This window comes from Mesorhizobium sp. WSM4313 (assembly GCF_002294725.1).
Classification (GTDB): domain Bacteria; phylum Pseudomonadota; class Alphaproteobacteria; order Rhizobiales; family Rhizobiaceae; genus Mesorhizobium.
The window spans coordinates 224,162-335,384 of sequence record NZ_NSFT01000001.1; the positions used below are offsets into that span (position 1 = coordinate 224,162).

At 64.1% G+C, this 111,223-nt stretch carries 105 protein-coding genes, 4 tRNA genes and 1 pseudogene (1 of these 110 only partly in view); 60 read left to right on the forward strand and 50 right to left on the reverse strand.

Annotation, left to right across the window (positions count from 1 at the left end; genetic code table 11):
• On the forward strand, window positions 1-755 hold the 3' portion of the coding sequence (locus tag CK219_RS01140) for an aspartate aminotransferase family protein (protein WP_095764949.1). 625 nt of this gene lie to the left of the window's left edge; only the last 755 of its 1,380 coding nucleotides appear in the window; its start codon lies off the left edge, out of view; the stop codon is at window positions 753-755.
• A gap of 426 nt (window positions 756-1,181) precedes the next feature.
• Here CK219_RS01140 and mmsB read toward each other — a convergent pair whose 3' ends face one another.
• On the reverse strand, window positions 1,182-2,066 hold the full coding sequence (gene mmsB / locus CK219_RS01150) for a 3-hydroxyisobutyrate dehydrogenase (protein WP_095764951.1): 885 nt from the start codon (window positions 2,064-2,066) through the stop codon (window positions 1,182-1,184).
• 20 nt (window positions 2,067-2,086) lie between these two features.
• Complete coding sequence (locus CK219_RS01155) at window positions 2,087-3,253, reverse strand: isobutyryl-CoA dehydrogenase (RefSeq protein ID WP_095764952.1); 1,167 nt, start codon at window positions 3,251-3,253, stop codon at window positions 2,087-2,089.
• A 138-nt stretch (window positions 3,254-3,391) separates the two neighbouring features.
• Between CK219_RS01155 and CK219_RS01160 the strand changes: the two genes are divergently transcribed.
• Together CK219_RS01160 and CK219_RS01165 are read left to right on the forward strand one after the other, a co-directional pair.
• On the forward strand, window positions 3,392-3,997 hold the full coding sequence (locus CK219_RS01160) for a dimethylsulfonioproprionate lyase family protein (RefSeq protein ID WP_095764953.1): 606 nt from the start codon (window positions 3,392-3,394) through the stop codon (window positions 3,995-3,997).
• Window positions 3,997-5,472, forward strand: a complete 1,476-nt coding sequence (locus CK219_RS01165; RefSeq protein ID WP_095764954.1) for a cobyric acid synthase — start codon at window positions 3,997-3,999, stop codon at window positions 5,470-5,472. The genes CK219_RS01160 and CK219_RS01165 overlap by 1 nt, the downstream gene beginning before the upstream one ends.
• Before the next feature lie 3 nt (window positions 5,473-5,475).
• On the opposite strand, the gene CK219_RS01170 is transcribed toward CK219_RS01165, so the two are convergent.
• From CK219_RS01170 to CK219_RS01185, 4 genes are all read right to left on the reverse strand, one after another.
• Entirely contained in the window at window positions 5,476-5,892 is a 417-nt protein-coding gene (locus CK219_RS01170) for a VOC family protein (RefSeq protein ID WP_095764955.1), read from the reverse strand.
• A gap of 83 nt (window positions 5,893-5,975) precedes the next feature.
• Window positions 5,976-6,644 carry an AraC family transcriptional regulator gene (locus tag CK219_RS01175; RefSeq protein ID WP_245340361.1) on the reverse strand — a complete coding sequence of 223 codons (669 nt, stop codon included), beginning with the start codon at window positions 6,642-6,644 and terminating at the stop codon, window positions 5,976-5,978.
• A gap of 191 nt (window positions 6,645-6,835) precedes the next feature.
• Complete coding sequence (locus tag CK219_RS01180) at window positions 6,836-7,006, reverse strand: hypothetical protein (protein WP_095764956.1); 171 nt, start codon at window positions 7,004-7,006, stop codon at window positions 6,836-6,838.
• Between the two features lie 53 nt (window positions 7,007-7,059).
• Entirely contained in the window at window positions 7,060-7,845 is a 786-nt protein-coding gene (locus CK219_RS01185) for a TSUP family transporter (RefSeq protein WP_095764957.1), read from the reverse strand.
• A gap of 110 nt (window positions 7,846-7,955) precedes the next feature.
• Between CK219_RS01185 and CK219_RS01190 the strand changes: the two genes are divergently transcribed.
• On the forward strand, window positions 7,956-8,387 hold the full coding sequence (locus CK219_RS01190; protein WP_095765555.1) for a TerB family tellurite resistance protein: 432 nt from the start codon (window positions 7,956-7,958) through the stop codon (window positions 8,385-8,387).
• A gap of 1 nt (window position 8,388) precedes the next feature.
• Here the strand turns inward: CK219_RS01190 and CK219_RS01195 are convergent, their stop codons facing one another.
• The 5 genes from CK219_RS01195 to CK219_RS01215 all read right to left on the reverse strand — a co-directional run bounded on the left by CK219_RS01195 (window position 8,389) and on the right by CK219_RS01215 (window position 14,828).
• Window positions 8,389-10,011 (reverse strand): dipeptide ABC transporter ATP-binding protein, encoded by a 1,623-nt coding sequence (locus CK219_RS01195; RefSeq protein ID WP_095764958.1) that lies wholly within the window; start codon window positions 10,009-10,011, stop codon window positions 8,389-8,391.
• A complete protein-coding gene (locus CK219_RS01200; RefSeq protein WP_095764959.1) occupies window positions 10,008-10,877 on the reverse strand; it encodes an ABC transporter permease in 870 nt (289 codons plus the stop codon). The genes CK219_RS01195 and CK219_RS01200 overlap by 4 nt, the downstream gene beginning before the upstream one ends.
• Complete coding sequence (locus tag CK219_RS01205) at window positions 10,874-11,923, reverse strand: ABC transporter permease (protein WP_245340362.1); 1,050 nt, start codon at window positions 11,921-11,923, stop codon at window positions 10,874-10,876. Before CK219_RS01205 ends, CK219_RS01200 begins: the two co-directional genes overlap by 4 nt.
• A 28-nt stretch (window positions 11,924-11,951) precedes the next feature.
• Window positions 11,952-13,433, reverse strand: coding sequence for an ABC transporter substrate-binding protein (locus tag CK219_RS01210; protein WP_095764960.1), 1,482 nt, complete (start codon window positions 13,431-13,433; stop codon window positions 11,952-11,954).
• Window positions 13,434-13,550: 117 nt separating this feature from the next.
• Window positions 13,551-14,828, reverse strand: a complete 1,278-nt coding sequence (locus CK219_RS01215) for an acetylornithine deacetylase/succinyl-diaminopimelate desuccinylase family protein (RefSeq protein ID WP_095764961.1) — start codon at window positions 14,826-14,828, stop codon at window positions 13,551-13,553.
• A gap of 261 nt (window positions 14,829-15,089) precedes the next feature.
• Between CK219_RS01215 and CK219_RS01220 the strand changes: the two genes are divergently transcribed.
• The gene (locus CK219_RS01220; RefSeq protein ID WP_095764962.1) at window positions 15,090-15,521 is read left to right on the forward strand and encodes a L,D-transpeptidase; all 432 of its coding nucleotides are present in this window, start codon (window positions 15,090-15,092) and stop codon (window positions 15,519-15,521) included.
• A gap of 22 nt (window positions 15,522-15,543) precedes the next feature.
• Here the strand turns inward: CK219_RS01220 and CK219_RS01225 are convergent, their stop codons facing one another.
• The 8 genes from CK219_RS01225 to CK219_RS01260 all read right to left on the reverse strand — a co-directional run bounded on the left by CK219_RS01225 (window position 15,544) and on the right by CK219_RS01260 (window position 22,361).
• A complete protein-coding gene (locus CK219_RS01225) occupies window positions 15,544-16,536 on the reverse strand; it encodes a lipid A biosynthesis lauroyl acyltransferase (RefSeq protein ID WP_095764963.1) in 993 nt (330 codons plus the stop codon).
• Between the two features lie 7 nt (window positions 16,537-16,543).
• On the reverse strand, window positions 16,544-17,572 hold the full coding sequence (locus CK219_RS01230) for a zinc-binding dehydrogenase (protein ID WP_095764964.1): 1,029 nt from the start codon (window positions 17,570-17,572) through the stop codon (window positions 16,544-16,546).
• Between the two features lie 36 nt (window positions 17,573-17,608).
• Complete coding sequence (locus CK219_RS01235; RefSeq protein ID WP_095764965.1) at window positions 17,609-18,880, reverse strand: beta-ketoacyl-ACP synthase; 1,272 nt, start codon at window positions 18,878-18,880, stop codon at window positions 17,609-17,611.
• A gap of 78 nt (window positions 18,881-18,958) precedes the next feature.
• Complete coding sequence (locus CK219_RS01240) at window positions 18,959-20,146, reverse strand: beta-ketoacyl-ACP synthase (protein ID WP_095764966.1); 1,188 nt, start codon at window positions 20,144-20,146, stop codon at window positions 18,959-18,961.
• A gap of 55 nt (window positions 20,147-20,201) precedes the next feature.
• Complete coding sequence (locus CK219_RS01245; RefSeq protein ID WP_027167184.1) at window positions 20,202-20,483, reverse strand: acyl carrier protein; 282 nt, start codon at window positions 20,481-20,483, stop codon at window positions 20,202-20,204.
• Between the two features lie 230 nt (window positions 20,484-20,713).
• On the reverse strand, window positions 20,714-21,856 hold the full coding sequence (locus CK219_RS01250; RefSeq protein ID WP_095764967.1) for a slipin family protein: 1,143 nt from the start codon (window positions 21,854-21,856) through the stop codon (window positions 20,714-20,716).
• 359 nt (window positions 21,857-22,215) lie between these two features.
• A tRNA-Thr gene (locus CK219_RS01255) sits at window positions 22,216-22,284 on the reverse strand.
• Between the two features lie 2 nt (window positions 22,285-22,286).
• Window positions 22,287-22,361, reverse strand: a tRNA-OTHER gene (locus CK219_RS01260).
• A 253-nt stretch (window positions 22,362-22,614) separates the two neighbouring features.
• Between CK219_RS01260 and CK219_RS01265 the strand changes: the two genes are divergently transcribed.
• Together CK219_RS01265 and CK219_RS01270 are read left to right on the forward strand one after the other, a co-directional pair.
• Entirely contained in the window at window positions 22,615-22,881 is a 267-nt protein-coding gene (locus CK219_RS01265) for a hypothetical protein (RefSeq protein WP_095764968.1), read from the forward strand.
• Complete coding sequence (locus CK219_RS01270; protein WP_095764969.1) at window positions 22,865-23,329, forward strand: hypothetical protein; 465 nt, start codon at window positions 22,865-22,867, stop codon at window positions 23,327-23,329. Before CK219_RS01265 ends, CK219_RS01270 begins: the two co-directional genes overlap by 17 nt.
• A gap of 1 nt (window position 23,330) precedes the next feature.
• Here CK219_RS01270 and CK219_RS01275 read toward each other — a convergent pair whose 3' ends face one another.
• Window positions 23,331-23,879 carry a histidine phosphatase family protein gene (locus tag CK219_RS01275; protein WP_095764970.1) on the reverse strand — a complete coding sequence of 183 codons (549 nt, stop codon included), beginning with the start codon at window positions 23,877-23,879 and terminating at the stop codon, window positions 23,331-23,333.
• A gap of 174 nt (window positions 23,880-24,053) precedes the next feature.
• Here CK219_RS01275 and CK219_RS01280 point away from each other — a divergent pair, with 174 nt between their 5' ends.
• The 3 genes from CK219_RS01280 to CK219_RS01290 all read left to right on the forward strand — a co-directional run bounded on the left by CK219_RS01280 (window position 24,054) and on the right by CK219_RS01290 (window position 27,842).
• On the forward strand, window positions 24,054-25,004 hold the full coding sequence (locus tag CK219_RS01280) for an AEC family transporter (RefSeq protein ID WP_095764971.1): 951 nt from the start codon (window positions 24,054-24,056) through the stop codon (window positions 25,002-25,004).
• Between the two features lie 170 nt (window positions 25,005-25,174).
• On the forward strand, window positions 25,175-26,632 hold the full coding sequence (locus CK219_RS01285; protein WP_095765556.1) for an NAD-dependent succinate-semialdehyde dehydrogenase: 1,458 nt from the start codon (window positions 25,175-25,177) through the stop codon (window positions 26,630-26,632).
• Window positions 26,633-26,816: 184 nt separating this feature from the next.
• Window positions 26,817-27,842 (forward strand): aldose epimerase family protein, encoded by a 1,026-nt coding sequence (locus CK219_RS01290; RefSeq protein ID WP_095764972.1) that lies wholly within the window; start codon window positions 26,817-26,819, stop codon window positions 27,840-27,842.
• A 45-nt stretch (window positions 27,843-27,887) separates the two neighbouring features.
• Here CK219_RS01290 and CK219_RS01295 read toward each other — a convergent pair whose 3' ends face one another.
• The gene (locus CK219_RS01295) at window positions 27,888-28,805 is read right to left on the reverse strand and encodes a sugar kinase (protein ID WP_095764973.1); all 918 of its coding nucleotides are present in this window, start codon (window positions 28,803-28,805) and stop codon (window positions 27,888-27,890) included.
• Window positions 28,806-28,963: 158 nt separating this feature from the next.
• On the opposite strand from CK219_RS01295, the gene CK219_RS01300 reads away from it, so the two are divergent.
• Complete coding sequence (locus CK219_RS01300) at window positions 28,964-29,407, forward strand: FixH family protein (protein WP_095764974.1); 444 nt, start codon at window positions 28,964-28,966, stop codon at window positions 29,405-29,407.
• Between the two features lie 7 nt (window positions 29,408-29,414).
• Complete coding sequence (locus CK219_RS01305) at window positions 29,415-30,623, forward strand: cytochrome c peroxidase (protein ID WP_095764975.1); 1,209 nt, start codon at window positions 29,415-29,417, stop codon at window positions 30,621-30,623.
• A 1-nt stretch (window position 30,624) separates the two neighbouring features.
• Here CK219_RS01305 and CK219_RS01310 read toward each other — a convergent pair whose 3' ends face one another.
• Complete coding sequence (locus CK219_RS01310) at window positions 30,625-31,077, reverse strand: Lrp/AsnC ligand binding domain-containing protein (RefSeq protein WP_040981793.1); 453 nt, start codon at window positions 31,075-31,077, stop codon at window positions 30,625-30,627.
• 165 nt (window positions 31,078-31,242) lie between these two features.
• On the opposite strand from CK219_RS01310, the gene putA reads away from it, so the two are divergent.
• Window positions 31,243-34,851 (forward strand): bifunctional proline dehydrogenase/L-glutamate gamma-semialdehyde dehydrogenase PutA, encoded by a 3,609-nt coding sequence (putA, locus tag CK219_RS01315; RefSeq protein WP_095765557.1) that lies wholly within the window; start codon window positions 31,243-31,245, stop codon window positions 34,849-34,851.
• Window positions 34,852-35,199: 348 nt separating this feature from the next.
• Here the strand turns inward: putA and CK219_RS01320 are convergent, their stop codons facing one another.
• The 3 genes from CK219_RS01320 to CK219_RS01330 all read right to left on the reverse strand — a co-directional run bounded on the left by CK219_RS01320 (window position 35,200) and on the right by CK219_RS01330 (window position 38,894).
• Window positions 35,200-35,514, reverse strand: a complete 315-nt coding sequence (locus tag CK219_RS01320) for an antibiotic biosynthesis monooxygenase (protein ID WP_095764976.1) — start codon at window positions 35,512-35,514, stop codon at window positions 35,200-35,202.
• A gap of 44 nt (window positions 35,515-35,558) precedes the next feature.
• Window positions 35,559-36,521 carry a TonB family protein gene (locus tag CK219_RS01325; protein WP_095764977.1) on the reverse strand — a complete coding sequence of 321 codons (963 nt, stop codon included), beginning with the start codon at window positions 36,519-36,521 and terminating at the stop codon, window positions 35,559-35,561.
• A gap of 246 nt (window positions 36,522-36,767) precedes the next feature.
• Complete coding sequence (locus CK219_RS01330) at window positions 36,768-38,894, reverse strand: TonB-dependent hemoglobin/transferrin/lactoferrin family receptor (protein WP_095764978.1); 2,127 nt, start codon at window positions 38,892-38,894, stop codon at window positions 36,768-36,770.
• Window positions 38,895-39,183: 289 nt separating this feature from the next.
• Between CK219_RS01330 and hemP the strand changes: the two genes are divergently transcribed.
• From hemP to CK219_RS01355, 5 genes are read left to right on the forward strand one after another with little or no spacing between them, the layout of a single operon-like run.
• A complete protein-coding gene (gene hemP / locus CK219_RS01335) occupies window positions 39,184-39,390 on the forward strand; it encodes a hemin uptake protein HemP (protein ID WP_095765558.1) in 207 nt (68 codons plus the stop codon).
• Window positions 39,391-39,436: 46 nt separating this feature from the next.
• A complete protein-coding gene (locus CK219_RS01340) occupies window positions 39,437-40,498 on the forward strand; it encodes a hemin-degrading factor (protein WP_095764979.1) in 1,062 nt (353 codons plus the stop codon).
• Window positions 40,499-40,512: 14 nt separating this feature from the next.
• Window positions 40,513-41,406 carry a hemin ABC transporter substrate-binding protein gene (locus tag CK219_RS01345; protein ID WP_095764980.1) on the forward strand — a complete coding sequence of 298 codons (894 nt, stop codon included), beginning with the start codon at window positions 40,513-40,515 and terminating at the stop codon, window positions 41,404-41,406.
• A 6-nt stretch (window positions 41,407-41,412) separates the two neighbouring features.
• The gene (locus CK219_RS01350) at window positions 41,413-42,510 is read left to right on the forward strand and encodes an iron ABC transporter permease (protein ID WP_095764981.1); all 1,098 of its coding nucleotides are present in this window, start codon (window positions 41,413-41,415) and stop codon (window positions 42,508-42,510) included.
• A gap of 7 nt (window positions 42,511-42,517) precedes the next feature.
• Entirely contained in the window at window positions 42,518-43,306 is a 789-nt protein-coding gene (locus CK219_RS01355) for a heme ABC transporter ATP-binding protein (RefSeq protein ID WP_095765559.1), read from the forward strand.
• Between the two features lie 285 nt (window positions 43,307-43,591).
• Here CK219_RS01355 and rirA read toward each other — a convergent pair whose 3' ends face one another.
• On the reverse strand, window positions 43,592-44,053 hold the full coding sequence (gene rirA, locus CK219_RS01360; protein ID WP_095764982.1) for an iron-responsive transcriptional regulator RirA: 462 nt from the start codon (window positions 44,051-44,053) through the stop codon (window positions 43,592-43,594).
• 200 nt (window positions 44,054-44,253) lie between these two features.
• On the opposite strand from rirA, the gene CK219_RS01365 reads away from it, so the two are divergent.
• The 3 genes from CK219_RS01365 to CK219_RS01375 all read left to right on the forward strand — a co-directional run bounded on the left by CK219_RS01365 (window position 44,254) and on the right by CK219_RS01375 (window position 46,721).
• On the forward strand, window positions 44,254-45,549 hold the full coding sequence (locus tag CK219_RS01365; RefSeq protein ID WP_095764983.1) for a DUF445 domain-containing protein: 1,296 nt from the start codon (window positions 44,254-44,256) through the stop codon (window positions 45,547-45,549).
• Window positions 45,550-45,614: 65 nt separating this feature from the next.
• Window positions 45,615-46,043: a TIGR01841 family phasin gene (gene phaP / locus CK219_RS01370; protein ID WP_095764984.1), complete on the forward strand. Its 429-nt coding sequence runs from the start codon at window positions 45,615-45,617 to the stop codon at window positions 46,041-46,043.
• Between the two features lie 180 nt (window positions 46,044-46,223).
• On the forward strand, window positions 46,224-46,721 hold the full coding sequence (locus tag CK219_RS01375; RefSeq protein ID WP_095764985.1) for a MaoC family dehydratase: 498 nt from the start codon (window positions 46,224-46,226) through the stop codon (window positions 46,719-46,721).
• Window positions 46,722-46,738: 17 nt separating this feature from the next.
• On the opposite strand, the gene CK219_RS01380 is transcribed toward CK219_RS01375, so the two are convergent.
• Window positions 46,739-48,157, reverse strand: coding sequence for a PLP-dependent aminotransferase family protein (locus CK219_RS01380; protein WP_095764986.1), 1,419 nt, complete (start codon window positions 48,155-48,157; stop codon window positions 46,739-46,741).
• 102 nt (window positions 48,158-48,259) lie between these two features.
• On the opposite strand from CK219_RS01380, the gene CK219_RS01385 reads away from it, so the two are divergent.
• Window positions 48,260-49,123 carry a DMT family transporter gene (locus CK219_RS01385; RefSeq protein ID WP_095765560.1) on the forward strand — a complete coding sequence of 288 codons (864 nt, stop codon included), beginning with the start codon at window positions 48,260-48,262 and terminating at the stop codon, window positions 49,121-49,123.
• A gap of 67 nt (window positions 49,124-49,190) precedes the next feature.
• On the opposite strand, the gene CK219_RS01390 is transcribed toward CK219_RS01385, so the two are convergent.
• The 3 genes from CK219_RS01390 to CK219_RS01400 form a co-directional block, all read right to left on the reverse strand.
• The gene (locus CK219_RS01390) at window positions 49,191-50,231 is read right to left on the reverse strand and encodes a zinc-dependent alcohol dehydrogenase family protein (protein WP_095764987.1); all 1,041 of its coding nucleotides are present in this window, start codon (window positions 50,229-50,231) and stop codon (window positions 49,191-49,193) included.
• A gap of 124 nt (window positions 50,232-50,355) precedes the next feature.
• Window positions 50,356-51,006: a maleylacetoacetate isomerase gene (gene maiA, locus CK219_RS01395; RefSeq protein ID WP_095764988.1), complete on the reverse strand. Its 651-nt coding sequence runs from the start codon at window positions 51,004-51,006 to the stop codon at window positions 50,356-50,358.
• Window positions 51,003-51,701, reverse strand: coding sequence for a fumarylacetoacetate hydrolase family protein (locus tag CK219_RS01400; protein ID WP_095764989.1), 699 nt, complete (start codon window positions 51,699-51,701; stop codon window positions 51,003-51,005). The genes maiA and CK219_RS01400 overlap by 4 nt, the downstream gene beginning before the upstream one ends.
• 204 nt (window positions 51,702-51,905) lie before the next feature.
• Here CK219_RS01400 and CK219_RS01405 point away from each other — a divergent pair, with 204 nt between their 5' ends.
• Window positions 51,906-52,589 (forward strand): response regulator transcription factor, encoded by a 684-nt coding sequence (locus tag CK219_RS01405; protein WP_095764990.1) that lies wholly within the window; start codon window positions 51,906-51,908, stop codon window positions 52,587-52,589.
• 10 nt (window positions 52,590-52,599) lie between these two features.
• On the opposite strand, the gene CK219_RS01410 is transcribed toward CK219_RS01405, so the two are convergent.
• Together CK219_RS01410 and CK219_RS01415 are read right to left on the reverse strand one after the other, a co-directional pair.
• Window positions 52,600-53,937 carry a hybrid sensor histidine kinase/response regulator gene (locus CK219_RS01410; protein ID WP_095764991.1) on the reverse strand — a complete coding sequence of 446 codons (1,338 nt, stop codon included), beginning with the start codon at window positions 53,935-53,937 and terminating at the stop codon, window positions 52,600-52,602.
• 6 nt (window positions 53,938-53,943) lie between these two features.
• On the reverse strand, window positions 53,944-55,128 hold the full coding sequence (locus CK219_RS01415) for an FIST N-terminal domain-containing protein (RefSeq protein WP_245340363.1): 1,185 nt from the start codon (window positions 55,126-55,128) through the stop codon (window positions 53,944-53,946).
• A gap of 262 nt (window positions 55,129-55,390) precedes the next feature.
• On the opposite strand from CK219_RS01415, the gene CK219_RS01420 reads away from it, so the two are divergent.
• The 4 genes from CK219_RS01420 to CK219_RS01435 all read left to right on the forward strand — a co-directional run bounded on the left by CK219_RS01420 (window position 55,391) and on the right by CK219_RS01435 (window position 60,516).
• Entirely contained in the window at window positions 55,391-55,891 is a 501-nt protein-coding gene (locus CK219_RS01420) for a (2Fe-2S)-binding protein (protein WP_095764993.1), read from the forward strand.
• Between the two features lie 132 nt (window positions 55,892-56,023).
• Window positions 56,024-58,369 (forward strand): xanthine dehydrogenase family protein molybdopterin-binding subunit, encoded by a 2,346-nt coding sequence (locus CK219_RS01425; RefSeq protein WP_095764994.1) that lies wholly within the window; start codon window positions 56,024-56,026, stop codon window positions 58,367-58,369.
• A 120-nt stretch (window positions 58,370-58,489) separates the two neighbouring features.
• Window positions 58,490-59,287: a xanthine dehydrogenase family protein subunit M gene (locus CK219_RS01430; RefSeq protein ID WP_095764995.1), complete on the forward strand. Its 798-nt coding sequence runs from the start codon at window positions 58,490-58,492 to the stop codon at window positions 59,285-59,287.
• A gap of 206 nt (window positions 59,288-59,493) precedes the next feature.
• On the forward strand, window positions 59,494-60,516 hold the full coding sequence (locus tag CK219_RS01435) for an acyltransferase (RefSeq protein WP_095765561.1): 1,023 nt from the start codon (window positions 59,494-59,496) through the stop codon (window positions 60,514-60,516).
• Here the strand turns inward: CK219_RS01435 and CK219_RS01440 are convergent, their stop codons facing one another.
• From CK219_RS01440 to CK219_RS01450, 3 genes are all read right to left on the reverse strand, one after another.
• Window positions 60,517-61,005 carry an SRPBCC family protein gene (locus tag CK219_RS01440; RefSeq protein ID WP_095765562.1) on the reverse strand — a complete coding sequence of 163 codons (489 nt, stop codon included), beginning with the start codon at window positions 61,003-61,005 and terminating at the stop codon, window positions 60,517-60,519.
• Between the two features lie 75 nt (window positions 61,006-61,080).
• Window positions 61,081-61,590: a GNAT family N-acetyltransferase gene (locus CK219_RS01445; RefSeq protein WP_245340364.1), complete on the reverse strand. Its 510-nt coding sequence runs from the start codon at window positions 61,588-61,590 to the stop codon at window positions 61,081-61,083.
• Complete coding sequence (locus CK219_RS01450; RefSeq protein WP_245340365.1) at window positions 61,590-62,345, reverse strand: copper homeostasis protein CutC; 756 nt, start codon at window positions 62,343-62,345, stop codon at window positions 61,590-61,592. Before CK219_RS01450 ends, CK219_RS01445 begins: the two co-directional genes overlap by 1 nt.
• A 189-nt stretch (window positions 62,346-62,534) precedes the next feature.
• On the opposite strand from CK219_RS01450, the pseudogene CK219_RS32530 reads away from it, so the two are divergent.
• From CK219_RS32530 to CK219_RS01465, 3 genes and pseudogenes are all read left to right on the forward strand, one after another.
• Window positions 62,535-62,720 (forward strand): annotated as a pseudogene (locus CK219_RS32530) (SRPBCC domain-containing protein); the annotation flags it as partial.
• Window positions 62,721-62,753: 33 nt separating this feature from the next.
• Window positions 62,754-63,209 (forward strand): SRPBCC domain-containing protein, encoded by a 456-nt coding sequence (locus CK219_RS01460; protein ID WP_095765564.1) that lies wholly within the window; start codon window positions 62,754-62,756, stop codon window positions 63,207-63,209.
• 87 nt (window positions 63,210-63,296) lie between these two features.
• Window positions 63,297-63,752, forward strand: coding sequence for a carboxymuconolactone decarboxylase family protein (locus CK219_RS01465; protein WP_095764997.1), 456 nt, complete (start codon window positions 63,297-63,299; stop codon window positions 63,750-63,752).
• Between the two features lie 42 nt (window positions 63,753-63,794).
• Here CK219_RS01465 and CK219_RS01470 read toward each other — a convergent pair whose 3' ends face one another.
• The 5 genes from CK219_RS01470 to CK219_RS01495 all read right to left on the reverse strand — a co-directional run bounded on the left by CK219_RS01470 (window position 63,795) and on the right by CK219_RS01495 (window position 69,224).
• Window positions 63,795-64,226 carry a cupin domain-containing protein gene (locus CK219_RS01470; RefSeq protein ID WP_095764998.1) on the reverse strand — a complete coding sequence of 144 codons (432 nt, stop codon included), beginning with the start codon at window positions 64,224-64,226 and terminating at the stop codon, window positions 63,795-63,797.
• 69 nt (window positions 64,227-64,295) lie between these two features.
• Window positions 64,296-65,912 carry a DHA2 family efflux MFS transporter permease subunit gene (locus tag CK219_RS01475; protein ID WP_095764999.1) on the reverse strand — a complete coding sequence of 539 codons (1,617 nt, stop codon included), beginning with the start codon at window positions 65,910-65,912 and terminating at the stop codon, window positions 64,296-64,298.
• On the reverse strand, window positions 65,909-67,126 hold the full coding sequence (locus CK219_RS01480) for an HlyD family secretion protein (protein WP_245340366.1): 1,218 nt from the start codon (window positions 67,124-67,126) through the stop codon (window positions 65,909-65,911). The genes CK219_RS01475 and CK219_RS01480 overlap by 4 nt, the downstream gene beginning before the upstream one ends.
• Window positions 67,127-68,171: 1,045 nt before the next feature.
• Complete coding sequence (locus CK219_RS01490; protein WP_140840505.1) at window positions 68,172-68,942, reverse strand: hypothetical protein; 771 nt, start codon at window positions 68,940-68,942, stop codon at window positions 68,172-68,174.
• A gap of 24 nt (window positions 68,943-68,966) precedes the next feature.
• A complete protein-coding gene (locus tag CK219_RS01495; RefSeq protein ID WP_176476901.1) occupies window positions 68,967-69,224 on the reverse strand; it encodes a hypothetical protein in 258 nt (85 codons plus the stop codon).
• Window positions 69,225-69,475: 251 nt separating this feature from the next.
• On the opposite strand from CK219_RS01495, the gene CK219_RS01500 reads away from it, so the two are divergent.
• On the forward strand, window positions 69,476-69,763 hold the full coding sequence (locus CK219_RS01500) for a hypothetical protein (RefSeq protein ID WP_095765001.1): 288 nt from the start codon (window positions 69,476-69,478) through the stop codon (window positions 69,761-69,763).
• 337 nt (window positions 69,764-70,100) lie between these two features.
• Here the strand turns inward: CK219_RS01500 and CK219_RS01505 are convergent.
• Window positions 70,101-70,175 (reverse strand) — tRNA-Asn (locus tag CK219_RS01505).
• Window positions 70,176-70,383: 208 nt separating this feature from the next.
• Here CK219_RS01505 and CK219_RS01510 point away from each other — a divergent pair.
• The 9 genes from CK219_RS01510 to CK219_RS01550 all read left to right on the forward strand — a co-directional run bounded on the left by CK219_RS01510 (window position 70,384) and on the right by CK219_RS01550 (window position 81,750).
• On the forward strand, window positions 70,384-70,644 hold the full coding sequence (locus CK219_RS01510; RefSeq protein ID WP_095765002.1) for a hypothetical protein: 261 nt from the start codon (window positions 70,384-70,386) through the stop codon (window positions 70,642-70,644).
• Between the two features lie 163 nt (window positions 70,645-70,807).
• Window positions 70,808-70,881: transfer RNA gene (locus tag CK219_RS01515), tRNA-Cys, on the forward strand.
• A gap of 92 nt (window positions 70,882-70,973) precedes the next feature.
• On the forward strand, window positions 70,974-71,648 hold the full coding sequence (locus CK219_RS01520; RefSeq protein ID WP_095765003.1) for a protein-L-isoaspartate O-methyltransferase: 675 nt from the start codon (window positions 70,974-70,976) through the stop codon (window positions 71,646-71,648).
• A gap of 186 nt (window positions 71,649-71,834) precedes the next feature.
• Complete coding sequence (locus tag CK219_RS01525; protein WP_095765004.1) at window positions 71,835-73,217, forward strand: TolC family outer membrane protein; 1,383 nt, start codon at window positions 71,835-71,837, stop codon at window positions 73,215-73,217.
• A gap of 279 nt (window positions 73,218-73,496) precedes the next feature.
• Window positions 73,497-74,294 carry a PopZ family protein gene (locus tag CK219_RS01530; protein ID WP_095765005.1) on the forward strand — a complete coding sequence of 266 codons (798 nt, stop codon included), beginning with the start codon at window positions 73,497-73,499 and terminating at the stop codon, window positions 74,292-74,294.
• A 210-nt stretch (window positions 74,295-74,504) separates the two neighbouring features.
• Window positions 74,505-77,288 carry a valine--tRNA ligase gene (locus CK219_RS01535; protein ID WP_095765006.1) on the forward strand — a complete coding sequence of 928 codons (2,784 nt, stop codon included), beginning with the start codon at window positions 74,505-74,507 and terminating at the stop codon, window positions 77,286-77,288.
• A gap of 363 nt (window positions 77,289-77,651) precedes the next feature.
• Window positions 77,652-78,920, forward strand: a complete 1,269-nt coding sequence (locus CK219_RS01540) for an OmpP1/FadL family transporter (RefSeq protein WP_095765007.1) — start codon at window positions 77,652-77,654, stop codon at window positions 78,918-78,920.
• A gap of 291 nt (window positions 78,921-79,211) precedes the next feature.
• Entirely contained in the window at window positions 79,212-80,936 is a 1,725-nt protein-coding gene (gene ilvD, locus CK219_RS01545) for a dihydroxy-acid dehydratase (RefSeq protein ID WP_095765567.1), read from the forward strand.
• On the forward strand, window positions 80,923-81,750 hold the full coding sequence (locus CK219_RS01550; RefSeq protein ID WP_095765008.1) for a tetratricopeptide repeat protein: 828 nt from the start codon (window positions 80,923-80,925) through the stop codon (window positions 81,748-81,750). Before ilvD ends, CK219_RS01550 begins: the two co-directional genes overlap by 14 nt.
• A gap of 321 nt (window positions 81,751-82,071) precedes the next feature.
• On the opposite strand, the gene CK219_RS01555 is transcribed toward CK219_RS01550, so the two are convergent.
• The 4 genes from CK219_RS01555 to erpA all read right to left on the reverse strand — a co-directional run bounded on the left by CK219_RS01555 (window position 82,072) and on the right by erpA (window position 83,983).
• A complete protein-coding gene (locus CK219_RS01555; RefSeq protein WP_095765009.1) occupies window positions 82,072-82,365 on the reverse strand; it encodes a hypothetical protein in 294 nt (97 codons plus the stop codon).
• 71 nt (window positions 82,366-82,436) lie between these two features.
• Window positions 82,437-83,231 carry an exodeoxyribonuclease III gene (gene xth, locus CK219_RS01560; protein WP_095765010.1) on the reverse strand — a complete coding sequence of 265 codons (795 nt, stop codon included), beginning with the start codon at window positions 83,229-83,231 and terminating at the stop codon, window positions 82,437-82,439.
• A 7-nt stretch (window positions 83,232-83,238) separates the two neighbouring features.
• Window positions 83,239-83,631 (reverse strand): VOC family protein, encoded by a 393-nt coding sequence (locus CK219_RS01565; protein ID WP_095765011.1) that lies wholly within the window; start codon window positions 83,629-83,631, stop codon window positions 83,239-83,241.
• A 4-nt stretch (window positions 83,632-83,635) separates the two neighbouring features.
• Window positions 83,636-83,983 carry an iron-sulfur cluster insertion protein ErpA gene (gene erpA, locus CK219_RS01570; RefSeq protein WP_042644753.1) on the reverse strand — a complete coding sequence of 116 codons (348 nt, stop codon included), beginning with the start codon at window positions 83,981-83,983 and terminating at the stop codon, window positions 83,636-83,638.
• A gap of 70 nt (window positions 83,984-84,053) precedes the next feature.
• On the opposite strand from erpA, the gene CK219_RS01575 reads away from it, so the two are divergent.
• From CK219_RS01575 to CK219_RS01635, 13 genes are all read left to right on the forward strand, one after another.
• Window positions 84,054-85,283 carry a deoxyguanosinetriphosphate triphosphohydrolase gene (locus CK219_RS01575; RefSeq protein WP_095765012.1) on the forward strand — a complete coding sequence of 410 codons (1,230 nt, stop codon included), beginning with the start codon at window positions 84,054-84,056 and terminating at the stop codon, window positions 85,281-85,283.
• Between the two features lie 61 nt (window positions 85,284-85,344).
• Entirely contained in the window at window positions 85,345-87,102 is a 1,758-nt protein-coding gene (gene argS / locus CK219_RS01580; protein ID WP_095765013.1) for an arginine--tRNA ligase, read from the forward strand.
• A gap of 103 nt (window positions 87,103-87,205) precedes the next feature.
• Window positions 87,206-90,721, forward strand: a complete 3,516-nt coding sequence (locus CK219_RS01585) for an SPOR domain-containing protein (RefSeq protein WP_095765014.1) — start codon at window positions 87,206-87,208, stop codon at window positions 90,719-90,721.
• Between the two features lie 133 nt (window positions 90,722-90,854).
• Complete coding sequence (gene nagZ / locus CK219_RS01590; RefSeq protein ID WP_095765015.1) at window positions 90,855-91,874, forward strand: beta-N-acetylhexosaminidase; 1,020 nt, start codon at window positions 90,855-90,857, stop codon at window positions 91,872-91,874.
• A 62-nt stretch (window positions 91,875-91,936) separates the two neighbouring features.
• A complete protein-coding gene (locus tag CK219_RS01595) occupies window positions 91,937-92,737 on the forward strand; it encodes a ScpA family protein (RefSeq protein WP_095765568.1) in 801 nt (266 codons plus the stop codon).
• A complete protein-coding gene (gene scpB / locus CK219_RS01600) occupies window positions 92,734-93,489 on the forward strand; it encodes an SMC-Scp complex subunit ScpB (protein WP_095765016.1) in 756 nt (251 codons plus the stop codon). The genes CK219_RS01595 and scpB overlap by 4 nt, the downstream gene beginning before the upstream one ends.
• Window positions 93,490-93,668: 179 nt before the next feature.
• Window positions 93,669-93,887 (forward strand): twin-arginine translocase TatA/TatE family subunit, encoded by a 219-nt coding sequence (locus CK219_RS01605; RefSeq protein ID WP_027167260.1) that lies wholly within the window; start codon window positions 93,669-93,671, stop codon window positions 93,885-93,887.
• Window positions 93,888-93,970: 83 nt separating this feature from the next.
• Window positions 93,971-94,678 carry a Sec-independent protein translocase protein TatB gene (gene tatB, locus CK219_RS01610; RefSeq protein WP_095765017.1) on the forward strand — a complete coding sequence of 236 codons (708 nt, stop codon included), beginning with the start codon at window positions 93,971-93,973 and terminating at the stop codon, window positions 94,676-94,678.
• Window positions 94,675-95,538 (forward strand): twin-arginine translocase subunit TatC, encoded by an 864-nt coding sequence (gene tatC / locus CK219_RS01615; RefSeq protein WP_095765018.1) that lies wholly within the window; start codon window positions 94,675-94,677, stop codon window positions 95,536-95,538. The genes tatB and tatC overlap by 4 nt, the downstream gene beginning before the upstream one ends.
• A 352-nt stretch (window positions 95,539-95,890) precedes the next feature.
• A complete protein-coding gene (gene serS, locus CK219_RS01620; protein WP_095765019.1) occupies window positions 95,891-97,195 on the forward strand; it encodes a serine--tRNA ligase in 1,305 nt (434 codons plus the stop codon).
• A gap of 4 nt (window positions 97,196-97,199) precedes the next feature.
• Complete coding sequence (gene surE, locus CK219_RS01625; protein WP_095765020.1) at window positions 97,200-97,958, forward strand: 5'/3'-nucleotidase SurE; 759 nt, start codon at window positions 97,200-97,202, stop codon at window positions 97,956-97,958.
• Between the two features lie 31 nt (window positions 97,959-97,989).
• Entirely contained in the window at window positions 97,990-98,643 is a 654-nt protein-coding gene (locus CK219_RS01630; protein ID WP_095765021.1) for a protein-L-isoaspartate(D-aspartate) O-methyltransferase, read from the forward strand.
• 137 nt (window positions 98,644-98,780) lie between these two features.
• A complete protein-coding gene (locus CK219_RS01635) occupies window positions 98,781-100,307 on the forward strand; it encodes a LysM peptidoglycan-binding domain-containing M23 family metallopeptidase (RefSeq protein WP_095765022.1) in 1,527 nt (508 codons plus the stop codon).
• 110 nt (window positions 100,308-100,417) lie between these two features.
• Here the strand turns inward: CK219_RS01635 and CK219_RS01640 are convergent, their stop codons facing one another.
• Window positions 100,418-101,308, reverse strand: a complete 891-nt coding sequence (locus CK219_RS01640; protein WP_095765569.1) for an NAD-dependent epimerase/dehydratase family protein — start codon at window positions 101,306-101,308, stop codon at window positions 100,418-100,420.
• Window positions 101,309-101,419: 111 nt separating this feature from the next.
• Here CK219_RS01640 and CK219_RS01645 point away from each other — a divergent pair, with 111 nt between their 5' ends.
• Window positions 101,420-102,241, forward strand: coding sequence for an AraC family transcriptional regulator (locus tag CK219_RS01645; protein ID WP_095765570.1), 822 nt, complete (start codon window positions 101,420-101,422; stop codon window positions 102,239-102,241).
• Between the two features lie 10 nt (window positions 102,242-102,251).
• On the opposite strand, the gene CK219_RS01650 is transcribed toward CK219_RS01645, so the two are convergent.
• A complete protein-coding gene (locus CK219_RS01650; protein ID WP_095765023.1) occupies window positions 102,252-103,124 on the reverse strand; it encodes an ATP-binding protein in 873 nt (290 codons plus the stop codon).
• A gap of 266 nt (window positions 103,125-103,390) precedes the next feature.
• Here CK219_RS01650 and yajC point away from each other — a divergent pair, with 266 nt between their 5' ends.
• The 6 genes from yajC (at window position 103,391) to CK219_RS01680 (ending at window position 109,071) form a co-directional block, all read left to right on the forward strand.
• On the forward strand, window positions 103,391-103,729 hold the full coding sequence (gene yajC / locus CK219_RS01655; protein WP_095765024.1) for a preprotein translocase subunit YajC: 339 nt from the start codon (window positions 103,391-103,393) through the stop codon (window positions 103,727-103,729).
• 54 nt (window positions 103,730-103,783) lie between these two features.
• On the forward strand, window positions 103,784-106,324 hold the full coding sequence (gene secDF, locus CK219_RS01660) for a protein translocase subunit SecDF (RefSeq protein WP_095765025.1): 2,541 nt from the start codon (window positions 103,784-103,786) through the stop codon (window positions 106,322-106,324).
• A gap of 28 nt (window positions 106,325-106,352) precedes the next feature.
• The gene (locus tag CK219_RS01665; protein WP_095765026.1) at window positions 106,353-106,742 is read left to right on the forward strand and encodes an Mth938-like domain-containing protein; all 390 of its coding nucleotides are present in this window, start codon (window positions 106,353-106,355) and stop codon (window positions 106,740-106,742) included.
• A 45-nt stretch (window positions 106,743-106,787) separates the two neighbouring features.
• Window positions 106,788-107,618 carry a phytoene/squalene synthase family protein gene (locus CK219_RS01670; RefSeq protein WP_095765571.1) on the forward strand — a complete coding sequence of 277 codons (831 nt, stop codon included), beginning with the start codon at window positions 106,788-106,790 and terminating at the stop codon, window positions 107,616-107,618.
• Window positions 107,619-107,695: 77 nt separating this feature from the next.
• Window positions 107,696-108,121, forward strand: a complete 426-nt coding sequence (locus CK219_RS01675) for a hypothetical protein (RefSeq protein WP_095765027.1) — start codon at window positions 107,696-107,698, stop codon at window positions 108,119-108,121.
• On the forward strand, window positions 108,121-109,071 hold the full coding sequence (locus tag CK219_RS01680; RefSeq protein ID WP_176476903.1) for a sterol desaturase family protein: 951 nt from the start codon (window positions 108,121-108,123) through the stop codon (window positions 109,069-109,071). The genes CK219_RS01675 and CK219_RS01680 overlap by 1 nt, the downstream gene beginning before the upstream one ends.
• A gap of 8 nt (window positions 109,072-109,079) precedes the next feature.
• Here the strand turns inward: CK219_RS01680 and CK219_RS01685 are convergent, their stop codons facing one another.
• The 3 genes from CK219_RS01685 to trmFO form a co-directional block, all read right to left on the reverse strand.
• Window positions 109,080-109,412, reverse strand: a complete 333-nt coding sequence (locus CK219_RS01685) for a type II toxin-antitoxin system RelE/ParE family toxin (RefSeq protein WP_095765572.1) — start codon at window positions 109,410-109,412, stop codon at window positions 109,080-109,082.
• Window positions 109,384-109,686: a type II toxin-antitoxin system ParD family antitoxin gene (locus CK219_RS01690; protein WP_095765029.1), complete on the reverse strand. Its 303-nt coding sequence runs from the start codon at window positions 109,684-109,686 to the stop codon at window positions 109,384-109,386. Before CK219_RS01690 ends, CK219_RS01685 begins: the two co-directional genes overlap by 29 nt.
• A gap of 73 nt (window positions 109,687-109,759) precedes the next feature.
• A complete protein-coding gene (trmFO, locus tag CK219_RS01695; RefSeq protein WP_095765030.1) occupies window positions 109,760-111,169 on the reverse strand; it encodes a methylenetetrahydrofolate--tRNA-(uracil(54)-C(5))-methyltransferase (FADH(2)-oxidizing) TrmFO in 1,410 nt (469 codons plus the stop codon).
• Window positions 111,170-111,223 lie beyond the last annotated feature (54 nt).

The window sequence follows — 111,223 nt, forward strand, 5'->3', positions numbered from 1 at the left end:
CGGTCGAGGACGCGATCCTCGAAGCCGGCGCCGACAAGGTCGCCGCCTTCATCGGCGAGCCGGTGATGGGCGCGGGCGGCGTGAAGATCCCGCCGATGAGCTATTGGCCGGAAGTGGAGCGCATCTGCCGCAAATACGATGTGCTTTTGATGCTGGACGAGGTGATCACCGGCTATGGTCGCACCGGCGAATGGTTCGCGGCGCAGACGTTCGGGATCGAGCCCGACACCATCACCACCGCCAAGGCGCTGACCTCGGGCTACCAGCCGCTCTCGGCGCTGCTGGTCGGCGACCGCATCGCCAAGGCGCTGGTCGAGAAAGGCGGCGAGTTCTACCATGGCTACACCTATTCCGGTCATCCGGTGGCTTGCGCGGTGGCGCTCAAGAACCTCGAGATCATCGAGAAGGAAGGCCTGGTCGAGCGCGTCAAGAACGACACCGGTCCCTATTTCGCGCAGGCGCTGCAGGAGCGGATCGCCAGGCACAGGCTGGTCGGCGAGGTGCGCTCGATCGGCCTGATGGGCGCGATCGAGATCGTCAAGGACAAGGCGACCAAGGAACGTTATTTGCCATCGGGAAGTGCGGCGGTCGTCGTGCGCGACCACGCGATCGCGCAGGGCATGATGCTGCGGGCCACCGGCGACACTATGATTCTCTCGCCGCCGCTGATCTGGACGCGCGACACGATCGACATGGCTTGCGAACGCATCGCCAGGGCGCTCGATCTCGCTGACGCCGATTTGCGCAAGCGCTAAGCGGATATTCTCCGGGCGCTCCTGGCTAGAGCATTTCACCGTTTCACGGAAACAGCGAAATGCCCTATCTCCTTGTTTTGACGCAATTCCGGGCGGAAAACCGCTTACACTTTTCCTGGAATTGCTCTAAGCGCCCGGTCCATTCCTGAAAGGCTCGTAGAGGGCGTCTCCGAAACGCAAAAACCGCGTCCCTGCGGGAACGCGGCTTTGCCAGATACACATGGCATTTCGCTACGAGAATACTTGCGAAATTTACGGGCTCCGGTACGCGAGACCTGATCCGGAGCGCCGGGCAGACGCGATGTCCGCCTCGCAGTCCGTTTTAAAGGCACATCGTTACCGGTGCGTTAGCAAGACCTTAAGCAAATCTAAATTTGCCGGCTTCGCACCGGAAAATCTTAGAAATAACCCTTCAAAAGCAGAGACTTACGCCGGATTTCCGCGCAGGAAATTAATAATGCCGGAAAAATCGGCGCCGGCGTGGCCTTGCGCATTGAACAAGGCATAGAGCTGCGTGGCTTCGGCGCCGAGCGGAGTCGCGGCGCCTGCGTTCTGCGCGGCTTCCTGCGACAATTTCAGGTCCTTCAGCATGAGCGCAGCGGCAAAGCCGGGCTTGTAGTCGCGGTTGGCCGGCGAGGCCGGAACAGGGCCGGGCACCGGGCAATAGGTGGTGAGCGACCAGCATTGGCCCGACGAGGTCGAGGCGACATCGTACAGCGCCTGGTGCGACAGGCCGAGCTTTTCGGCCAGCACGAAGGCTTCGGCGACGCCGATCATCGAGATGCCTAGAATCATGTTGTTGCAGATCTTGGCCGCCTGGCCTGCGCCGTCGCCGCCGCAATGAACGACGCGCCCGGCCATCGGCTTCAGGATCGGCTCGGCGGCGGCAAACGCCTGATCCGAGCCACCGGCCATGAAGGTGAGTGTGCCGGCAGCGGCGCCGCCCGTGCCGCCGGAGACGGGTGCGTCGATCGACGGATGACCATGCTTCGCGGCAATGGCATGCGCCTTGCGCGCCGATTCGACATCGATGGTCGAGGAATCGATGAACAGCCCGCCTTTCCTGGCCTTGGGCGCGATGTCCTCATAAACCGACAGCACATGCTTGCCGGCCGGCAGCATGGTGATGACGACGTCAGCGTCCTTCACCGCCGCGACGGCGTTCGCCATGACGGTGACGCCGTGTTCCTTGGCAGTGGCTAGGTTCTCGGGCACGAGGTCGAAGCCCAGCACCGTATGACCCGCCTTTACGAGGTTGGCGGCCATGGGATTGCCCATATTACCGAGGCCGATGAAGGCGATGGTTGCCATCGTTTTCTCCCGATTTTGCGTCAGCGCCCAATCAACGAGCGCGCGATGATGACGCGCATGATCTCGTTGGTGCCTTCGAGGATCTGGTGGACGCGGAGATCCCGCACGAGCTTCTCGATGCCGTAGTCGTGCAGATAGCCATAGCCGCCGTGCAGCTGCAGCGCCTGGTTGGCGATGTCGAAACCGATATCGGTGACGAAGCGCTTGGCCATCGCCGACCATTTGCCGGCGTCGGGCGCCTTGCGGTCGAGCTTGGAAGCGGCGGCGTAGAGGAAGATGCGGGCCGCCTGCAGTTCCGTCTCCATGTCGGCCAGCCTGAACTGCAGCGCTTGGAACTGGTTGATCTTGGAGCCGAAGGCCTCGCGCTCGGCGGTATAGGCTAGCGCCTTGTCGAGCGCCGACTGCGCGCCGCCAAGCGAACAGGCGGCGATGTTGAGCCGGCCGCCGTCGAGGCCGGCCATGGCGATGCCGAAGCCGGCGCCTTCCGCGGCGAGCAGGTTGTCGGCCGGCACCTTGCAATCCTCGAAGATGACCTGGCGGGTCGACTGCATGTGCCAGCCCATCTTGTGCTCGTTGGCGCCGAACGAAAGGCCGGCCGCATCCTTGGGCACGACGAAGGTCGAAATGCCTTTCGGGCCATCGCCACCGGTGCGCGCCATCACGACATAGAGGTCGCTGTCGCCGGCGCCGGAGATGAACTGCTTGGCGCCGTTGAGCACGTAGTCGCCGCCACTCCTGACCGCGCGCGTCTTCAGCGCGGCGGCATCCGAGCCCGAACCGGGCTCGGTCAGGCAATAGCTCGCCAGCCACTCCATAGAGGTCAGTTTCGGCAGGAAGCGCTGGCGCTGCTCGTCGCTGCCGAAGCGGTCGATCATCGAGGCCGCCATGTTGTGGATGGAAATGAAAGAGGAGAATGCCGGATCGGCGTGGGCAAGCGCCTCGAAGATCAGCACGGCATCCAGCCGCCCCAGCGCCGAGCCGCCGACATCGTCGCGCACATAGATGCCGCCGAGGCCGAGCGGCCCGGTCTCGCGGATCACATCGGCGGGGAAGTGCTTTGCCTTGTCCCAGTCGAGTGCATTGGGCGCGACGCGGTCCGCCGCGAAGGCTCGGGCCATCTCCTGGATGGCGCGCTGTTCCTCGTTGAGCTCGAATTGGCCAGTGCCCGCATCGACTGCCGCGTCCATGGCGTGCTCCCTGTCGTTCAGGCCTTCTGGCCTGTCGTTTTTGGCTTTGCGCGCCGTTCAATCTAGACCAATGATGCCGCCGCGCAACCCGGGCCGTTGAGAACCGGCTGTGCATGGAATGACGAACGGAGTTCTTGCGTGCCGACAATTTTCGATGAGTTGCTGGAGCGATTCCGCGCCTATCTCGCCGGCGCCGACAACGATCTGGTGACGGATGAAGTCGCGCGCATCGGCTGGGACATGCCTGCGCGTTCTCTCGAGCCGCGTGCGCTTGGCTGCCTTAGCCATCTCGATCGCATCGCCGAGTTGGTTCCGGCCGACGCCAGGCCATTGACGCGATTTGTTGCCGACCATCGGGACGAGTTGCGCTGGGGGCAGACCTACAGCGCCGCCGATTTCGGGCAGAGTTTTGTCGACAATTACGGCTGGCTGGAAGTGTTCGGCACGCGCGGGCATTTCGTCAATGACGAGGTCGCGGCTGGCCTGCTGATCCTCGGGCCTGACATCGTCTATCCCGACCATCATCACCTCGCCGAGGAGATCTATATCCCGCTGACCGGCGGCACGGAGTGGCGGATGGGCGAGGAGAACTTTCATACGCGCGACGCCGGCGAGGTCATTCACCATGCTTCCAATGTCAGCCATGCCATGCGCACGGGCAAGGAACCGCTGATGGCGTTCTATCTCTGGCGCGGCGGGCCGCTGGCACAGAAATCGACCATTGGCTCAGGGGGCAGGGGCTGATGGCGAAAGCGATCATGCTGCAGGGCACCGGCTCGGATGTCGGCAAGACCGTGCTGGTGGCGGGGCTTTGCCGTGCTGCGAAGAATCGCGGGCTGAAGGTCAGGCCATTCAAGCCGCAGAACATGTCGAACAATGCCGCCGTTGCCGACATCCCGGGCGACGCCACAACCGGCGAAGGCGAGATCGGCCGCGGGCAATGGCTGCAGGCGCTGGCCTGCGGGGTGAGGCCGACCGTGCACATGAACCCGGTGCTGCTCAAGCCGCAGAGCGATAGCGGCTCGCAGGTGGTGGTTCAGGGCAAGGTTTTTGGCGAGGCGCGGGCGCGCGACTACCAGGCGATGAAAGCCGGACTGATGGACGCTGTGCTGGATTCCTGGGCGAAGGTCGGCGCGGGCGCGGACCTGGTCGTCGTCGAGGGCGCGGGCTCGCCCGCCGAGATCAATCTCAGAAGCCGCGACATCGCCAATATGGGCTTTGCCACGCGCGCCAATGTGCCGGTGATCTTGGTCGGCGACATCGACCGCGGCGGCGTGATTGCGTCCGTGGCCGGCACGCATCTGATCCTGCCGGAGGAAGACCGGCGCATGATCGCCGGCTATCTCATCAATAAGTTCCGCGGCGATGTCTCGTTGTTCGACGACGGGATCAGCGCGATCGAAAAATTCACCGGCTGGCGCTGCTTCGGCGTCGTGCCGTGGCTGAAGGCGGCCGGGCGGCTGCCGTCCGAGGATTCGGTGGTGCTCGAACGCCTCGCTTCCGGCGAGAAGCGGGCGCTGAAGGTGGCGGTGCCGATGCTGGCGCGCATCGCCAATTTCGACGATCTCGATCCGCTGAAAGCCGAGCCGCAGGTCGAGGTGGTGTTCGTGCCGCCGGGCAAGAAGCTGCCGGAAGATGCCGGGTTGGTGGTCATCCCCGGCTCCAAATCGACGATCGGCGATCTCCTGAAATTCCGCGAGAACGGCTGGGATCGCGATCTCCTCGCCCATCGCAAGCGCGGCGGCCATGTCGTCGGCATCTGCGGCGGCTATCAGATGCTCGGCCGCATGGTGCGCGATCCCGACGGCATCGAAGGCAGCGTCACTGAGGCCGAAGGTCTTGGCTTGCTCAACATCGAAACGGTGATGGAGCCTGAGAAGACTGTGCGCAATTCAAGCGCGCAGTCAGTGCAGTTCGGCCTGCCGCTCGAAGGCTACGAGATCCATCTCGGCCGCACCACCGGCCCGGACACGGCGCGGCCCTCGACGATCCTCAACGGCGTCGAGGACGGCGCGGTCTCCGCGGACGGCAAGGTGATTGGCACCTATCTGCACGGACTGTTTTCCGCCGACGCTTTTCGCGCCGCATACCTGGAGGGCCTTGGCGTCAGGGGAGCCGGTATCGACTATCGCGCGGATGTCGAGAAGGCGCTGGACGAGGTCGCGGCCGAGCTGGAGAGGCATCTCGACTGCGACGCGATTTTTGCCATCGCGCGCTGAGGTTCACGCCTTCTCCTCCACCTTCGGCCAATAGGTGCCGAAGGACCAGACATTGCCTTCCAGGTCGAGGCAGATGAACTCGCGGCTGCCATAGTCGCGGTCGACCAGTTCCTGGATGATTTTCGCGCCGGCCTTCTTGGCACGCGCATAGGCGGCGTCGGCGTCATCGACGGCGATGTAGATCGACTTGCCGCCGCCGCCGGGCTCGCCGACCATCTTGCCGTAATCGTCGTCGCGCGCCGTACCCAGCATGATCATTGAGGACCCGAAGGTGAGCTCGGCATGGTGGACAATGTCGCCCTCGCCATAGCGGGCGCGCAGTTCGAAGCCGAAGGCCTCGCTGAGCCAGTCGATCATCTTGGCGGCGTTCCTGTAGCGCAGAGCCGGGTATAGACGGGGTGCTTCGTTTGCTGTCGGCATGACAATCTCCCTGGTCGGTTGATGAATGCCAGTCTGTGCAAAGGCGGTCTCGGCGTCTTGAAGAAATGTTACCTGGGTCAGGCCTACATCGACGCCGCGAGACCGGTCGGCGTTTCGCCGGCCAACTGACGGAACTCGCGCACCAGATGCGCCTGGTCGGCGTAGCCGCAATCGGCGGCGATGCCGGCCCAGTCATCGTCCTGCCGCTTCGACAGGGACAGCGCGCGATTGAAGCGTACGATGCGCGACAATGTCTTCGGGCCGATGCCGATCGCGTCGGTGAATCTCGCCGCCAGATGCTTGCGGCTCCAGCCGATCTCGCCGGCGAGCGTCGAAATGCGGGTGCGGCCGCCTGACGCAATGACCGCCCTGTAGGCCCAGGCGATTTCCGGTGAAAGCGCATTCGCCTCGACAAGGCGGCTGGTAATGAATCCCTCGGCAATGTCGAAGCGCGCGTTCCAATCCGATGCCTCGCCGAGCCGTTCGCGCAATGCGATGCCGTCAAAGCCCAGCGCATCGTCCAACCCGACCATGCGATCGCGCAACTCGCTCATCGGCAGGCCGAAGAACTGCCTGGCGCCAAGCGGGGTGAAATTGACCTGAACGCAGCAGGCGCCGCCAAAGGATTCGATCATGACCGGCCCGGCATAGAGGCCGGCGGCGAAGCTGGCGTAGCGATCGTTGTCACCCGGGCTGTGGCCGAGCCCGATGGCGAAGGCTTCGGCGAAGCTGATCACCAGCGGCACGGTCATCCGTGACGACGCCCGCAAGCGAGGCGGCGGGCTTGCGCCGCACCATCTCGAAATGGAGGGCGGGAGAGCGATTATCCTGGCGATGGCGCTCTGGCTCGTCGGACATGATCCGAGCCCTAGCAGAACACCCCTTCGAAAATCAAAAGCGCCCGGCAGGGCCGGGCGCTCCGAGTTGCCTGAGAATGCTGTGCTCAGGTGCCGCGCATCAAACAGCCGGCGGCGAGCACGATGTAGGCGATAAGCATGATCCAAACGGACGCAAGCGGAATGAATGCAAGAACGCCAAGCGCGGCGAGAAGGCCGATGACGGCGATAACCAACGAAATAATGAACACGATCTGGGTGGGCGCACTGAGATTCATGTCTGGTCCCTCCAACATGATTCGCAACACTAGAACTCTACCAGCAGGAGGCCTCACACACCAAACAGTTGGCGTAAGGGATTGGCGGGGTCGGCCAAGAGCTTGATCGCGAGCGCCACGCACACGACCACCAGCAGCGGCTTGATCAGCTTCGCGCCGGTGCGGATAGCCAGGCTTGCGCCGACACGGGCGCCGATGAACTGCGCCACGCCCATCATCAGGCCGATCTTCCAGTCGATGACTCCGACGGCGGCGAAAACGACGAAGCCGCCGATGTTGGACGCGAAATTGAGCAGCTTGGTGTGCGCCGTCGCCTTGAGCACGCCGTAGCCGGCAAGGGTGACGAAGGCGAGCATGTAGAAGGAACCGGCGCCCGGACCGAAGAGCCCGTCATAGAAGCCGATCAGCGGCGGGACGCTCAGTCCGAACAGGAAGGGCGACAGCCGCTCCGCGCGGTCGACGTCGCCCATGTTCGGCTTCAGTGCGAAATAGAGCGCGATGGCGATCAGCAGCAGCGGCAGCAGGGCACGCAGGAAATCGCCCGGCACGACGGTCGCCAAAAGCGCCCCGACCGCGCCGCCGGCAAGCGCCAGCGCGGCGGACGCCAGCTGGCGGCGCAGGTCGACCTGACCCTTGGCGGCGTAATGGATGGTAGCCGAGCCGGACCCGAACATGCCCTGCAATTTGTTGGTGCCAAGGGCTGCGACCGGCGAAAAGCCGGCAAGCAGCAGCGCCGGGATGGTGATCAGCCCGCCGCCGCCGGCGATCGAGTCGACAAAACCCGCCGCAAAAGCGGCGGCAGTGAGTATGAAGACGGACTGCAGGGTAAGGTCGATCATCGGGCTGGGAGTGAGGCGAGAGAGGGAGCCGCAGCTTCCATCACGCTCGCCCCGTTTGCGCAAGAGCGATTCCAAGCTAACAATCAGATCAGACTCGCAAAGGGAGCTTGGTGGCGATGGCGCTGCTCGACCAGATACGTTCGATCTTCGACGGTGACCCGGGTGTGCGCAAGGTGGCGGACGACCCTGTGCTGTCGGCGGAATTGCTGATGCTGTTCCGCATGATCCTGGCCGACGGCTCGGTCTCGGAGAGCGAGATGGTCGTCTTCCGGCATATCTGCAAGGAAGCCTTCGGCATTCCGGAGGCCAGCATCGACAGTGTCATCGAATATCTCAACGATTATGGCTACGAGACCAACGGCTCGCAGGCGATTGCACTGTTCCGCGACCTCGATGTCGAGCGCCGAAAGCTGCTTGCGCGCCACATGGCCGAGATCGCCAAGGCCGATTCCAAGCTGGCGGAGAGCGAGGTGAAGCTGCTGCGCCGCACGCTCGACCTGCTCGACATCAGCCCCGTCGATTTGGTGAAGCCGGAGAGCTGAACTACCCCTGTTCCTGCATTTTGCGCGCGATAGCGCGGTGAAGGTCGGGTGCCGCTGCGACCAGCGCCTGCGCCGCCTCTGAGCGCGGATGGTCGAGCACCTCGGCCGCCCGGCCGCGTTCGACGATCTTGCCTTCATGCATGACCAGCACCTCGTCCGCCATGGCGCGGGCGACCGTCAGGTCATGGGTGATGAAGAGATAGGCGATGCCGAGCTTCTGGTTGAGCTCGGCGAAAAGGTCGAGAATCTGGGCGCGGATCGAGACGTCCAGCGCCGATACCGGCTCGTCGGCCACCACCAGCTTCGGACGGGTGATGATGGCGCGGGCGATCGACAGGCGCTGGCGTTGGCCGCCGGAGAATTCATGCGGGTATTTGTCCATGTCGCGCTGGCTAAGGCCGACTTCCTGCAGCGCATGCGCGACCATCTCGCGGCGCTCGGCCTTTGCCGGCGGCTTTTCCAGAAGATGCAGCGGCTCGGCCACCAGCTTCTCGACCTTCTGGCGTGGGTCGAAAGAGCCGTAAGGATCCTGGAACACGACCTGCATATCGCGCCGGGCCGGCTTCAGTGTCGACTCCGGCTTGCCGGTGATGGGCTCGCCGCGAAAGCGGATCGTGCCCGCCGTCGGCTTGTCCAAGGCGAGGATCATGCGGGCAAGCGTAGACTTGCCGCAGCCCGAGCGGCCGACGAGCGCCACCGATTGCGCGGGCTCGATGGTGAGCGAGACATCGTCGACGGCACGGATCGGTTGCGCCGGCCGGAACAGCGATTTGCGCCGTCCCGGATAGTCCCGGCCGACGCCTTCGACTTCGAGCAAGGGTTTTGCCGATCCGGCAAGGTGCGGTTTCGGGCGCGCCGGCACGTGCGTGGAGGCCAGCGCCAGCTCGCGCGTGTAGGGATGCTGTTGCTCCGACAAGGTCCGGGCGGTGTCGCCGGCTTCCATCACTTCGCCGTTGCGCAGGATGATCAGGCGATCGGCCATCTCGGTCACCACGGCGAGGTCGTGCGAGATGAGCAGCAACCCCATGCGGTTCTCGCTGACCAGGTCGCGCAAAAGATCAAGAATCTGCGCCTGCAGCACCACGTCGAGCGCCGTCGTCGGCTCGTCGGCGATCAGCAGCTTCGGTTTCAGCGCGCAGGCGATCGCGATGACGACGCGCTGGCGCTGGCCGCCGGACAGTTCGTGCGGGTAGCGCGACAGCGGGAATTTGGCCTCGGGCAGGCCGACGCGGTCGAGGATTTTTCGCGCGCGCTCCTCGGCCTCGGCGCGGCTCGCTTTGGTGTGCCAGCGGATGCCTTCGGCGACCTGTTCGCCGATCGTCTTGACCGGGTTGAGCGCCGTCATCGGCTCCTGGAAGACCATGCCGATATCGTCGCCGCGCAAGGCGCACATCTGGTCCTCGCTCGCGCCGAGGATGTCGATGCCGTCGAAGGCGACGCGGCCCTCGGCGCGGGCCAGATGCGGCAGCAGCCGCATGATTGTCAGCGCCGTCATCGACTTGCCGGAGCCGGATTCGCCGACGAGGCCGACGACCTCGCCCGGTGCGATTGTCAGCTCGACGCCTTTCAGGATCGGCGTATCGCCGATCGAAAGCGACAGGTTTTCGATCTCGAGCAGGTTCATCGGCGCCGCCGCGATTTCGGATCGAGGATGTCGGCAATGCCGTCGCCGAGCAGGTTCAACCCAAGCACGGTGATGACGATCGCCATGCCGGGGAAGATCGCCATCCAGGGCGCGGTCACCATGCGCGTCTGCGCGTCAAACAGCATGCGGCCCCAGCTCGGCATAGGCGGCTGGGCGCCGAGGCCGACATAGGAAAGCCCGGCTTCGGCGAGGATGCCCAGCGCGAACTGGATCGTGCCCTGGACCAGCAGCAGCGTCGCGATGTTGGGCAGGATGTGCTCGACGGTGATCTGTGTCATGCCCTTGCCGGCGGCGCGCGCGGCAAGGATGAATTCGCGGGGCCAGATGGCCAGCGCGCCCGCGCGGGCGACACGCGCGAAGACAGGGATATTGAAGATGCCGATGGCGATGATGGCGTTGACGGCGCCCGGGCCGAAGATCGCGGTGATCATGATTGCCGAAAGCAGCGCCGGAAAGGCAAAGACCAGGTCGTTGAGGCGCATCAGCGCCTCGTCGACTATCCCGCCGCGCGCCGCGGCGACGGCGCCTAGCGGCACGCCGATGCCCATGCCGATGCCGACCGCGACCAGCGCCACGGCGATCGAATTGCGGGCACCGACCATGATCATCGACAGGATGTCGCGGCCGAAATGGTCGGTGCCGAACCAGTGCGCCCAGGAGGGCGCCTGCGTCTTGTCGGCGATCACCAGCCTGGTGACGTCGTAAGGCGTCCAGACAAAGGAGAGGAGCGCGACGGCCACAACCAGCAGCGTGATGATCAAGCCGATCAGGAAGGAGCGGTTGCCGAAGGCCTTGGCCAGCACGCCGGCAAGCGTTTCTTCGGGCAGGTCGACGCGCAGGGTCATTGCCGGCCTCTCGAGCGGTTCCGCGTTTCGCGGAATCGCTGAACCGCTCTCAGTATTTGTTTTGGCGCAATTCCGGACGGAAAACCGCTACGCACTTTTCCTGGAATTGCTCTTAGGCGTGGGTCGACGATGGCGTAGGAGAAATCGACGAGGAGGTTGATGAGGATCACGGCGGCGACCAGCAGCATGACGATGCCCTCGACCACGATCAGGTCGCGCTGGGTGATCGCCTGGAAGATCAACCGGCCGAGGCCTGGCAGGTAGAAGACATTCTCGATGATGATGGTGCCGGCAAGCAGGAAGGCGAATTGCAGGCCGAGGATGGTGAGCACCGGGATCATGGCGTTGCGCAGCGCGTGGCGCCAGAGCACGGCGCGGTAGGGCAGGCCCTTGGCGCGCGCGGTGCGGATATAGTCCTCGTTGAGCACTTCGATCAGCGCCGAGCGGGCGACGCGTCCGAGAATCGCCGCCTGCGGCAGCGCGAGTGCGACGGCGGGCAACAGCAGGGATTTCAGCGCCGTCCAGATGCCGGCGCTCCAGCCTGGGAAACCGCCGGCCGGCACCAGCCGGAGCCAGACGGCAAACAGGTAGATCAGCATCAGCGCGAACCAGAAATTCGGCACCGCGACGCCGAGCTGGGCCGCGCCCATGACGAGCGTGTCGCCCGCGCGGCCCTGGCGGCTGGCGGAGAACACGCCGATCGGAATGGCGATGATGGTCGAGAGCGCCAGCGCGATCAGCGCCAGCGGCAGGGAGACGACGATGCGTTCGCGCACCAGGTCGATGACGGGCACTGAATAGGTGTATGAGCGGCCGAAATCGAGGCTGAGCAAGCCTCCCGCCCAGTGGAGATAGCGCAGCACCAGCGGCGCGTTCAGCCCCATCTGGTTGCGCAGCACCTCGACCTGATCGGCGCTGGCATTGAGGCCCAGCATCAGGCGCGCCGGGTCGCCGGGCAGGATCTCCATGACCGCGAACACCACGATCGAGGCCAGCACCAGGGTGAGGGCGGCGATGATGATGCGTTTCAGGAGATAGGCGGTCATGGGAGGCGATCGGGCGATCGCGCCGGCCTCAATCCGTCCACTTCACCTTGGTCAGATCGTCAGCCTCGATCGACCAGTTCGTCCACATGCCCTGCAGCTTGGCATCCCAGACGCCAATCTTGGGCAGCTCGAACAGGTAGACGGCGGGCACGTCGTGCGCGAGAATCTTCTGCGCCTCGCCCAGCAGCTCCAGCCGCTTGTCCTTGTCGACCGTGGTGCCGAGCTCCTTGATGACATCGTTGAACTTCGGGTTGTCATACTGGAAATAGTAGCCGGGCCGCGAATAGATATCGATGTCGTTTGGCTCGACATGGGAAACAATCGTCAGGTCGTAGTCCTTGTTGGTGAAGACCTGGCTCAGCCACTCCGCCCATTCGACCGGAATGATCTGCAGATTGACCCCGATGTCCTTCAGTTGGGACTGAATCACCTGGCCGCCGTCGCGTGCGTAGGGTACGGGCGGCAGCTTGATCGTGGCCGAAAAGCCGTTCTCCAGCCCTGCTTCCTTCAGATATTCCTTGGCCTTGGCGATGTCGTGCGGATAAACGCCGGTGAGATCGACATAGCCCGCATCGCCTGGCGAGAAATGAGAGCCGATCGGCTTTCCAAGACCGTTCGAGGCCGCGGCGATGACGGCACTGCGATCGATCGCGGAGGCGAGCGCCTGCCGCACCGCAAGCTTGTCGAAGGGCGGCTTCTTGTTGTTGATCGACAGGATCGTCTCGCCCTCGGTCGAGCCGATCACGACGCTGAAGCGCGGATCGGACTGAAGTTGCTCGAGCGCGTCTTGTGCGGGCATGTTGGCGAAAGCCTGGATGTCGCCCGAGAGCAATGCGGGGACAGCCGCGGCCGCGTCGGGCACGATACGGAACGTCGCCTTGTCGAGCGCGGCGGGCGTACCCCAGTAGTCCGGATTCTTGACCAGCGTGATCTCGGAACCCTTGGCCCAATGATCGAGCTTGAACGGACCGGTGCCGATCGGCTTGTCCTTGTTGCCGTTAGCCGATGCCTTCGCCACGATCACCGCCGCAACCTGGCCCATGTCGCTGAGGAAACTGCCCTGCGGTCCATCGAGACTGACCTTGACGGTCGCCGGATCGACCGCCGTGACATCGGTGATGTGGGCAAAGAGCTGCTTTTGCGGATTGAGCGAATCCTTGGCGCGCGCCCGGTCCAGCGAGAACTTCACGTCGTCGGCGCTGAAGGCCGAGCCATCGTGGAACTTCACGCCCGAATGCAGCTTGAACGTGTAGACCTTGCCGTCGTCAGAGACGGCCCAGCTCTCGGCGAGACCTGACTGAACCTGGCCGTTGTCGTCAATGCGTGTCAGCCCTTCAAAGACGTTGGCATAGGTGACTTCGCCGATGGCCGCGGCCGCACCGGCGGTCGGATCGAGATGCGGCGGCTCGAGCACAATGCCGAGCGTGAGATCGGTGCGTGCGGCAAAGGCCGACGTGGCGGCGGCAAGCGACAGCATGGCCGCGGCCAGGATGGTCTTCCACAATTTCATCGCTGAACTCCCATTTGCTCAAAATGCGCTCAAGCTGGCGGATAGAAGCGTGATTTGGCCTGCGAGTAAATTGCGTTTCGTGCTGCCGGGCGGCGCCAGGCGGAATGTTTTTCCGGATCAGCCGGTTGTACCGCGCAAGAGCACATTGAGGCCGATAGCCATCACCTTGGCCGATTCCACCATGTCGGCGATGCCGACCCATTCGTCCGGCCGGTGGGCGAGGTCGAGAATGCCCGGGCCATAAGCGATGCAGTCATAGAGATGGCCGATGCGCGCGACATGCTTCTGATCGTAGGTGCCGGGCGAGATCACATAGTCCGGTTCGCGGTCGAACACCGCCATGATGCCTTTGGCGACGGCCTTCACCACCGGCGCGTCGCGCTCCGTCATCAGCGGCAGCACCTCCATCAGATCGCGGATCTCGTAGTCGAATTTCTCACGCTCGCGTTTCAGCCGTTCGAGGATGCCCGTGACTTCGCCTTTGACGGCAGCGATGTCCTCTTCGAGCAGAAAACGCCGGTCGATGGTGAGCCGACACCAATCGGGCACGTTGGGCGAGGGAAGCCCCGGCCGGAAATCCTCGGTCTGGCCGCCATGAATGGAATTGATGTTCATGGTCGAGCGCCTGGCGCCTTCCGGAACCACCGGCATGCGCGTCATCTTGCGGTCGAGGGCCGGGAACAGCTCGTCCTCGAAGGCCTGCAGGACGGCGCCCATATGGCGCACCGCATTGTCGCCGAGGAATGGCATCGAGCCATGCGCGATCTCGCCCTTGGTCTCGATCTCGGCCCACCACACGCCCCGATGGCCAAGGCAGATGCGATCCTTGTTCAGCGGCTCGGGGATGATGACGTGGTCGACTTTCGGCTTCGAGAAATAGCCGAGCCTCGCCAGATGGGCGACGCCGCCGAAACCGCCTGATTCCTCGTCCGCCGTGCCTGATATCTCGATAGCGCCGGGGAAATCGGGATAGACTTCCACGAAGGCTTCGACGGCGATGACGGAGGCAGCCAGGCCGCCCTTCATGTCGCAGGCACCGCGCCCATAGACCTTGCCGTCCTTCACCACGCCGGCGAAGGGATCGACGGTCCAGCCGTCGCCGGCCTCGACCACGTCGATGTGCGAGTTGAAATGCACGCAGGGACCGGGCGAGCTGCCCTCGAAACGGGCAATGACGTTGACGCGCGGGTAGCGGTCGCTGTCGCCTGGCGCGCCTTCGGCACGAATAAACTCGGTCTCGAAGCCGAGTTTCTTCAGGCGCGCGCCGAGAAACTCGGCGCATGGCCGGTAGGCTTCGCCCGGCGGGTTTACGGTCGGAAAGCGGATCAGGTCGGCGGTCAGCGCAACGAGGTCGTCGGCCCGATCCTCGACCGCCTTGAGAAGTCGTTCATTCATCCGGCGGATTGAAGAAGGAACGCAGCACTTTTGCAAGCGACCAGTCGCTCATTGCCACACAACGACCGAAGCATGGACCAACGCCTCGCCTAAACTTCAGAGGGTGCGTGGTGCGGCAGCAACTATACCGCGAAAATCGTTCAAATTCACCGCATTGCATTGGCGGATTCGTCAAGGAGTGTGTGGTACTTAACGCATCTGCCGGCGAAAAGATGGAAGAACCGCGCGAACGGCAGGGGGCAATCAAAGGGGTTTGATCGCATGAAAAAGTTCGTTCTCATGGCAACCGTGCTGGCAACCGCGTTGTTCGGCATGTCCATCGCAAGCCGGGCGGCTGCGCTGGTGGCCAATATCGACGTCTCGTCACAGACCATGACCGTCAGCAAATACGGCCAGGTGGTTTATCGCTGGAGCGTGTCGACCGCGCGCAAGGGCTACTTCACGCCGCGCGGCAGCTACCGGCCGCAATGGACCGCCCGGATGTGGTATTCGCGCAAGTATGACAACTCGCCGATGCCCTATTCGGTGTTCTTCCACGGCGGATACGCCATTCACGGCACCGGGTCGGTAAGAAATCTCGGGCGCCCGGCCTCGCATGGCTGCGTGCGCCTGCATCCGTCCAACGCCGCGACCTTCTATTCGATGGTCAAGGAAGTCGGTTACGGCAACACGCGGATCGTCGTCACCAACTGAGCCTGGTCGGCGGGCCGACCGGTTACAGGCCGACTGTCGCCTTCGACTGTCGGCGCTTGCGGCGGCGGTCGCTGATTTCCCAGCGCTTGTGGAACCACATCCACTGGCCGGGGTCCTCACGCACCCAGCGCTCGACCACATCGGTGAGCAGCTGGGTGGTGGCGCTGACGTCGACGCTACCGCCTTCGGTGCGCGGCAAGGTCAATCTGTCCTCGATTTCCAGGCGGAAGCGGTTGCCCGGCAGCCTGACGCAGCGGGCGGGATAGACATCGCAGTCATAGTGGCGGGCCAGCATGCCGAGCATCGGGTTGCTCTGGCATGGGCGGCCGAAGAAGGTCGTGTCTACGCCGCCCGAGAATTTCTGATCGACCAGCACGCCTATATTGCCGCCCTTTTCGAGGATGGCGGCAAGCGCGAACGACGCGCCAGCGGCGGAGGGCAGCAGGGCGCCCATCGAGGAGCGGCGCGTCGAGTGGATGTAGTCGGCGAGATAGGGATTGTTCGGCGGGCGAAACAGCGCCGTGATGTTCATGCCGAAGGTGGCCGCGGCCACCGGCAGCAACTCGAAATTGCCGAGATGGCCGGTGAACAGGATATGCGGCTTCTTCTCGCCGGCGATCTCGTGGAAATGCTCGACGCCGCCTACCTCGACCCGGCCCGGCTTCGAAGCGTTCGGATCGAAGTCGAACAGCGCGTCGAGGAAGATGTATTCGGCGGCAAGGCGGGCCATGTTGCCCCACATGTCGCGCGCGATGGCTTCGATCTCGGCGTCGCTCTTTTGCGGATAGGCAAGGCGCAGATTGTTGACCGCGACGCGATGGCGCCCGACCATCGGGCCGATGCGGCGGGCGACACGGTCGGCGAAGTTGAGCGCGCTGTCCGGCGGCAGAAGCCGCAGCAGCGAGAGCAATACGATGGCGAGCTTGGCGACCAGCCAATGCTCCAGCTGGCGCAGCCGCCGGCCGTATCGGAACATGAAGTCCCGGCGGGCTTTCCTGAACACCTTGCCGACCATCCTGCTCTTAGGAAACGCGCAGGATGATCTTGCCGAAGACGTCGCGGCCTTCCATGCGCTTCAGCGCGGCGTCGATGTCGTCGAAGCCGACTTCGGTATCGATGACCGGCGCAACGAGGCCGGCCGCCATCTTCTGCATGGCATTGGCCATGTTCTCCATGCGGCAGCCGAAGGAGCCGAGCAGCTTCAGCTGCTGCTGGAAGAGCTGCATCAGGTTGACTTGCGTCGACACGCCCGAGGTCGAGCCGCAGGTGACGAGACGGCCGCCGCGCTTCAAGCACAGCATGGAACCGGCGAAGGTGTCGGCACCGACATGCTCAAACACCACATCGACACCCTTCTTCCTGGTCAGCTTGCGCACAACGCCTTCGAAACGATCCTCGCGGTAGTTGATAACATGGTCGGCGCCAAGCGCCTTGGCCTTGTCGATCTTGTCGTTCGAGCCGACCGTGGTGATGACAGTGCAGCCCATCTTCTTTGCGAGCTGGATGGCAGCGGAGCCGATGCCGGAGCCGCCGGCATGGACGAGGACGGTTTCGCCCGGTTCCAGCCTGGCGTTGTCGAACAGCATGTGCTCGACCGTGCCGAAAGTGACAGGCGCGACCGCCGCGCCGATCTCGGTGACGCCGGGAGGCGCGGGCACCAGAAGACGCGCCGGCAGGTTGATCTTTTCCTGGGCAAAGCCGTCGAGATGGAAGCCATGGACGCCGGAAACATGCTCGCACAGATTGTCGCGGCCTTCGCGGCAGGCGCGGCAGAGCCCGCAGGTGCGCGCGCCATAGATCGAGACTAATTGTCCAGGCTGCAGGTTGGACACGCCGGGGCCGACCGCCTCGACCTCGCCGGCGGCCTCGGCGCCGACGACCAGCGGCAGCTTGCGCTTGGCAAACGCCATGCCGCGCCAACCCCAGACGTCGATATGGTTGAGCGCCACCGCCTTGATGCGGAGCGTCACTTCGCCCAGCGAAGGCGGCGGGGGAGGCGGCAGGTCCACCGTTTCAAGGCGGCGGTCCTCGATAAGTTGCAATGCGCGCATGTGGCCTGTCGGGTCTGTAAGAGCGGAAAAGTCCGCTTAGACCGGTTCCCGCGCCATGACAAGGCAGGTGTTCTGGCCGCCGAAGCCGAAGGAATTCGACAAAACCGTGCCCACTTCGGCGTTGCGCTTCTTGTTCGGCACGACGTCGAGCACGATGGCCGGATCGGGATTGTCGTAATTGATCGTCGGCGGGATGACGCTTTCGCGCATGGTCATCAGCGAGAAGGCGGCCTCCACCGCGCCGGCGGCCGACAGGGTGTGGCCGATCATCGACTTGTTCGACGAGATCGGCATCGAGCCGATGCGCTCGCCGAAGACGGTGGACAGCGACAGGTGCTCCATCTTGTCGTTCTCGGGCGTCGAGGTGCCGTGAGCATTGACGTAGTCGATCTCGTCTTCGCCAAGGCCCGCATCGGCAAGAGCGGCGCGCACCGCCGCGATCGCCGGCGAGCCGTCGGGCTTGGAGCGGGTGCGGTGAAAATCGTCGGCCTTTTCGCCGCAGCCGCGCATGATGCCGAGGATCGTCGCGCCGCGCGCAAGGGCGCCTTCTAGCGATTCCAGCACCAGCGCGCCGGAGCCTTCAGCCAGCACGAAGCCGTCGCGATCCTTGGAGAAGGGCTTTGAGGCCTTTTCGGGGATATCATTGTGGGTGGAAAGGGCCGAGAGCAGCGAGAAGCGGATCAGCGCTTCGGCGGTGGCCGAGCCGTCGGCGCCGATCGACAGCGCCTTGTCGCACTCGCCGCGCCGGATCGCCTCGACCCCAAGCTGGATGGCGGTGGCGCCCGAGGCGCAGGCGGTCGACAGGGTGATCGGCAGGCCACGCGTGCCGAAGCGGTCGGCCAGGCGATCGGCGATCGAGCCGAACTGCGTGGTCTCGAAGACATCCAGCTCCTTCAGCCCGCGCGCCACGCGCAGCAACCTTTCGGCACCGGCGTCCTGCTTGTCGGAATTATAGAGCGAGAAGCGGTCGATCCAGTCGAGCTCGACCGGCGGCGAGGCCAGGAACAGCGGGCCGCCGAAATCGCCGGATTCCAGACCAGCTTCCGAGACGGCCTCCTGGGCCGCCGTCTCGGCCAGTTCGTAGGTGAGGTGGCTGGCGCCCTTCGAGCTCGACGGCAGGAAGTCGACCATGCCGGAAATGCGGGTGTTGAGGTGGTCGACCGGAAAGCGGGTGATCGGATGGATGCCGGATCTGCCCGAGGTCAGCGCCGCCCAATTGTCGGCCTTGCCGACGCCGAGCGAGGTCACCACGCCGATGCCGGTAACGGCGACGATCGGCCTGCCCATGTGGTCGCGAAGATTGGCCATGCTTTGTCTGCCTCGTTATCCAGCAATTCCAGGAAAAGTGTTTAGCGGTTTTCCGCCCGGGAATTGCGAAAAACCGATCTAAGGGGCTTTAACCAGCCCCAGGCCCTCGAATTGGTGATAGCCGATCGCGGTTGCAAGGACGGAATTGGGTGCGCCTTCGAATGAGCGCTCCACCGTGGCATCGAAGGCAGGATAACCGGCCCCGCGATCGACGGCCATTGCCGCGAGCGCAACCGCAAAGGGGAATTGAGCCTCCTTCATATGGCCGGTCAGCGTCGAGAAGGCGCGCACGGCCAAAGCCGGGTTGGCATCGAGAACGGCCTTTTCGGCCGCGGTGGCGGCATGGGCGCCGGAGGCGGCGGAAATCGTGAGCAGATCCCCGTCGGGAAGGGCGGCCTGCTTCAGCAGCGCAGCAATCTCTGAATTCAACTCGCCTTGCCGGCGCCTGGCGCGGCCGGAGACGACATGGCCAAGCTCGGCGTATATCTTGCGGCCGCGGTTTTTTGCGTGCTCGCGCTGCTCGAGCACCAGGAAGGCGCCGCCGGAGCCCGTTACCACGCCGCCGCCTTCTGAGCCCTGGCGTTGCCAGACCGGTTTCCACGGGCCGCGATGCAGGTAGCCGGCAAGCTCGTAGCCGAGCAGCATGTCGGAATGCTCGGTCTGGAAGGCGCCGCCGACCAGAACATGGGTCGACTGTCCCGAGCGGATGCGCGCGGCCGCCGTCTCGACGGCCGAGACGCCGGCGCCTTCCTCGCCCATGAAGGTGCGCGACGAACCGGTGACCTTGTGGACGATCGAGATGTTGCCGGCGAGCAGATTGGAGAGCTGGGCGAGGAACAAAGTCGGCCGCAGTTCCGTGGTCAGCTTCTCGTTGAGCAGCACGTCGCGGTCGTTGCGGCTCTCGGAGGCCGCAAGGATTGCGGCATCGACGGCTTCGTCGCGCTCGCCGCCGCCGGCCGCCACCACCATGTCCATGGTGGCGCAAAGCTCGTCATTGCCCTTGATGCCGGCATCGTCGAGCGCCAGGCCGGCGGTGTAGGTGCCGAGACGCTGCCAGGTTTCCATCTGGCGCTGGTCGCCGCGCTTGGCGATCTGCAGGTTCCAGTCGATCTCGGGCAGGGGATGGATGGTATAGGGCGCGAAGCGCGCCGCATCGAGCACCGGCTCAAGGCCCGGTCGGGTGAGCTTCTGCCAATGCGCATCAGGACCCTCTCCAAGCGAAGAGACCAGGCCGATGCCGGTGATGACGACGTCGTGAGAACTCATGGGCGGCTGTTGTGGGTCAGCTGGCGGGGCGCGTCAAGACCGCGCCCGAGCCGGCTCAGGCGGCCTTGGCCGCGACCAGCGCGTCGATCTTGGCGCACAGGTTCTTCATGACGAAGTAGTCGTCGGTCGAGGCCTTGCCGTCGTTGACCTCCTGCGTCCACTTCTCGAGCGGCACCTTGATACCGAATTCCTTGTCGATGGCAAAGACGATGTCGAGGAAATCGAGGCTGTCGATGCCGAGATCGTCGATCGTGTGGCTCTCGGGCGTGATGGTGTCGATATCGATCTCGCTGGTGTCGGCAATGATCTTGGCGACTTTCTCGAACGTGGTGGACAAGGGCTCTTCCTTCGGTTGCGGGCGGAATCTGTCCGCATCTTTGTTTGGGCGCTGTCTAATCGGTTTTTCCCGGCAGGAAAAGGCCTGACGCGCCGGGGCAGATGGGATGTGGGCTTTGGGAGCGCAAGAAGGGCCGCCGGCCTGCCCGGCGGCCCCCTCCCATTTGACGCTGCGTCAGCTTTGTGTCGCATCCGTCTTCCCAAAGCCGGAACCACTTTGGGCGACATGCATCAGTCGCGGAGCTTGACCAGGTCGTTGAGCAACCCGCCCGTCCCGTTGTGGACGGTGAGCCGCTCGACCTTGCCGGCGATGGCCTCGAGAGCCTCGAGCTCCTTCAGTCGCAGCATCACCGGGTTCTCGGCCATCACCTTGGCCGTGTTGAGCAGCGAACGGGTGGCGTTCGTCTCCTCGCGGCGGCGGATGACGTTGGCCTCGGCCTGCTTCTCGGCCGAAACCACCTGGTTGAGGATCTCGCGCATGTCGCCCGGCAGGATCACATCCTTGAGAGCGATATCGCTGACCTCGACGCCGATCACGGCCATGTCGTCGCGCACCTTGGCAGCCGCGTCCTCGTCGACCGTGACCTTCTTGTCGAGGATCTGGTCGAGCGTGAGCGCGCCAAGCGTCTTGCGGAAGGCATACTGCAGGGCGCGGTAGAGGGCTTCGGAGAAGTCCTTCACCGCGCTCACCGCCGTCACCGGATCGACGACCCGGTATTCGGCGGCGATGTTGACGCGGATCGTCACGCGATCCTTGGTCAGCATTTCCTGCCCGGCGACATCGAGCGACTGGCGCTTGACGTCGACGACCTTCACCTGGACCATGCGCCCGACATTCCAGAAGGCGTGCACACCCGCGGCAAGCGTGCGGGTGTAGACGCCATCCACGAACAGCAACCCGACCTGGCCGTCCACGACCGGATAGAGGAACACATGTTCCGTCTTCCGGGCCTGGCCGATCCGGCGCATCAAGGCCGGATCGACGGCGAGATCGGCCGCCGTGTCGACGGGCGTGACCTTCCACGGGCCGGCATCCGTCCACAGCACGAGCTTGCGATCCGGGTTGAGCACGGCATGCAAGGCGCCGTCGCGCTCGACGACGGCGACGTCGGTACGCCCGGTGCGGATGACGGTGAGGTGACGCGCGGCCACATCCGGGAGCTTGTCGAACAACGCCTTCTCGTAAGCCGAAACGAATTCCGGGTTCTTCAGGTCGTGCCTGGAGATTTCCAGGTTGCCGCGCCGGTTGGCGAGCCAATGCTCGCCCGGCATCAGGATCGCCCGGATCTCACCCTTGTAGAGGGCGACGGCACGTTCATTTTCCTTCACGAGGACGCGCTGGCGTCCAAGAAGCTTTTCGAGAATGGTCTTCATTGTCTTACTCCTGTCGGGCATGGCCCCATGTGAGGCGTCACGTCATGCGTCGATCATCCTTTCGTTTCTCGTTTCACGTCGTCGTACTGTCCTGGGCACGAATGATCCGGGGACCGGTGGCATCGATCCGCGGCGGGCCTTCGGGAGCGGATCGCGGGGCGACGAAGCGGGCGCCGGAAGCCGAAGCTTCCTTTGCCGGCCGCGTCGCGCCTTGATCGTCACCGCGGGCCTGGCCGCGAGCCGATGGCGCAGGACGTCGCCGCCCGGCGAGGCCGAAACCTTGCCGTCTGTGAAATCCTCGCATTCCGGTCCCCGGACCGTTTTTCGAATAACACCGTGTAGGGTGCTGGCTTTCGAGGCCAATGAGAAGGATTCGAACCTTCGACAGTCAGATGACAAATCTGATGCTCTACCCAACCTGAGCTATCCGTGGTGCTGATGAAGGGACTCGAACCCTCGACCTCCGGACCTAAATCCGGCGCTCTAACCTCTGAGCTACATCGGCGATCCCAACACCCGAAACGGCGCCGTACACAGCGCGGCAGAGCCGGCTGCGCGGGCGGAGACGAAAGCTCCAACCGTTGTGCTCGCTTCGGTTTTCGTGACCGGGAGCGCGCCTATAGACCCTGCGACGGGTTGTCGCAAGCGGCATTGTCGCGGCGGATTTGCGGCTTCTTGCGACTGTGCCGTTTCGGCAACAGTGGCGCCGATCACATCCTAGGTTTGAATGTACCAATGTACCATGGTACATCTAACGCATGATGATAGAACGTGTGCAGACCGGTGTGCGGCTGGAAAAGCGGCTGGTGAAGGTGCTCAAGGCTTTGGCCGAGCATCAAGACATCAGTCTTGGCGATCTGATCGAAGGCATCGTGCTGCATGCCTTCGAGGGGCAAACGCCGTTTTCGCCCGGGACGCTCGAAACGATCGGGCAGTTGAAGCGCATCTACGGCTTGGAACTCGGCGCGGCCGACAGCCACCGGCTGGTGGAAACGACGGAGAAAGCAAATGACGAACCATCTTGAGCGCTGCCACAGCATCGACCTTGCCGGCCCCATCGATCGCGTCTTCCCCTTGTTCACGCCGATCGGAGAGACCTTGTGGGTCGAGGGCTGGGATCCCGAATTCCTCCATCCGCGCGGCGGCGAAACACAGGAGGGGATGGTCTTCCGGACGAGCCACGGCGACGAGACTACGCTGTGGGCCTGCACCAACTGGCAGCCTAGCGAGCATCGCGTGCGTTATGCAAGGGTGACACCGGGATCGCGTTTCGGATTTGTCGAGGTGACCTGCCGAGACACTGGCGGCGAGAGCACGCAGGCGTCGATTGCCTATACGTTCACGGCTCTGGGCGAGACCGGACAATCATATCTGTCAGAGCTGACGGAGGACGCCTTCGTCGATATGATCGAAAGCTGGAAGATAGGCATCAACGCCTGGCTGTCGAAGAATGGGGTGGCCAGTCCGGCCTGACTCAAAAAGTCACGCGTCCCAGCACCTTGAGACCATCACCGTCCGGCGCCACCACCACGGCCTCGCCCTCGCGCGGCGCTACGCCGGTGAGCGCCTCGATGTTTTCCACATGCGTGACCAGCACCAGATTATCGGAGCCGGAATAGCCACGGATCTCCTTCATGATCGCGGCCATTTGCGCGGCCTTTTCGGCCGGGTCCGTTTTGAGCAGATCGAGCGGCGCGAAAGGCTGCGGCTCGGATTCGAAAGCGATGCGGGCAGTATCGAGGCAGCGGCAGTAGCGGCTGGAGAGTACGTGATCGATCGGCGCCGAGCGCGCCGCGAACAGCGCGCCGATGCGGCTTGCCTGCTGCTTGCCGCGCTCCGACAGGTTGAGCTGCGTGGCGCAATTGTCGATGTCGAAATTGGCCGGGTCGGCAGCTCCGGTGACGAAGGCATGGCGAAGCAGAACGACATGGCCGCCGTCGCGCAGCAACGCCCAGCCCGCATCGGTCGCGTGGGCCAGGGTGGGAACGGCAAGCAGGAAGAGCGCCAGGGCAAGTCGCAGCATCGGAAATCCTATGGCAGCCCGCAAAGGCAAGGTGGTGATTGGCATATAGGGACCGCAAAGCAGGCTGAAAGACAAGCAGCGGGGCAGCAGAGCAAATGGAGCGCCGTTCCGTTCGGTGCGATTGCGCCGCAGTCAAGGCCCGCCTATCACGGGAAAAATGTCTCCGCCCAAGAAATGACGCCGCTTACCGAAACCGTCCTCTTCGTCTTCAGCCTTGTGGCGCTCGGCTATCTGACCGGGCTCACCTTCTATCTGAAGCCGGCGAGCGGGGAGGGCATTTCGGAATTCGCCGTCAGCGTGGCGATGCCACTGCTGCTCTTCCGGACCATGGTCAAATCGGATTTCCATGGCGTAACGCCCTGGTCGCTGTGGGGCGCCTATTTTGCGGCCGCCGCCATCACCTGGACCACGGGCCATCTGATGATGACGCGCGTTTTCAAGCGAGATGCACGCGCCGGCATCGTCGGCGGCGTGTCCTCGGCTTATTCCAATGTGGTGCTGCTCGGCGCGCCCTTCGTCCTCGGCATATTCGGCGCCAGCGGCTTTGAGGTGCTGTCGCTGCTGGTCTCGGTCCACCTGCCAATCATGATGATGGCCTCGATCGTGCTGTTCGAGATGTTCGGGCGCGGCAGCGGCGAGACGGTGCATCCGCTGCGCGTCGTCAAAAACTTCCTCAGGCGCCTGTTCCTCAATCCGCTGATCATCGGCATCCTGGTGGGGCTCGCCTGGCGCCTCACCGGCGCGCCGCTGCCGGACCTGGTCGAACGGTTGGTCAATACGCTCGCGGACACGGCCGGTCCGGTGGCGCTGTTCGCCATGGGGCTCAGCCTGCGCCGCTTCGGCATCTCCGGCAATATCAGGCCGGCGCTGGCGCTGTCGGTGCTGAAACTGTTCGTGATGCCGGCGCTGGTGCTGGCCTTCGTCTGGCTGCTCGGCCTGCCGCCGCTGACGGCCAAGGTCGCGGTGGTCGTTGCGGCGCTGCCTTCGGGCATCAACTCCTATCTGATCGCCGTCCAGTTCAACACCGGCCAGGCGCTGGCCTCGAACCAGATGACGCTTGCCACCGCAAGCGCGGTGGTAACCACGTCGTTCTGGCTGACGGTGGTGATCCACGTCTTCGGATAGAGCCGCTGAAGGCGGCTCGCTTTTGCTGGCCCAACCCCTATATGCCATCTTGTGATTGCTTGCCCGCCTTTCCCTAGGTAAGAGCAATGCGCCGGCGTGCGGCTCTTGAAGCACGCTTCAACGGATATCCAGAAAAACGGCCGATCAGCGCGCCGAACGGAGGCCAGACCATGCTTCAGAAAACCAGCCATTTCATGCGCCAGGCCAACCTCATCAATGGTGAATGGGTGCAGGCCGACAGCGGCCAGACCATCGACGTCAACAATCCGGCGACGGGCCTCAAGATCGGCACCGTGCCTAAGGCCGGCAAGGCCGAGACCCGCCGCGCCATCGAGGCCGCAGAGGAAGCCTTCAAGAGCTGGCGCAAGACCACCGCGCTCGAGCGCTCGAAGCTGCTGCGCAAGCTGCATGACGCGATGATGGATAATCAGGACGTGCTGGCCGAGCTCTTGACCATCGAGCAGGGCAAGTCGCTGACCGAATCCAAAGGCGAGATCGGCTCGGCCGCCAGCTATATCCTCTGGTTCGCCGAGGAAGGCCGCCGCGTCTATGGCGACATCGTTCCGTCGCCATGGGGCGACCGCCGTATCCTGGTGACCAAGGAGCCGGTGGGCGTCATTGCAGCCATCACGCCGTGGAATTTCCCGTCCTCGATGCTTGCCCGCAAGATCGGCCCGGCTTTGGCCGCCGGCTGCACCGCGGTGGTCAAGCCCGCCTCGCAGACGCCTTATTCGGGCCTCGCCTGGGGCGCGCTTGTCGAGGAAGTCGGCTTTCCGAAGGGGGTCGTCAATGTCGTCACCGGTTCGGCCGGCGAGATCGGCGACGAGATCTGCGCCAACCCGCTGGTCAAGAAGATCACCTTCACCGGCTCGACCGAGGTCGGCAAGATCTTGATCCAGAAGTCGGCCTCGACGGTCAAGAAAGTGTCGATGGAGCTTGGCGGCAACGCGCCGTTCCTGGTCTTCGACGACGCCGATGTCGATCGCGCCGTCGCCGGCGCCATCACGGCCAAATACCGCAATTCCGGCCAGACCTGCGTGTGCACCAACCGCTTCCTGGTGCAGGCCGGCATCTATGACAAGTTCGTCGAGAAGCTGGCTGCCGCCAGCAACAATCTCAAGGTCGGCTCGGGCCTCGAGGAAGGCGTGCAGCAGGGGCCGCTGATCGACGAGAAAGCGGTCGAGAAGGTCGAGGAATTCATCGCCGATGCGACGTCGAAGGGTGGCAAGGTCGTCGCCGGCGGCAAGCGCCATGCGCTCGGCGGTTCGTTCTTCCAGCCGACGGTGATCTCCGGCGCCACGCCGAACATGCGCTTCATGAAGGAAGAGATTTTTGGGCCGATCGCGCCTGTGTTCAAGTTCGAGACCGAGGAAGAGGCGATCGCGCTGGCCAACGACACCGAGTTCGGCCTTGCCGCCTATTTCTACACCGGCGATCTCGGCCGCGCCTTCCGCGTCATGGAAGGCCTGAAATACGGCATGGTCGGCGTCAATGAAGGCCTGATCACCACGCCCGAGGCGCCGTTCGGCGGGGTCAAGGAATCCGGTCTCGGCCGCGAAGGCGGGCATCAGGGCATCGAGGACTACCTCGACACCAAATATGCCTGCTTCGGCGGCCTCGGGCTCTGATATCGATCCCCGGAACAGGGGCAGGCGCGCCCAGCAGTCCACCGTTTCAGACAACGGTGGACTGCTCTATCGCCTTGTCTTGGCGCAAAGCCGCTGCGCACTTTTCCTGGAATTGCTTTAGCCTGCGCTTGCCGGATGATACGAAGCCGGCCTAAATCCACGGATCGGTAATGACATTTCGGGCATGGCGATGAAAGACGGCGAGGTCTTCGGCACGACGCAGGCGGGCGAGGCCGTGCGCCGCTTCACCATCCGCGGCGGCGGCATCACGGCCAACATCATCGGGCTCGGCGCCATCATTCAGGACCTCAGGCTGAGCGGCCATGACGCGCCGCTGGTGCTGGGCTACGACCGATTCGAGCCCTACGAGACCGACCGCGCCTTCTTTGGCGCCGTCGTCGGCCGCTTCGCCAACCGCATCGGCGGCGGCCGCTTCACCATCGCCGGCAACCGCTTCCAGACCGAGCAGAATTTTCTCGGCAAGCACACGCTGCATGGCGGATCGGAAGGCTATTTCCGCCGGCCATGGACCGTCTCGCTGCATGGCCGCGATTTCGTGACGCTGACGCTGCACGATCCGGACGGCGCGATGGGCTTTCCCGGCGCGCTCGACGTCACCTGCACGTATCGGCTGAAGATCCCGGGCACGCTCAGCATGGAGCTGACCGCGACCTGCGAGGAGCCGACGCTCTGCAACCTCGCGCAGCATTCCTATTTCAATCTCGACGATGGCGGGTCTGGCGATATCCTTGACCACCGGCTGATGCTCAACGCCGGCGCCTACACGCCGGTCGATGACGAGATGATCCCGACCGGCGTGGTGAAGCCGGTCGACGGCACGCCTTTCGATTTCCGGCAGGCGCGGGCGCTGCGCATGGAAATGGAAGGCGAGCAGCTTCGCTATGACCTGAATTACTGCCTGGCCTCCAGCCGCGGGCCGCTGCACCAGGCTGCCTGGGTGCAAGGCGCCAATTCCGGCGTCGAGATGGAAGTGTGGACCACCGAACCGGGACTGCAGCTCTATAGCGGTCAGTTCGTCGCGCCGACATCGCCGGGGCTCGACGGCCGCCGCTACAAGGCGTTTTCAGGCCTCTGCCTCGAAGCGCAGACCTGGCCGGATGCGCCGAACCGGCCTTATTTCCCGCAGGCGACGCTGTGGCCCGGGCAGATCTATCATCAGGTGACGGAATATCGGTTCCGCTTGCCCTAAAGTTTTCCAATATTGAAGTGAAGTCCACCCAAGCTTCGATAGCGCTTAACTGTCGAAGGCGATCCGCAAGGTCTCAAACGGCGCCAGCGCACCGCGAACCTGCACCACCGCGGCGGCGACTTTGTGCGCCCGGCGTGTCGCGTCGGCAGGCGCGTGGCCGGCAAGCCGGGCGGCGAGATAGCCGCCGTTGAAGGAATCGCCGGCCCCCGTGGTATCGACGGGGGCAGCCACATGCACCGCGTCGACAGCTTGTGAAGCGCCGTTCAGCGCAATCAGGGCCGGCTGCTCGCCATTCTTGACCACGACCTCGCCGGTTAGCTTGCGCAGGCGCTTGGCTGTGACCTCCGGGGTCTCATCGCCGAACAGCATCTGCTCGTCCGGAAAAGTCGGCAGCGCAATGTCGGCCACCGCAAGCGCTTTCAGGATCGCGGCCTGCGCCGCTTCGCGGCTCGGCCACAGACGCGGCCGGTAATTCGGGTCGAAGGCGACGAGCGAGCCGGCCTTGCGGGCAGTCGCCACGGCCGAGAGGAGGGTTTGGCGCGCCGCCGCGTCCAGAATTGCCAGGGTGATTCCGGAAAAATAGACAAGCGCCTGATTTTCAAGGCTTTTTGCCAGTGCTGTCGGATCCGAGGCGAGCTGGCGCGCGGCTGCGTCGCTTCGCCAGTAGGTGAAGGCGCGCTCGGCTCCTGTCAGCGTTATGGCGTAAAGGCCGGGGCGCGCGCCGGCAATGACCGGGCTGTTGCCTATGCCGATGCCGTTCTCGGCAAAGAAAGCGATCTGGTCGTGCGAGAAGGGATCGTCGCCGAAGGCCGTCACATAGGTCGCGGGCCGATCCGGGCTCAAGGCGTGCAACGCCCAGAGCGTGTTGAAGGTATCGCCGGCAAAACCCATCCGCCAGTTCGGGCCGGCCTGGCCTGACAGTTCCAGCATACATTCGCCGATCGATGCGATACCATTGACCATGCGGGCTTATCCCTTCCTAACATCTTGTTGCTGTAGCTTTTTGCGGCCGGCAGCGCCATGCTTGGCTACCGGCGAATTTTGCGCCAGAAGCGATTTCCCACAGGCAGGGCGGGACGCGACAAGCGGCCCGCGACGTTAGCAGCCGAAGAGGAACGGGCTTGGTATCGATATGGCGTTACATTCTTGCGGGTCTCGGTCTGGCCGTGCTGCTGGTCGGCATCGTGGCCGCAGTCTATCTGACGCTGCCGCAATCGGCGCCCGGACCGGACCTGTCGCGCTCGAAGAAGACGGCGAACGGCCTGTTCGTCGCGAGCTTCGAGCCGGAGCGCGGCGTGGTCCGGCAGGGCGAGCTGCAGTCCTGGCTGCTGACGCTGAAGACCGCCGCCGGCGCGCCGGTGGAGGGAGCCGCCATCACCGTTTCCGGCGGGATGCCGCGGCACGATCACGGCCTGCCGACCAGTCCGCAGGCGACCGACTATTTGGGCCAGGGGCGCTACCGCATCGATGGCGTGAAGTTCACGATGAGCGGCTGGTGGCAGCTGCACTTCGGTATCTCGGCGGCGGCGGGCTCCGATTCCGTCGTCTTCAACATCGTGTTGTGAGCGGGCGATGAGGCGGCTGATCAGCGTTGCGAGCCTCTCGGCCTTAGCCGCTCTCGCCTTGCTGGGCGGCTGCGGCGAGCCGCAGTTCAGCGACGCCGAGAAGAAGACCATCGCGTCGCTGGCGCTGAACACGCTGCCCTCGCTCAAAGTCGACACCACGAACCAGTATGCGGATGTGCCGGCGGCTGCCGCGCTCGGCTCGACGCTGTTCTTCGATGCCGGCATGAGCCGCGACGGCACGGTGTCCTGCTCGACCTGCCACAAGATCGACCGTCAGTTCCAGGACGACCTGCCGCAGGCGGTCGGCGTCGGCCACACCAACCGCCGCACGATGCCGCTGGCGGGCGTGGCGCGCGATCCATGGTTCTTCTGGGACGGCAGGCGCGACAGCCTGTGGGCGCAGGCGCTGACGCCGCTTGAAAACCCGCTCGAGCAGGCCGGCAACCGGGCCGCCTTCGCGCATTACATCAAGAAGCGGTTCGGCGAGCGCTATGAGCGCATTTTCGGACCGCTGCCGGACCTTTCCAGCGTGCCGGCCAATGCCACCCCACTCGGCAGCGATGCCGAGAAGACGGCGTGGAACGCCATGCCCGCCGGCCAGCAAGACGACGTCAACCGCGTCTTCGCCAATATCGGCAAGGCGATCGCCGCCTTCGAGCGATCGATCGAGCCTGAGCAGACGCGCTTCGACCGTTTCGCCATCGATCTGGCCACGGGAGCCAAGCCGGAAGGGAATGCGGCGTTCTCGCCGGAGGAAGTCCTTGGGCTGAAGCTGTTCATCGGCAAGGCCAATTGCATGACCTGCCACAACGGCCCGCGCTTCACCGACAACTCCTTCCACAACACCGGCGTGCCGCCGGTCGACGGCCTGCCGCCTGACCGCGGGCGCGTCGATGCGGTGGCGCAGGTCGGGGCCGATCCTTTCAACTGCTTCGGCAAGTTCCGCGACGGCGACGAGAGCGCCTGCCGCGAGCTGCGTTTCATGGTCAAGGACGGTCCGCAGATCATGCGCGCCTACAAGACGCCGTCGCTCAGGGGCGCGGCTTACCGGCCGCCCTATATGCATGCCGGGCAGTTCGCGACACTCGATGAGGTGGTGGCGCATTATTCGAAGGCGCCGCCCAGCGTGGAAGGCGTCTCCGAAGTGCACCCGCTCGACCTATCCGAGCGCGAGCGGGCCGCGCTGGTGGCGTTCCTCAAGACCTTGTCCGAGTAGGTTAGCGATCCTTCACCGTCTCCATCGCCACGAAGGTCGACGTCTGGGCGACGTGGGGCAGGGCGGAGATGCGCTCGCCGAGCACCCGGCGGTAGGCGGCGATGTCGGTGGTGCGGACCTTCAGCAGATAATCGAAGCTCGACGCCATCATGTGGCATTGCTCGATCTCCGGCACGCCCTGAACGGCGCGGTTGAAGGCGTCGAGCGCTGCCGAGCGCGTGTCCGATAGCTTCACCTGGACGAAGGCGACATGGCCTTCGCCCATGCGCTCGCGGTCGATGACCGCGCGATAGCCTCTTATGTAGCCGTCCTTCTCCAGCCGCTTCACGCGCGCCTGCACCGGCGTCTTCGATAAGCCCACCTTCAAAGCGAGTTCAGACATCGAAAGCCGACCGTCGCGCCCGAGCGCGGACAGGATGTTGCGGTCAATGCGGTCCAATTGGTCTTCGGTCATCAAAATTGCAGTCGAAATGATGGAACTAGTCGCTATATGTTAGATCGATCAGTCTGTCATGTCGATTTCTTTGGACCGACTGGAATCCGCAGCTGTGCTAGCTTGCGCCATTCGGTCCGGCGACCGCCAGACCGTTCGCTCACGCTCGCTTTCATGGACCCCGACATGCCGCTCGACGCCATCCGCCAGCAGATCCGCGCCAATTATTTGCCCGACGAAGACGAGGCGGTGAAGCGCCTATCGGCGGCGGCGGGCTTGTCAGCCGAAGAGCGCAAGGCGATCTCGGTGCGCGCGGCCGATCTGGTGCGTGCGGTGCGCGGCTCGACCGATCCCAGGCTGATGGAGGTCTTCCTCTCGGCCTACGGCCTGTCGACCAAGGAAGGCGTGGCGCTGATGTGCCTGGCCGAAGCGCTGCTGCGCGTGCCCGATGCCGAGACGATGGACGATCTCATCGCCGACAAGATCGCGCCGCATGACTGGTCGGCGCATTCGGGCGGCTCGAGCTCCATCTTCGTCAACGCCTCGACCTGGGCGCTGATGCTGACCGGCCGAGTGCTCGACGAAGGCGAGGGCGGCATCGAAGGCACGCTGCGCGCCATGGTGCGCAGGCTTGGCGAGCCGGTGATCCGCAAGGCGGTCGCCGCGGCAATGCGCGAGATGGGCGAGCAGTTCGTGCTTGGCCGCACCATCGCCGAGGCCGTCAAGCGCGGCCGGCCGATGACGCAGAAGGGTTATCTCTATTCCTTCGACATGTTGGGCGAGGCGGCCCGCACCGAAGCCGACGCGCTGCGCTACCACCGCGCCTATGCCGACGCGATCTCCTCGCTCGACGCTGGGTCGAACGGTCCCGACATCCGCTACAATCACGGCATTTCGGTCAAGCTCTCGGCGCTGCATCCACGCTACGAGGTGGCGCAGCGCGAGACGATGCTGCCGGTGATGGCCGAGCGGCTTCTGTCGTTGGCGCTTGCCGCCCGGCCTTCGCGCATGGGCCTCAACATCGATGCCGAGGAGGCCGACCGGCTTGACCTGTCGCTCGACGTCATCGAACGCGTGCTGGCAGAGCCGGAACTTGCCGGCTGGGACGGTTTCGGCGTCGTTGTCCAGGCCTATGGCCCGCGGGCGGCTTTCGCCATCGACTGGCTCTATGCGCTTGCCAGGAAATACGATCGCAAAATCATGGTGCGGCTGGTGAAGGGCGCCTATTGGGACACCGAGATCAAGCGGGCGCAGACGCTCGGCCTGTCCGGCTATCCGGTCTTCACCCGTAAGGCCAACACCGATGTTTCGTATCTCGCCTGCGCGAAGAAGCTGCTGTCGATGACCGACCGCATCTATCCGCAATTCGCCACACATAACGCGCACACGGTTGCCGCCATCCTATCGATGGCAAAGGACCGCGACAGCTTCGAGTTCCAGCGCCTGCACGGCATGGGCGAGGCGCTGCACGAGACGGTGCGGCAGGCCGAGGGCACGCGCTGTCGCATCTATGCGCCGGTCGGCGCGCATTCGGACCTTCTCGCCTATCTGGTGCGCCGTCTGCTGGAAAACGGCGCCAACTCCTCCTTCGTTCACCAGTTGACCGACGAGGAGGTCGAGCCCGAGGAGATCGCGCGCGATCCGCTCGCGGTGGTCGAGACGCAGGGGCCGGCCGCCAATCCGGCGATCGCGCGCCCGGCCGCGATCTTCGGCGCCGGGCGCCGCAATTCCAAGGGCTTCGACATCACCGATCCGGTGACGCTCGCGGCTATCGAGAAGGCGCGGGCGGCGTTCGCCGGAACGGATCGCTGGCACGCCAAGCCGGTCACGCGCGCCGCCGGCTACGGCCAGCCGCGCCAGATCGTCAATCCTGCCAAGCCCGACGAGATCGTCGGCACGGTGCATGAGGCGGCAGCCAAGCAGGTGGCGACCGCCGTGCGCATCGCCGTCGACGCGCAACCCGCCTGGGCGAAGCGTCCGGTTGCCGAGCGCGCCGCGATCCTCAATCGCGCCGCCGACCTCTACGAGGCCAATGCGGTCGAGTTCTTCGCTCTCGCCACCCGCGAGGCCGGCAAGTCGCTGGCCGACGGCGTCGCCGAAGTGCGCGAAGCGGTCGACTTTCTGCGCTATTACGCGGCCGAGGCGGCCAACGCCGAAGCTGGCACGCAAGCGCGCGGCGCGATCGTCTGCATCTCGCCGTGGAATTTCCCGCTGGCGATCTTCACCGGCCAGATCGCGGCAGCTTTGGTCACCGGCAATTCGGTGATCGCGAAGCCGGCCGAGCAGACGCCGCTGATCGCCTTCCGCGCCGTGGAAATGCTTCGCGAGGCCGGCGTGCCGGAAGACGTCATTCAGCTTTTGCCGGGCGATGGCGCCTCGGTCGGTGCGCCACTGACGGCCGATCCGCGCATTGCCGGCGTCTGCTTCACCGGCTCGACCGAGGTCGCCAAGCTGATCGAGAGGCAACTGGCCGAGACCGCTGCGCCGGACGCCATGCTGATTGCCGAAACGGGCGGCTTGAATGCAATGATCGTCGATTCCACCGCGCTGCCGGAACAGGCGGTGCGCGACATCCTCGCCTCGGCCTTCCAGAGCGCCGGCCAGCGCTGCTCGGCGCTGCGCGTTCTCTATGTCCAGAAGGACGTCGAGAAGAAAATGCTGGAGATGCTGAAGGGCGCGATGGAAGCGCTCAATGTCGGCAATCCCTGGGCGATTTCGACCGACGTCGGCCCCGTAATCGATGATGAGGCGCAAGCGTCGATCAGCGACTATTGCAAGAAGAAGGGGCTGGAAGGCAGGCTGATCGCGAGATTGGAAGCGCCGACAAGCGGCCGTTTCGTCGCGCCGCATGTCTTCCGGGTCAAAGGTATCGAGGAGATGGAGCGCGAGGTGTTCGGCCCGGTGCTGCATGTCGCGACCTTCGACGCCGACGAGATCGACGCGGTGATCGCCGCCATCAACCGCAAGGGCTACGGCCTGACCTTCGGGCTGCACACGCGCATCGAGGGGCGTGTCCAGCATTTTGTCGATGGCATCCATGCCGGCAACATCTATGTCAACCGCAACCAGATCGGCGCCGTCGTCGGTTCGCAGCCCTTCGGCGGCGAGGGGCTTTCAGGCACCGGCCCGAAGGCCGGCGGACCGCATTATCTGCGCCGCTTCCGCAAGGGGGCTGAGGCCGGCACCGAGCTTGGGGAAGGCCACAAGGTGACCGCGACCGAGCTTGCCGACAATCTGCCGGATCCGGCGCTGGGCGGCTGGTCGACGCGGCCGGACCGCGTGGCGATCCTGAGGAAGCATCTGCGCGGCAAGGGCGCGGCGGCGATCGCCGCAGCTGCCAGCCTCGATTTCGGCCAGGTCGACCTGCCCGGGCCGACCGGCGAGGCCAACACGCTGTCGCTGGCACCGCGTGGCCGAGTGCTGTGCCTCGGTCCGGATGCCGAGACGCTGCTTGCCCAGACGATCCAGGCGCTTGCGGCCGGCAATGCCGTGCTGGCCGTGGCGCCGGGCGCGCCGGCGGCGCTATCGGCGCTGACCGGCAAGGGCCTGCCGCTGGCGGCGATCGACGGCCGGCCCGATCCGGTCGAGGCGCGTTCGCTGCGCGTCGATGTCGTCGCCTTCTCCGGCACGCCGGAGGCGGCGCGCATCGTGCGCAAGGTGATTGCCGAGCGCTCCGGGCCGATCGTCCCGCTGGTCAGCGAGGTGCTCAACCCGGCGGCCTACGCGCATGAACGCGCGGTCTGCGTCGACACCACGGCGGCGGGCGGGAACGCCAGTTTGCTCGCCGCAGCATAGTTCCCAGTACGGCGATTTTGGCCAGTCGGCTATGTCTGCTTAGGCAGTTACATGCCTTGGCGATTGGCCGGAACGCTCATCGCGATCGTCATCCACGGGCGGAGCAAGGAGCGAAGCGACGCGCGTAGACCCGAGGATCCATTCCGTAACGTTCGAGCGCCGCCGCGGTGCAGAATTCTGCTCCGCTGCACCCTTCGATAAAGGTCACGGAATGGATCCTCGGGTCTCCGCGACGCCGCTTCGCGGCTGCTTCGCCCGTGGATGACGAGATTGACCCGCCGACAACTTTGAGAATCCCTGTGTCGAGAAACTAGCTGGCGCGAAACAGTCTCGTTGGCAAAGGCATGTTCAAGCGCCTTCGACGACCGAGAATCCTTCGAACTGCGGGTGGCCCAGATAGTGCACCTTCGAGCCGCCGGCATTGCGATGGGCGGCGCGGAAGTTCTCCGATTTCGTCCAGGCGACGAAATCCTCCTGGCTTGCCCAGACCGTGTGCGAGGCAAACAGCGTATAGCCCTCGGTCTCGTTGACCGGCCCGCGCAGCAGGTGGAATTCCCTGAAGCCCTGCATTTCGGAGAGGCTTGAATCGCGGTTCTTCCAGACATTCTCGAATGCTTCTTCCGAGCCGTTCTGGACCTTGAAGCGGTTCATGGCGATGTACATCGGCTTCCTTTCGACATGGACGAATTCTTGGGATGGCGAAGGTTTTAAAAAGGGCCGATCCGCGCCTTGAACACCCAGCTCGATTTTCCGGTCTCGGGTGGAATGGGAGGGAACGGTGCCTGTTTGCGCACCAGAGTCAAAGCGAATTGATCGAGCTCGGCGGACCCTGAACTTTCTGCGAGCTGCAGGTCGCTGACGCTGCCATCGGCCGCGACGACGAAAACCACCCTGGCATTGTTGCGAGCCTTGGCTTGGATCGATTTGGAAACGCGACGGTTGGCGCGGGCAAGCTTCTTCTGGATTTCACCACTGTAGCGGGATTCCAGAGCATTGCCGGCGGCCTGTTTCTTGCCCTTGCTGGCGACGACCGGCGCGTCGCGCGTATCGCCATCCGCCGTACCTCGCGGTTCAACGGTTTCGCTTGGCCCCGCCGGCGCGGCTGATGCGCTCGATGTCGCGCTCGGGACCGGCGATTGCTCAGGCTCGGCAGGGGGCGCTTGTGTGCTTTGCGGCTCGATCGCGGGCGTCGGCTTGCTGCCCGTGGGGACGCTCTGATCATCCTGGCGCGGTGCGGCGGCCGCCAGGATATCTGGTGTAGAGGCCGGCTCGTTGACGGCTTCCGGCGGAGGCTGGCGCGCCAATTGCTCGTTTACCGGCTGCGGCGCCTCGACCGGCGGAACGGGCTGGACAGACTGGCGTTTTGCCGGTTGCGGATCCGGCACTAGGGTAACATCCACCGCGCCGGACGCCTGGTCGTCCAAGGCGCTGCCGATGACGTTGGTGCCGGACTGGTCGGCGCCCTCGGCCCTGATCGCGTCCGCAGGATCGAATGTCCCCGCGGGTGCGATCAGAAACGCCGCCGCGGCGGCGCCATGGAGCAGGCCGGAGGCGATGATCGCCACTGCCCATCTGCGGTCTCCCGCGGATTGCCGCGTCTGCATGAGCGGCGCGTCCGGCTTGATCGCCGGTTCACTGCCTGCATCGGTAGGGTGATTGATGTCCTGCATGGCTCGCGCCGAGACCTGCCGCACGTGACAAGGAATTGTCAAATCAAGATCGGTTGCCGCCCATGGCGGTGGACCGGAGGCAGGCCATGCCACGGCGCCATGCGGAATGGCCGGATGCAATCCCATGCTTATACGCCGAAAGCGCCTCGACCCGGAGCCGACGCGGACTGGGCCCACGCCGGCGTCAGGCCGAGCGACATCGCCAGCGCCGAGGTCGGCAGACGAAGCGATGCTGTCAAGCATTCCTCAGCCTCCAAAGCGCATCGTTGCCGCGAGCTTCAGCGTGACGCCGGGCTCATAGAGGACGGCGGTCGTGCTTCCGTTGAGCGAGTTGGTGTATTTGACGTCGAACAGATTGTCGGCGCGAACGTCGAGCTTGAGATTATCAGTCGCCCGGTAGCTGGCGAAGGCGTTGACCAGCGTAAAATCCTTGGCAACCGGATTGCCCTTGGGCTTGCCGTTGTACTGGACCTCGCCGCCGACGGTCAGCTTGTCCTGGAGGAAGCGCAGGCCGAGCTGGGCCGTCACCTGCGAGGAGGGGATGGTCGCGAGGTCGGCGCGCTCGCCTTCATAGGAGATGGTGTGGCCGTCGATGATGGAGGCCGACAGGCCGGCATAGCCCCAGCCGGCCTCGTAGACGCTTTCCAGCTCGAAGCCATTGATCTTGGCCTTGGCGAAGTTCTGGTACTGGAAGCAGATCGGAATGCCCGGGCCGAACGGGCAACCGCTGGTCGGATCGAAGGGCGAGAGCGTCACGCCGTCGATGTAATCGTCGACATTGTTGTGGAAGTAGGCTGCCTTGAGCCGCAGCGCGTCGCCGCCCTCGATGATGTCGTTCTGCTTGTAATTGACGCCGAACTCGACCGTCTTGCCCGTCTCCGGCTTCAGGTTCGGGTTGGGCAGGAATGGGAAGCTGACGCCGGCCGGATGATTGCCGCTGATCAGCGTCTCGGTCAGCGAGGGCGAGCGATAGCCTTCCGCATAAGTCCCGTAGAACTGCAGGCCGGCCAGACCTGCGCTTTCGAAGGGCGAGACGCCGACCGTAATGCGTGGCGATACTCGGTCGCCGGAGATCTCATTCGTGTCGTCCTTCAGACTGTAATGGTCGTAGCGCAGGCCGCCAATGACCTCGAGCCACTCCCAAGTCAGCTTGTCCTGGATGTAGGCGCCGGAGACGTTGCGCTTGCCCGACGGCGTGTAGAAGGAGTCGCCGCCGGCCGTGCCGCCGGTATCGACGTCGTCGCCGACCCAGTCACCGCCATAGGTCAGTTCGTGGGCGACGCTCGCCGTCTCGAAGCGCGACGTGTTCCAGATGTCGATGCCGGTCGTGCCGACATCGAAGGTCGACAGCGAGCCGGCGGGCAGCAGCACGGGCAGGCCGGTGACCGGATCGAAGCGGTTCTGCGCGGTAAGCGTCGTCAGGTCGAGATTGGTTCTGTTGTAGGAGGCGTTGATGTGGAGGTCGAGCCAGCTCCTGGCATCGTCGGTGATGTTGTAGCGAGCTGTGAAAGTGTTCGACTTGAGGTCGACGTCATTCGCCGGCACGCCGCCGCTGGTTTCCGTCCAACCGTCCTTGGAGCCGACCCAGCCGAGCTTCAATTCGCTGTTTTCGGTCGGGCGTATGGTGGTCTTGACCAGGCCGCTCAGCACATCGAAACCGGTGCCGGCAACGGTGTCGCCGCCGCCGTTCTTGTAGTCGCCGTAGTCGCGGTAGACGATGTTGCCGAGAACATCCCAGTTCTCGTTGATCCGGTAAGCGCCGGTCGCGCTGGTGGTCCAGCCCTTGCCGTTGCTCTCATAGCGTCCGGTCAGCGAGCCGGCCCAAGTCTCATCCGGCTTGAGGAAATCGGCCGCGTCCTTGGTGTCGAAGAAGACGACGCCGCCGATGGCGCCGGAGCCATAGGTGTTGGCGGTCGGGCCGCGGATGACGTCGACGGATTTGATCAGCTCGGGATCGACATAGAAGGTCGACTGCGTGCCGTGGTCAGAGCGCTGAAAGTCCTGCCTTGCGCCGTCGACGATCACCGCGACACGGCCGAAATCCTGCAATCCGCGGATGTTGATGCTGGAGCTGACGCGGCGCGCGTCGGCCTGCACGGTGACACCGGGCACGCCGAGCAGCATCTCGTTCGGCGTCGTCGCCATGCGGCGGTCGAGCTGCTCCTGGTCGACATGGCTGGCCGAGGCCAGCGACTGGATCGCCGTTTCGCCCGTGCGGCTGATGACGAGGATCTTGTCGAGAAGCGTCCCTTCGGTCGCGGCCTTCTCGTCAGCGTTCTTTTTCTGACCGGACTGCTGCTGGTTGGCCGGCTGCGCGGCTTGCTGCGCTTGCGCGGCGGGCGCGCTGAGCGCGATCGCCGCCGCTCCGGCCATCAATGCGGCGATTGTCTTTGCAATCGATCGAAAGCCCGGCCCCGCACTATTGCCTGCAAGGCCTGTCCGTCCCCAAGTCGCCAACCCCATTGCCCCAACTCCAGATTTCAGGCTCGCAGCTGGCTGGCCGATGGCTCGCTCGCATTTTTGATCACATCCGGCGTCTTAAATCTTGACTCATTTACTCCGGTAATGCACGACTAGTAAACATGACTATTAGAGTCAAGAATTGAATCGGCATTTTATGAGGCTGCGGCCAAGGTGGCCGTCAGAGGAAAGGACCGACCCGATGAACACGCACAATCCCAACGATTTCCGCTATCGCGTCCGCCGCCCGGAAGACACGCAGATGCATTACGAAAGGGTACCGTTGGCGGTGAGGACGCTCTCCAGCAACACGCTGTTCCAGGGCGAGCACGAGATCGGCATCGAGCATCATGGCGCTCTCTACCGCCTGAAGATCACCCGCCAGGGCAAGCTGATCCTCAACAAGTGATCGGAACCGGCGGGCGAGCAGACATCAGACATTACGGGTGGACGAAATGGACCAGCGCGTTAAGCCGTCGCCGGAGGAAATCCGGCGGGCGCGAGAAGAAAATCCGAAAATGCGGGAGCGCGATCTCTCGGCGCAATTGAGCATTTCGGAAGCGGAACTGGTTGCAGCGCACTGCGGCTTCGGCACTGTCCGTGTCGAGCCGCGTGTCAACGACCTTTTGACCGGCCTCGAGGCGGTCGGCGAGGTGATGGCGCTGACCCGGAACGAAAGCGCTGTGCACGAGAAGATCGGCGTCTACGACAAGGTCGTCACCGGCAACCACAACGCCATGGTGCTTGGCGAGAACATCGACCTGCGCATCTTCCCGAAGGCCTGGGCGCATGGCTTTGCCGTCGAAAAGCGCGACGGCGGCGAGATCCGCCGCAGCCTGCAGTTCTTCGACGCGGCGGGCGAGGCAGTGCACAAGGTGCATCTGAGGCCCGCATCCAATCTCTACGCTTACCAGAAATTGGTGGCGAGCCTCGAATCGTCGAACCAGGAACCGACCGTCGCGATCCTTCCAAGCGCCGCGAAAGGAGAGGATGAAGAGCAGGGCGCGGCTGCCTCGATCGGCGATCTGCGCGACCGCTGGAGCCGGCTTACCGACGTGCATCAGTTCTTCGGCATGCTGAAGACGTTGAAGCTCAGCCGCCGCGAGGCCGTGCGCATGGTGGGCCAGGACTATGCCTGGCTGCTCGACAATGATGCGGTCATCGCCATGTTCCACCACGCTGCGGCAAGCGAGATGCCGATCATGTGCTTCGTCGGCAACCGCGGCTGCATCCAGATCCATTCCGGCCCGATCAAGTCGGTCAAGCCGATGGGTCCGTGGCTCAACGTGCTCGACGAGACTTTCCATCTGCATCTGAGGACCGACCACATCCGCGAAGTCTGGGCGGTGCGCAAACCCACCAAGGACGGCCATGTCACCTCGCTGGAGGCCTATGACGCCAATGGCGGCATGATCATCCAGTTCTTCGGCAAGCGCCATGAAGGCGAAGGCGAGCGGGAAGACTGGCGTTTTCTCGCCGAGAACCTGCCCCGCATTTCCAATCCGACCGCTGCGTGAGGAGGTAGCACCCAATGCGCTTTGCTCTCAGTTTCCGGGCAGCGCTCGCGCCGATGCTCGGCGTCCTGCTTGCCGTCGCCCTGCTGCCGGCCAAGGCGGACGAAGGCATGACAGTCTTTTCGGACAGCTCGCGGATCGTCTCCATAGGCGGCTCGATCACCGAGATCGTCTATGCGCTCGGCGAGGAAGGCCGCCTCGTTGCCCGCGACTCGACCAGCAGCTATCCCGAGGCGGCGGCGAAGCTGCCGGATGTCGGCTATATGCGCGCGCTGTCGCCCGAGGGTGTCCTGTCTGTCAATCCGACCGGGATCCTGGCGCTGCAGGGCAGCGGCCCGAAGGAGGCGGTCGACGTGCTGAAGAAGTCGAGCGTGCCTTTCATCGAGGTGCCGGACCACTACAATCATGAGGGCATTCTCGAAAAGATCCGCGTCGTGGGAAAAGCGCTAGGGGTCGAGGCCAAGGCGGAGAAGCTCGCCGCCGAGACGGACGCGAAGCTGACGGCGGCCGAAAAGCAGACGGCTGCGATCAAAGATCGCAAGCGCGTGCTGTTCGTGCTGTCGACGCAGGGCGGCAAGATCCTTGCCGCCGGCAGCGACACGGCGGCCGACGGCATCGTCAAGCTAGCCGGCGCGGTCAATGCGGTCGAGGGTTTTTCCGGCTACAAGTCGATGACCGACGAGGCGATCGTCAGCGCCAGGCCGGACGTCATCCTGACGATGAAGGGCGGCGGACCGCCGATCTCGGAAGAGGAGCTGTTCGCCAACCCGGCCGTCGCTTCAACGCCGGCGGGCGCCGACCGCAAGATGATCAGCATGGGGGGCGGCTACCTGCTCGGCTTCGGGCCGCGCACCGCCGAAGCCATCCACGATCTTGCCGTTTCGCTTTATGGCAACCAGGTCGCGGACTGAGTGGCGATGGCCGAACATTCCATTGCCGGGGCGGGTAGGGTGATGGCGGCCGATGGCGACCGCTCGGCCCGGGCAAGGTTCGTCATAGCGCTCTTGTGCCTGGCGCTGGCCCTTTCCGTATTCCTGTCGCTGACATCGGGCGCCTCCGACGCCTCCGCAGTCCGCGTCATCCGCGATTGGTTTACGAGCACCATGCCTGCCGACGCGGCGCTTGCGGCGCGCGACCGGCTGATCGTCTATGACATCCGCATGCCGCGCGTGCTGCTCGGCGTGCTGATTGGCTCGGCGCTGGCTGTTTGCGGCGCGGTGATGCAGGGGCTGTTCCGCAACCCGCTTGCCGATCCCGGCCTGATCGGCGTCTCCGCCGGCTCCAGTCTCGGTGCGGTGGCGATCATCGTGGTCGGCACGACCTGGCTTGCGCCCGTCACGCTTGCGCTGGGCACGCTCGCTTTACCGCTCGCGGCATTCTTCGGCGGGCTCGCGGTGACATTGCTGCTTTACGCCATCGCCACGCGCCAGGGGAGGACGTCGGTCGCCACGATGCTGCTTGCCGGCATCGCCATCAGCGCTCTTGCCATGGCGCTGACGGGCATCCTCATCTTCATGGCCGACGACCGGCAGCTGCGCGACCTTACCTTCTGGCAGCTCGGCTCGCTGGCTGGCGCGACATGGCCGAAGATCGGCACCATCGGGCCGGTGATCTTGTTGGCGCTATCGGCGATGCCGTTCCTGTCGCGCGGCCTCAACGCGCTGGCGCTGGGCGAAGCGACCGCGGGTCATCTCGGCATTCCGGTGCAGCGGCTGAAATACACGGCCATCGTCGGCGTGTCGGCGGCGGTCGGCGCTTCGGTCGCGGTCAGCGGCGGCATCGGTTTCATCGGCATCGTCGTGCCACATGTGCTGCGGCTCGCGATCGGGCCGGACAACCGCTATTTGCTGCCGGCCTCGGCCCTGCTCGGCGCATCGCTGCTTCTCATCGCCGACGCGGTCGCCCGCACCATCGTCGCGCCGGCCGAACTGCCGATCGGCATCGTCACCGCGGTCGCCGGCGCGCCGTTCTTCCTTTGGATCCTGCTGCGCAAGCGCGGCGTCGTTGATCTATGAGTTCGCCATGATCGAAGCGCGCGACATCACGGTGGCGATCGGCGGCAAGCGCATCGTCTCTCATGTCGATTTCGCGGCGCGGCCCGGCGAAGTAACAGCCCTCGTCGGGCCAAACGGATCCGGCAAGACGACTTTGCTCAAGGCGCTGACGCGCGAGCTCGCCTATACCGGCACCGTCACCCTCAACGGCCGCGATCTGTCGGTCATGAAGCCGGTCGAGGCAGCCACGCTGCGCGCGGTGCTGCCGCAGGCCACGACGCTGTCCTTCCCGTTCACCGTGCGCGAGATCGTTCGCCTCGGCCTGATCGGCGGTCGATCCGGCGTGCTGCCCGGCGAGGATGCGCGTTTGCCCGAGCGGGCGCTGGCGCGGGTGGATCTCGACGGCTTTGTCGGCCGCTTCTACCAGGAGCTTTCCGGGGGCGAGCAGCAGCGCGTGCAGCTTGCCCGCGTGCTCTGCCAGGTGTGGGCGCCGGTGCTCGAAGGGCGGCCGCGCTATCTGTTCCTCGACGAGCCGGTCTCCAGCCTCGACATCAAGCACCAGCTCATCATCATGGACACCGCGCGCGATTTTGCCCGGCGCGGCGGCGGCGTGGTAGCGATCCTGCACGACCTCAATCTGACGGCCATGTATGCCAACCGAATTTTTGTGCTGCATGGCGGCCAGCTGGCGGCCGCGGGGTCGCCGGCGGACGTACTCAATGACGAGCTGATCGAGAGTGTGTTCGACTGCAGGCTGAAGGTCGGCGCGCTGCCTGCCGCCAACATGCCGTTCGTGTTGCCGCAATCGGCGGCGTAGGCTTGGCGGCGAGAGGGGCGCCATCGCTCATGACTTCGTCATTCTAGGGCGGAGCAAGGAGCGCAGCGACGCGCGCAGACCCTAGAATCCATTCCGTGACCTTCGTGCGCCGCGACGATGCAGAAATAGCGACCCTAAAGAGCCAGTGCCTCTTCTGGATCGCTGTATTCTTTGTTCGATGTAACGGAATGGATCCTCGGGTCGCCGCGTCCGCTTCGCTCCCGCTCTGCCCGTGGATGACGAAGTTGACGAGCCTTCCTCGAGAACCAGGCCGCAAGCGCCCGATCACGCCGCGGGCGCGCGCTGCTCCAGAAGGTCAATGCCGAGCAGGCTGCGCACATTCGGGCGCGCGGCGACGAGATCGGCGATCGTGTAGCGGGAAAGCACGGCGAAGAAGGCGTTGAGCGCCTCGCGCAGCGCCGAATTCAGGGCGCAGCTGTCGACCAGCGGGCATTCGGCTGCGTCGTTCTCGAAGCATTCGGCCATGGCGAAACTCTCTTCGGTGATGCGCACGACATCGAACAGGTTGATCTGTTCCGCCGCGCGGCCGAGCCGCACCCCGCCGTTGCGGCCGCGCACGGTCTCGACCAGGCCGGCCTCGACCAGCGGCTGCAGGATCTTGAAGAGGAACAGCTCGGACACCGAATAGGCGGCGGCGATCTCGGGGATGCGGCTCAGCCTTTCGGTGTTAGCGGCGCAGTACATCAGAATGCGCATCGCATAATTGGTCTGGCGCGTGAGCCGCATGATATCCTCGCGAAATATTAGCTTGAAGCCGAATATGGCCCATAGTTTGGAACAATTCCAGACTGGACCGGCACATAGCTGAATAATCGTGTCAACTTTTTGTGCATGCCGGCGCAGATTGGTGCTCCCGCGCTTCGAACGAGCGTTTTGCCGGCGCAGCCACTAGATAGAAGCGGGTGCAAACAGGAAACGGCCTCTCCATGCCACAGTCAGCTTCGGCCCTCGCGCCGGTTCGATTCGACGCCGATGCCAAGGCTAAGCTCTCGGCGTTGCGGCGGACCAAGTTCGTCGCCGCCGCGGCGCTCGCGCTGTGCATCCTCGTCTTTGCGCTCGCCAAATCCTTCGAGGGCGGCCATCCGTGGCTCGGCTTCGTCGCGGCCTTCGCCGAGGCGGCGACCATCGGCGGCCTCGCCGACTGGTATGCCGTGGTGGCGCTGTTCCGGCGGCCGCTCGGGCTGCCGATCCCGCACACGGCCATCATTCCGGAGAACCAGCACCGCATCGCCGACAATCTCGGCCGCTTTATCGAGGCCAATTTCCTGGCGCCGGAGCCGGTGCGCGAGAAGCTTGCCGAGGTCGATTTCGCCGCTTTGGTCGCCGACTGGCTGGCCGACGCCGAACGCGCCTCCGATCTGTCGCGGTTCGTCGTACGCCTGGTGCCACAGACATTGACGGCGGTGGAACAATCAGGTCTCCGTGACTTCGTCACCAGCCGCATGCTGGAGCAGATCGAGAAGGTGCCCCTGGCGCCGCTCGCGGCCGATCTTTTGTCAGCGCTGACCGACGATCGCCGCCACCAGAAGCTTTTCGACGAGTTTATCCGGGTCGTCGGGCGTTTCCTCAACGACGAGCAGGCCCTGGCGACGATGCGTGAAAAGATCCGCGAGGAACTGCCGTCGCTGTTCAACCTGTTTCGCGCCGACGCCTATCTTCTGAAGAAGATCGTCGCTTCGGCAGGCTCGCTGCTCGACGAGGTGCGGGCCGATCCCAACCATCCGATGCGTGCCGAATTCGACGGTTTCGTGCTTGGCTTCATCGAGCGGCTCAGGACCTCGAAACAATATGCAAGGCGCGCCGAGAAGCTGAAGCGCGATTTCCTCGGCCGTCCGGAAGTGCGGGCGCTGGCCGGCGATGCGTGGACGAGCCTGCGCCTGTTCATCGAGCAGGACGTCAATGCGCCGAATTCGACGATCCGCGAGCACCTCGCCAACATGTTCGTCGAGGTCGGCAGGCATCTGGCCGACGACGCCCAGATCAGGGCCGACATGAACCAGGGTTTTGTCGTGGCGCTGGCTTCGTTCGTGGAAAGCCAGAAGAGCGGGGTGTCGACATTCATCGCCGACCAGGTCAAGCGCTGGGACCTGGCGCAGCTGACGCGGCTGATCGAGACCAATATCGGCAGGGACCTGCAATATATCCGCTTCAACGGCATGATCGTCGGCGGGCTTGCCGGGCTGGCGCTCCATACGGCGGAGCGGCTGTTCCTCGTCAATTGACGCTGGCCCAAGGAGCACTATTCTCCTTCAAGGGCGCCGCATGGCGGCCGGCAGGGAGGCAGGGCATGGCAAGACAACCGGAACCGGACTCGTTCCTCGACATGTTCAGCAGGTTCGGCCGCGACCTCAAGCTGCCGAATGTCGACGTCCAGGCGATCCTCGACCATCACCGCAAAAACCTCGAAGCCCTGGAAAAATCGGCGAGGGCAAGTGCGGCCGGCGCATCCTCGGTGCTGGCGAGGCAGCATGAGATGGTCCAGAATGCCATGCATGAGATCACGCGGATGGCGCAGAACTATCAGACGCCCGGCAATCCGCAGGACCTGATGAGCAAGCAGGCGGAGTTTGCCCGCAGGTCGTTCGAGACGACGCTGAAGAATGCCAGCGAAGTGGCCGACCTTGTGCGCAAATCCAGCACCGAATCGGTCGAGATCCTGCGCGACCGGATCCGGGATGCGATGGCGGAAATCCGCGCCGGCTACGAAAAGAAATAGGCTACCTGGCGATTTCGGACCCCATCACTGACCGACATGCGATGCAACCGGCGCAGGTGTCCGAGCGTTCTCGGCCTGCCCCAAAGCATCAACTCTACCGGCGAAAATCGCGGGGCGGCGAATTGACAGAGGCCGCCGCTTCATGGTCGGGAGACAGGCAAGAGTGATGGGAAAGCCGGAATGACGGAAACACGGCCGAGAACGCCGCCGACCTTCGAGCAGTTGCGCACGATGTCCGGGCAGGAGCTCGGCGTGTCCGACTGGACGACGGTCGACCAGCAGCGCATCGACCAGTTCGCCGAATGCACGGGCGACCACCAGTGGATCCATGTCGATCCGGAAAGGGCGAAACGGCAGAGCCCGTTCCGCACCACGATCGCGCATGGCTACCTGACCTTGTCGATCATCGGCGCGCTGGCGCTGGAGATGGGCATCGTGCCGGAAAACACCCAGGCCGCCTTCAACTACGGCTTCGACAAGGTGCGCTTCCTGGCGCCGGTCAAGGCCGGCGCGCGGATCAGGCTGCGCACCACGCTGCTTTCCATGGAGGACCGCGGTCCCGGCCAGTATCTGATGAAGGCGGCCAACACCGTCGAGATCGAAGGCGAGCAGAAGCCGGCGCTGACCGCCGAAACGCTGGTGATGATGTATGAGCGCCGCAAGCGGGCAGGGGCGTAAGGCCTGCCGAGACTGGACTACGCGGCCTTGCGACGAGACACGGCTATCGCCTTTTCGAGCACCTGGAAAATGCGTTCGTCGGCACACTGGGCCACGTTGAAGCGCATGAAGCGGGCGGCGGTGTGCGAGAGGCTGAAGGCGTTGCCGGGCGCCAGCACGAGATTATCCGAAAGCGCATGGCGTGCGACGTCGGCGGCCTCGATGCCGTCGGGCAGGCGGCACCAGAGAAACATGCCTGCAGGCTGGTCGATCCAAGGCACGATACCCATCGCCTTCAGCCTGCCGGCTGTCTCGGCCATGGCGCGCGACAGGCGCGTGCGCAACTGCTCGATATGCTTGCGATAGCTTCCGTCCTTCAACAGGGTCAGCACCAGTTCGGCCGTCAGCCGGGTGCCGCCGAATGTCGTAGCGATCTTGAGATCGGTCAAGCCCTCCATCCAGTCGGGTGGCGCGGCGATGAACCCGCAGCGCACCGAGGCCGACAGCGTCTTGGAGAAGGAGCCGATCTGCACCACGCGCTGCAGCCCGTCGAAGGCCGCGAGCCTTGGGGCGTGGCTGTGCTCGAAGTCGGCGAAGATATCGTCCTCGACGATGGTGAGATCCGCCTGGTAGGCGAGCTTCAAAAGCCGATGCGCGGTGACCGGCGACAGGATCGCGCCGGTCGGGTTGTGGATGCCAGAATTGGTGATGTAGAGGCGCGGCCGGTGCTCGGCGATCGCCTCGGCGAATAGCTCGATGTCCGGCCCCGAAGGCGTGTAAGGCACGCCGACAACCTTGGCCTGATGCGCGCGCAGCAGCGCATGGAAGTTGAAGTAGCAGGGGTCGTCGACCAGGACCGCATCGCCGGGCTCGATCAGGAAGCGGCACAAAAGATCGATCGCCTGGGTGCCGCAGTCGGTCAGCATAATCTGGTCCGGCGAGACCTCGATGCCATGCTCGGCCATGCGCCTTGCCAGCAATTGGCGCAGCGGCGGCAGACCGAGCGGCGTGCCATAGTCCGCAAGCGTCACGTCGTCCGCGCGGGCTGCGCTGCGCAGCGCCCGGCGCAAGGCGGCCTGCGGCATCCAGGACGCCGGCAGCCAGCCGCAGCCGGGTTTCAGCATCTCCTCGCCGGCTTCGAGCGATTGCCGCGACACCCAGAGCGGGTCGACGGCTCGGTCCAGCCGTGGGCCGATCTCGGCGAGCGACAATGGTGCGAGCTGGCCGGCGGCGTAGAAGCCGGAGCCAGGCCGCGAACGGATCGTGCCTTCCGCCGCAAGGCGCTCATAGGCTTCGACCACGGTCGATTTTGAAACCTGCATGGATCTGGCCATGGCCCGTATCGACGGCAGGCGGGCTCCGGGCGTCAGCGTGCGCGCCGCGATCCGCTGGCGGATTGCCGTCATGACGGTTTCGACGAGGGTGGCGCCACTGGCATTTGGGCCTGATGCGTCCATCTGTACTTCTCAGTAGACCATTACAGTTTTGTAGAATTGTACTCCATTGTATCTGGCAACACCATGGCCCGCGCCGGTACGGAAGCGCAAACGGAGCGGATCATGGAAAAGAGTTTCGACGGCTGGCTCAGCGGCTTCATTGGGGTGCTGATCTTCAGCGGGTCGCTGCCGGCGACGCGGGTGGCGGTGATGGATTTCGACCCGACCTTCCTGACGGCGGCCCGGGCGGCGATTGCAGGTCTGCTCGGGATTGCGATGCTGCTGCTGTTTCGCGAGAAGCGTCCGGAGCGCAGCGACTTGATCTCGCTCGTCGTCGTGGCGCTGGGTGTCGTGGTCGGCTTCCCGTTGCTGACGGCGCTGGCGCTGAAACATGTCACCTCGGCGCATTCCATCATCTTCGTCGGCCTGCTGCCGCTGGCGACTGCGATCTTCGGCGTGCTGCGCGGCGGCGACCGTCCGCGCCCGGCTTTCTGGCTGTTCTCGTGCCTGGGAAGCGCTTTAGTGGCGGGCTTCGCTCTGGCGCAAGGCGTGACCGCGTCGCCGGTCGGCGACGGCCTGATGCTCGGCGCCATCATCGTCTGCGGTCTGGGCTATGCGGAAGGCGCCAAGCTGTCGCGCAAGCTCGGCGGCTGGCAGGTGATCTGCTGGGCCTTGGCGCTGTCGCTGCCGGTGACGCTGGCGTTGAGCTTCGCGACACTGCCGCCATCCTTCGCCGCCATCGGTTCGGCCGCCTGGATCGGTCTCGGCTATGTCTCGCTGTTCAGCATGCTGATCGGTTTCGTGTTCTGGTATCGCGGCCTGGCACAAGGCGGCATCGCCGCCGTCGGGCAGCTGCAGCTGCTGCAGCCCTTCTTCGGCCTGGCGCTGGCGGCGAGTCTGTTGCATGAGCAAGTCAGCCCGCTGATGGTGGTCGTGACGCTCGGCGTGGTGGCCTGCGTGTTCGGGGCGAAGAAGTTCGCGCGGTAAAGCGCCTACGGATTTGTTTTGACGCTATTCCGGACGGAAAACCGTTTCACACTTTTCCTGGAATTGCTCAGAACTTCGTCACCACCCCGATGCCGATGCCCTCGAAGCCGCCCATCGCCATCAGCGCGGCGGGCGCTTTCTCGAGGCTGATCTTCTTGCCGACCAGCAATTCGGGCTTCAGCTTGCCGGTGCGGATCATCTCCATCATCGCGTTGTAGCGGTAGGCCTGCATGCCGTGGCTGCCGAGGATTTCGAGCTCGAAGGCGATCACCTTGTCCATCGGCACCTGCGGCCGGGCATGCTCGCCCAGCATCAAGCCGACCTGAACATGACGGCCGCGGCGGCGCAGATTGGCGATCGAGTTGAACGAGGTGGTCGGGTGGCCGAGCGCGTCCATCGACATATGCGCGCCGCCATTGGTGATCTGCTTGACGGCCTTGACGACGTTCGGCGTCGTCGAGGCATTGATGGTCGCGACCGCGCCGATCTTTTTAGCGAATTCCAGCTTCTCGTCGGTGAGGTCGATGGCGATCACATTGGCGCCCATGGCGCTGGCGATCATGATCGCCGAGAGGCCGACGCCGCCGCAGCCATGCACCGCCACCCATTCGCCCGGCGTCACCCGGCCCTGGTCGACGATGGCGCGGAACGAAGTGACGAAGCGGCAGCCCAGGCTGGCTGCGGTGGCGAATTCCATCTCCTCCGGCAGGCGCACGAGGTTGGTGTCGGCATGCTCGATGCCGACATATTCGGCGAATGAGCCCCAGCCGGTGAAGCCCGGCTGTGTCTGATGCTCGCAGACCTGATGGTTGCCCGAAGTGCATTCGAAGCAGCGGCCGCAGCCGACGGCGAAGGGGACCGTGACGCGATCGCCGGCCTTCCAGCGGCCGACCTGCTTGCCGGCGGCGACGACGACGCCAGCCAGTTCATGTCCGGGGACGTGCGGCAGCGTGATGCCGTCATCATGGCCCATCCAGCCGTGCCAGTCGCTGCGGCACAGGCCGGTAGCCTCGACCTTGATGACCACGCCGTCTGGGGCGGGCTTCGGATCGGGCACGGTCTGCATCGTCGGCGCCTCGCCGAATTTCTCGAACACGACGGCTTTCATCGGCAAACTCCCACGTTTTGAGATGACGATAGCCGATTCCGCGAGCGGTCGACCGGAAATCGATTCTGCCAGTGATGGCGCTTGCATTTTGGACGCTGACGCCAAGGTAGGGCGCTAAGCCGGGCTACTCGGCATCGATCTGGTTCTGCGGCGCGGCCTTCTGGAACGCCGGCAGCGCCATGCAGGCGGCGTTGATGCGCGCAATCACCGGATAGGGCGCCATGTCGACGCCGAAGCGGGCATTGTTGGCGACCTGCGCGGCAAGGCAGATGTCGGCAAGGCCAGGCGCATCGCCGTGGCAGAAGGTGCCGGTCTCAGGCGAGGAGGCGAGAATCTTTTCAAGCGGCTGGAAGCCTTCGTTCACCCAGTGCCGGAACCAGTTGACGACGTCCTCGTCGCCGGCGCCGAACAAACTGCGCAGCGAGGTCAGCACGCGCAGATTGTTCACGGGATGAATGTCGCAGGCGATCATCTGCGCCAGCATCCGCACTCGTGCCCGACCCAGCGCATCCTTCGGCAGCAGCGGCGGCTCCGGCTGGATCTCGTCGAGATATTCGATGATCGCCAGCGATTGCGTCAAAAGCCTGCCGCCGTGCAGCACCAGCGCCGGCACCAGCCCTTGCGGATTGACGGCGAGATAGGCTGGCTCGAGATGCTCGCCATGGCGCAGATGATGCGGCACATAGGTATACTCCAGCCCCTTCATCGCCAGCGCGATCCGCACCCGGTAGGAGGTGGAGGAGCGGTAGTAATTGTGGAGGACGAGGTCGCTCATCGCCTCGGCTGCCCGATGGTGACCTCGATCTCGCCGATGCCGTCGACGCCGCCGGTGATCCTGTCGCCGGCCTGGACCGCGCCGACGCCCGCCGGAGTGCCGGTGAAGATCAGGTCGCCCGGCTTGAGCTCGACCGCCTCGCTGCAGATCGAGACGATGTCGGCGATCGGCCAGATCAGCTCGGCAAGGTCGCCGTCCTGCTTCACCGCGCCGTTGACGGCGAGCCAGATGCGGCCTTTCTGCGGATGTCCCGATTTCGCGGCCGCAACCAGCGGACCGCAAGGCGCGGAGTGGTCGAAGGCCTTCGACCAGTCCCAGGGACGCGCCGCCTTCTTCGCCTGATCCTGCAGGTCGCGGCGGGTCAGGTCGACGCCGACGCCGTAGCCCCAGACGTGGGCGAGTGCATCGGTGCGCGGAATATGGACGCCGGCCTTGCCGATAGCGACGACAAGCTCGATCTCGTGGTGCAGGTTCGAGGTCAGCGGCGGGTAGGGGATCTCGGCGCCGCTGTCGACCACCGCGTCGGCCGGCTTGGTGAAGAAGAAGGGCGGGTCGCGCTCGTCATTGCCGAGCTCGCGCGCATGCGCAGCGTAATTGCGGCCGACGCAGAAGATGCGGCGCACGGCAAACCGCTCCGCCGAGCCTGCGACGGCAACCGAGGCGATCGCCGGCGGCGGAAGGACGAATTCTGGCATGGTTCTTCTCTGTGTTGGCGTGAATCGTGCCCACCTTCCGCCGATTTTGCCGGGCGGGCAAGACTGGGGGCGTCCCGGCACATCGGCCTGTCGTCAGCGACAATGCGCCGTATCATTTGGCGTATACTATTTGCCAATAATCTGGCCATGGTCACAGGACTATCCTGTACCGGCCGAAATCGAACCGATGCCTGAACCCGTGCAATGACCACCGTCAGCGACCGCGCCCGCTTTCTGATCATCGACGACCACCCGCTGTTCCGCGAGGCGCTGCACAGTGCCGTGCAGATGGCCTATCCGGACGTCGACACGGTCGAGGCGCGTTCGATCGCGGAAGCGATCGAGCTCCTCGCCGATGCCAAGCCGTTCGACCTCGCGCTGCTCGATCTCAGCATGCCCGACGTGCATGGCTTCGAGGGCCTGCTGCAGCTCAGGACCCGCTATCCGCGGCTGCCGGTGGTGATCGTGTCGGGCTATGAGGAGCCGAAAATCATCTCCGAGGCGCTGTCCTATGGCGCGGCCGGCTTCATCCCGAAATCGGCCCGGAAGAGCGATCTCGCCGCTGCCATCCGCTCGGTGATGGATGGCGCTGTCTACGTGCCGGAAAATTATGAGAGCCAGCCGCCGGAGCCCGACAGCACCGACCGCGCCGACATGGTGCAGCGTCTGGCCAAGCTGACGCCGCAGCAGCTGAGGGTCCTGCAGATGCTGCGCCAGGGCATGCTCAACAAGCAGATCGCCTACGAGCTGCAGGTGGGCGAAACCACGGTGAAGGCGCATGTCTCGGAGATTTTGCGCAAGCTCAACGTCTACAGCCGCACGCAAGCGGTGATCGAGGTGTCGAAGCTCGACAATGCGGAACTGTTTCGGGATCAGGCGGGATTTTGAGGCGGTATTTCTAAGCCAGCAAATGCGCCAGCAGCGCGCGTAGTTGCGCCGGCTTCAGCGGCTTGCGCATCAGCTCTATGCCGGCGGCGCGGGCGGCTTTGGCGACGGGTTCGGAGCCGTCGGCGGTGACGATCAGCGCCGGCACGGTCCGGCCGAGATAGTCGCGCACTTCGGCTATCGTTGACGTGCCGAGGTCGCCGCCGTCGAGATGCTGGTCGGCGATGATGATGTCGGGCACCCAAGCGGTGTCGCCGAGCAGGTCGAGCGCATCGTCGGTCGAGGTCGCGGCGCGCACCAGGCATTGCCAGCGCTCGAGCAGCGAGGTCATTGCCGAGAGCACGTCGGCGTCGTTCTCGACCAGGAGCACCTTGGTGCCGAACAGGCCGTAGCCGCGCGGCCGCTCCATGTCGGCGGCGGCCATCGCCGGTTCGGCCGCGGCCATGCCGACCGGCACGTCGATATGGAAGATGGTGCCGCGCCCGACCTTGGAGGAAAAGGTCACCGGGTGGCCGAGGGCGGCCGCCATGCGGCGCACTATCGCGAGGCCGAGCCCGAGCCCGCCGGCGAGCCCGGCGTCGGCAAGTGTGGACGTGCCGCGGTGGAATTCCTCGAACACCGCCTCGCGCTGGTCCTCGGGGATGCCGCAGCCAGTGTCGGCGACGTCGATGCGGATGGTGTCGCCGCGATGTCTTGTGCCGACCAGCACACCGCCGGAGCGGGTGTAGCGCAGCGCGTTGGAGAGGATGTTCTGCAGGATACGCCTGAGCAGCGTGCGGTCGGAACGCACCGCGACATTGACGGGCCGGAATTTAAGCGACAGGCCTTTCTTTTCCGCCCCGGGAAGAAAGTCCGAGCGCAGCGAGGAGAACAGCGCTTCCAGGCTGACGTCGCCGATCTCGGGCTGCACCACGCCGGCGTCGAGCTTGGAGATGTCGAGCAGCGTGCGCAGCAGGTCTTCCATCGTCTCCAGCGAGCGCTCGACCTGGCGCACCAGCTTCCTGCCTTCATCGCTGGCCTGGACCTCTGCCAGCGCCGAGACCGACAGATGCGCGGCATTCAGCGGCTGCAGCACATCGTGGCTGGCTGCGGCCAGGAACCTGGTCTTGGAGAGGTTCGCCAGCTCGGCGCTCTCCTTCGCCGCGCTGAGGTCTATGTTCGACTGCTCGAGCCGGCGCAGCGTCGCGTGCAGTTCCTCGGTGCGGTTGCGCACCCGGTTTTCCAGCGAGATCGCGGTCTGGAACAGCGAGAAGGCGTTGCCCTGCTGGTCCATCGAGCGCTCGACGCGGCTGACCAGCGCGGCGTTGATCTTCTTCAGCTTTTCGAGGTCGTCGATGTCGCGAAGCGGCATCGGCGCTCACTCGGCCGCCTGGCGCTCGCCGAAGGCGATGCCGGTAAAGGTCTGGTTGAGGTGCATCGAGCGATACTGCTCGCCATAGGTGCCGAAGCCGATCACCTTATTGGTCCGATAGAGCTCGGAGATATCGCGAAAAACCTGGCGGTTGCGCGCGTCGAGCCGGCGCAGCACGCAGTCGAAACCGAGGATCATGTCGATGCCGCCAAGCCGATGCTCGACGTCCTGGAGAGCGGTGCGCGTCGCTTCGACCATGTTCTTGGGCTGAGCTATGGAAAGCACCACGCCGTCGTCGATGGCGCAGAAAAAGGACAGCGAGCCGTCTGGATGCATGCGCTGGATCGAGCGGCAATAATATTCGCCGCCGACCTTCACCACCACGGGGTGCGAGGCAAAACTCAGCGGCGTCAGCGTCTGCGGGACGATGCCGACGGAGGCGGCATATTCTTCCGCTGCGTTGGTGGCATTGAACTCGCGCACGACACGATGGTCCGGGTCGGACGCCGTCACCACCAGCTTCTCGTCGGTCGGAATGAAATTATCGGTCTTGAAGACGTGGAAAGGGATCTCGGTCGCGACCAGCACGACGATGGCGCTGTCGGACGCGACCGTGCCGTTGGCGATCAGCCTGGTCGTCTCGAATTTCAGGTCGTCGCCGGCCGAGCCGCCAATCAGCGGAATGTCGTCCAGTCCCCAGTGGATGGCCGAGGTCACCGCTTCCTCCGCATAGGACAGTCCGTCGATGAAGCAGAGCGCGAATATGTTCTTGGCCCGGTCCTGGCCGGCGCGTCCGCGCAGCAGGCGCCGCAGCGAGGCGACCTCGCCGGTGATCCGGTCCATGCCCGACGAGGAGAGGTTCTCGACCATGGTGGCGACGGTCGAAAACGATGCCGACGGCAGAAGCAGGGCAAGGACATGTCCTTCCTCCAGCCCCTGCGGCGTGATCTCGCCGGCGGTCGAGCAGCCGGCATAGGCAAGCGACGGCGCGTGTGCCTTCAACGCCTGCGCGAGCGCTGCCGCGTCGACCAGGCTCTGGGAGAAGAACAAAAGCGCGAAGCCGGCGTCGACGATTGCGGCTTCGGCCGCGATGGCCCGAGCAAAAACATTCGGGTCGGGCTCATCCGTGGTGAGCGCCGAAAGGCCCGATGCGTAGCGTGTGCTAGAACTGGCCAGCCGCCTTCTCCGCAATTTCCTCCAACGCTGATTATGCGTGTCTTTTCTTATGCGTGTCAGGCACGCTTCGCGTCGAGGGCATCTTTGCCCTCAATCCCTGATTTGGCAATGGGCCGGGCGGCATGCTCAACAGCTTGTCGGCCATGACCGAAAGTACAAGGGGCGCAGCGCTGGCAGCACTGTTTTGCCCGTTGTACGGTACGCAAATAGCGCGCTGCCGAAGCACAGGCACGGCATCGGCAGGGCGAGGACCAAGGTTAATACCCAGGGAGGCTGCATGTCGGACGTGTCGTTGACTGTGAATGGGAAACGGGTCAGCGGTAGTACCGAAGACCGAACGTTGCTGGTGCATTTCCTGCGAGAACATCTCGGCCTCACCGGAACGCATGTCGGCTGCGATACCTCGCAATGCGGCGCCTGCGTCGTGCATGTCGACGGCCGGGCGGTGAAGTCCTGCACCATGCTCGCCGTTCAGGCTTCGGGCTCGAGCATCGTCACCATCGAAGGGCTGGCCGACGGTGCCGAGCTGCATCCGGTTCAGGCCGCGTTCAAGGAGCATCACGGGCTGCAATGCGGCTTCTGCACGCCGGGCATGATCATGGCCGCGACCGATATGATCGCGCGCCACCCGCAAGGCCTCGACGAAGCGATCGTGCGCGCCGAGCTCGACGGCAATATCTGCCGCTGCACGGGCTACCACAACATCGTGAAGGCGATCCTCGCCGCATCGGCGGCGATGTCGAAGGGCGCCAAGGGCAAGGCGAAGCAGGCAGCGTGAGATGAGTGAGTAGTGAGTGGCGAATAGTGAGTAGCGAATGGTCGGCGTCTCTGTGACCGACCCGTACTCCAATCTTTTCCTACTCACTATTCGCTACTCACTACTCCCCTAAATTCCGGAGGAATTTCCGCAATGGGTATCGAAGGCGTCGGCGCCCGCGTGGCGCGCAAGGAAGACAAGAGGTTCATCACCGGCGGCGGCCGCTATGTCGACGACATGGTGGTCCCCGGGATGAAGCATGCGGTATTCGTGCGCAGCCCGCACGCGCATGCGCAGATCAAGAAAATCGACGTTAAGAAGGCGCAGGCCATGCCGGGCGTCGTCGGCGTCCTGACGGGCAAGGAGCTCAAGGCCGACGGCATCGGCAATCTGATCTGCGGCTGGATGATCCATTCCAAGGACGGAACGCCGATGAAGATGGGCGCGTGGTCGCCGCTCGCTGTCGACAAGGTGCGCTATGTCGGCGACGCCGTGGTGGTCGTCGTCGCCGAAACCAAGGGCCAGGCGCGCGATGCGGCCGAAGCGGTCGAGATCACCTATAAGGAACTGAAGGCCGTGGTCGATGCCACGAAGGCGATCCAACCCGGCGCGCCGCAGATCCATGCCGAGGCCGAGAACAATCTGATCTTCGACTGGGAGCTCGGCGACGCTAAGGCGACCGACGCGGCGATCAAGTCCGCGGCCCATGTCACGCGCATGAAGATCGTCAACAACCGGCTGGTGCCGAATGCGATGGAGCCGCGCGCGGCGCTCGGGCACTACGACAAAGCGGAAGACCACTATACCTGCTGGACGACGTCGCAAAACCCGCATGTCGCGCGACTGGTGATGAGCGCCTTCTACAATGTCGCGCCGGAAAACAAGCTGCGCGTGATCGCGCCCGATGTCGGCGGCGGCTTCGGCTCCAAGATCTACATCTATCCGGAAGAGATCGTCTGCCTGTGGGCATCGAAGAAGACCGGCGTTCCCGTGAAATGGGTGGCCGACCGCACCGAGAGCTTCCTGTCGGACGCGCATGGCCGCGACCATGTCTCGACGGTAGAAATGGCCTTCGACAAGGACAACCGCATCACCGCCCTCAAGGTCGATACGATAGCCAATCTCGGCGCCTATATGTCGCTGTTCTCGTCCTGCGTGCCGACCTATCTCTACGCGACGCTGCTGTCGGGCCAGTACAACATCCCGGCGATCCACGCCAATGTGCGCGCCGTCTACACCAACACGGCGCCCGTCGATGCCTATCGCGGGGCAGGGCGGCCGGAGGCCACCTATGTGCTCGAGCGCACGATGGAGACCGCGGCGCGCGAGCTCGGCGTGTCGCCGGCGGAACTCCGACGCCGCAACTTCATCACGTCCTTCCCGCACCAGACGCCGGTGATCATGAACTATGACGCCGGCGATTATAACGCTTCGCTCGATGCGGCGATGAAAGCCGCCGACTATGCCGGCTTCACCAAGCGCCGCGCCGACGCCGCCAACCGGGGCAAGCTGCGCGGCATCGGCATGAGCTGCTATATCGAGGCCTGCGGCCTGGCGCCGTCATCGGCGGTCGGCTCGCTCGGCGCCGGCGTCGGCCTCTGGGAATCGGCGGAGGTGCGCGTCAATGCCGCCGGCACGATCGAGGTGCTCACCGGCTCGCACAGCCATGGCCAGGGCCATGAGACGACATTCGCGCAACTGGTCACCCAGCGCTTCGGCGTGCCGATCGACTCCGTCTCGATCGTGCATGGCGACACGGACAAGGTGCAGATGGGCATGGGCACCTACGGCTCGCGTTCCGGCGCCGTCGGCATGTCGGCCATCGTCAAGGCGCTCGACAAGGTCGAGGCCAAGGCCAAGAAGATCGCCGCGCATCTGCTGGAGGCGGACGAGGGCGACATCGTCATCGAGAATGGCGAGGTCAAGGTCGCGGGCACCGACAAGAGCCTGCCCTGGTTCCAGGTGGCGCTTGCCTCCTACACCGCCCACAATTTGCCGGCGGGCATGGAGCCCGGGCTAAAGGAGACGGCCTTCTACGATCCGTCCAACTTCACCTTCCCGGCCGGCTGCTACATCTGCGAGGTCGAGATCGATCCGGAAACCGGTATGACGGAGATCATCCAGTTCGTCGCGGCCGACGATTTCGGCAACATCATCAATCCGATGATCGTCGAAGGGCAGGTGCATGGCGGCATCGCTCAGGGCGTCGGCCAGGCGTTGCTGGAAGGCGCGCATTACGACGCCAGCGGCCAACTCCTGACGGCAAGCTACATGGACTACACCATGCCGCGCGCGGCCGACCTGCCGTCCTTCAAGGTCTCGACGTCGAACACGCCATGCCCGGGCAATCCGCTCGGCGTCAAAGGCTGCGGCGAGGCCGGCGCCATCGGTTCGCCGCCGGCGGTCATCAACGCCATCACGGATGCGCTCGGCGTCGTCGACATCGCCATGCCGGCGTCGCCCGCCACGGTTTGGTCGGCCATTCGGGCGAAGCATTGAAAAGCGAATAGCGAATAGGGAGTAGCGAACAGGGAAGAGGAGAGCGATGCGGCGAATAAGTAATCCTACTCGCTATTCGCTACTCCCTATTCGCTTTTTCCCCGAAGGGAGAAAAGAGACATGTATTCCGTCAACTACCATCGCGCTTCCTCCGTCGCCGACGCCGCAAGGCTGCTGAAGAACGGCGACGCCAAGCTGCTCTCCGGCGGCATGACGCTGATCCCGGCGATGAAGACGCGGCTCGCGGCACCGTCGGACCTCGTCGACGTCTCGCGGCTGAAGGACCTGCAGGGCATCAAGGTGTCCGGCAAGGCCGTGACCATAGGTGCCGCGACGACGCATTACGACGTCTCCACCGACGAGAAGCTGAGGAAGGCCTGCCCGGCGCTTGCACATATGGCATCGCTGATCGGCGACCCGGCGGTGCGTTACAAGGGCACGATCGGCGGCTCGATCGCCAACAACGATCCGGCGGCCGACTATCCGGCGGCATTGCTGGCGCTGGGCGCGACGATCGTCACCAACAAGCGCGAGATCGCGGCGGACAAGTTCTTCAAGGGCCTGTTCGAGACAGCGCTGAAGGACGGCGAGATCGTCACGGCGGTGAGCTTTACCGCTCCCGCCAAGGCGGCCTACCAGAAATTCCGCAACCCGGCTTCGCGCTACGCCATCGTCGGCGTGTTCGTGACCAAGGGCAAGGACGGGGTGAGGGCGGCAGTGACAGGCGCCGGCGAGGACGGCGTCTTCCGCTCCAAGGAAATCGAGGCAGCGCTGGCGAAGAATTTCGATGTCGCGGCGCTCGGCAACCTCAAAGTGTCGGCAAAGGGGCTGATGAGCGATATCCATGCTTCCGCCGATTACCGCGCCAATTTGATCGCGGTGATGGCCAAGCGCGCCGTGGCCGCAGCCAACGCCTGAACGGCGACGCCATGCATGAAAGAAGGGGCCTCGCGGCCCCTTTTTCTTTCGCTGCGGCAACGGTTTAGGCGCAAACGCCTGTCGAATTGCGGCTTCGCACTTGCACAAAGTTATCCCGCACTGCAAAATAAATCCGGCGGGAATACCAGATGGTCCAGGCTGCGGGCAATGTTTCGCATGCGGACCTCGAGTCGCGAAGGCACGGTATGACCGACATCTCCGCAGCGTCCGTTGTCCTGCCGCGGGCCGCGACCGACAGGGAAGCCAGAGCAAGACTGGCCTATCTCGACGGTTGGCGAGGCTTGTCGATCGCCATGGTGCTGGTCGGCCATTTCTTTCCGGTCCCAGGGCTCAATCTCGGCGTGCTCGGCGTCGAGTTCTTCTTCGTGCTGAGTGGCCGGCTGATGGGCGAAATCCTGTTCATCGAGCGCTTTCCGCTGAAGAAATTCTTCAAGCGCCGCTTCTCGCGCATCTATCCAGCGCTGCTAATGTTCGTGATTGCCGCCATGATCGGCCTGACCGGAACCTTCATCGCCTTCAAGTGGAAAGCGGCGCTGACGGCGCTGACCTTCACCTATAATTACGCCGGCGTCCTGATCACCCGCGCCGGCGCGCTCGACCACATCTGGTCGCTCTGCGTCGAGGAGCATTCCTATATCCTGCTGGCGCTGATCAGCGTGGTGGTTACCGGTCGGGCGAATGTCGTGCGGCTGCTGGTGGTGCTGGCGCTGCTGGCAATGACCAACGGCGCTATTTCGTACGGCATTCTCGGCATGGGCTATGAGACCAGTTACTGGCGGAGCGACGTGCATATCGCCTCGATCCTGCTGTCGGCGGCGATCTGCCTGCTCAAGGCCGACGGGCGCCTGCCGGCTTTCCTGCAAAACCAACATGTGGCGCTTGCGGCGGCGGTTGGCGGCGTGTTGCTGTTCCTCGATCCGGTGCCGACCACGATCCATTATCTTGTCGGCGTGCCGCTGCTGGCGCTCGCCGTCAACACGCTCGACTTCGCGGGCGGCTACCTGACGGGGCCGTTGTCGTCGCGGCCGATGGTGATGCTGGGGCTCTGGTCCTATTCGCTTTATCTCTGGCAGCAGCCTTTCTACAAATTCGTCGATGAGCGCGGCAGCGCGACAATCCCGATGCTGGCGGCCGTGTTCGCCTGCGCGCTCGCGAGCTACTACATGGTCGAGAAACCCGCCCGCGGCTGGCTCAACCGAAACTGGTGATCAAGCAGGTTTCGTCGCTCGTTGCGCGGCGAGGTAGCGGCGGAGCCCGGCTTCGCCGCGCGGCGTGGTCCAGCGATGGTTCCAGGCGAAGGCTGATCTCAGAATCGGCGCCAGAAGTTTGAGGATCGGCCTCTCGACCGTGACCTGCCAAACCAGATCGACATGGGTGCCTGCTCCGGACGGCGACAGCTCCGCCCGCCACAGGCCGTCGAAATCGCCGAAGGTCTTCACCACCACCAGCCGGCCGGGGTCGAGCTCGGCGGCCTCGATGATGAAGTTCAGCTCATAGGGCAGGGCGCCGCGCGCTCTCGCTTTGGCGCGCGCACCGACGACGCCCTTGCCCTTCCTGTCGAGCGGCTCGATCTCCTTGTAGGCATCGCCCCACCAGAGCGGCAGAAGCTGGGCGTCCGACAGCACGTCCCAAACTTCCTGCGGCGTGCCTTCAGGGATGTCCCAGCTTTCGTCGAAGCGGAAGACATTGCTCGCCATGACGTCGCCCCCAACCAGCGGAACGGCCATATTAGCTGCGGCTTGTTTTCCTTGCCAGCGGCTTCGGAGGCATCTTCAGGCGACGATGGGCTTCGCCCAATAGCGGACCGACTTCTTGCCGCCGTGGATCACCGCATCGCCGACTTCGGCGAAGCCGAGCGCTGCGTGGAGGGCGTCGGAGGCCGGATTGGGCGGATCGGCGTTGACCTCGCAGGTGACGATCGCGTGGCCGGCGCGCCGGGCATGCTCGAACAGATCCTCGTAAAGCCGTCGGGCGTGGCCACGGCCGCGAGCGTCTGCCGCTACGACGACGCGGTCGACATAGACAAAGCGCGGATAGCGCTCGCGGAACCAGAGGAAGTTCGGACTGTCGTAGCTTGCGTCCTGGTCGAAGCCTAAGATGAAAGCTTCGAGCGCGCCGATCCGGCGGGTGTAGAAAGCCTCGCCGAGCAGGAAGGAAAGCCGTTCCGGCTCGAGCCAGGACAGCTCCGCCGCATGCTCGTTGTTGAGCGCGAGGATGGCGGGCTCGTCGGCGGGCGAGACGCGTTCGATCGGCAGCAATTCCTTGCTCATCACTTGCGCCATCAGCCTCTCGCGGCCGCGATCATCGCCGCCACCTTGGCTTGGTCGGTCACCGTGTTGCGGTATTCGCGGTCGACGCCGTTACCGCCCATGCCGACATTCGGGTTGCGGTAGCGCATGGCGCTCGGCACGTCCGCAAGTGCTGCAAAATGCATCTCGGTCAGTCCCGTACGCCTGCGGACCTCGCCGATCGTGTCGGGGGCGAGTGCGCCACAGCCGAGTATGATGATGCGCGAGCCGGCCTGGCGAACGAGTTCCGCCAGAAGCCCGACGCCTTCGACCGCCGTGTCGCGCTGGCCGCTGGTCAGCACGCGGCCGACCTTGCAGCGGATCAAGGCTTCGAGCGCCTCGGCCGGATCGCGCGTCATGTCGAAGGCGCGGTGACAGGTGACGTTGAGCGGGCCGGCAGCCTCAACCAGTGCGCTCATGCGCGCCTCGTCGATGGCGCCGTCGGCGGTCAGGCATCCGACGACGACCCCGGCGACGCCCAGCTCGCGCAGCGCTTCGACATCGGTGAGCATCGAGCGGTATTCGGCCTCGCTGTAAAGGAAATCGCCGCCGCGCGGTCGCACGATGACATGGAAGGGGATGGTCGCGCTTTCGAGCGCGGCGCGCACCGTGCCCAGGCTCGGTGTGATGCCGCCTTCGATCAGGCTGGCGCAGAGCTCGACCCGGTCGGCGCCGGCGGCCTGCGCGGCGAGCAGCCCGTCAATGCCTTCGACGCAAATTTCGATCAGGGGGAGTCGGGCGTGGGTCACCAATGTCCATCCATATTTCAACAGATCGCCAGCCCTAGCATCGCGGCGATTGCCGCGAAAGCCGCAACGATCGATCCAGGGTCCGGCGGTGATTATCGGGGCTTGGTGCAGAATGCCGTTGACATTCATAACTGTCAGGTTATATATGACCCATAGCTGGTGAGTTATTGATGTAATGGGAAGGACGGCGTGCCGCCTGGAGATGGTGAAGAGGATCGCACAAAGACCGGCCTGAGGACTGTCGTCACCTGGACGCTGACGCCGACCGAAACCGGCACCCATCTGCGCGTGGAACAATCGGGCTTCAGGCCGCGTGATGCGCAGAGCTATCGACGCGCCAGCCGTCACTGGAAGCGCTGTCTCGCGGCTTTGCTGAAATTGTTGGAACAATTGGACGAGGAGGATGCCATGGACGGTATCGCCAAAGACCCGACGAAGGATGAAACCAAATCGATCGTTGTCGAGCGGCTCATTCCACACGGCGCCGACAAGATTTGGCGTGCGCTGACGTTTCCGCATCTCGTTGCCGAATGGCTGATGGAGAACGACTTCGCGCCGGTCGAAGGCCATCGCTTCACCTTTCGCGCAAAGCCCGTGCCCGGCTGGTCGGGCGTGACGAACTGTGTGGTGCTGAGGGTCGAACCGCCAAGGCTGCTCGCCTACAGCTGGGGCGACGGCAGCGAGTCCGACAGTGGCCTGAAGACGGTGGTAACATGGTCGTTGACGCCAGAAGGCGATGCCACCCGGGTACGGATGGAGCAATCCGGCTTCAGGCCGCAGGACGAGCCTGGCTACAAAGGCATGGGAAGCGGTTGGCCGCGCATCCTGGAGCGGCTTGAGCAGGTTGCCGCTCGGCCGGGCTGATCCCGACATTTGCGCCGGCATGTGGTGCAAGTCCCCTGATGCGTCTGCATCCAGGGCTCGCAGAAAAACGTCTGAAGGAGACCGACGATGGAAGCAAGATTGAAGAACCCGGTGATGCTCATTCCCGGCGCGCTGCAGGCGCTGCTGGCGCTCGACAAGTCGACCGAAGCCGGCGGCTTGCCTTATGTGACGCGCAAGCTCGTTCATCTGCGTGCCAGCCAGATCAATGCCTGTGCCGTCTGCGTCGACATGCATGCGCGTGAATTGAAGAAGGCCGGCGAGAAGGACGAGCGGATCTTCGCCGTGTCGGCATGGCGGGAGACGCCTTATTTCACCGCAGCCGAACGCGCGGCGCTTGCGCTTGCAGAGGCAGCGACGCGCATGGCCGACCGTTCCGATGCGGTGCCGGACGACGTCTGGGACGAAGCGGCGCGCCACTATGACGACAAGGCGCTCGCCGCCCTGGTGATCCAGATCGCGCTGATCAATGCGTTCAACCGCCTGAACGCCACCACGCGGCAACCCGTGGGCGCTTGGGGATAAGGTGGGAGGAGGGCGCCCGCTCCGAAGCGGGCCTCTCGCCGGCTACTGTTTCAGGATCGTGTTCTTGGCGCCTTGCTCGACCTGATCGATCACCAGCAGCTTTACCGGATCGGTGCCGATATTGGTGGCCTGGTGCCACTGGCCGATCATCTCGACGATGAAGTCGCCGGTCTTGTAGGTGTTGGCGGCACCGGTCTCGACATTGGCGACCCTGAGCGTGCCTTGCTCGACATAGGCATAGCGCGGGAAGGGGTGCTTGTGCACCGGCAGGGTAGCGCCGGGGGCTATCTGGTATGACGAGACTTGAACCTCGACATTCTTTTGCGGCAGCGTGATCGGCTGGCCCGATGCGGTCGTCGTCTTCGCCGCCAGCGGCGTCACCACGACCGGCGTGTTGCCGCTGCCCAAAGCGTTGGCCGCGGTCGCGTAGACGGCGGCTATCGCCAGCAGTGCCGATATTGTGATGTTGCGCATAGTCCCCTCCAAATTTGCCGCACCATCGCCCGACATTGACGCACAAGCATCCTTTTGCAAGCGGCTCTGTCACACGGCGGGACTGTCCTGCCGTTTGGCTGCCCCGGGCCTCGGCGGCCGCAACAGCAGGGCGAGCGGCACGAGCAGCGCCGTCGCTACCGCGCAATAGAAGAAGACATCGACGTAGGCGAGCAGCGAAGCCTGGCGGCCGATCTCCTGGCCGATCCAACCCACGGCCTGTTGCCTGGCCTCGGCCAGCGGCGAGCCTTCGGCGACGAAATGGTCGGTTACCTGGCGAAGCGTCTGCTGATAGGTGTCGCTCGACTGTGCAGTGTGGCTGACCAGCACCGACTGATGGAACTGGGCGTTCTGGGCAATCACCGTGTTGGACAGCGACACGCCGATGCTGCCGCCGAGGTTGCGCGCGACATTGATCAGCGAGGACGCCTGATCGGTCTTCTGCGGCGGCAGGCCGATATAGGCGGCGGTCGAGATCGGGATGAACAGGAACGGCAGGCCGATCATCATATAGACGCGCGCATAGGCGAAGAAACCGAAGCTGGCATCGGGTGTCAGCGAAGTCGTGTGCCAGAGCGCGACCGCGACCACCGACATGCCCAGCATGATGAGATAGCGCGGCTGAACGATACCGGCGGCAAAGCCCGAAATCGGCATCAGCATCAGCATGGCGATGCCGCCCGGCATCATCGACAGGCCGGATAGGGTGGCGGTGTAGTCGAAGGTCGTCTGCTGCAGCTGCGGCAAAAGCTGGGTGGTGCTGAAGAGCACCGCGCCCACCGCCATCATGACCAGGAACGACATGCCGAACTGACGGCTGAAAAGCAGGCGGATGTCGACGATCGGATCGCGCCTCGTCCACTCCCAAGGAACAAGCAGCAGGAACGACACCGCCGAGATCACGGCGAAGATGGTGATGAAGGTCGAGGCGAACCAGTCGTTGCGCTGGCCCTCATCGAGAAAGACTTCGAGGCAACCGAGCGCCATCGCCACCAGGATGAAGCCGATCCAGTCGACCTTCAGCCCCTTGCTCAGCCGCTCGCGGCGCTCGCGCTCGAGAATGTCGGGCTCGATCACCAGCCATTGCACGAGCGCCAGCGACATGATGCCGAACGGCACATTGATGAAGAAGATCCAATGCCACGAGAAATTGTCCGTCAGCCAGCCGCCGATGGTCGGGCCGACCGTTGGCGCAACGATGACCGCAATGCCATAGAGGGCAAAAGCCTGGGAGCGCTTCTCCGGCGGAAAAGTGTCGGCGAGGATCGACTGCTCGCTCGGCGCCATGCCGCCGCCGCCGAGTCCCTGCAGGATGCGGAAGGCGATCAGCGTCGGCAGATTGGGGGCCAGCCCGCACAGCAGCGATGCGAGCGTGAACGTGGCCACGCAGATCATGTAATAGCGCTTGCGGCCGATGACGCTGGCGAGCCAGCCGCTGACCGGGATGATGACGGAGTTGGCGACGAGATAGGTGGTGATCACCCATGTGCTTTCATCCATGCCGGCGGCCAGGCTGCCGGCAATGTTGCGCAGCGCGACATTGGCGATCGAGGTGTCGAGCACCAGCATGAAGGTGGCGATCGAGACGACGATCGCGATGAGCCAGGGATTACGCCCGCCGGCCGCCGACCGGCTTTGGTCGCCCTGGACTGTTGCGGCATCGCTCATCTGAGCTTGACCGTCGGCACCACAGACATGCCGGGACCGAGATAGACGCCGGGCGGCTGGTCGAAGACGATCTTGACCGGCACGCGCTGCACCACCTTGACGAAATTGCCGGTGGCGTTTTCGGCCGGGAGCAGGCTGAACGCCGTGCCGCTGCCGGCCTGGACGCTGTCGACATGGCCATGGAAGGTCTTTTCCGGATAGGCATCGATGGCGATGTCGACGGGCTGGCCCGGCCGCATCAGGTCGAGCTGCGTCTCCTTGAAATTCGCTTTCACCCAGACGTCCTTGGGCACGAACATCATCAGCACCTGGCCGGGCTGCGCATAGGTGCCTTTCGCCGCCGTGATGTTGGTGGCATGGCCCGCCACGGGCGCCGTGATCATCGTGCGGGCGAGAGTGGTCCTGGCCTGATCCTCGGTGGCTTCAGCCTGCCGAAGCTTGGCCTCGGCGCTCTTGCCTTGTGCCTGCAGAACCGCAACCTGGCTTTTCGCCGCCTCGATGTTGGCGTTGGCGGCATCGAGCGCTGCCTGATCCTGGCGCAAGGTCGAAGCGGCCTGTTGTGCCTGTTGTTGCGTTGCCGTGCCCTTGGCGAGCAGCTCACGGTTGCGCTGGTCCTCGGATTTGGCGAATTCGAACGCGGCCTGCGCCTGGGCCACCTGCTTTCCGGCGACATCGATCTTGGCGTTCTGCGCCTGGGTCTGGGCCTGGACATTGGCGATCTCGGCCTGCGCCGCCTCCACGCCGGCTTGTGCCTGTTTGAGCGAGGCCTGGTAGTCGCTGTCGTCGATGCGCAGAAGCACGGCGCCGGCCTCGACCGGCTGGTTGTCGGTCACGGCAACGTCGGTGATGCGCCCGGCAATTTCCGCGCCGACCGTTACCGTTCGCGCGTCGATGAAGGCGTCGTCGGTCCATTCATAGTGCCGTGCGTTGATCCACCAGATCACCACCGCCGCGACGACCAACAAGACGAGGATCGCGATGAGCGTCGCTATGTAGGGGTGGCGTTTGATGAGACCGGGCTTGTTGCCGTCGGGCGAACCGTCATTCGCCTGCCTGTCTTGCGCCTGCTCGTCGTCGCGCTTGTCTTCTACGGGTCTGTCTTCGACGCGCTTGTCGTCGCCCGGCGGGCGTTGCTGCCGATCCGACCGCGGCTGAGCACGCGATTCTTCGGCGGGAGCGGTTTCGCGCTCTTTTCTGTCAGTTTTTGCGTCCAAGGCAACGGATCCCAGATATCGTCGACCCCTCTCGCAGCAGGGTCAACGGGTGTTTTCCGCAAAGGTTCCTGTCGCCGGATGCCGGGTTCACCTCAGTCCCGCCGGAGGCATTGGCCTGCAAATGGATGATGGCAGCGTCGCTGCGCGAGTAATAGGATCGTCGCTGCGACCGAAACGTCAGGGAGGGGCTGCTCATGCAGTCTCCGATGGAAAAGGACAAAAGCTCAACTCGGCCATTGCCGGGAGAAGCGGAACGTCGGGCGAGGCTGCAAAAAATGCAGGGGCTGCGAAGCCTGCGATCTTACGGCTCCTGCCTTCGGCTTGACCCAAGCGCCCAGTTTCACGATCTGATCGATTGTACCGCGCTGCTGGAACTGTTGAATGAAGGCGACGACGGACATCGACGGCGAACCGCCGCGCTCCCAAGCCACCTGGCTTGCTAGCCTCGCGCCGGCGCCGCCGGCCCTGGCAAGCAGCGACGAACGCTTACAAGTCAGGCGGCTGCATCCCACAACAGGACATTCGGGCCCGCCTACCGTTGGCATTCTGTTCGACCGCGGGGATAAGCTCAATCGACCCTAAATCATCGCGCGATCTGCCCGGTCCCAAACCGCGCAAGGACAAGCAACGCGAAATCCGAAAATGCTGCCGCCCAACAAAACCAACGGCTAGGATCGGAACAAGGTCCGTGGCGATCGGGACAGCATTGGGATCGAAGAGGACGAGGCCTAGCCGGCGACGACAGCGGGCCGTCACCTCGGCGAAGCGGCCCGGCAAGGCTGGCGGGGTAGAACCAGTCAGGCCGGGCCTGACCAGCAAGGCTCGCAACGCTCCGGCTGAGATCGAGCCTATCAGCCCGACCCAAGATTCTTGCCATACGAATGGAGGATGCCTAGCCAGCCAGTGGGAACCAAGACCCGCCTTGCCAATAAATCGACGGTTGTTCCTGGAACTACGGTGACCGAACTGCCCGTGCGGGTGTAGACGTTTGGCGGCTGCAGCCGTCTTCGCCGACGGTGAATGGAAGTCCGTTGTAGGCCGCCACTCAATCCAACGGGATTGGCGGATAGGCTGCTGAGTGCAAGCTGCGTTTGTACCTCGCCAAGATTTCCTCTTCGATTTCGTCGATCGCCAGCGTTAGTGCACGTTGATTGTTGGCGTCGACGTCAATGATCGACCGGCCGCGTGCCGTCAGCAAGCCGCATACGCGCGCCACGACGGTGGCCGACTGAAGCCTTTTGTCCAATCCGGTTTCGAACAAACGCTCGGCAAAGGTGTGGCTCTTCTGTCTCCGGTCAAGCCGCTCGATGAGAAGTTGCTCGCAGGCGTCGATTCTAACCACCACGTCCGACTCCGGGATGAAATCCAGCGCGTGTGCAAGGCACGTCTCATCTGCTGTTCCACTGAAGCAGGCGAGCATCGAAACCGCCTGAACGAAGGCTTCGTCGAAAATAAGAATTTCCTCGCTCGCGGCAGATTGGCGCCATGCGCGGGCAAGGCGGAGAACGTATTGACTTAGCCTGATGCGCCAGATCACGTTTCTGGGAGGCAGTGTGTGCACCAGGTTTGCGCGAATTCTGAAGTCGACGGCATTTGCGGATGGGCGACAGGCCATGCCAATCGAGCGTGCAGCCGCGCGAGCGACTCGACACATCGCAGTGACAATGCCGCCGGGGTCCAGCATGGATCGGTGAACAACCCGCCGGTCAGTGAGAACAATTCGTGCAGGGTGTCCGTGAGCCCGCAACTGTTCATAAAGCGCATGCGCAAATGTCGTTTTGCCTGACCCAGCCGGACCTGCGAATTCAACAATCATGCGTTAGGAACCCCGCTGGACTGGCTACATGTCGTATCGGGGGACCATCTTCGGCGACCGCAGCTCCTGAGCCATTTTCGCCGCCTGGAAGGTTGTCATCAGAACGTAGGTCGTTTCACCTTCGGTCGAGTTTATGGCCAAGACCACGCGGCCAATCTCGTCACTCATGGCGCAAGACCAGTCTTTGACAGCAATCGCTCGTTTCCAGGCCATTTGCCCCTGCCTTTCCTTCGCAAGGTTATTTGGCCTCGTGAAGACCAGCAATTTGGACTGAATGCCCATTCCGTTGGGCCTAACGTCGTTGTCTGCGTTAGTTCAATTGGTGAGCAATCGAGATGCCAGGCTTCAGATTTGGCGGAATTACGGTGGCTAATGATCAGAGCCAGCGCTCCTGGAGCAATGTGAGGCTGCACCGTCACTGTAATTCGGGCGCAACCGCCTTGGTTGTTTGCAACGCGTGGGAACGTCTCGAATGACTGCGCGTTCTTTCGTCGCGGTCACATTTCATTGGGACCTAACCGGAGGATATTCAAATGAAAATCAAGATGCTCTGCATGAGCGCAGTTGCGCTCGCAATGATGGGTAGTGCCGCGATGGCCGGTAGTAGCACCGGCACGTCCGCGCTCGACGACCCGGCCAAGATGTCGCCGTTCTTCACCGACGCTGGCATGAAAACATTGAGAACCGAGGCGGATTTCAAGACTGCCTGGATGGCCATGAAGCCGGATGAGCGTACAGCGATTTTGAAAGACTGCGGCGACGCAACCATCAACAAGGCGCACGCGGACTTCTGCGCGATGGCCAAGAAGATGGGAGGCTGAAGCCTCCCCTCTATGAGCACATCACACCGTTCTCCCGCTAGGGAATGATCCCAATGCGCTCGGGTGACGGGTTGAGGCGGTCGATTCCGCATGGATGCGGCCGCCGTTTAAAACCCGCTGGCTTGCCATGGCGGCGGGTTTTTTTGGCGGGCGCCTGCCCTCAATTCTGCATCGCCAGCATCTGGAAACGGACAACAATCAGACGGTTTCGGTACAGTCGTGGATGCGCTTGACGGACATTACCTTGAGGTTGAACCTCGAGCGTGCCGGAATGTGGACCGCTGGGGAAAGGCCGGGCTTTGAAAACGTCGAGATACAAGGCGTTCCGAGTGGAACTTGGCTCCCCGGGCCGGATTCGAACCAGCGACCAACCGGTTAACAGCCGGTTGCTCTACCACTGAGCTACCGGGGAACGGAGGCTCTGACGTGAGTGGCGCAGCCTATAGCAAACACCTTTCGGCTTTGCAAAGAAGCATTTCGCAATTTTTCTCCAGTTTTTGATGCGGCTATTTGTGCCATCGTTCGGCGCGCCCACATATGAAGGGCTTCACACCGGCGCGGAACAAGGCGGCTGGTTGTCGTCTTGATATGGCTTAGGCAGCAGATGGGATTTGGCTTGAATGACCGCAGCGGATGATGACAACGCCCCGGCGCGGAAGATTTCGATCTTCGGCCGCGAGTTCACCATGCCGCGCTCGCGCGGCTGGCGAATCGCGATCGGCATGCTGCTTACGCTCGGCGGGCTTCTGGGCTTTCTGCCGATTCTCGGTTTCTGGATGATTCCGCTCGGTCTCTTGGTTCTATCCTATGAATTCGCGATGATCCGACGCCACCGGCGGCGTTTCGTCGTCTGGTGGGAACGCCGGCGGCGGCCCGACTGAGAGCACGGGGCGGCCTCCGCCGCAGTGATTCCGGACCCATGAAACCGATTGGTAATCACCACTTTGGCGCTCGATGCGAAAGCGCCGGGAATGACGCGCGAGCGCTTGACGACCTTTGAGCGCCAACATAATGAGTTCGCTCGGAACGCCGGGAGCATTGCGAGGCCTCGTGGCGGAGTGGTTACGCAGAGGACTGCAAATCCTTGCACCCCGGTTCGATTCCGGGCGAGGCCTCCAGATGCTTGCGGGCTCCAGCGCAATCGCGCCGGAGCGGGGTTCCGGTTGAAGTTTTGGCCGCGCGCCTGGCGCGGGGAGCGGATTGTTGGGACATGAACGCTGATTTCTCCGAACGCCGCGTGAAAATGGTCGACGGCCAGATCCGCACCACAGACGTGACCAGCGCGCCGCTCATCGAAGCGATGCTGAGCGTTCCGCGCGAGGCCTTTGTCGGCGCCGGACAGCAGGATCTGGCCTATATCGACGAAGACATCCGCATTTCCGAGGGCGCCAATGGCAGCGGCGCACGCTACCTGATGGAGCCGTCGCCGCTCGCCAAGCTTTTGCAGCTGGCCGAGATCGACGCGAGCGATTCGGTGCTCGATGTCGGTTGCGGCACCGGCTATTCCGCCGCGTTGCTGTCCAGGCTCGCGCGTTCCGTCGTCGCGCTGGAGAGCGATGCAGCGCTGGCGGAGGCCGCGAAATCAACACTTTCCAGCCTTGGCTGCCAAAACGTCACGGTCGTTACCGGGCCGCTGCCCCAAGGGCAGGCCGCCAAAGGGCCCTACAATGTCATCTTCATCGGCGGCAGCGTCGAGGAAGTGCCGCAGGCATTGCTTGACCAGCTCGCGGAAGATGGACGCCTGGTTGCGGTCGAAGGGCGTGGCAACTCTGGCGTGGCCCGGCTGTTTGTCAAGGCAGGGGGGGTTGTAACCGGAAGGCGTGCCTTTAATGCGGCAATTAAGCCACTACCGGGCTTCGAACGTGCTCACGCATTTGAATTCTGAGCGTTTTTGCCTTGCAGCGAAGGCGCTGTCATGATCGCTTGCGCCTGACAATCGTTGCTGATTTGGTTAACCGGGTGTTTTTGGGAGGCCGTCAGCGGGGGAACGATAAACAACGCGGCGCTGGCCGATCCGTAAGGGTAGGTTGGCGTGGCGTGGTTCCCATGCAAAACGAATGAGGGATATAACGTGCCGCCTCTACGCAAGAGTATTTTAGTAGCTATCCTTGTTTCGGCCACCGCGCTTTCGCCGCTGGCCGCCTCCGCCGAAACCATCACGGGCGCGCTCGCCAAAGCCTATCAGTACAATTCACAGCTCAACGCGGCCCGCGCCGGCGTTCGCGTCACCGATGAGGGCGTGGCCATCGCCAAGTCGGGCTGGCGCCCGACAGTCACCGGTTCGGCTAACATCGACTACACCAACATACATGGCTTTGGCACCAGCCGGAGATTAACGACGGGCAGCTTCGGAGTGCAGATCAACCAGACGCTGTTCGACGGGTTTCAGACCAAGAACAATGTCGCCGCCGCCGAATCGCAGGTGAAGGCCTCGGTCGAAAGCCTGCGCAACACCGAAGAGAATATCCTGTTCAATGCGGCGAGCGCCTATATGGACGTGATTCGCGACCGCCAGGTCGCGGCGTTGACCGAGCAAAACCTGCAGTTCCTGACCGAGCAGGCGCGCGCCGCCCGCTCGCGCTTCGAGGTCGGCGAGGGCACCCGCACCGACGTGGCCCAGGCCGATGCCTCGCGCGCGACGGCCGTGGCGCAGCTGAGCGCCGCCCGCGCGACGGCGCTGGCGAGCGCCGCCACCTATCACCAGATCGTCGGCGACGAGCCGGGCAAGCTCAAGGCAGCCTCGCCGCTTGGCAAGCTGCTGCCGGGTAGCGTCGATTCCGCCTTGGCCATCGCTTCCGCCGAACATCCCGCCATTCTTGCCACACAGCACCTCGTCGATGCCGCGGCTTTTGCGGTGAAGTCGTCGGAAGGCGCACTGCTGCCGCAGCTTACGGCTTCCGCCGGCGTTTCGGACAACTACACCCACACCGTTCCCAGTTCCATCACCAGTCCTAACGGTAGTTCGACATCGGCCAATATCGGCGCTTCGCTCACCATTCCGATCTATTCGGGTGGCCGGACCTCGGCGCTGGTGCGGCAGAGCAAGGAATCACTGGGCGAGGCGCGCATCCAGGTCGATGTCAGCCGCGACCAGGTGCGCCAGGCCGTGGTCTCGGCCTGGACGCAATATGTCGCCGCGCGCCAGAGCGTGGATGCCAACAGGCAGGTGATCGATGCCGCGCAACTGGCGCTCAACGGCGTCATCGAGGAGCGCAATGTCGGCCAGCGCACGACGCTGGACGTGTTGAACGCGCAGAACGCGGTCATCACTGCCAAGATCAACCAGGCCAGTTCCGAGCGCGACGTGGTGGTGGCGAGCTATGCCATCCTGTCGGCGATGGGCCGGCTGTCGGTCGACCGTCTTGGCCTGGCAGTCGCCAAATACCGACCGGAAGAGCACTACAACGCCGTCAAGGACAAGTGGATCGGATTGCGCACGCCCGACGGGCGCTGATTGCCGACAGCATGCTTCCTGCGAGCGCCGCGTGTCCGATGGACGCGCGGCGTTTGTCTTTCCGGGAGACTCATTCGGCTGCGCGCCGCCTAATCTGTTGAAATCCAACGTGTCCCCAGATTGGGGATTCTCGGATGACGATCGGTCGGTTACGCTGTTTCCATTGATTCGAATTCCGGCCCGGGCAGGACGGAATTCTTGGGCGGGTCAAGTTCTTGAACGGTCGGTTCTGGAACAGGTCAAGTTCTTGGACAGGTCACTAGGGCGGCGGATGTGACGATGGCGACGGCAAGCAGCGCGCAGCGCGAACCTTCCATGGAAGAGATACTGGCTTCCATCCGAAGGATCATCGAAGACAGCGACACCGGGCGCAAGCAACCGGCCGAGGCCGGCGAGCTGCGCCAGAATCTGGAGCCGGCCGCGGCTGGCGCGCCGGCTGTCGAGGTTGATGCCTTTCGTTCCGAATTGCATGCCGACGTCCGCAAGCCGCCGACGCTGGCGGAGGTCCAGGCGCAGCTTGCGGCGACCGATCCAGTGCTGCCGCGCGCCGCCCGCGCCGAGCCGGTGAAGACTGCGCCTACGGCTGCGCCGACAGTTGAGCTTGAGAGCACTGCGCCGGGCGCGCAAGCGGCCGCAGGCAAGCCAGCCGTGGCAAATGCGCCGCAGACGGCCGAGACCATTGTCGCCGACTGGCGGCGCGAAATAGCGGCGGTCGGCGGCAGCACGGTCACCGCGAGACCGGCCGTCCGGGCCTCGGAAGCCGCGCCGAAGGCCGAGGTCGAGAAGGAAGAGCCGGAGTTCGAAGATTCCGCGCCTGTAGGCGCGTCCCGGGCCCCCGAACCGGAGGCGCAGCCGGCTCGGCCCGCTATCCTTTCCGAGCATACGGGCCGGCAGGTCGCCGCGGCCTTTGGCGAGCTTTCCGATGCTTTTGCCAGCCGCGGCAAGAAAAGCTTCGATGAGATGGCCGAGGAGATGCTGCGGCCGATGCTGCAGGATTGGCTCGACAACAACCTGCCGACGCTGGTCGAAAGGCTGGTACGCGAGGAGATCGAGCGCGTGGCGCGCGGGGCGCAGTAACCGCAGCAACATGCAGGCTGACAAGCGCCGCCTTGGGGCGGCGCTTTTGTTTAAGGTGCCTGGATGAACGCGTCTGTCCTGGCTTTAGCCGGCATTGCCGCTGGCCGCGGCAGACCTATGTGTGGGAGCGATCGCTGCGCTCGCGGTTGACTCGGCCAAGACCTTCCGATTTACACCGGACGCTTGTTCCCGACAGTTCGGACCTCCTCCATGCTTGATAAGACCTACGACGCCAAAGCCGTCGAGCCGAAGATCGCCAAAATCTGGGAAGAGGCAGACGCCTTCCGGGCCGGCGCCGGCGCGGAGGAAGGGGCCGAAGCCTTCACCATCGTCATCCCGCCGCCGAACGTCACCGGCTCGCTGCACATGGGCCATGCGCTCAACAACACGCTGCAGGACATTCTGGTGCGCTTCGAGCGCATGCGCGGCAAGAACGTGCTCTGGCAGCCCGGCATGGATCACGCCGGCATCGCCACGCAGATGGTGGTCGAGCGTCAGCTCATGGAAAAGCAGATCCACCGCCGCGATCTGACGCGCGAAGAGTTCATCGAGAAGGTTTGGGAGTGGAAGGCCGAATCCGGCGGCGCGATCTTCAACCAGCTGAAGCGGCTCGGCGCTTCGGCCGACTGGAGCAGAGAACGCTTCACCATGGACGAAGGCCTGTCCAAGGCCGTGCTCGAAGTCTTCGTCACCCTCTACAAGGAAGGCCTTATCTACAAGGACAAGCGCCTTGTGAACTGGGACCCGAAGCTGCTCACCGCCATTTCCGACCTCGAGGTCGAGCAGCACGAGGTGAACGGCAATCTCTGGCACTTCCGCTATCCGATCGACGGCGAGGCGTTCGACCCTGAGAACCCGAAGACCTTCATCACGGTCGCCACGACGCGTCCCGAGACGATGCTCGGCGACACGGCCGTGGCCGTGCATCCCGATGACGAGCGCTTCTCCGGTCTGGTCGGACGCAACGTCGTGCTGCCGATCGTCGGCCGCAAGATACCGATCGTCGCCGACGAATATTCCGATCCTGAAAAAGGCTCCGGTGCGGTCAAGATCACGCCGGCGCATGACTTCAACGACTTCGAGGTCGGCAAGCGCCACAAGCTGCCGGCGATCAACGTCCTGACGGTCGATGCGGCCATCAAGCTGAAGGACAATGAGGATTTCCTCGCCGGTCTCGATGTGACACCGGAGCGCCAGGCTGTTTGGGACGAGCTGGATGGGCTCGACCGCTTCGCCGCCCGCAAGAAGATCGTCGAGCTGATGGAAGCCGGCGGCTTCCTGGAAAAGGTAGAGCCGCACCGGCACACCGTGCCGCATGGCGACCGCGGCGGTGTGCCGATCGAGCCGTTCCTGACCGACCAGTGGTATGTCAACGCCGCCGAGCTTGCCAAGCCGGCGATCGCCTCGGTGCGCGAGGGCCGCACCAACTTCGTGCCGAAGAACTGGGAAAAGACCTATTTCGACTGGATGGAGAACATCCAGCCCTGGTGCATCTCGCGCCAGCTCTGGTGGGGTCACCAGATCCCGGCCTGGTACGGACCGGACGGGCACGTCTTCGTCGAGAAGACCGAGGAAGAGGCGCTCGCTGCCGCCATTGAATATTACCTGGCGCTGGAAGGACCGTGGAAGGCCTGGGTCGAGGACAAGCTCGAGAACTTCCAGCCCGGCGAGATACTGACCCGCGACGAGGACGTGCTCGACACCTGGTTCTCGTCGGCGCTGTGGCCGTTCTCGACGCTCGGCTGGCCCGACCAGACGCCGGTGCTCAAGACCTATTACCAGACCGACGTGCTGGTGACCGGCTTCGACATCATCTTCTTCTGGGTCGCCCGCATGATGATGATGGGCCTGCACTTCATGGACGAGGAGCCGTTCCACACCGTCTATGTACACGCGCTGGTGCGCGACAAGAACGGGCAGAAGATGTCGAAGTCGAAAGGCAACGTCATCGATCCGCTCGACCTGATCGACGAATATGGCGCCGATGCGCTGCGCTTCACGCTGACCGTCATGGCGGCGCAAGGCCGCGACGTGAAGCTCGATCCGGCGCGCATCGCCGGCTACCGCAATTTCGGCACCAAGCTGTGGAACGCGACGCGCTTCGCCGAGATGAACGACGTCGCGCGCAACGACGAGTTCTGGCTGAACGACGCCAAGCTGCCGGTCAACCGCTGGATCCTGACCGAGCTGACGCGGGCGGCGCGCGCCGTCACTGAAGGCATCACCAGCTATCGTTTCAATGAAGCGGCGGGCGCTGCCTACCGCTTCGTCTGGAACCTGTTCTGCGACTGGTACCTGGAACTGTTGAAGCCGGTGTTCATGGGCACCGACGAGGCCGCCAAGGCCGAGAGCCGGGCCTGCGTCGCCTTCGTGCTGGACGAAATCTACAAGCTCCTGCATCCGATGATGCCGTTCATGACCGAGGAATTGTGGGCGCAGACCGCGGGCGAGGGCAAGGAGCGCTCGTCGCTGCTTTGCCACGCCGCATGGCCGTCGCCCGATTTCGAGGATGAGGAGGCCGCCGCCGACATCAATTGGCTGGTCGATGTCGTCTCGGGCGTCCGCTCGGTGCGCTCGGAGATGAATGTGCCGCCGGCGGCAATCGCGCCGCTGACGGTAATCGGCGCCAACACGCTGACACAGGAGCGGCTGGAGCGCCACGCGCAGGCGATCAAGCGGCTGGCGCGTGTCGGCGATATCGCGCTCGGCGATGCGCCGCCGCAAGGTTCGGCGCAGATCGTGATCAACGAGGCGACGGTAAGCCTGCCGCTCGGCAGCCTGATCGATCTCCAGGCCGAGGCCGCGCGGCTGCAGAAGGAACTGGCGAAGGTCACCGAGGAAATCGCCCGCCTGCACAAGAAGCTTTCAAACGAAAAGTTCGTCGCCAACGCACCTGAAGAAGTGGTCGAGGCAGAGCGCGAGAAACTCGCCGAATATCGCGAGGCGCAGGAGAAGCTTTCGGTGGCTTTGACCAGGGTCCGCGACGCCGGCTGAACGGCAAGATTCGCCGCCGCTCCGAAGGCGCTTTCCGGTACGTTAGCTGCCTCGAAGATGGCGGCTGCCGCTACGTTAATTTTGACGTAAACGGAAAGTTTGCGCCCCATTGTTGCCATAATGTAACAATGAGGGCCGTCAGCCCCAAAACCGGCTGTTTTTGCCCCGTTTTTGGCAGTTTCCCCGGATTTTTTCGATCCTTTGACGCCGGTTCGCGCGACTTAGGCGCCGATTGCGGCGTCGATGACCATGGCAAAAATAGGTGCTGTCAAGATGTACATGTACAGCTCCCGAGATCGTTGTTGCGTCATTAACCCGAATTGGTTCTAGCTTGAGCCACTTGTATTTTGGGGAGGGATTTCCATGAACATTTTGCGGGTCAAAGCGCTGCTGGGGGCAGGGTGCTTTTCGATCGCTTTGATTGGTGCCGCAGCCGTCCCGGCCCATGCCGGCGGTCTGGAGCGTGGCTGGTACGACATCGATCTGCTTTTCGATCCGGCACAGGTCACGGGCGAGGTCACCGGCACCTATGTGATGCCGCAACGCGACCTCAAGAATGTGAAGGATGCGGATCCTTCTGACGGCAATCTCAATGCACTGGGTAGATCGAGCACAGCCCGCGACACTGAAAGCTATTGGGTGCCGAGCGTGGGTATCAAGGTTGGCATGGGTCCGATCGATTGCTTGGGGGACTACTCCCAACCGATCGGTGCTTCCAGCAATCCGGGCGCCAACTGGGCGGGTGCACAAGGGAACGTCAATACGCAGGTAAAGAGCGAAGCCTTTGGTGCGACCTGCTCGTACAAAATGGACCTCGGCAAGGGCCAGTTTCGCTTCATTGGCGGCGTGTTCCACGAGGATGTTTCGGGCTTCAAGGAACAGCTGGTTGCTCCCATTCCGGCAATATTCGGTACGGGCATCGGACGTCTTGATCTTGAGGGAGACGGATGGGGATGGCGCGCTGGCGTAGCTTATGAGATTCCGGACATCGCGCTGCGTGCCAGCCTGGTTTATAATTCGGCTGTCAAGCTCGATGATCTAAGCGGAACGCTTGATCTGACCCAGGTTCCAGGGTTCATCAATCCGTTAAACCCATTTTTGGGCAGGGTCACCGATGTCAGCGGTTCCTCGGAGGTCCCGCAGTCAGTGGAGCTCAAGCTGCAGTCCGGCATAGCTCCCGGCTGGTTGGCCTTTGGGTCCATCAAATGGGTGGATTGGAGCGTGCTGCAGAGCATTCCTTTCTGCCCGACGGGCGTGGCAGTTTGCACCACGACCAGTCCTACTCGGCTTACATCTCTCGACTTGCTCTATCGTGATGGCTGGACGGTTGCCGCAGGCATCGGCCACAAGTTCAACGATCAATGGAGTGGGGCTGCAGGGATCACTTGGGATCGCGGCACGACTACCGGTCTCAGCGCTCAGACAGATACCTGGACGCTCAGCGCTGGCGTGGCTTATACGCCGACTCAGAATGTGGAAGTCCGTCTAGGCGGCGCCTTGGGCGTGCTAACCAGCGGGCATATCCACTCGGTCGTTGGTTCTGACGGCGTTACCTACGGCACGGACTATACCGCCGACTTCGGCAACGACCTCGTGTCGGCCATTTCAGGATCCTTCAAGGTCAAGTGGTAACTGCCTAAATTTGAACGGAAAAGGGCCGGGCATTGCCCGGCCCTTTTCGTTGATGACAGCGATCGTAATTTTCAGTGCTCAACTCGCTACGGCAGATTCGCCGCGCATCCGGCGCCCGATACGATTGTGACGTTTCAGCAACAGTTTATGAACAACCCCTGCTGTAGAAGTCAGAGAGAGGGGACTGCCCATTTCCCGCCATAAACCCGGAGCACCCGAGATATGTCCCGGGATGCGTGCCAGGTTGGCGCGGCGATGGGACCGGCCGCGGGGTGTGCGGCAAGGACGATGATGGACGCCAAGGCAATCTCCAAGGCCAAGCTGCCCAGCCGCTACGTGACCGAAGGTCCGGCGCGGGCGCCGCATCGTTCGTATCTCTATGCCATGGGGCTGTCGGCGGCCGAGATCGCGCAGCCTTTGGTCGGCGTCGCCAGTTGCTGGAACGAGGCGGCTCCCTGCAACATCTCGCTGATGCGCCAGGCGCAAGTGGTCAAGAAGGGCGTTGCGGCCGCCAACGGCACGCCGCGCGAGTTCTGCACCATTACCGTCACCGACGGCATCGCCATGGGTCACCAGGGCATGAAGTCGTCGCTGGTGTCGCGCGAGGTCATCGCCGATTCGGTCGAGCTCACCATGCGCGGCCATTGCTACGATGCGCTGGTCGGGCTCGCCGGCTGCGACAAGTCGCTGCCCGGCATGATGATGGCGATGGTGCGCCTCAACGTGCCGTCGATCTTCATCTATGGCGGCTCGATCCTGCCCGGCAGCTATCGCGGCCGGCAGATCACCGTGCAGGACGTGTTCGAGGCGGTCGGCCAGCATTCGGTCGGATCGATCAGCGACGCCGAATTGCTCGAGATCGAGCAGGCGGCCTGTCCTTCCGCCGGTTCCTGCGGCGCCCAGTTCACCGCCAACACCATGGCGACTGTCGCCGAAGCGATCGGCCTGGCGCTGCCCTATTCCTGCGGCGCGCCGGCGCCATACGAGATGCGCGACCGTTTCAATTTCGCCTCGGGCGAAAAGGTCATGGAACTGATAGCCAGGAACATCCGGCCGCGCGACATCGTCACGCGCAAGGCGCTGGAGAACGCGGCGACCGTGGTGTCGGCCACCGGCGGCTCGACCAACGCGGCGCTGCACCTGCCGGCGATTGCGCATGAGGCCGGCATCAAGTTCGACCTGTTCGACGTGGCGGCCATCTTCGAGAAGACGCCCTATATCGCCGACCTCAAGCCGGGCGGCAAATATGTCGCCAAGGATATGTTCGAGGCCGGCGGCATTCCGCTTCTGATGAAGACGCTGCTCGACCACGGCTATCTGCATGGCGACTGCTTGACGGTCACTGGCCGCACTTTGGCCGAAAATATGGAGCACGTTTCCTGGAATGAAAGCCAGGATGTTGTGCGTCCCGCCAATCGGCCAATCACCAAGACAGGCGGCGTTGTGGGCTTGAAGGGCAACCTTGCCCCCGAAGGCGCGATCGTGAAGGTCGCGGGCATGTCGGAACTGAAATTCTCCGGTCGGGCGCGCTGCTTCGATTCGGAAGAAGAGTGCTTCGAGGCGGTCACGCAGCGCAACTACCGGGAAGGCGAGGTTCTCGTCATTCGCTACGAGGGGCCGCGCGGCGGTCCGGGCATGCGCGAGATGCTGTCGACGACGGCGGCGCTCTACGGCCAGGGCATGGGCGGCAAGGTGGCGCTGATCACCGATGGGCGCTTCTCCGGCGCCACGCGCGGCTTCTGCATCGGCCATGTCGGGCCGGAAGCGGCGGTCGGCGGGCCGATCGGGCTGATCCAGGACGGCGACGTGATCTCGATCGACGCCGTGAAAGGCACGATCGAGGTGGCCTTGTCGGACGCCGAACTGGCGATCCGGGCAAAGAATTGGAAGGCGCGCGAGACCGACTATCAGTCCGGCGCGATTTGGAAATATGCGCAGGCCGTAGGGTCGGCCCGCGACGGCGCGGTGACCCATCCGGGCGCCGCCAAAGAAACGCACTGCTATGCGGACATCTGAGGTGTTGAGGTCGTCTGTCTTTTCGGCACTGGTCGCTCTGGCGACCTTGGGCGCCGTCGGGCAGGCCATGGCCTTCGACGACAAGGTGTTCGACGACAAGACCGGCGTGAAGCCGCAGTCGAGCCCCTGGGCGGTGTTCCAGTTCGGGTTCTCCGCCTACAAGAGCGGCCATAAGGATCAGGCGGTCGAGGCCTATAAATACGCCGCCGAGAACGGCCAGATCGGCGCCACCTGGAAGCTTGCGCGCATGTATGCCGAAGGCGACGGCGTGACGCGCGACGATTACGCCGCTTTCAAGTTCTTCTCGGAAATCGTCGATCAGGATGTCGAGCCCGGCTCGCCGGAAGAGAGCTATGTGTCGGACGCGCTGGTGGCGCTCGGCGACTATCTTCGCAAGGGCATTCCCGGCACCCCGGTCGAGGAAAACGACGTCGCGGCGCAGGAATATTACATGCGCGCCGCCGCCAACTACCGCAATCCAAACGCCCAGTTCGAGATCGGCCAGATGTTCCTCAAGGGCGAGGGTGGCGTGAAGGCCAGCGTCAAGCAGGCAGGCCGCTGGCTGCAGCTCGCGGCCGAGAAGGGCCATGCCGGCGCGCAGGCGACGCTCGGCAATCTACTGTTCCAGAGCGGCAAGGTCGTGCGCGGCCTGGCGATGATGACCGCGGCGCTGGCGCGGGCTCCGGCGGCCGACCAGCCCTGGATCCGCAACATGCAGGAAGAGGCTTTCGCCGCGGCCGGCGAGGCCGATCGCCGGACCGCGATCTCGCTCGCCGACGATATCCTGACCAAGGGCAACAACGGCGACCAGTAAGCGCAGGTTGGCGATAGCGTGCATGGCAGCTTGGCGCATGCATTGGCTAATGTAGCGCTGGTCGACCCCCCACTCCGTCTCGGCTTCGCCGAGACACCTCTCCCCCGATCGACGGGGTAGAGGAAGGCGCCAAGCTTTTTGTCGTCAACGCTCGTCCGGCAAGGCTCCTTTCCTTTCCCTCCGGAGGGGGGAAGGTGGCGCTGCGAAGCAGCGACGGATTGGGGGAACCACCTGGCAATCAAGCCTCGGCCTGATCAGTCGCGCCAGTCTCAGAAGATGTGTGCATAGCGTAACCTGGATGGCGGGGAGATCAACGAAGCCTCAGTTCTCGGTCGGCTCCGTCGGCGTCTGGCCGGGCGTCGGGGTCGAAAGCGATGTCGGGTGCGGCTTTGGCGCTTCGCCCGGACATTCGTCCTTGATCCTGGTCCAGGACGTGTTGTTGAGAACCATGTCGCAGCGGGCGAGGTAACTCTCGCCGGCCAGCGTCAGGCACGCCGTCTCGCCGACGTTGAAGGATTTGCCGTTGGCAAGACAGGTTGGCGCCGCCAGCAACGGCGCCGGCGCGGCAAGCGCCAAGGCAAGGCCGGCTGGCCAGAAAAGAAATCGGATCGCCATTCAACCCCCACAGCAAGCCGCATCAAAGACGGGATTTGTGGCGATACTGGGTCAGGGTGCCTGGCAACGTCTCAGGCGGGCTGCAGGCTGAGGTCGATGGCGACCGGCACGTGGTCGGACGGCTTTTCCCAGGCGCGGACGTGCTTTTCCACCGAGGCCGACGAGAAGCGGTTGGCGGCTTCGGGCGAGAGCAGCAGGTGGTCGATGCGGATGCCGTTGTTTTTCTGCCAGGCGCCGGCCTGATAATCCCAGAAGGTGTAGACGCCGGCCGAGTCGGTCACGGCGCGCACCGCTTCGGTGAAGCCGAGATTCTTCAGCCGGCGAAAGGCCTGCCTCGTCTGTGGCTGGAACAGCGCGTCGCCCAGCCAATTTTCGGGAAACCGGGCATCGGCGGGTTCGGGAATGACGTTGTAGTCACCGGCCAGCACCAGCGCTTCCTCGAGCCGCAGCCGCTCCTGCGCCCAACGCTCCAGTCGCGCCATCCAGGCGAGCTTGTAGGAAAACTTCCGTTCATCGTCGACCGGATTGCCGTTCGGCAGATAGAGCGAAGCGACGCGCAAGGCGCCCTGGTCGGTGGAAAAAACGCCTTCGATGAAGCGGGCATGATCATCCGCATCGTCGCCCGGCAGGCCGCGATTGACCTCGTCGAAGGGAAGCTTCGACAGAAGAGCGACGCCGTTAAAACTCTTCTGGCCGTTGGTCTCGACATTGTAGCCCAGCGCCTCGATCTCGGCGCGCGGGAACTGGTCGTCGACAGTCTTGATCTCCTGCAGGCACACGATGTCCGGCGCGCTTTCGGTCAGCCAATGGGTGAGGTTGCCGATGCGGGCGCGAACGCCGTTGATGTTCCAGGTGACGATCTTCATGAGGACCTCAATGCTCTTCGGGCGGCAGGCGTTCGACGAGGCCGATCGTATTGCCTGCGGGGTCCTTTAGGAAGGCCATCCATTCGCTTTCCCCCGCCGGGCCGAACCGCCCCTCGGTGTCGCGGTGGACGAGCGTCGGCGGCGCGGTGAAGGGAATGCCCGCGGCTTTCGCCTCGGCGTGGAAGGCTTCGAGGCCGGCGATGTCGAAATAGACGGTGCCGGCCGGGACGCCGTCGGTGAAGAGGAGGCGCACGTCACCGGCCATAATGAAGGCAATACCGGGCGGGTCGTAGCGGGCGTGCACGTTCAGACCAAGCACGTCACGCCAGAAAGCAAGCGTCGCATCGAGATCGCGGCCAGCCGAGAGCGCGACCTGACGGACCGCGCCGATGGCAGGCATCGGACTATATGGAAAAGCTCGTGCCGCAGCCGCAGGAGGCGACCGCGTTCGGGTTCCTGATCTGGAAGGACTGGCCCATCAGATCGTCGACGAAGTCGATCACTGAGCCGCCCATATAGACCAGCGACAGGTCGTCGATCAGGATGGTTGCGCCGTCCTTCTCGATGGCGACATCGTCATCGTTGCGGTCGCCTACCAAATCGAACTTGTAGGAAAAGCCGGAGCAGCCGCCGCCTTCGACGGAAACGCGCAGCGCCGTCTTGCCCGGTTCGCCGGAAACAATCCTGGCGATCCGCTTCGCCGCGGCATCGGTCATCTCGACCTTCATGGCAGTCTTGGCATCCGCGCCCATCGGCGTCACCTTGCTTTCGGTTTCACATGATAGGTATGAAGCGGGCGGGGCCAAGTCAACTGGTGGATCAATGGACGAGCGGCAGGGCAAGGATGCTCTCGGCGACATCGGGTTCGGCGACCGGCCGCGCGCCGTCTATGCGAGCGATCCGGCGCGCTCGCGCGGCCGCCTGTTCGACGAGCCGGAAAGCCCGACCCGCACACCGTTCCAGCGCGACCGCGACCGCATCATCCATTCCACCGCCTTTCGCCGGCTGAAGCACAAGACGCAGGTGTTCGTCGCGCATGAGGGCGACCACTACCGCACGCGGCTGACGCATTCGATCGAGGTGGCGCAGATCGCCCGCGCGCTGGCACGGGCATTGCGCGGCGACGAGGATCTCGCCGAAGCCGTGGCGCTGGTGCATGATTTCGGCCATACGCCCTTCGGGCATACGGGCGAGGACGCGCTCAACGAGAAGATGGCGACCTGGGGCGGCTTCGATCACAACGCCCAGTCGCTGCGTATCGTGACGCGGCTCGAGCGGCGCTATGCCGAATTCGACGGGCTGAACCTCACCTGGGAAACGCTGGAGGGGCTGGTCAAGCACAATGGCCCGCTGACCGACGCGAGCGGGAAGGGGCTCAAGGGCCCGGTGCCGCAGGCGATCCGCGACTATTCGGAGCTGCACGACCTCGAGCTCGACCGCTTCGCCGGCATCGAGGCTCAGTGTGCGGCGATCGCCGACGACATTGCCTACAACGCCCATGACATCGACGACGGCTTGCGCGCCGGCCTGCTGACGCTGGATATGCTTGGAGAGGTCGGTCTGCCCGGCTCGATCCTGAACAGCGTGCGTGCCAAATATCCTCAGCTCGACGATGTTCGCACCGGCCACGAGCTGATGCGCCGGCAGATCACGCTGATGGTCGAGGATGTCATCGCATCGACCATCGCCAATATCGAGCGCCTGAACCCGGACAGCGCCGACGCGGTACGCGCGGCCGGCGAGACCTTGGTGACCTTCTCGGCCAGCATGGCGGCGGCCGAAAAGGAATTGAAGGCCTTTCTCTACAAGCATCTATACCGGCATGCGGAGGTTATGCGCGTGCGGGCCGATGCCGAACAGATCGTGCGCGAGCTGTTCGACGTCTATTTCGCCGATCCGCGCGCCATGCCCGACGGCTGGCGCGAAGGGCTCGACCGGGCCGAGGACCGCATCAAGGCGCGCAGCGTCGCCGACTTCCTGGCCGGCATGACTGACACCTATGCACTCAAGGAACATCGGCGTCTGTTTGACCATACGCCCGATTTGAGCTAGGGCGAGCCTCGATTTTGCCGGCCACCGAGCCGGTCGCCTCTTAAAGCCCAGAGCACTTCCGATGAATATCTTCGCCGATTTCAACGCGCGGATCATAAAAGCCGTCGAAGCCCTTGACCTGAAAGACAAGGATGGGGCCGCGCCCGACCTGTCGCGTGTCGCGGTCGAGCCGCCGCGTGACGCCAGCCATGGCGACCTCGCGACCAACGCGGCGATGGTGCTGGCCAAGCCCACCGGACAGAACCCGCGCGCGCTTGCCGAGAAACTGGCCGAAGCGCTACGGGGCGATGCTGATGTTGCCTCGGCCGAGATCGCCGGGCCGGGCTTCGTCAATCTCAGGCTGAAGGACGGCTTCTGGCACACGCACCTGGCGGCGTTACTCGGCGAGGGGCGCAATTATGGCCGCTCGACCGTCGGCGGCGGCCGCAAGGCCAATGTCGAATATGTCTCGGCCAATCCGACCGGCCCCATGCATGTCGGTCATTGCCGCGGCGCCGTGGTCGGCGATGCTTTGGCCAATCTGATGGCCTTCGCCGGCTACGACGTGACCAAGGAATACGTCATCAATGACGCCGGCTCGCAGATCGACGTGCTCGGCCGCTCGGCGTTGCTGCGCTATCGTGAAGCGCTCGGCGACGATATCGGCGAGATCCCGTCCGGTCTCTATCCGGGCGACTATCTGGTCCCCGTCGGCCAGGCGCTAGCCAAGGAATTCGACCGCGGCCTGCTGCAGATGCCGGAAGAGGAGGCGCTGGCGATCGTCAAGGACCGCACAGTCGACGCGATGATGGCGATGATCCGCGAGGATCTGGCGCTGCTCAACGTGCATCACGACGTGTTCTTCTCCGAGCGCACGCTGCATGCCGACAACGCCAAGAAGATCCGGGCGGCGATCGCCGACCTGACGCTGAAGGGTCACATCTACAAAGGCAAGCTGCCGCCGCCCAAGGGCGAGAAGCCGGACGACTGGGAAGACCGCGAGCAGACGCTGTTCCGCTCGACCGCGGTCGGCGACGACATGGACCGGGCCCTGGTCAAGTCGGACGGCTCGTTCACCTATTTCGCCGCCGACGTCGCCTATCTCAAGGACAAGGTCGATCGCGGCTTCGTCGACCTGATCTATGTGCTCGGCGCCGACCATGGCGGCTATGTGAAGCGGCTCGAGGCGCTGGCGCGCGCGGTTGCCGGCGATGCCGTCAAGCTCACCGTGCTGCTTTGCCAACTCGTAAAACTGTTCCGCGACGGCGAGCCGGTCCGCATGTCGAAACGGTCCGGCGATTTCATCACGCTGCGCGAGGTCGTGGAAGAGGTCGGCCGCGACCCGATCCGCTTCATGATGCTTTACCGCAAGAACGACGCGCCGCTCGATTTCGACTTCGCCAAGGTCACCGAGCAGTCGAAGGACAATCCGGTGTTCTACGTGCAGTACGCGTCGGCGCGCTGCCATTCCGTTTTCAGGCAGGCGAGCGAGCAGCTCGGCGAGGCGAACTTCGATCGCAACCGGCTCGCGGCCTCGGTGGCTGCGCTGGCCGACGAGGGCGAGATCGCGCTGATCCGGAAGCTGGCCGAATATCCTCGGCTGATCGAATCCGCGGCGCTTTCGCTGGAGCCGCACCGGCTGGCATTCTACCTCTACGATCTGGCTTCCAGCTTCCATGCACAGTGGAATCGCGGCAACGACAACCAGGACTTACGTTTTGTTAAGGTTAACGACCGAGAATCAACTTATGCCAGACTAGGGCTGGTGCAGGCTGTTTCGGATGTTTTGACTTCCGGCCTGACGCTGATCGGGGCAGACGCGCCCATCGAAATGCGTTAGGTTTAACTAAAAAACCTGTCACCTTTTGCCCACATTGCGCTGGTAAGGGCCAACCCTGCGCGACGTCCATGGCGTCCGACTGTGTGCGAGTTCGGGAACAATAATGGCAGACAGAACCCCGCTGAAAGTAGCCGACCACAACGACATCGCCGACGATGATCCGTTCGCTGAACTGACCCGGATCATGGGTTTCGATCCGCGCCAGCCGGTGCGGCAGCCGGCCCCCGCGGCCGAAAAGGCCAATCAGGCCGTGGAGGCTGACGATTTCGACATCGACCTCGAGAAGGAGTTGATGGGCGAGTTCGACACCGTCGAGGAAAGCGCGCCGGTCGCTCAGCAGGCTGCACTGCATCAGATCAGCAAAGAGCCGGCCTTCGAGGCTGCCAGCGCCGCCGCGAATGACGACGAGCTTACCGCTTCCTTCGAGCAGGATTTCGTATTCGACGACGCGGCGGATTATGCCGACTTCGCCGTGGCCCGTGCGCCGGAGCCGGATTTTGCGCCGCAGCCGCAGGCGGCGCCCGAACCGGAAGTCGCGCCAGAGGCGCATTTTGGATCTGAGGCGCATTTCGCGCCGGTGCCAGAAGAAGCTTCCGAGCCGGAAGTCGCTTTCGACGACGATTTCGACAAGGCGGTCGCCAGTTCGCTCGATGTCTCGCCGGTCGAAGATGATCTTGCGATCGACCGGGAAATGGCGGCTTCGCTGGACCAGGATTTCCAGCTCGACCATCACGAGCCTGCCAATCTCGACGATCAAGAGCTCGCCAACCTCGACGATCAAGAGCCGGCTGACGCGCGCCAGGACGCCGTCGAGGCCATGCAGGCCGCGAGCGAGGCGGCGTTCGACGCCGATTTCGACAACGCGGTCCAGATGTCGCTCGAAGACGAGCTGTCGTTTGAGAGCCACGAGCCGGAGCAGCATGCGCAGGCCGCCGAGCCGGTCGAAGCTCACGCAGCCGCCCCGCTGATTTCCGAGGACGATTTTGCCGGTCATTTCGATCAGGCGATGACCGATGTCGATATCAATCTCGGCCAGGATATGGATCTCGGCCAGGGTCAGGATCTTCAAGAGCCTGAGCTGTCGCTTGACGAAGAGTCTGCGCCGGCTGTCGAGGCGTCGGCCGAGACGGCCGCCGCCGAGCCGGAGCTTGCCGCGCCCGAACCTGCCGCCGCGCTGACCCTCGATGACGATTTCGAGCTGAGCTTTCGCGATGCGTTGAACGAGGAGCCGCAAGCTCCGGCCGTCGAGCCTGTTGCCGCGCTGCAGCCGACCGTCGCCGAGGCGGCGGCTCCCGTCGTCGCCGCTCCGGTTCCGCCGAGCGCCGCCGTTGAGCCCGTGAAACCGGCCGCCAGCGAGCGCAGCCTGGAAGACGAGCTCAATGCGCTGCTTGGCGCCATGACCGCGCGGCCGATGCCGGCTGTCAGGGAGCCTGCTCCGGCGCCCCGGCTGGTTGTGCAACCTGCGAGCTACGAAAGCGAGAAGACCGAGACCGACGATCTCGACTGGAATCTCGACGAGCAGCAGCCGTCGCAGAGCGGCCAGGGCGATCTGCCGGTCGAAAGCGACCTGGACGACCTGCTCGCCAGCGAGCTCGATCACCAGGATTTCGCAACCTCGGCCAAGGCAGAGCCCGCGGTCGATTTTGATGACGACGAATTCGGCGCCGCTTTCGCCCGGAGTATCGAAGCCGAGCAGGAGGCCGCCCGGGCGAAGGCAAATTCGTCCGATTGGCTGCATTCTACGAACGCCGAGCCGGCAAGGTCGTGGAGTCGCTCGACCCCGACCGCCGCTCCGCCGGTGCAGGCTTCGTTTGCTGCGCAGCCGGCAGCCTCGGCGCCGGTGCAGATGACCGCACCTTCAGCGCCAATGCAGGTGTCGGCGCCGGCCTACCGCAGCGAACTGGCTACGGATTATTCCGCCTACGCCAAGCCGGCGCAGGCGCCCGTGCCTCCACAACACCCCCACGAGCATGATGACATGCCCGACGTCGAGACGGTCGACGTGCCGGAGCGCGTGGTCGCGCTCGCGGACGACCTCGACATTCCGGAGCTCAGCTTCGAAGAGGACCAGCCGGCGGCACCCGCATATGACGATCTCGATGCGGAATTCGCCAGTCTGCTCACCGACATGAACGCGACGGAGATCGCGTCGGCGCCGACACAGAGCCGCAGCTATGACGACGAATCCTATAATGCCGGCTTCAATGGCTATGATCGTCGCGACTTGCGTGCCGAGGCTCCGGCGGCTCCGGTGACCCCGGCTGCGCTTGCCGCCGCGAATGATTACGATGCCGATGATTTGCCCGGCAGCCGGCCGGTTTCGCAGGCGGACGAATTCGCCGCCGATGAACTCGACTATGATCCCGAGCTCGAAGAAGCGATGGCGATCCCCGGGCTTGCCGAGCGCTCGTCGGCGCAGTCGCGCAGGCGCGGCGTGATGATCGCGGCGCTCGTCGGCGCAGTGGTGGTTTTCGGCGGCCTTGGCGCGCTGGCCTTCTCCTTCGGCGGCAAAGGCGGCGGCGCGGCCCCGGTGATCGTCAAGGCCGACAATTCGCCGATCAAGGTGAAGCCCGAAAATCCGGGCGGCACGGTGGTGCCGAACCAGGACAACAAGGTTTACGACGCGGTCGCCAAGGGCGGCGGCGCGGCCAAGCCGGCCGAGCCGGTGCAGCAGAAGCTGGTGAACACCACCGAGCAGCCTGTGGACCTGGCATCGAAGGAACCGCCGCAGAGCCGTGTGGTCGACCTTTCGCCCAACGACAATGGCGCCGCGGCCGGCACTGACGCCGCCGGCGATCCAGGCACAGCATTGCCCGGCGTCGAGCAAGCGGCTGTGCCCGCAAGCACGCAACCTGCCGCGCCCGCAAGCGCGCAGCCTACCGCGCCGGCAAGCGCGCAGCCGGCGGCACCGGCGCCGAAGTCGGAAGACCGCATCGCCCAGGTGCTGCAGCAGGATGCCGAGAACACCGCCAACAACGATGTCGTCGCCGTCGCGCCGCGCAAGGTGAAGACGATGATGGTGAAACCCGACGGCTCGCTGGTGCCGCGCGAGGACCCGGCTCCAGCCGCTGCGCCGAAGGTCGCCGCGGCCGAACCGAGCGATCCGGCGCCGCAACATGTCGCGCCGGCCTCCGACGGCCAGCAGACGGGAACCGTGGCTTCCGACGCGGGCCAGGCCGTTACGGACCAGGCCGATGCGCCGGCCGTCAAGCCGGTGAAACCCGCGAAGAAGACTGAAGCCAAGGCGCAGTCGGCCAACACGCCGGCAGTGGCGCCGGTGGCGCCGGCGCGTCCGTCCGACCAGCCGGTCGATATCGTCGGCGAGGTCAAGCCGGACCAGGTCGCTTCGATCGATCCGGCGGCGGCCGCCGGCGGCGGCTCGTGGTCGATGCAGATCGCATCGCAGCCGACGGTCGAAAGCGCGCAGTCGACCTATCAGGACCTGCAGCGCCGCTATGGCGGCGTGCTGTCCGGCCGCACGGCCAACATCGTCAAGGCCGAGGTCGCGGGCAAGGGTACCTTCTACCGCGTCCGCGTTGCGGCCCAGTCGCGCAACGATGCGATCAGCCTTTGCACCAGCTACAAGGCGGCCGGCGGCAACTGCTTCGTATCGCGCTGATTAAATCAAGCCTATCAAAGCCGGCGCCGCCGAAAGGCCGCGCCGGCTTTTCGTTGTGGACGGTTGCGGGCTTTGGCTGGTCCGAGGGCAGGGGTGATTCCCTTTGCTCGCTCAAAGCCTTAAGCTTCCGGGCATGAGCGAATCAAAATCCATGATCCTCGGCTGCGCCGGGAAATCCCTCACAGAGGACGAAATCCATTTCTATCGGGACGAACGTCCCTGGGGCTTCATCCTGTTTGCGCGCAACATCGGCGAGGCCGGGCAGATCCGCGACCTCGTCGCCTCGATGCGCGACTGCGTCGGTCGCCCGGACGCTCCGGTCTTCATCGACCAGGAAGGCGGCAGGGTGCAGCGCCTGCGCCCGCCGCTGGCGCCGAACTACCCGGCCGGCGGCGCACTTGGCGCATTGTGGCGCGATGATCGCGAGGCAGGCCGCCGCGCCGCCTGGCTGATGGCGCGGCTGCATGCCTTCGATCTCTCGCGCCTCGGCATCACCGCCGACTGCCTGCCGGTGCTCGATGTGCCCGTCGAAGGCGCCAGCGACGTCATCGGCGCGCGCGCCTATGGCAAGGAGCCCAATGCTGCGATCGAGCTTGGCCGGGCCTCGGCCGAGGGGCTGATGTCGGGCGGCGTGCTGCCGGTGATGAAGCATATTCCCGGCCATGGCCGCGCCTTTGCCGACACGCATTTCGCGCTGCCGACCGTCGATACGCCGCTCGATGAACTCAGACGGCATGATTTTGCCCCGTTCAAGGCGTTGAACGAGCTGCCGATGGCGATGACGGCGCATGTCGTCTACAGCGCGGTCGACCCCGACAATCCGGCGACGACGTCCGCCAAGGTCGTGGATCAGGTGATCCGCGGCGAGATCGGCTTCGACGGGCTGCTGATGAGCGACGACACGTCGATGAAGGCACTTTCTGGGGATTTCCCGACAAAGGCGGCCTCGATCCTTGCGGCCGGCTGCGATCTCGTCCTTCACTGCAACGGCGTTTTCGAGGAGATGTCAGGGATCGCGTCGCGCACGACGGCGCTGTCAGGCAAGTCTTTGCAGCGCGCCGAGCGGGCGCTGACCTATATAAAGGATCGCGACGTCGCCGATGAAACGGCCATACGCGCAGAATTCGCCACCTATTTCGAAGCGGTGGCCTGAACCGAAGGGACGAAGGGCAAGTGGCGGAGACATTGGAAGGCAAGGCCGCGAAGGCCGCACCGATGGACCGCCTGTGGGCCGAGAACGACGATTCACGCCTGACCGGCGACCCGTCGCTGGTCGTCGACGTGGCGGGGTTCGAAGGCCCGCTCGATCTTCTTTTGCATCTTGCCCGCAACCAAAAGGTCGATCTGGCGCGCATTTCTATCCTGGCGCTCGCGGAGCAATATCTGGCCTTCGTCGAAAAAGTGCGGGCGCTTAGGTTAGAGCTTGCCGCCGACTATCTGGTGATGGCGGCGTGGCTGGCCTTCCTGAAGTCGAAGCTCTTGATCCCGAAACAGCCGGGCGAGGAGGGCGAAAGCGGCGAGGAACTGGCGGCGGTGCTGCAATTCCGGCTGAAGCGCCTTGAAGCCATGCGCGACGCCTCGGCGCGGCTGGTGAACCGCAACCGTCTTGGGCGCGACGTCTTTGCGCGCGGCATGCCGGAAATGGTCATTGTCGAGAAGCGCAACAGCTTTTCGGCTTCGCTCTACGATCTGCTCACCGCCTATGCGCAGCAGCGCCAGCGGCAGGCGATCAACAATGTGACGATCGCCCGGCGCGCCGTGTGGTCGCTCAAGGATGCACGCGAGGTGCTGGCGCGGCTGATCGGCTCGGTCGGCGACTGGACGACGCTCGACAGCTTCCTGATCGAATATCTGGCGGCGCCGGAAGAGAAGCGCACGGCGATGGCCAGTTCCTTCGCGGCGACGCTCGAGATGGTGCGCGAGGGCAAATTGGAAGTTCGGCAGGATCAGGTGTTCGCGCCGATCTATCTGCGCGGCCGCGCGCAAGGGGTAAGGGCAGTCGAGGTGGTATCATGAGCGAACGCGCCAACGCGTCGGTCATCCCGTTCAAGGTCGAGGACGAACCGGAAGACGAGATGGCCGAGCAGGGTTCCATCGAAAACCCGGCCGAGCGGCTGCAATTGTCGGAAGCCGTGCGCATGGCCGAGGCGATCATATTCGCCAGTGCCGAGCCGGTCAGCGAAAAGCAGCTTGCCGCGCGCCTGCCGGAAGGCGTCAACATTGCCGCCGCAATGGCGGATCTGCAGGAAATCTATGCCAAGCGCGGCGTCAACCTGGTACGGGTCGGCGATGCCTGGGCCTTCCGCACCGCCGGCGACCTGGCTTTCCTGATGAGCCGGGACTCCGTGCAGCAAAGGAAGCTCTCGCGCGCGGCGCTCGAAGTGCTGGCGATCATCGCCTATCACCAGCCGGTGACGCGCGCCGAGATCGAGGACATCAGGGGGGTTGAAACGTCGAAGGGCACGCTCGATACGCTGCTGGAAACGGAGTGGGTCAGGATGCGCGGGCGCCGCCGCACGCCCGGACGGCCGGTGACCTACGGCACCACCGACGCTTTCCTCGATCATTTCGCGCTGGAGGAGATCCGCGATCTGCCCGGCATGGAAGAGCTGAAGGGCGCTGGCCTGCTCTCGACGCGCATGCCGGCGAATTTCTCGATGCCGGTGCCGCCGGCCGATCCGGACGCGCTCGCCGAAGACGAGGACGCGCTGACGGATATCGACCTCGAGGAACTCGGCCTGCTGACGCCGCGCGTCACCGACGAGTGATCATCAAATCGCCGCGAATGGTCTATTAGCAGAGGCTGCGCGGATTCGTAGCAAGCCGCTCACGCCGAAAGTGCGTGACATCCGCTAGCCATTTTATCAACTTCGTAGCGGTTGTGTTTGAATCCTTGAGCGAAAACGCATAGATCATCGCCGAGGGAAACCATTCGAGAGAGATTGTTATGGGTTCATTTTCGATTTGGCACTGGATGATCGTGCTGGTCATCGTGCTTCTGGTGTTCGGCCGCGGCAAGATCCCGGAACTGATGGGCGACATGGCCAAGGGCATCAAGAGCTTCAAGAAGGGCATGGCCGACGACGACGCCGACGACAAGCGTACCGTCGAACATCGCGCTGACGAGACTGTTTCGCCGGCCAAGGAAAAGGTCAGCAAGAGCTGATCTTCGTTGTTGCTTTGAGCATGCCGTTGTCCCAAAACCGCTTCGCATTTTTGGGCAGCAGGCACCCGTCGGAATAGATTGTCATGTTCGAAGTCGGTTGGAGCGAGCTGCTGGTGATCGCGGTCGTCATGATCGTGGTCGTCGGGCCGAAGGATTTGCCCAACATGCTGCGCACCTTCGGCCGCACCGCGGCGAAATTGCGCGCCATGGCCGGCGACTTCCAGAAGCAGTTCAACGAAGCGCTGAAGGAAGCCGAGCTCGACGATGTGAAGAGCTCGATCGATAGTCTTCGCGGCCTCAATCCGATGAACGAGGTGCGCAAGCAGCTCAATCCGTTCGAGCAAGCCGCGGCCGATGTGCGCGCCGGCGTCGATACGATGATGAAGCCCAAGCCGGCCGCCGATCCGGCGGCACCGGCAGCGGAGACGCCGCAGGGCGCCGAGCCGCTCAAGAACGGTGCGACGGACCTGCCTCGCGTCGGTGGACCCGAGGCTGCGTCTGCCGCTCCAGCCTTCCCGGCCATGACCGACGCCTCCGTCACCGCACCGGTTTCTGACGCCGCCGTGCCGGCCAAGCCGGCGAAAAAGGCGGTGACCGCCAAGGCAAGGACCGCCGGCGCCGCGGCGAAAACGGCAGCGGCATCAAAGGCGCCGGCAGCGAAAGCGCCGGCCAAAGCCGCAGCGCCTGCAACGAAGGCAGCGCCGAAGGCTGGGGCAAAGCCTGCCGCGGTGAAGAAGCCGGCCGCGAAGAGGGCAACCGACGGCAAGAAGATGACGGGCGGCACCAAGTGAGCGTTTCGGACAAGGAGCGGGAAGAAATCGAGAAATCGTCGGCGCCGCTGATCGAGCATCTCGTCGAGCTGCGCCGCCGCCTGATCTGGTCGCTGGGTGGCTTTTTCGTCGCCTTTCTCGTCTGCTTCTTCTTCGCCAAGCGGCTGTTCAACCTTCTGGTCATCCCGTTCAAATGGGCGACGCAATGGGCAGGTCTCGACCCGCACAAGGTCGAGCTGATTTATACCGCGCCGCAGGAGTTCTTCTTCACCCAGGTGAAGCTTGCCATGTTCGGCGGCATGGTGATCGCCTTCCCGCTGATCGCCACGCAGATCTACAAGTTCATCGCCCCCGGCCTCTACAAGAACGAGCGCAGCGCCTTCCTGCCGTTCCTGATCGCCTCGCCGATCCTGTTCCTGATGGGCGCCTCGCTGGTCTATTTCTTCTTCACCCCGATGGTCATGTGGTTCTTCCTGGCCATGCAGCAGACCGGCACCAACGACCAGGTGCAGATTTCACTGCTGCCGAAGGTGTCGGAATATCTCAGCCTGATCATGACGCTGATCTTTTCCTTCGGCCTGGTGTTCCAGCTGCCGGTGGTGACCAGCCTTTTGACGCGCGTCGGCATATTGTCGTCGCAGGCGCTGGCCGAGAAGCGCAAATGGGCGATCGTGCTTTCCTTCGTCGTTGCCGCCGTGCTGACGCCGCCCGATCCGATGAGCCAGTGCGGCCTCGCCATACCGACCATCATTCTCTATGAGGTCGCCATCTGGTCCTCGCGCATGATCGAGCGCAGCCAGGCGCGCGACCGCCTGGCGCGCGAGCAGGCGGAGGCGGGGAGCTCTGCCGCGAGCAACACGCCGGATGCGCCATCGGCCTAGGCTGCGTTGATATTCAGGTGATGCCGGCCTGCGAACGATGGTTTCCTGCGCTTCCGGTGCTCACGTACTTCAAGTACGCTCCGCTCCGGTTCTCGGAAACCACCGTTCTCGGCTCGGCCTGACCTGAATCTCAACACGCCTAGACGAAAGCGGTCAACCCGGGAAAATCGCGGCTGTCGTTCTGCCCGCCGTCTTGCATCGATGGCGGATGCGGTTTACCCCCTCGATCCTTAAGGCGCGTCGCGCTGAAACGGATTCAAGCGGCGCGCTTTAAGTCTTGGTTTTGATGCATGTCGTTATCCCAAAACCGCGACACACTTGTGGGCGACATGCATTGCTTTGAGGATCGACCATGCTTGACATCAAATGGATTCGCGACAACCCCAAGGCCCTTGTCGAAGCGCTGGTGAAGCGCTCGTGGCCGGCGGATGAAGCGCAGTCCACGGTCGACGACCTGGTCGCCAAGGACGAAGCGCGGCGTTCGCATCTCAGCGAATTGCAGGTCAAGCAGGAACGCCGCAATGCCGCCTCGAAGGAGATCGGCAACGCCATGCGTTCAGGCGATTCGGCGCTCGCCGAGAAGCTCAAGGGCGAGGTCAGCGAGATTAAGGCGTTCATCCAGAATGGCGAGGCGCGCGAGCGCGAACTCGACAAGGCGCTGGACGACGCGCTGGCGGTTCTGCCCAACGTGCCGCATGACGATGTGCCGGTCGGCAAGGACGAGCACGATAATGTCGTCAAGCGCATCGTCGGCGAGGTGCCGACGCGTCCGAATTGGGTGAAGGAGCATTTCGAGATAGGCGAAGCGCTCGGCATGATGGATTTCGAGCGGGCGGCGAAATTGTCCGGCTCGCGGTTCACGGTGCTGAAGAGCCAGCTGGCGCGCATGGAGCGGGCGCTAGGCCAGTTCATGATCGACCTGCACACGACAGAGCACGGTTATGAAGAGATCATCCCGCCGCTGATGGTGCGCGACGAGGTATTGTTCGGTACCAATCAGCTGCCGAAATTCGAACTCGACCTGTTCTTCACGCCGCATGGCGACAGTCGGCTTGGGCTCATTCCGACGGCCGAAGTGCCGCTCACCAATCTCGTGCGAGAAGAGATCACCGCGCATGAAAAGCTGCCGCTGCGCTACACCGCGCTGACGCCATGCTTCCGCTCGGAAGCCGGCTCGGCCGGCCGCGATACGCGCGGCATGCTGCGCCAGCACCAGTTCTACAAGGTAGAGCTGGTCTCGATCACCGACCAGGAAAGCTCGCTCGCCGAGCATGAGCGAATGACTGAATGCGCCGAGGAAGTGCTGAAGCGGCTCGGCCTGCCGTTCCGCACCGTCACGCTTTGCACCGGCGACATGGGTTTCGGCGCGCGCAAGACCTACGACATCGAGGTCTGGCTGCCGGGGCAGAACGCCTATCGCGAAATCTCGTCCTGCTCGGTCTGCGGCGATTTCCAGGCCAGGCGCATGGATGCCCGCTACAAGGACAAGGACGGCAAGGGCAATCGCTTCGTCCATACGTTGAACGGCTCGGGCACCGCGGTCGGCCGCGCTCTTATAGCCGTCATCGAAAACTACCAGAATGAGGATGGCAGCGTAACCATTCCTGAAGTGCTGCGGCCTTACATGGGTGGTCTCGCGAAGATCGAAGCGAAGTGATTTGATGCGCATTCTCCTGACCAATGACGACGGCATCCACGCCGAGGGGCTGGCGTCGCTCGAACGCATCGCCCGCACGCTGTCGGACGATGTCTGGGTGGTCGCGCCCGAGCAGGACCAGTCCGGCTACGCGCATTCGCTGTCGATCTCGGAGCCGCTCAGGCTGCGCAAGATCGGCGAGAAGCATTATGCCGTGCGCGGCACGCCGACCGACTGCGTCATCATGGGCACGAAAAAAATCCTGCCCGGACCGCCGGACCTGATCCTGTCCGGCGTCAATTCCGGCGCCAACATCGCCGACGACGTCACCTATTCGGGCACCGTGGCGGGTGCCATGGAAGGCGCGCTGCTCGGCGTGCGTTCGATCGCGGTCAGCCAGGCCTATTCCTATGTCGGCGAGGACCGCGTCGTGCCTTACGAGACGACCGAGGCGTTGGCGCCGGCGCTGCTCAAGCGGCTGGTGGAAACGCCGTTGCCGGACGGTGTGCTGCTCAACGTCAATTTCCCGAACTGCGCGCCCGACGAAGTGGAGGGGACCGTCGTCACCGCGCAGGGCAAGCTGGTGCACAGCCTTTGGGTCGACGAGCGGCGCGACGGGCGCGGCCTGCCTTACTACTGGCTGCGCTTCGGCCGCGAGCCGGTCGAAGGCAAAAAGGGCACGGATCTCCATGCGCTGCGCAACCGGCTGGTGTCGGTGACGCCGCTGCAGCTCGACCTCACCGCGCATGAGCTCCGCGACCAACTGACCAAGGCGCTGTCATAAAATAGGGTTTTGGCATGAACACGGTTTTGGCATGAATACGGGCATCGACGACCGCGAAGGTTTTGCCGCTTTCCTGCTCAGGCTGCGGGGCAGGGGCGCGGCGCCCAAGGCGCTGGTCGCCGCCTTCGAGGCGACGCCGCGGCGTGGTTTCCTGCCGGCGCAGTTCCATGCGGTCGCCTGGACGGACGGCATGCTGCCGATCGAATGCGGCGAGGCGATCGAGGGCGCCGATCTGCAGGCGGCGGTGATCGCCGCGCTCCATATCGAGCCGGGCAACCGCGTGCTCGAGATCGGCACCGGTTCGGGCTACACGGCCGCCGTCATGTCGAGGCTTGCGGCGCGCGTCATCACCGTCGACCGCTACAAGACGCTGGCCGAGCAGGCAAAGCAGCGCTTCGAGGCGCTGGCCATCAGCAATGTCATCGTCCGCCAGGCCGACGGTTCCAACGGCCTGCCCAATGAAGGACCGTTCGACCGTATCGTCGCCTGGGCCGCCTTCGACAGCCTGCCGCGCTTCCTGCTCGACCAGCTGTCGAGCGGCGGCATCGTCATCGCGCCGATCGGTCCGGAAGAGGGCGAGCAGGTGCTGGCCAAGCTCACCAAGGTCGGCAGCCGCTTCGAGCGCGAGGACATCGGCATGGTCAGGCTGCAGCCGATCCTGCGTAGCGTCGCGATGGTGATTTAAGGGCCTCACAGCCCTCGCCAAAATTTCCGCCAATGTTTTAAGAAAATTTTTGTCGGATTCTAATGGGTTAACCGCCCAGTAACATTAACGCGCTTTAATCGTGACCAGTTTGTACCGGGTCTGTGCGGGTTAGTGCGATGCAATTCAATCACTTGAAGGCAAACAGACGTAATCTGGCGCGCGGTTGCGCTGTCCTGATGATTGCCGGCGCGGCGGCCGGGTGCAGTTCCCAGTCGATGCGCTTCAACGGTGTCGACGACGTGTTCACGTCGTCCACCAACAATCAGCGCGCCATCATAAACAAGCAGAATGTCGACCAGCCCTATCCGGGCGACGCGGTCGCGCCGGCGCCGGTCGACGGCACCCACACCCAGTCGGTGAGCCGCTCGAGCCTCGATCCGGTCACGGCGCAGCAGCTGCCGCCGCCCTCGCAGCCTGCCGCGCCGGCCAGGCCGATGCGCACAGCGTCAGCCCCCGCCCTTGCTCCAGCTCCCGCGCTTGCCCCCGCACCGCATGTCGACAGGACGACCACCAACACCGTCGCGCCGGCCAAGCCGTTCAAGACGGCCGAGCCCGACGCCGTGCGCAACGCCAGTGCTGCCCCGCATGCGACCGAAATCGTGGTCAGGGACGGCGAGACGCTTTCGGGCCTGGCGCAGCACTATCACGTGCCTGCCGATGCCATCGCCAAGGTCAACGGGATCGATCCGAAGAAGGGCATCCGCAGCGGCCAGAAGATCGTCATTCCCGCCTATGCCTATTCCAGCAAGGAGCCGAAAGTCGCCGATGGCAAGCCGGTGAATACGCCGAAGCAGCCTGCCGGCGCGCCGGAGAAGGTCGCGGTGCTGCCGCAGCAGCCGAAAATCAAAGACGGCAAGTCGGCCGCTCAGGTCGATACGTCGGCCGCGGCCAGCGGCTCGAAGGACCCCAAGCCAGCGGCGCAGATGGCTGAGGCCAAGCCGGCCGGCGCCGGCGGCTCCTACACGGTACAGCAGGGCGACTCGCTGTCGTCGATCGCCAGGAAGACCGGCGTCGGCGTCGTGGCGCTGAAGAAGGCCAACGGCATGCAGGACGGCCTGCTCAAGATCGGCCAGACGCTCAAGGTTCCGGCCAGCGGCACGGTCGCCGTTGCCGCGGCAAAGCCCGCGGCCACCAAGCCGGCGGTCGATCCGGTGACGACGGCAACGACGCCGCCGGCGGCCAAGACCACCGAGACGCTCGCCTCCTATACGCCGCCGAAGAAGGACGCCAAGGTCATCCAGCAGGCCGAGGACGACGATGCGGTGGCGCCCGACGCGACCGGGATCGGCAAGATGCGCTGGCCGGTGCGCGGCCGCGTGATCTCCGGCTTCGGTTCCGGCAAGGACGGCGTCGACATCGCGGTGCCCGAAGGAACGCCGATCAAGGCGGCCGAGAACGGCGTCGTCATCTATGCCGGCGACGGCCTCAAGGAATTCGGCAACACCGTGCTGGTGCGGCACGAGAACGGCCTGGTCACCGTCTATGGCCATGCAAGCTCGATCGAGGTGCAGCGCGGCCAGAAGGTCAAGCGCGGCCAGGAAATCGCGCTCTCCGGCATGAGCGGCACCACCGACTCGCCCAAGCTGCACTTCGAAGTGCGCAAGAACTCGGCCCCGGTCGATCCGAGCGGCTACCTCGAATAGAACAAGAACCGTTTGCGGGCCGCCTGACCTCCAGTCCGGCCCGCCGTCTTCAGCCCGCTCCGCAAGGAGCGGGCTTTTTCAGATCCGTGCAACATGCCTGCCCGCAAGGTTCAGAGATGATCACGGAGCGTATCGGCGATCATCTCTTCAAGGCTGCTGGCCTTCACGCCAAGAAGTGTCTCCGCGTCGGAGCTATCAACCAGCAAGGGGCTCTCGAAGAGGTACCGCATCTCGACGAGCTCATGCATGCCAAGGGCTTCCATCTCGGGGACGGAATAGGAGCGTGTCTCTGGGATCTCGTGTCCGAGCATTGCCGCGGTTTTCCGGATAAGCTCGCGGGGCGAGGCGTATTGCGAAGGAACATGAAACGCCCGTCCCCATTCACCCGTGTAGCGGGAGGCCGCAACAAGCGTGCTCGCGACGTCCTTGGTGAAGGCCCAGGCATGAGTTGCGTCGAGGTCCCCAATGAAGGCGGTGGGCTTGCCTTCGATAATGGAAGGCAGCGCGACCAGCGAGAAGTAGCTGATCGCGCCATGTCCGAGATAGTCGCTGGACCGCACTTCGATCGCCGGCACACTGGCGCGGACCGCCCGCTGCCACATGATGGTCCTGGCGGTTCCCTTCTTCGAAGTCGGGTCTAGAGACATGTCGGAGCGAAGCGGACGGTCGGCATTTCCCCCATAACCATAGAGGTTGCCAAGCACGACGAGCTTCGCGCCGACGGCTTCCGCCGCGCGCACGGTGCCGTCGATTATTGGGAAAAAGTCGGTGGGCCACCGATGATATGTGGCCATGGCGCACATGAAAATGGCATCGGCGCCTCGGCAAACGCGTGACAGCTCCGCGGCGTCCGTGGCGTCAGCCCGTATCGTCCGCACATTCGGCAACGCGTTCGAACCGACGCTTCGGCTTGTGAGCACGACATCGTGTCCTTCTTCGCCAAGACGACGAGCCGTCTCGCGCCCAACGGGGCCCGCGCCGACAACAACATAGAAACTCATTGCAACCTCTCTTCCAAGCTTGATGGAGAGGCCTGAGTACGAGTTCACGGCGTTGAAAATCGCGCGGGAATTGCCAAATCTTGGACAGGTTCCGCCATGAATCGAGAGAGCATGCCTTCGCAATTCGAGCCGGCCCGATCCTCGTCCGACGTAGCAATGGTCTCCCGCCGTGTTGAAGCAGGCGTCCATCGCCTGTCCCGGGCGCCACACCATCGCATCATGGTGCATGCAAGCGCGGCAACGCGCTCCTACTGCAACCAGGTTGGGCGATATTTCGTCAGGCGCGCCGGCGATATCGACCTGGTGCCGGCTGGGGAGGAGGGCGGCTTCGAGGCCGAAACCCCGTTCGAGACGATTGAGATCGTCTTGCAGCCGGCTTTGATGGAAAGGGTCGCCGCAGAACTTGGCGGCAGGGTGCGAGCGTCGCGGCTCGACACGCGCCATTTGCTTCGTGACCAGCGCATCGAACATCTTGCCCGAGCGCTGCAGAGCGACCTCAATGCCGGCGCGCCGAGCGGCCCTTTGTTTGCCGACAGCATCGGCGCCGCCCTTGCGGTGAGGCTGCTCGGTCTCGATAGGCCGGACACGGTTCGAGTGAACCGGTTGTCGGATGCGCAGCTCAAGCGGGTTCTGGAACACATAGAGACCGCTCTCCACGAGCCGCTTTCGATTGACCGGCTGAGCCGGGTTGCCGGCGCGAGCAGCTCGCACTTGCGGACGTGGTTCAAGGTGGCGACGGGCGTCACCCTGCATCGCTACGTGCTGCGACGCCGCGTGGAAAGGGCGCGCGTTCTGCTCAAGCAAGGCGATCTGAGCACGAGCGAGGTGGCAGCATTGACGGGCTTCGCGCATCAGTCACATCTGGCGCATTGGATGCGCCGCGAAATCGGCCAGACGCCGCGCGACTTGCGACGGACGATCTCGCCCAAGTGACATTAACGTTTCAATCCTTGAGCGGCTTGCCGAGCCTGCCGGCGAGGTCCTGCGTGAATTGCCAGGCGACGCGGCCGGAACGGCTGCCGCGCGTGGTTGCCCATTCCAGCGCCTCGGCGCGCAGCTGCTCGGGGTCGATCGCCAGATCGTGGTAGCGGACATAGCCGTCGATCATGTCGAGATATTCGTCCTGCGAGCATTTGTGGAAACCGAGCCACAGGCCGAAACGGTCGGAAAGCGAGACCTTTTCCTCGACCGCTTCCGAAGGGTTGATGGCGGTGGAGCGCTCATTGTCGATCATGTCGCGCGGCAGCAGATGCCGCCGGTTGGACGTGGCGTAGAAGATGACGTTGCCGGGCCGGCCCTCGACGCCTCCTTCGAGCGCCGCCTTCAGCGACTTGTACGACGTGTCGTCGTGATCGAAGGAAAGGTCGTCGCAAAACAGGATGAAGCGCCAGGGGGCCGCCTTCAGGAGACCCATCAGCTTGGGCAGTGTGTCGATGTCCTCGCGGTGGATTTCAATCAGCCTCAGCGGCCGCTCGAGCTTGTCGGATGCGTTCACCGTGGCATGCACGGCCTTGACCAGGGACGATTTCCCCATGCCGCGCGCGCCCCACAAAAGCACGTTGTTGGCCGCATAACCGGACGCGAAACGCTCGGTGTTGTCGAGCAGGATGTCGCGCACGCGGTCGACGCCGCGGATCAGGCCGATGTCGACGCGGTTGACCTTGCGCACCGGTTCCAGGAAGCCAGGGTCTGCCTGCCACACGAAGCAGTCGGCAACACCGAGATCGGTCTGAGGAACCGGCGGCGGAGCGAGGCGAGCGACTGCCTCGATCAGGCGATCGAGTTTCTTGTTCAATGCGTCCAGGCTGTCGGTCATATCAGGTCTTTTTGTTTAGGTATTTCAGCGTGTGGGAGCAGCTTCCATGACATCGCTGCAAGAACCAGCTCCAAGCTTTTGTTGGAGCATGATCTTTTCGGTGGCCTCGAAGCCGCTTCCGCTGCGACGCTCTAGCACGCCGCAAACGGCTGGAAAAGCAGCGGATCGGCTTCGCAGCGCAGTTGCATTGGCAAGTTTACCGACTATATTCCGGCCAAATTTCGCGGGGCCGCCGCAGCGGTATTTCACCATCCAGGAGTTTCTTGATGTTCGTTACACCGGCATACGCCCAGGGCGTCGGCGCCTCGCCAGACATGTTGATCTCGATTTTGCCGTTTGTCCTGATTTTCGTGATCATGTATTTTCTGATCATCCGGCCGCAGCGCGCGCAGTTGAAGAAGCGCCAGGAAATGCTGTCGGCGGTGCGCCGCGGCGACACGGTGGTGACCGGCGGCGGCTTCGTCGGCAAGGTGACCAAGGTGATCGACGACAACGAGCTGGAGATCGACCTTGGCGGCGGAACCAAGGTGACGGCGCTGCGCTCCACGATTTCGGACGTGCGCGTCAAGGGCGAGCCGGTGGCGAACCAGAACGCCAAGAAGTAATCCTAACCTCGATGGCGGAACGCTGCCGCTTGTACGCCTGAACGGATAAAACGAATGCTCTATTTCTCGCGCCTGAAGATGATCCTGATCTGGCTCGCGGTGGCCGTCACAGTGATCCTCGCCGCGCCCAACCTTTTCCCGGCAAGCATGCTGGCGCAATTGCCGAGCTGGGTGCCGAAGCGGCAGATGACGCTGGGCCTCGATCTTCAGGGCGGCTCGCACATCCTGCTGCAGATGGATCAGAATGACCTGGTCAAGGATCAGCTGCAGACGACGCGTGACGAGATCAGGACGCTGCTGCGCGACGCCAAGATCCAATATACCGGCCTTGGCGGAACAGGCCGAACCGTGCAGGTGCGCATCAACGATGCGAGCCAGGTCGAAGCCGCCAAGACAGCGCTGAAGCCGATAACCAATCCGGTGACCGCCGGCCTGTTTGCCGGCGGTTCCGTGCAGTCGATGGCGCTGGACGATTCCGAGCCTGGGCTGTTGAAGTTCACCGTCACGGATGCGGGCATCAAATACCGCACCACGACCGCTCTCTCGCAGGCGATCGAGGTGGTGGAGCGACGCGTCAACGCGCTTGGCACGACCGAGCCGATCGTGCAACGGCAGGGCGACGATCGCATCCTTGTCCAGGTGCCCGGGCTCCAGAACCCGCAAAGGCTCAAGGACATTATCGGCCAGACCGCCAAGCTGACGTTCCAGATGGTTGACACATCGGTGCCGGTCCAGGACGCGATGAAGAATCGCCCGCCGGCTGGCGACTCGGTCCTTTATTCGCAGGACGACCCTCCGGTTCCTTACCTCGTCGAGAACCGCGTTATCGTCTCGGGCGAAGACCTGTCGAATGCGACGCCGACGTATAATTCACAGACCAATGAGCCGGTGGTTTCGTTCACCTTCAATTCCCGCGGGGCGACCAGGTTCGGTCAGGCGACCCAACAGAATGTCGGCAAGCCGTTCGCCATCGTGCTCGACAACCAGGTGATTTCGGCACCGGTGATCCGCGAGCCGATCCTTGGCGGCAGTGGCCAGATCTCCGGCAATTTCACGACCGAGAGCGCCAACGACCTCGCCGTCTTGCTGCGCGCCGGCGCCCTGCCGGCCAAATTGACGATCATCGAAGAGCGTACGGTCGGCCCGGGCCTTGGTCAGGACTCCATCCACGCCGGCAAGGTGGCTGGCGTGATCGGCTCAATCCTCGTCGTCGCCTTCATGTTCGTCGCCTATGGGTTCCTCGGTTTCCTGGCCAACATCGCTCTGGCCGTGCACGTGGCAATGATCGTCGGCGCGCTGTCGCTGCTCGGCGCCACGCTGACCTTGCCCGGCATCGCCGGTATCGTGCTCACCATCGGCATGGCGGTGGACTCCAACGTCCTGATCTATGAGCGCATCCGCGAAGAGCGGCGCAACGGCCGTTCGGTGATCCAGGCGATCGACACCGGCTTCTCCAAGGCGCTGGCGACTATCATCGATTCCAACGTCACCTCGCTGATCGCCACCGTGGTGCTGTTCTGGCTGGGCACAGGGCCAGTCAAGGGCTTTGCGATCACCTACGCGATCGGCATTCTGACCACGGTCTTCACGGCCTTCACCTTCACCCGCATGCTGGTGTCGATCTGGCTGCGCCGCGCCCGGCCGAAGGAACTGCCGCGCGCGCCGGTCACCTTCATTCCGCCAGGCACGAAGATCCCGTTCATGGGCATCCGCCGCTGGACCTTCGCTCTCTCCAGCACGTTGTCGATCCTGTCGGTCGTCGGGTTCCTGACACTTGGCATCAACTACGGCATCGACTTCAAAGGCGGCTCGATAATCGAGGTGCAGTCCAAGAAGGGCGATGCCGATCTCGGCGACATCCGCAACAGGCTCTCCGAGCTCAATATCGGCGAGATCCAGGTGCAACAGTTCGGCGCGCCGAACGACGTGCTGATCCGTGTCGGCACGCAGGACGCCGGCGAGAATGCCGAGCAGACCGTCATCGACAAGGTGCGGGGCGAGTTGCAGGACCAATATGATTTCCGCCGCGTCGAAGTGGTGGGACCGACGGTCTCAGGCGAGCTGGCCAAGCAGGGCACGATCGCCATGCTGATCGCGCTGGCGGGCATCCTGCTCTATGTCTGGTTCCGCTTCGAATGGCAGTTCGCCGTCGGCGCCATCGTGGCCACGGTGCACGATGTGGTGATGACGATCGGCTTCTTCGTCTTGACAGGGCTGGAGTTCAACCAGTCGTCGCTGGCGGCCATCCTGACCATCATCGGCTATTCGCTGAACGACACCATCGTGGTCTATGACCGCGTTCGTGAGGATCTGCGAAAATACAAGAAAATGCCGCTGCCGCAGCTCTTGAACAATGCCATCAACGAGACGCTGTCCAGAACCACGCTGACCTCCGTCACCACGTCGCTGGCGCTGTTGGCACTGGTGCTGTTCGGCGGCGAGGTGATCCGCTCCTTCACGCTGGCGATGCTGTTCGGCGTGGTGTTCGGCACCTATTCGTCGATCTTCATCGCCGCGCCGCTGCTGATCCTCTTCAAGCTGAGGCCGCAGGCCTCGGCTGAGGAGCCGGTGAACGGCAAGGCGGTGGCGACCTGACGCCGTTTCGGCATCATGTTCTAGAGCCATGGCCAAAGGCATCATCATCCGCGAGGCGCATTTCCCCGGCAAGGCGTCGATCGAGGCCTATGGCAATGGCGGCTTTCGCTTTGCCGATATGTCGCATCGCGGATCGCTGCTCGTCCTGCCGTCGGGCATCCATGGCTGGGAGCCCGCTGATCCGCTGGCGCTGAAGGCCACGGATTTCGACAAGCTGTTCGCCGAGGCCGGCAAAGTCGAGATCCTGCTGGTCGGGATGGGCAAGGAACTGCGGCCGCTGCCGGCGGCGCTGCGAGCCGCGCTAAAGGAGGCCGGGATCTCGGCGGACCCGATGTCGACGGGAGCGGCGGTGCGGACCTACAATGTGCTGCTCGCCGAAGACCGCGCCGTGGCCGCGGCGCTGATCGCCGTCGATTGAATGGCCGCCGGCACGTCCAAGATCATCAAGAATGGCGACATCGTCATGGGTGCGGTGCGCGCCGTCGACCATGACCGGTATCTGTCGGCGCTTTACGCGCCGGCCGACAAGCGCGACGCGCTGCTCGCGCTCTACGCCTTCAATGCCGAGATCGCCGGCGTGCGCGATCGCATCCATGAGCCGCTGCCGGGCGAGGTCAGGCTGCAATGGTGGCGAGACGTCATTTCGGCCGAAGGGGATGCCGAGACAGGCCACCCGACCGCCGATGCGCTGCGCGCGACGATCGCCGCCTGCCGGTTGCCGAAGGCTGCTTTCGACAACATGCTCGAGACGCGCATCTTCGATCTCTATGACGACCCGATGCCGTCGCGGACCGATCTCGAGGGCTATTGCGGCGAGACGGCCGCGGCGCTGATCCAGCTTGCGGCCATGGTGCTCGATCCCGCCGCGGCGCCCGGCTTTGCCGAACTGGCGGGCAGGGCCGGCTGCGCGCAGGCGATCACCGGCCTGTTGTTGCTTCTGCCGCTCCATCGTCGGCGCGGACAGTGTTTTGTGCCCGCCGACATCCTTTCGGCGGCCGGCACGACGCCGGAAGAGTTCGTCAAAGGCGAAGGCGGGGCAGCCGCCGAGCGCGCGGTTGCGGCGATGATTGCGCTGGCGCGCGAGCATCTCAACGCCTTCGAGAAAGGTGCGCCAGCGCTTCCCGTTGCGCTGCGGCCCGCCTTCCTGCCGCTAGCGCTGACCGATGCCTATCTCGGCAGGATGGAGAAGACGGGCAGGTCGCCGCTCAGTGCGACGGCAACGCTCTCAACCTTGCGCCGGCACTGGCTGCTCTTGCGTCATGCGATGCGGGGCTGGACGCCCCCTTTGACGTAAACGTCAACCGTGCTAGGGATTCCGTCCATGTGGACTCGCGTCGAAGAAATGCGGGCCGCCGGAGGAGCCGTCTTTCCATGAGCCTGCCAGTCCTGGTCGTCCTTGTCGTGTTCGGCATCGCGCTGTCGGTCGCGGCCGTGCATTTCACCGGTGGCACGACGACCGCGACGCTTGCCGGCGCCGATCATGCGCTCGCACGCTTTGCCGAGGATTTTCCCGACGAAAGACCGGGTTCAATACGGCTGACAGCCGACAGCCATGCCGCGTTTCTCGATCTTGGCCCGCAGCGCTGCGGCATCGTCCGGAGCATAGGCGATTGTTTTCTGACGCGCATCGTCACGCCCCACGACATTCTGGCGCTGACCAGGGAAGGCAATGTGGTCTCGCTGCGGCTCAATGATTTCACCTGGAAAGGTGGGCGGTTTGCTTTTGCCGACGAAGCCGGCGCGCTGGCCGTGGCGGCGGCATTGCAAAGCCATGATCGGATCCGGGAGGCGGCGTGATGGACGAGTATAATTTCCCGCAGGTCACCCAGCTTGCGATCCCGTTCTTCGTCGCGGCGATCCTGATCGAGCTCTGGCTGGTGCGCACCAGCCGCGCCAGGGGATCGTTCGAAACGCGCGACACGCTGACCAGCCTGATGATGGGGACCGGCAATGTCGTCGCAGGCTTGCTGCTCGGCGTCGTGTCTTACTGGGCGCTGCTGTGGCTGTGGCAATTCCGCTTCTTCAATCTCGGCCTGTCGATCTGGGTATTCGTCGCCGCCTTCCTGCTCGACGACCTGCGCTACTATATCTATCACCGCATCGCGCACCGGGTGCGATGGGTGTGGGCCGAGCACGTTAACCATCATTCCAGCCAGCACTACAATCTCTCGACGGCGCTGAGACAAAGCTGGACAGGGCTGTTCACCTTCACCTTCATCCTGCAGGCGCCTCTGGTGCTGCTCGGCTTCCATCCTGCGGTGATAGCCTTCGTCTTCGGCTTCAACCTGGTCTGGCAGTTCTGGATCCACACCGAGACGATCGGCAAGATGTGGGGCTGGTTCGAATTCATCTTCAACACGCCTTCGCACCACCGCGTCCACCACGCCACCAATCCGCGCTATCTCGACGCCAATTATGCCGGCACGCTGATCGTCTGGGATCGCATGTTCGGCACCTTCGTCGAGGAATTGGAGGAGGACCGGCCGCGCTACGGCATCGTCAAGAACATCGGCACCTTCAATCCGCTGAAGGTGGCCTTCCACGAATGGATCGGCATGTTCAAGGATGCGCTGGCGCCGGGCCTGACGCTCGGTCAGCGCGTCAACTATCTCATCCAGCCGCCAGGCTGGAGCCATGACGGCTCGCGCGATACGTCCGAGACGCTAAAGGCGGCTTATGTGCGGAGGAATCCGGGAGAAGCGGGCAAGCCGGGGTTGCCGGGCGCAAGGGCGGAGGCGGCGGAGTAATCAACGCCTTAGGATGGATCGCCAGAACCACCGTCGCGCATCAATGTCTCGTAGTCGCGGCCGCCGTAGAAGATGTTGAGTATGAGAACGACATCGCTTTCGACAACATAGGTGATGACCGCGGAATGTTCGAAAGGGACGGTTCGCAGTCCGGGCGCGATGTCATCGCGCGAGCGGCCGCCGCGAGGTGCGTTGCCGATGCTTCGGCAGCGCTCTCTAACCCGATCCATGAAGCCATTGGCGACGTTTTCGCTGCCGCCTTTCTCAAGGATGTAGCTGCCAATCGCTTCGAGATCGGAGATCGCGTTTTCGCTAAGAACGACGACGAGGCGCTGGATCATCATGGCCTTGCGCCAGCTGTGAAATTCGGTTCTTCACCCGGTCGATTGCTTCATCGAGCGGGACGGCGGGTCTCTTGTCCTCGATCGAGGCCTTCACGCGCGCGCGGATCGAGGCCATGCGCTCGGCATGCTCTTGCTCCTCGCGCTGGAAGGCGCGGAGCGCGGCGCGGATAACTTCGCTGGCCGAGCCGTAGGAGCCGTCCTCGACCTTTTCGCGGATCAGGCGCGCCATGGCCGGCGTAACGGTGACGGACAGTTTCTCGGCGGATTCCATGGCTCACCTCACATAGGATTGTGAGTGGGATGATATCCTACTTTATATGGAGCGTCCAAGCCGATATCCAACCCTACTCCGCCGCTTCCGCCCGCGCCGGCAGCCCCAGCCATTGCCGGCAATCTACCAAAGCGCGCGAGGTGATGGCGTGGCGCTTGGCTACGGTCTTGTCCTTGCCGCGCAGGCGCTTGCCTTCGGCCTTCGGCGCTTCCACCGGCGGGAACAGGCCGAAATTGACGTTCATCGGCTGGAAGGAGCGCTTGCCGGGCTCGTCGTCGGAGACGATGTGGCCGCCGGTGATGTGGTTGAGCAGCGCGCCGAATGCGGTGGTCGCAGGCGGCAGCGATAGCGCCTGGCCGAGGCGCTCAGCAGCGGCGAAGCGGCCGGCGAGCAGGCCGATCGCCGCGCTTTCGACATAGCCTTCGCAGCCGGTGATCTGGCCGGCAAAGCGCAGGCCGGGGCGCGATTTCAGCTGCAGCGAAGGATCGAGCAGCGTCGGCGAGTTGATGTAGGTGTTGCGGTGCAGGCCGCCGAGACGCGCAAAGTCCGCGTTTTCAAGCCCGGGGATGGTGCGGAAGATGCGCACCTGCTCGGCATGCTTCAGCTTGGTCTGGAAGCCGACCATGTTGTAGAGCGTGCCCAGCGCATTGTCTTGCCGGAGCTGCACCACCGCATAGGCCTTGACCGACGGATTGTGGACGTTGGTCAGCCCCATCGGCTTCATCGGCCCGTAGCGCAGGGTCTCGACACCGCGCTCGGCCATCACCTCGATCGGCAGGCAGCCGTCGAAATAGGGCGTGCCTTCCCACTCCTTGAACTCGGTCTTTTGGCCATCGAGCAGCGCCTGGACGAAGGCGAGATACTGCTCCTTGTCCATCGGGCAGTTGATGTAGTCCTTGCCGGTGCCGCCTGGACCGACCTTGTCGTAGCGCGACTGGAACCAGGCTGTGTTCATGTCGATCGTGTCGAAATGCACGATCGGCGCAATCGCGTCGAAAAAGGCGAGCGCATCGGCGCCGGTAGCTTCGGCGATCGACTGCGCCAGCGAAGGCGCCGTCAGCGGGCCGGTGGCGATGATCGCCTGGTCCCAATCCTCGGGCGGCAGCCCAGGCACTTCCTCGCGCTGGATGGTGATCAGCGGATGCGCCTCGATCTTCACGGTGACCGCGTGGGAAAAGCCGTCGCGGTCGACGGCCAGCGCGCCGCCGGCCGGCACCTGGTTCGCATCGCCGGCACTCATGACCAGCGAGCCGGCAAGCCGCATTTCGGCGTGCAGCAGCCCGACGGCGTTGTTTTCGGCATCGTCGGAGCGGAAGGAGTTGGAGCAGACCAACTCGGCCAGGCCGTCGGTCTTGTGCGCGTCGGTGCCGCGTACGGGGCGCATTTCATGCAGCACGACCGGAACGCCGGCTTGCGCAATTTGCCATGCGGCTTCGGAGCCGGCGAGGCCGCCGCCGATGACGTGTACGGGATTTTTGCTCATGAGCGCCGGAATAATAGCTTGGGGACGCGATTGCAATTGCCAGCTGACAACGCA

What these genes read in the sequence shown, in the direction of transcription:
- CK219_RS01510 (WP_095765002.1), top strand. Translation starts at nt 70,384, where the DNA reads ATGACCGCAGCGGATGATGACAACGCCCCGGCGCGGAAGATTTCGATC.
- CK219_RS01165 (WP_095764954.1), top strand. Translation starts at nt 3,997, where the DNA reads ATGGCGAAAGCGATCATGCTGCAGGGCACCGGCTCGGATGTCGGCAAG.
- CK219_RS01430 (WP_095764995.1), top strand. Translation starts at nt 58,490, where the DNA reads ATGTATTCCGTCAACTACCATCGCGCTTCCTCCGTCGCCGACGCCGCA.
- CK219_RS01320 (WP_095764976.1), bottom strand. Translation starts at nt 35,514, where the DNA reads ATGTACATCGCCATGAACCGCTTCAAGGTCCAGAACGGCTCGGAAGAA.
- CK219_RS01420 (WP_095764993.1), top strand. Translation starts at nt 55,391, where the DNA reads ATGTCGGACGTGTCGTTGACTGTGAATGGGAAACGGGTCAGCGGTAGT.
- CK219_RS01465 (WP_095764997.1), top strand. Translation starts at nt 63,297, where the DNA reads ATGGAAGCAAGATTGAAGAACCCGGTGATGCTCATTCCCGGCGCGCTG.
- CK219_RS01520 (WP_095765003.1), top strand. Translation starts at nt 70,974, where the DNA reads ATGAACGCTGATTTCTCCGAACGCCGCGTGAAAATGGTCGACGGCCAG.
- CK219_RS01215 (WP_095764961.1), bottom strand. Translation starts at nt 14,828, where the DNA reads ATGAATGAACGACTTCTCAAGGCGGTCGAGGATCGGGCCGACGACCTC.
- mmsB (WP_095764951.1), bottom strand. Translation starts at nt 2,066, where the DNA reads ATGGCAACCATCGCCTTCATCGGCCTCGGTAATATGGGCAATCCCATG.
- CK219_RS01645 (WP_095765570.1), top strand. Translation starts at nt 101,420, where the DNA reads ATGCCTTCGCAATTCGAGCCGGCCCGATCCTCGTCCGACGTAGCAATG.
- CK219_RS01400 (WP_095764989.1), bottom strand. Translation starts at nt 51,701, where the DNA reads ATGCCAGAATTCGTCCTTCCGCCGCCGGCGATCGCCTCGGTTGCCGTC.
- CK219_RS01595 (WP_095765568.1), top strand. Translation starts at nt 91,937, where the DNA reads ATGGACCGCCTGTGGGCCGAGAACGACGATTCACGCCTGACCGGCGAC.
- CK219_RS01605 (WP_027167260.1), top strand. Translation starts at nt 93,669, where the DNA reads ATGGGTTCATTTTCGATTTGGCACTGGATGATCGTGCTGGTCATCGTG.
- CK219_RS01285 (WP_095765556.1), top strand. Translation starts at nt 25,175, where the DNA reads ATGCTTCAGAAAACCAGCCATTTCATGCGCCAGGCCAACCTCATCAAT.
- ilvD (WP_095765567.1), top strand. Translation starts at nt 79,212, where the DNA reads ATGGACGCCAAGGCAATCTCCAAGGCCAAGCTGCCCAGCCGCTACGTG.
- hemP (WP_095765558.1), top strand. Translation starts at nt 39,184, where the DNA reads ATGAACACGCACAATCCCAACGATTTCCGCTATCGCGTCCGCCGCCCG.
- CK219_RS01350 (WP_095764981.1), top strand. Translation starts at nt 41,413, where the DNA reads ATGGCCGAACATTCCATTGCCGGGGCGGGTAGGGTGATGGCGGCCGAT.
- CK219_RS01585 (WP_095765014.1), top strand. Translation starts at nt 87,206, where the DNA reads ATGGCAGACAGAACCCCGCTGAAAGTAGCCGACCACAACGACATCGCC.
- maiA (WP_095764988.1), bottom strand. Translation starts at nt 51,006, where the DNA reads ATGAGCGACCTCGTCCTCCACAATTACTACCGCTCCTCCACCTCCTAC.
- CK219_RS01180 (WP_095764956.1), bottom strand. Translation starts at nt 7,006, where the DNA reads ATGAATCTCAGTGCGCCCACCCAGATCGTGTTCATTATTTCGTTGGTT.
- CK219_RS01355 (WP_095765559.1), top strand. Translation starts at nt 42,518, where the DNA reads ATGATCGAAGCGCGCGACATCACGGTGGCGATCGGCGGCAAGCGCATC.
- CK219_RS01565 (WP_095765011.1), bottom strand. Translation starts at nt 83,631, where the DNA reads ATGCCTGCCATCGGCGCGGTCCGTCAGGTCGCGCTCTCGGCTGGCCGC.
- secDF (WP_095765025.1), top strand. Translation starts at nt 103,784, where the DNA reads ATGCTCTATTTCTCGCGCCTGAAGATGATCCTGATCTGGCTCGCGGTG.
- CK219_RS01210 (WP_095764960.1), bottom strand. Translation starts at nt 13,433, where the DNA reads ATGAAATTGTGGAAGACCATCCTGGCCGCGGCCATGCTGTCGCTTGCC.
- CK219_RS01365 (WP_095764983.1), top strand. Translation starts at nt 44,254, where the DNA reads ATGCCACAGTCAGCTTCGGCCCTCGCGCCGGTTCGATTCGACGCCGAT.
- CK219_RS01665 (WP_095765026.1), top strand. Translation starts at nt 106,353, where the DNA reads ATGGCCAAAGGCATCATCATCCGCGAGGCGCATTTCCCCGGCAAGGCG.
- erpA (WP_042644753.1), bottom strand. Translation starts at nt 83,983, where the DNA reads ATGGGCGCGGATGCCAAGACTGCCATGAAGGTCGAGATGACCGATGCC.
- CK219_RS01295 (WP_095764973.1), bottom strand. Translation starts at nt 28,805, where the DNA reads ATGGTCAATGGTATCGCATCGATCGGCGAATGTATGCTGGAACTGTCA.
- CK219_RS01340 (WP_095764979.1), top strand. Translation starts at nt 39,437, where the DNA reads ATGGACCAGCGCGTTAAGCCGTCGCCGGAGGAAATCCGGCGGGCGCGA.
- CK219_RS01270 (WP_095764969.1), top strand. Translation starts at nt 22,865, where the DNA reads ATGACGAACCATCTTGAGCGCTGCCACAGCATCGACCTTGCCGGCCCC.
- CK219_RS01305 (WP_095764975.1), top strand. Translation starts at nt 29,415, where the DNA reads ATGAGGCGGCTGATCAGCGTTGCGAGCCTCTCGGCCTTAGCCGCTCTC.
- CK219_RS01170 (WP_095764955.1), bottom strand. Translation starts at nt 5,892, where the DNA reads ATGCCGACAGCAAACGAAGCACCCCGTCTATACCCGGCTCTGCGCTAC.
- CK219_RS01650 (WP_095765023.1), bottom strand. Translation starts at nt 103,124, where the DNA reads ATGACCGACAGCCTGGACGCATTGAACAAGAAACTCGATCGCCTGATC.
- CK219_RS01325 (WP_095764977.1), bottom strand. Translation starts at nt 36,521, where the DNA reads ATGCAGGACATCAATCACCCTACCGATGCAGGCAGTGAACCGGCGATC.
- CK219_RS01385 (WP_095765560.1), top strand. Translation starts at nt 48,260, where the DNA reads ATGGAAAAGAGTTTCGACGGCTGGCTCAGCGGCTTCATTGGGGTGCTG.
- CK219_RS01535 (WP_095765006.1), top strand. Translation starts at nt 74,505, where the DNA reads ATGCTTGATAAGACCTACGACGCCAAAGCCGTCGAGCCGAAGATCGCC.
- trmFO (WP_095765030.1), bottom strand. Translation starts at nt 111,169, where the DNA reads ATGAGCAAAAATCCCGTACACGTCATCGGCGGCGGCCTCGCCGGCTCC.
- CK219_RS01175 (WP_245340361.1), bottom strand. Translation starts at nt 6,644, where the DNA reads ATGACCGTGCCGCTGGTGATCAGCTTCGCCGAAGCCTTCGCCATCGGG.
- CK219_RS01405 (WP_095764990.1), top strand. Translation starts at nt 51,906, where the DNA reads ATGACCACCGTCAGCGACCGCGCCCGCTTTCTGATCATCGACGACCAC.
- CK219_RS01290 (WP_095764972.1), top strand. Translation starts at nt 26,817, where the DNA reads ATGGCGATGAAAGACGGCGAGGTCTTCGGCACGACGCAGGCGGGCGAG.
- CK219_RS01690 (WP_095765029.1), bottom strand. Translation starts at nt 109,686, where the DNA reads ATGGAATCCGCCGAGAAACTGTCCGTCACCGTTACGCCGGCCATGGCG.
- CK219_RS01470 (WP_095764998.1), bottom strand. Translation starts at nt 64,226, where the DNA reads ATGCGCAACATCACAATATCGGCACTGCTGGCGATAGCCGCCGTCTAC.
- tatB (WP_095765017.1), top strand. Translation starts at nt 93,971, where the DNA reads ATGTTCGAAGTCGGTTGGAGCGAGCTGCTGGTGATCGCGGTCGTCATG.
- serS (WP_095765019.1), top strand. Translation starts at nt 95,891, where the DNA reads ATGCTTGACATCAAATGGATTCGCGACAACCCCAAGGCCCTTGTCGAA.
- CK219_RS01630 (WP_095765021.1), top strand. Translation starts at nt 97,990, where the DNA reads ATGAATACGGGCATCGACGACCGCGAAGGTTTTGCCGCTTTCCTGCTC.
- CK219_RS01240 (WP_095764966.1), bottom strand. Translation starts at nt 20,146, where the DNA reads ATGAGTTCTCACGACGTCGTCATCACCGGCATCGGCCTGGTCTCTTCG.
- CK219_RS01530 (WP_095765005.1), top strand. Translation starts at nt 73,497, where the DNA reads ATGGCGACGGCAAGCAGCGCGCAGCGCGAACCTTCCATGGAAGAGATA.
- CK219_RS01155 (WP_095764952.1), bottom strand. Translation starts at nt 3,253, where the DNA reads ATGGACGCGGCAGTCGATGCGGGCACTGGCCAATTCGAGCTCAACGAG.
- CK219_RS01635 (WP_095765022.1), top strand. Translation starts at nt 98,781, where the DNA reads ATGCAATTCAATCACTTGAAGGCAAACAGACGTAATCTGGCGCGCGGT.
- CK219_RS01390 (WP_095764987.1), bottom strand. Translation starts at nt 50,231, where the DNA reads ATGAAAGCCGTCGTGTTCGAGAAATTCGGCGAGGCGCCGACGATGCAG.
- surE (WP_095765020.1), top strand. Translation starts at nt 97,200, where the DNA reads ATGCGCATTCTCCTGACCAATGACGACGGCATCCACGCCGAGGGGCTG.
- CK219_RS01380 (WP_095764986.1), bottom strand. Translation starts at nt 48,157, where the DNA reads ATGGACGCATCAGGCCCAAATGCCAGTGGCGCCACCCTCGTCGAAACC.
- argS (WP_095765013.1), top strand. Translation starts at nt 85,345, where the DNA reads ATGAATATCTTCGCCGATTTCAACGCGCGGATCATAAAAGCCGTCGAA.
- CK219_RS01250 (WP_095764967.1), bottom strand. Translation starts at nt 21,856, where the DNA reads ATGAAGACCATTCTCGAAAAGCTTCTTGGACGCCAGCGCGTCCTCGTG.
- scpB (WP_095765016.1), top strand. Translation starts at nt 92,734, where the DNA reads ATGAGCGAACGCGCCAACGCGTCGGTCATCCCGTTCAAGGTCGAGGAC.
- CK219_RS01410 (WP_095764991.1), bottom strand. Translation starts at nt 53,937, where the DNA reads ATGCCGCTTCGCGACATCGACGACCTCGAAAAGCTGAAGAAGATCAAC.
- CK219_RS01230 (WP_095764964.1), bottom strand. Translation starts at nt 17,572, where the DNA reads ATGCGCGCATTGCAACTTATCGAGGACCGCCGCCTTGAAACGGTGGAC.
- CK219_RS01265 (WP_095764968.1), top strand. Translation starts at nt 22,615, where the DNA reads ATGATGATAGAACGTGTGCAGACCGGTGTGCGGCTGGAAAAGCGGCTG.
- CK219_RS01670 (WP_095765571.1), top strand. Translation starts at nt 106,788, where the DNA reads ATGGGTGCGGTGCGCGCCGTCGACCATGACCGGTATCTGTCGGCGCTT.
- CK219_RS01435 (WP_095765561.1), top strand. Translation starts at nt 59,494, where the DNA reads ATGACCGACATCTCCGCAGCGTCCGTTGTCCTGCCGCGGGCCGCGACC.
- CK219_RS01235 (WP_095764965.1), bottom strand. Translation starts at nt 18,880, where the DNA reads ATGGCCAATCTTCGCGACCACATGGGCAGGCCGATCGTCGCCGTTACC.
- nagZ (WP_095765015.1), top strand. Translation starts at nt 90,855, where the DNA reads ATGAGCGAATCAAAATCCATGATCCTCGGCTGCGCCGGGAAATCCCTC.
- CK219_RS01675 (WP_095765027.1), top strand. Translation starts at nt 107,696, where the DNA reads ATGAGCCTGCCAGTCCTGGTCGTCCTTGTCGTGTTCGGCATCGCGCTG.
- CK219_RS01330 (WP_095764978.1), bottom strand. Translation starts at nt 38,894, where the DNA reads ATGGCCGGAGCGGCGGCGATCGCGCTCAGCGCGCCCGCCGCGCAAGCG.
- CK219_RS01640 (WP_095765569.1), bottom strand. Translation starts at nt 101,308, where the DNA reads ATGAGTTTCTATGTTGTTGTCGGCGCGGGCCCCGTTGGGCGCGAGACG.
- yajC (WP_095765024.1), top strand. Translation starts at nt 103,391, where the DNA reads ATGTTCGTTACACCGGCATACGCCCAGGGCGTCGGCGCCTCGCCAGAC.
- CK219_RS01310 (WP_040981793.1), bottom strand. Translation starts at nt 31,077, where the DNA reads ATGACCGAAGACCAATTGGACCGCATTGACCGCAACATCCTGTCCGCG.
- CK219_RS01195 (WP_095764958.1), bottom strand. Translation starts at nt 10,011, where the DNA reads ATGAACCTGCTCGAGATCGAAAACCTGTCGCTTTCGATCGGCGATACG.
- CK219_RS01460 (WP_095765564.1), top strand. Translation starts at nt 62,754, where the DNA reads ATGGACGGTATCGCCAAAGACCCGACGAAGGATGAAACCAAATCGATC.
- CK219_RS01445 (WP_245340364.1), bottom strand. Translation starts at nt 61,590, where the DNA reads ATGGCGCAAGTGATGAGCAAGGAATTGCTGCCGATCGAACGCGTCTCG.
- CK219_RS01500 (WP_095765001.1), top strand. Translation starts at nt 69,476, where the DNA reads ATGAAAATCAAGATGCTCTGCATGAGCGCAGTTGCGCTCGCAATGATG.
- CK219_RS01280 (WP_095764971.1), top strand. Translation starts at nt 24,054, where the DNA reads ATGACGCCGCTTACCGAAACCGTCCTCTTCGTCTTCAGCCTTGTGGCG.
- rirA (WP_095764982.1), bottom strand. Translation starts at nt 44,053, where the DNA reads ATGCGGCTCACGCGCCAGACCAATTATGCGATGCGCATTCTGATGTAC.
- CK219_RS01490 (WP_140840505.1), bottom strand. Translation starts at nt 68,942, where the DNA reads ATGATTGTTGAATTCGCAGGTCCGGCTGGGTCAGGCAAAACGACATTT.
- CK219_RS01375 (WP_095764985.1), top strand. Translation starts at nt 46,224, where the DNA reads ATGACGGAAACACGGCCGAGAACGCCGCCGACCTTCGAGCAGTTGCGC.
- xth (WP_095765010.1), bottom strand. Translation starts at nt 83,231, where the DNA reads ATGAAGATCGTCACCTGGAACATCAACGGCGTTCGCGCCCGCATCGGC.
- phaP (WP_095764984.1), top strand. Translation starts at nt 45,615, where the DNA reads ATGGCAAGACAACCGGAACCGGACTCGTTCCTCGACATGTTCAGCAGG.
- CK219_RS01425 (WP_095764994.1), top strand. Translation starts at nt 56,024, where the DNA reads ATGGGTATCGAAGGCGTCGGCGCCCGCGTGGCGCGCAAGGAAGACAAG.
- putA (WP_095765557.1), top strand. Translation starts at nt 31,243, where the DNA reads ATGCCGCTCGACGCCATCCGCCAGCAGATCCGCGCCAATTATTTGCCC.
- CK219_RS01475 (WP_095764999.1), bottom strand. Translation starts at nt 65,912, where the DNA reads ATGAGCGATGCCGCAACAGTCCAGGGCGACCAAAGCCGGTCGGCGGCC.
- CK219_RS01225 (WP_095764963.1), bottom strand. Translation starts at nt 16,536, where the DNA reads ATGGTCGGCAAGGTGTTCAGGAAAGCCCGCCGGGACTTCATGTTCCGA.
- CK219_RS01550 (WP_095765008.1), top strand. Translation starts at nt 80,923, where the DNA reads ATGCGGACATCTGAGGTGTTGAGGTCGTCTGTCTTTTCGGCACTGGTC.
- CK219_RS01275 (WP_095764970.1), bottom strand. Translation starts at nt 23,879, where the DNA reads ATGCTGCGACTTGCCCTGGCGCTCTTCCTGCTTGCCGTTCCCACCCTG.
- CK219_RS01220 (WP_095764962.1), top strand. Translation starts at nt 15,090, where the DNA reads ATGAAAAAGTTCGTTCTCATGGCAACCGTGCTGGCAACCGCGTTGTTC.
- CK219_RS01685 (WP_095765572.1), bottom strand. Translation starts at nt 109,412, where the DNA reads ATGATCCAGCGCCTCGTCGTCGTTCTTAGCGAAAACGCGATCTCCGAT.
- CK219_RS01680 (WP_176476903.1), top strand. Translation starts at nt 108,121, where the DNA reads ATGGACGAGTATAATTTCCCGCAGGTCACCCAGCTTGCGATCCCGTTC.
- CK219_RS01495 (WP_176476901.1), bottom strand. Translation starts at nt 69,224, where the DNA reads ATGGGCATTCAGTCCAAATTGCTGGTCTTCACGAGGCCAAATAACCTT.
- CK219_RS01345 (WP_095764980.1), top strand. Translation starts at nt 40,513, where the DNA reads ATGCGCTTTGCTCTCAGTTTCCGGGCAGCGCTCGCGCCGATGCTCGGC.
- CK219_RS01575 (WP_095765012.1), top strand. Translation starts at nt 84,054, where the DNA reads ATGGACGAGCGGCAGGGCAAGGATGCTCTCGGCGACATCGGGTTCGGC.
- CK219_RS01440 (WP_095765562.1), bottom strand. Translation starts at nt 61,005, where the DNA reads ATGGCGAGCAATGTCTTCCGCTTCGACGAAAGCTGGGACATCCCTGAA.
- CK219_RS01555 (WP_095765009.1), bottom strand. Translation starts at nt 82,365, where the DNA reads ATGGCGATCCGATTTCTTTTCTGGCCAGCCGGCCTTGCCTTGGCGCTT.
- CK219_RS01540 (WP_095765007.1), top strand. Translation starts at nt 77,652, where the DNA reads ATGAACATTTTGCGGGTCAAAGCGCTGCTGGGGGCAGGGTGCTTTTCG.
- CK219_RS01185 (WP_095764957.1), bottom strand. Translation starts at nt 7,845, where the DNA reads ATGATCGACCTTACCCTGCAGTCCGTCTTCATACTCACTGCCGCCGCT.
- CK219_RS01200 (WP_095764959.1), bottom strand. Translation starts at nt 10,877, where the DNA reads ATGACCCTGCGCGTCGACCTGCCCGAAGAAACGCTTGCCGGCGTGCTG.
- CK219_RS01205 (WP_245340362.1), bottom strand. Translation starts at nt 11,923, where the DNA reads ATGACCGCCTATCTCCTGAAACGCATCATCATCGCCGCCCTCACCCTG.